The organism is Veillonella sp. VA141, assembly GCF_003992175.1.
Classification (GTDB): domain Bacteria; phylum Bacillota; class Negativicutes; order Veillonellales; family Veillonellaceae; genus F0422.
On record NZ_RQVM01000003.1, the window covers coordinates 57,672 to 173,014 of the forward strand.

110 protein-coding genes (2 of these 110 cut by a window edge) are annotated in these 115,343 nt (G+C 39.5%); 107 read left to right on the forward strand and 3 right to left on the reverse strand.

The genetic code is table 11. The annotated features are described in order from the left end of the window. A protein-coding gene (locus EO112_RS04355; RefSeq protein WP_127163114.1) for a hypothetical protein crosses the window boundary here: on the reverse strand, nucleotides 1–293 show its 5' portion. 244 nt of this gene lie to the left of the window's left edge; the window shows 293 of its 537 coding nt (coding positions 1–293); the start codon lies at nucleotides 291–293; the stop codon falls past the left edge of the window. Between the two features lie 346 nt (nucleotides 294–639). On the opposite strand from EO112_RS04355, the gene EO112_RS04360 reads away from it, so the two are divergent. From EO112_RS04360 to EO112_RS04585, 45 genes are all read left to right on the forward strand, one after another. Next, nucleotides 640–3,195, forward strand: a complete 2,556-nt coding sequence (locus EO112_RS04360; RefSeq protein ID WP_009353679.1) for a glycyl radical protein — start codon at nucleotides 640–642, stop codon at nucleotides 3,193–3,195. A 26-nt stretch (nucleotides 3,196–3,221) separates the two neighbouring features. Further along, entirely contained in the window at nucleotides 3,222–4,142 is a 921-nt protein-coding gene (locus tag EO112_RS04365) for a glycyl-radical enzyme activating protein (protein ID WP_009353686.1), read from the forward strand. 8 nt (nucleotides 4,143–4,150) lie between these two features. Then, nucleotides 4,151–4,921 (forward strand): propanediol utilization microcompartment protein PduB, encoded by a 771-nt coding sequence (pduB, locus tag EO112_RS04370; protein WP_009353719.1) that lies wholly within the window; start codon nucleotides 4,151–4,153, stop codon nucleotides 4,919–4,921. Nucleotides 4,922–4,951: 30 nt separating this feature from the next. Next, entirely contained in the window at nucleotides 4,952–5,233 is a 282-nt protein-coding gene (locus EO112_RS04375) for a BMC domain-containing protein (RefSeq protein WP_009353643.1), read from the forward strand. Between the two features lie 56 nt (nucleotides 5,234–5,289). Next, the gene (locus EO112_RS04380) at nucleotides 5,290–5,823 is read left to right on the forward strand and encodes a hypothetical protein (RefSeq protein ID WP_009353648.1); all 534 of its coding nucleotides are present in this window, start codon (nucleotides 5,290–5,292) and stop codon (nucleotides 5,821–5,823) included. 22 nt (nucleotides 5,824–5,845) lie between these two features. Beyond that, nucleotides 5,846–6,109, forward strand: coding sequence for a EutN/CcmL family microcompartment protein (locus EO112_RS04385; protein WP_009353718.1), 264 nt, complete (start codon nucleotides 5,846–5,848; stop codon nucleotides 6,107–6,109). Between the two features lie 13 nt (nucleotides 6,110–6,122). Beyond that, nucleotides 6,123–7,445, forward strand: coding sequence for an aldehyde dehydrogenase (locus EO112_RS04390; protein WP_009353655.1), 1,323 nt, complete (start codon nucleotides 6,123–6,125; stop codon nucleotides 7,443–7,445). 118 nt (nucleotides 7,446–7,563) lie between these two features. Then, nucleotides 7,564–8,865, forward strand: coding sequence for a PocR ligand-binding domain-containing protein (locus EO112_RS04395; protein WP_127163116.1), 1,302 nt, complete (start codon nucleotides 7,564–7,566; stop codon nucleotides 8,863–8,865). Nucleotides 8,866–8,884: 19 nt separating this feature from the next. Next, entirely contained in the window at nucleotides 8,885–9,880 is a 996-nt protein-coding gene (locus EO112_RS04400; protein WP_127163118.1) for an AraC family transcriptional regulator, read from the forward strand. A gap of 25 nt (nucleotides 9,881–9,905) precedes the next feature. Next, nucleotides 9,906–10,541, forward strand: a complete 636-nt coding sequence (locus EO112_RS04405; RefSeq protein WP_126937829.1) for a phosphate propanoyltransferase — start codon at nucleotides 9,906–9,908, stop codon at nucleotides 10,539–10,541. An 11-nt stretch (nucleotides 10,542–10,552) separates the two neighbouring features. Next, the gene (locus tag EO112_RS04410; protein ID WP_009353657.1) at nucleotides 10,553–11,956 is read left to right on the forward strand and encodes an aldehyde dehydrogenase family protein; all 1,404 of its coding nucleotides are present in this window, start codon (nucleotides 10,553–10,555) and stop codon (nucleotides 11,954–11,956) included. 11 nt (nucleotides 11,957–11,967) lie between these two features. Then, nucleotides 11,968–12,495 carry a BMC domain-containing protein gene (locus EO112_RS04415; protein ID WP_127163120.1) on the forward strand — a complete coding sequence of 176 codons (528 nt, stop codon included), beginning with the start codon at nucleotides 11,968–11,970 and terminating at the stop codon, nucleotides 12,493–12,495. A gap of 8 nt (nucleotides 12,496–12,503) precedes the next feature. Next, the gene (locus tag EO112_RS04420) at nucleotides 12,504–12,776 is read left to right on the forward strand and encodes a BMC domain-containing protein (RefSeq protein WP_303733696.1); all 273 of its coding nucleotides are present in this window, start codon (nucleotides 12,504–12,506) and stop codon (nucleotides 12,774–12,776) included. A 29-nt stretch (nucleotides 12,777–12,805) separates the two neighbouring features. Then, the gene (locus EO112_RS04425; RefSeq protein ID WP_009353670.1) at nucleotides 12,806–13,339 is read left to right on the forward strand and encodes a heme-binding protein; all 534 of its coding nucleotides are present in this window, start codon (nucleotides 12,806–12,808) and stop codon (nucleotides 13,337–13,339) included. Nucleotides 13,340–13,341: 2 nt separating this feature from the next. Beyond that, on the forward strand, nucleotides 13,342–14,490 hold the full coding sequence (locus tag EO112_RS04430) for a 1-propanol dehydrogenase PduQ (RefSeq protein WP_009353704.1): 1,149 nt from the start codon (nucleotides 13,342–13,344) through the stop codon (nucleotides 14,488–14,490). Nucleotides 14,491–14,500: 10 nt separating this feature from the next. After that, nucleotides 14,501–15,235 carry an MIP/aquaporin family protein gene (locus EO112_RS04435; RefSeq protein ID WP_009353708.1) on the forward strand — a complete coding sequence of 245 codons (735 nt, stop codon included), beginning with the start codon at nucleotides 14,501–14,503 and terminating at the stop codon, nucleotides 15,233–15,235. Nucleotides 15,236–15,256: 21 nt separating this feature from the next. Continuing rightward, nucleotides 15,257–15,601: an ethanolamine utilization microcompartment protein EutS gene (gene eutS, locus EO112_RS04440; RefSeq protein WP_009353658.1), complete on the forward strand. Its 345-nt coding sequence runs from the start codon at nucleotides 15,257–15,259 to the stop codon at nucleotides 15,599–15,601. Between the two features lie 2 nt (nucleotides 15,602–15,603). Continuing rightward, nucleotides 15,604–16,092: a EutP/PduV family microcompartment system protein gene (locus tag EO112_RS04445; protein WP_127163122.1), complete on the forward strand. Its 489-nt coding sequence runs from the start codon at nucleotides 15,604–15,606 to the stop codon at nucleotides 16,090–16,092. 307 nt (nucleotides 16,093–16,399) lie between these two features. Further along, on the forward strand, nucleotides 16,400–19,936 hold the full coding sequence (locus tag EO112_RS04450; protein ID WP_127163124.1) for a cobaltochelatase subunit CobN: 3,537 nt from the start codon (nucleotides 16,400–16,402) through the stop codon (nucleotides 19,934–19,936). Nucleotides 19,937–19,946: 10 nt separating this feature from the next. Next, nucleotides 19,947–20,885, forward strand: a complete 939-nt coding sequence (locus tag EO112_RS04455; RefSeq protein ID WP_127061214.1) for an ATP-binding protein — start codon at nucleotides 19,947–19,949, stop codon at nucleotides 20,883–20,885. 38 nt (nucleotides 20,886–20,923) lie between these two features. After that, the gene (locus EO112_RS04460; RefSeq protein ID WP_127163126.1) at nucleotides 20,924–22,837 is read left to right on the forward strand and encodes a VWA domain-containing protein; all 1,914 of its coding nucleotides are present in this window, start codon (nucleotides 20,924–20,926) and stop codon (nucleotides 22,835–22,837) included. A gap of 95 nt (nucleotides 22,838–22,932) precedes the next feature. Continuing rightward, nucleotides 22,933–23,961 (forward strand): uroporphyrinogen decarboxylase, encoded by a 1,029-nt coding sequence (gene hemE, locus EO112_RS04465; protein ID WP_127163128.1) that lies wholly within the window; start codon nucleotides 22,933–22,935, stop codon nucleotides 23,959–23,961. Further along, complete coding sequence (gene hemH, locus EO112_RS04470; protein WP_164723944.1) at nucleotides 23,948–24,868, forward strand: ferrochelatase; 921 nt, start codon at nucleotides 23,948–23,950, stop codon at nucleotides 24,866–24,868. Before hemE ends, hemH begins: the two co-directional genes overlap by 14 nt. 1 nt (nucleotide 24,869) lies before the next feature. Then, on the forward strand, nucleotides 24,870–27,050 hold the full coding sequence (gene hemG, locus EO112_RS08360; RefSeq protein WP_240629343.1) for a protoporphyrinogen oxidase: 2,181 nt from the start codon (nucleotides 24,870–24,872) through the stop codon (nucleotides 27,048–27,050). Nucleotides 27,051–27,308: 258 nt separating this feature from the next. Continuing rightward, nucleotides 27,309–28,100, forward strand: coding sequence for a Cof-type HAD-IIB family hydrolase (locus tag EO112_RS04485; RefSeq protein ID WP_127163132.1), 792 nt, complete (start codon nucleotides 27,309–27,311; stop codon nucleotides 28,098–28,100). A gap of 19 nt (nucleotides 28,101–28,119) precedes the next feature. Beyond that, nucleotides 28,120–29,034 (forward strand): RNase adapter RapZ, encoded by a 915-nt coding sequence (rapZ, locus tag EO112_RS04490; protein ID WP_127163134.1) that lies wholly within the window; start codon nucleotides 28,120–28,122, stop codon nucleotides 29,032–29,034. Between the two features lie 37 nt (nucleotides 29,035–29,071). Then, nucleotides 29,072–30,421 (forward strand): uridine diphosphate-N-acetylglucosamine-binding protein YvcK, encoded by a 1,350-nt coding sequence (yvcK, locus tag EO112_RS04495; RefSeq protein WP_038144751.1) that lies wholly within the window; start codon nucleotides 29,072–29,074, stop codon nucleotides 30,419–30,421. Between the two features lie 59 nt (nucleotides 30,422–30,480). After that, complete coding sequence (whiA, locus tag EO112_RS04500) at nucleotides 30,481–31,434, forward strand: DNA-binding protein WhiA (protein ID WP_127163136.1); 954 nt, start codon at nucleotides 30,481–30,483, stop codon at nucleotides 31,432–31,434. A 7-nt stretch (nucleotides 31,435–31,441) separates the two neighbouring features. After that, a complete protein-coding gene (locus EO112_RS04505) occupies nucleotides 31,442–32,779 on the forward strand; it encodes a hypothetical protein (RefSeq protein ID WP_127163138.1) in 1,338 nt (445 codons plus the stop codon). Nucleotides 32,780–33,069: 290 nt separating this feature from the next. Next, a complete protein-coding gene (locus EO112_RS04510; RefSeq protein WP_164723945.1) occupies nucleotides 33,070–34,071 on the forward strand; it encodes an AraC family transcriptional regulator in 1,002 nt (333 codons plus the stop codon). 92 nt (nucleotides 34,072–34,163) lie between these two features. Beyond that, nucleotides 34,164–34,799 (forward strand): MotA/TolQ/ExbB proton channel family protein, encoded by a 636-nt coding sequence (locus EO112_RS04515; RefSeq protein WP_009353689.1) that lies wholly within the window; start codon nucleotides 34,164–34,166, stop codon nucleotides 34,797–34,799. Beyond that, on the forward strand, nucleotides 34,786–35,181 hold the full coding sequence (locus EO112_RS04520) for a biopolymer transporter ExbD (RefSeq protein ID WP_009353705.1): 396 nt from the start codon (nucleotides 34,786–34,788) through the stop codon (nucleotides 35,179–35,181). The genes EO112_RS04515 and EO112_RS04520 overlap by 14 nt, the downstream gene beginning before the upstream one ends. Nucleotides 35,182–35,193: 12 nt before the next feature. Then, a complete protein-coding gene (locus EO112_RS04525; RefSeq protein ID WP_009353703.1) occupies nucleotides 35,194–35,967 on the forward strand; it encodes an energy transducer TonB in 774 nt (257 codons plus the stop codon). A 33-nt stretch (nucleotides 35,968–36,000) separates the two neighbouring features. Next, entirely contained in the window at nucleotides 36,001–37,761 is a 1,761-nt protein-coding gene (hutW, locus tag EO112_RS04530; RefSeq protein ID WP_127010745.1) for a heme anaerobic degradation radical SAM methyltransferase ChuW/HutW, read from the forward strand. A gap of 318 nt (nucleotides 37,762–38,079) precedes the next feature. Continuing rightward, complete coding sequence (locus EO112_RS04535) at nucleotides 38,080–38,592, forward strand: flavodoxin family protein (RefSeq protein ID WP_126940650.1); 513 nt, start codon at nucleotides 38,080–38,082, stop codon at nucleotides 38,590–38,592. A gap of 255 nt (nucleotides 38,593–38,847) precedes the next feature. After that, entirely contained in the window at nucleotides 38,848–39,525 is a 678-nt protein-coding gene (locus EO112_RS04540; protein WP_038144755.1) for a DUF969 domain-containing protein, read from the forward strand. 13 nt (nucleotides 39,526–39,538) lie between these two features. Continuing rightward, a complete protein-coding gene (locus EO112_RS04545) occupies nucleotides 39,539–40,468 on the forward strand; it encodes a DUF979 domain-containing protein (RefSeq protein WP_126940648.1) in 930 nt (309 codons plus the stop codon). A 53-nt stretch (nucleotides 40,469–40,521) separates the two neighbouring features. Next, nucleotides 40,522–41,175, forward strand: a complete 654-nt coding sequence (pcp, locus tag EO112_RS04550) for a pyroglutamyl-peptidase I (protein ID WP_126940646.1) — start codon at nucleotides 40,522–40,524, stop codon at nucleotides 41,173–41,175. Between the two features lie 154 nt (nucleotides 41,176–41,329). Continuing rightward, entirely contained in the window at nucleotides 41,330–42,523 is a 1,194-nt protein-coding gene (locus tag EO112_RS04555; protein ID WP_127163140.1) for an NRAMP family divalent metal transporter, read from the forward strand. A gap of 328 nt (nucleotides 42,524–42,851) precedes the next feature. Further along, a complete protein-coding gene (locus tag EO112_RS04560) occupies nucleotides 42,852–43,802 on the forward strand; it encodes an aspartate carbamoyltransferase catalytic subunit (protein WP_127163142.1) in 951 nt (316 codons plus the stop codon). Continuing rightward, nucleotides 43,786–45,075, forward strand: coding sequence for a dihydroorotase (locus tag EO112_RS04565; protein WP_127163144.1), 1,290 nt, complete (start codon nucleotides 43,786–43,788; stop codon nucleotides 45,073–45,075). Before EO112_RS04560 ends, EO112_RS04565 begins: the two co-directional genes overlap by 17 nt. After that, nucleotides 45,072–46,139 carry a glutamine-hydrolyzing carbamoyl-phosphate synthase small subunit gene (carA, locus tag EO112_RS04570; protein WP_127163146.1) on the forward strand — a complete coding sequence of 356 codons (1,068 nt, stop codon included), beginning with the start codon at nucleotides 45,072–45,074 and terminating at the stop codon, nucleotides 46,137–46,139. The genes EO112_RS04565 and carA overlap by 4 nt, the downstream gene beginning before the upstream one ends. Before the next feature lie 2 nt (nucleotides 46,140–46,141). Further along, nucleotides 46,142–49,339 carry a carbamoyl-phosphate synthase large subunit gene (carB, locus tag EO112_RS04575; protein ID WP_370106547.1) on the forward strand — a complete coding sequence of 1,066 codons (3,198 nt, stop codon included), beginning with the start codon at nucleotides 46,142–46,144 and terminating at the stop codon, nucleotides 49,337–49,339. Nucleotides 49,340–49,345: 6 nt separating this feature from the next. Continuing rightward, nucleotides 49,346–50,113 (forward strand): dihydroorotate dehydrogenase electron transfer subunit, encoded by a 768-nt coding sequence (locus EO112_RS04580; RefSeq protein ID WP_127163150.1) that lies wholly within the window; start codon nucleotides 49,346–49,348, stop codon nucleotides 50,111–50,113. Next, nucleotides 50,113–51,039, forward strand: coding sequence for a dihydroorotate dehydrogenase (locus tag EO112_RS04585; protein WP_127163152.1), 927 nt, complete (start codon nucleotides 50,113–50,115; stop codon nucleotides 51,037–51,039). The genes EO112_RS04580 and EO112_RS04585 overlap by 1 nt, the downstream gene beginning before the upstream one ends. Nucleotides 51,040–51,216: 177 nt before the next feature. Here the strand turns inward: EO112_RS04585 and EO112_RS04590 are convergent, their stop codons facing one another. Together EO112_RS04590 and EO112_RS04595 are read right to left on the reverse strand one after the other, a co-directional pair. After that, entirely contained in the window at nucleotides 51,217–51,783 is a 567-nt protein-coding gene (locus tag EO112_RS04590; RefSeq protein WP_009353687.1) for an SHOCT domain-containing protein, read from the reverse strand. A 5-nt stretch (nucleotides 51,784–51,788) separates the two neighbouring features. Continuing rightward, nucleotides 51,789–52,301 (reverse strand): DUF805 domain-containing protein, encoded by a 513-nt coding sequence (locus EO112_RS04595; RefSeq protein ID WP_009353721.1) that lies wholly within the window; start codon nucleotides 52,299–52,301, stop codon nucleotides 51,789–51,791. Between the two features lie 247 nt (nucleotides 52,302–52,548). Between EO112_RS04595 and EO112_RS04600 the strand changes: the two genes are divergently transcribed. From EO112_RS04600 to EO112_RS04905, 62 genes are all read left to right on the forward strand, one after another. After that, nucleotides 52,549–53,049, forward strand: a complete 501-nt coding sequence (locus EO112_RS04600; protein WP_009353650.1) for a hypothetical protein — start codon at nucleotides 52,549–52,551, stop codon at nucleotides 53,047–53,049. 29 nt (nucleotides 53,050–53,078) lie between these two features. Further along, nucleotides 53,079–55,211, forward strand: a complete 2,133-nt coding sequence (locus EO112_RS04605; protein ID WP_127163154.1) for an outer membrane protein assembly factor — start codon at nucleotides 53,079–53,081, stop codon at nucleotides 55,209–55,211. A 39-nt stretch (nucleotides 55,212–55,250) separates the two neighbouring features. Beyond that, complete coding sequence (locus EO112_RS04610) at nucleotides 55,251–56,483, forward strand: hypothetical protein (RefSeq protein ID WP_127163156.1); 1,233 nt, start codon at nucleotides 55,251–55,253, stop codon at nucleotides 56,481–56,483. A gap of 20 nt (nucleotides 56,484–56,503) precedes the next feature. Continuing rightward, complete coding sequence (locus EO112_RS04615) at nucleotides 56,504–56,983, forward strand: OmpH family outer membrane protein (protein WP_127163158.1); 480 nt, start codon at nucleotides 56,504–56,506, stop codon at nucleotides 56,981–56,983. Between the two features lie 12 nt (nucleotides 56,984–56,995). After that, nucleotides 56,996–57,976, forward strand: coding sequence for a hypothetical protein (locus tag EO112_RS04620; protein ID WP_164723946.1), 981 nt, complete (start codon nucleotides 56,996–56,998; stop codon nucleotides 57,974–57,976). 12 nt (nucleotides 57,977–57,988) lie between these two features. Continuing rightward, nucleotides 57,989–58,438: an OmpH family outer membrane protein gene (locus tag EO112_RS04625; protein ID WP_127163162.1), complete on the forward strand. Its 450-nt coding sequence runs from the start codon at nucleotides 57,989–57,991 to the stop codon at nucleotides 58,436–58,438. 29 nt (nucleotides 58,439–58,467) lie between these two features. Then, nucleotides 58,468–59,499 (forward strand): UDP-3-O-(3-hydroxymyristoyl)glucosamine N-acyltransferase, encoded by a 1,032-nt coding sequence (gene lpxD / locus EO112_RS04630; RefSeq protein WP_127163164.1) that lies wholly within the window; start codon nucleotides 58,468–58,470, stop codon nucleotides 59,497–59,499. A gap of 8 nt (nucleotides 59,500–59,507) precedes the next feature. Beyond that, a complete protein-coding gene (locus tag EO112_RS04635; protein WP_240629344.1) occupies nucleotides 59,508–60,422 on the forward strand; it encodes a lysophospholipid acyltransferase family protein in 915 nt (304 codons plus the stop codon). 13 nt (nucleotides 60,423–60,435) lie between these two features. Further along, on the forward strand, nucleotides 60,436–61,266 hold the full coding sequence (gene lpxC, locus EO112_RS04640; protein WP_127160521.1) for a UDP-3-O-acyl-N-acetylglucosamine deacetylase: 831 nt from the start codon (nucleotides 60,436–60,438) through the stop codon (nucleotides 61,264–61,266). A 1-nt stretch (nucleotide 61,267) separates the two neighbouring features. After that, nucleotides 61,268–61,702, forward strand: coding sequence for a 3-hydroxyacyl-ACP dehydratase FabZ (gene fabZ / locus EO112_RS04645; RefSeq protein ID WP_127061188.1), 435 nt, complete (start codon nucleotides 61,268–61,270; stop codon nucleotides 61,700–61,702). A 26-nt stretch (nucleotides 61,703–61,728) separates the two neighbouring features. Beyond that, complete coding sequence (gene lpxA / locus EO112_RS04650; protein WP_009353663.1) at nucleotides 61,729–62,541, forward strand: acyl-ACP--UDP-N-acetylglucosamine O-acyltransferase; 813 nt, start codon at nucleotides 61,729–61,731, stop codon at nucleotides 62,539–62,541. 142 nt (nucleotides 62,542–62,683) lie between these two features. Continuing rightward, on the forward strand, nucleotides 62,684–63,508 hold the full coding sequence (locus EO112_RS04655; RefSeq protein ID WP_009353707.1) for an LpxI family protein: 825 nt from the start codon (nucleotides 62,684–62,686) through the stop codon (nucleotides 63,506–63,508). Between the two features lie 2 nt (nucleotides 63,509–63,510). Continuing rightward, nucleotides 63,511–64,647, forward strand: a complete 1,137-nt coding sequence (gene lpxB / locus EO112_RS04660; RefSeq protein ID WP_127163168.1) for a lipid-A-disaccharide synthase — start codon at nucleotides 63,511–63,513, stop codon at nucleotides 64,645–64,647. After that, nucleotides 64,648–66,375 carry an ABC transporter ATP-binding protein gene (locus tag EO112_RS04665; RefSeq protein WP_127163170.1) on the forward strand — a complete coding sequence of 576 codons (1,728 nt, stop codon included), beginning with the start codon at nucleotides 64,648–64,650 and terminating at the stop codon, nucleotides 66,373–66,375. 3 nt (nucleotides 66,376–66,378) lie between these two features. Continuing rightward, nucleotides 66,379–67,683 carry a 3-deoxy-D-manno-octulosonic acid transferase gene (locus EO112_RS04670; protein WP_127163172.1) on the forward strand — a complete coding sequence of 435 codons (1,305 nt, stop codon included), beginning with the start codon at nucleotides 66,379–66,381 and terminating at the stop codon, nucleotides 67,681–67,683. Between the two features lie 61 nt (nucleotides 67,684–67,744). Further along, nucleotides 67,745–68,872 (forward strand): tetraacyldisaccharide 4'-kinase, encoded by a 1,128-nt coding sequence (gene lpxK / locus EO112_RS04675; protein ID WP_127163174.1) that lies wholly within the window; start codon nucleotides 67,745–67,747, stop codon nucleotides 68,870–68,872. A 1-nt stretch (nucleotide 68,873) separates the two neighbouring features. After that, on the forward strand, nucleotides 68,874–69,605 hold the full coding sequence (kdsB, locus tag EO112_RS04680) for a 3-deoxy-manno-octulosonate cytidylyltransferase (RefSeq protein WP_127163176.1): 732 nt from the start codon (nucleotides 68,874–68,876) through the stop codon (nucleotides 69,603–69,605). Between the two features lie 26 nt (nucleotides 69,606–69,631). Further along, entirely contained in the window at nucleotides 69,632–70,450 is an 819-nt protein-coding gene (gene kdsA, locus EO112_RS04685; protein WP_126940622.1) for a 3-deoxy-8-phosphooctulonate synthase, read from the forward strand. A gap of 27 nt (nucleotides 70,451–70,477) precedes the next feature. Further along, nucleotides 70,478–71,449, forward strand: a complete 972-nt coding sequence (locus EO112_RS04690) for an SIS domain-containing protein (RefSeq protein ID WP_127135907.1) — start codon at nucleotides 70,478–70,480, stop codon at nucleotides 71,447–71,449. After that, on the forward strand, nucleotides 71,449–71,970 hold the full coding sequence (locus EO112_RS04695) for an HAD family hydrolase (RefSeq protein WP_127163178.1): 522 nt from the start codon (nucleotides 71,449–71,451) through the stop codon (nucleotides 71,968–71,970). The genes EO112_RS04690 and EO112_RS04695 overlap by 1 nt, the downstream gene beginning before the upstream one ends. A 13-nt stretch (nucleotides 71,971–71,983) precedes the next feature. Then, a complete protein-coding gene (locus EO112_RS04700) occupies nucleotides 71,984–72,913 on the forward strand; it encodes a lysophospholipid acyltransferase family protein (RefSeq protein ID WP_127163180.1) in 930 nt (309 codons plus the stop codon). After that, nucleotides 72,900–73,430, forward strand: coding sequence for an LPS export ABC transporter periplasmic protein LptC (gene lptC / locus EO112_RS04705; protein ID WP_164723947.1), 531 nt, complete (start codon nucleotides 72,900–72,902; stop codon nucleotides 73,428–73,430). The genes EO112_RS04700 and lptC overlap by 14 nt, the downstream gene beginning before the upstream one ends. An 11-nt stretch (nucleotides 73,431–73,441) precedes the next feature. After that, the gene (locus tag EO112_RS04710; protein WP_127163182.1) at nucleotides 73,442–74,176 is read left to right on the forward strand and encodes an LptA/OstA family protein; all 735 of its coding nucleotides are present in this window, start codon (nucleotides 73,442–73,444) and stop codon (nucleotides 74,174–74,176) included. Between the two features lie 9 nt (nucleotides 74,177–74,185). Next, nucleotides 74,186–74,905, forward strand: a complete 720-nt coding sequence (gene lptB / locus EO112_RS04715; protein ID WP_127163184.1) for an LPS export ABC transporter ATP-binding protein — start codon at nucleotides 74,186–74,188, stop codon at nucleotides 74,903–74,905. Between the two features lie 8 nt (nucleotides 74,906–74,913). Next, a complete protein-coding gene (locus tag EO112_RS04720) occupies nucleotides 74,914–76,005 on the forward strand; it encodes an LptF/LptG family permease (protein WP_127163186.1) in 1,092 nt (363 codons plus the stop codon). Between the two features lie 172 nt (nucleotides 76,006–76,177). Then, nucleotides 76,178–77,359: a DUF3084 domain-containing protein gene (locus EO112_RS04725; protein ID WP_009353051.1), complete on the forward strand. Its 1,182-nt coding sequence runs from the start codon at nucleotides 76,178–76,180 to the stop codon at nucleotides 77,357–77,359. A 10-nt stretch (nucleotides 77,360–77,369) separates the two neighbouring features. Further along, on the forward strand, nucleotides 77,370–77,792 hold the full coding sequence (locus EO112_RS04730; protein ID WP_126940607.1) for a hypothetical protein: 423 nt from the start codon (nucleotides 77,370–77,372) through the stop codon (nucleotides 77,790–77,792). 11 nt (nucleotides 77,793–77,803) lie between these two features. Then, nucleotides 77,804–78,673 (forward strand): YitT family protein, encoded by an 870-nt coding sequence (locus tag EO112_RS04735; protein ID WP_127163188.1) that lies wholly within the window; start codon nucleotides 77,804–77,806, stop codon nucleotides 78,671–78,673. A gap of 51 nt (nucleotides 78,674–78,724) precedes the next feature. Continuing rightward, nucleotides 78,725–79,327 (forward strand): signal peptidase I, encoded by a 603-nt coding sequence (gene lepB, locus EO112_RS04740; protein WP_009353044.1) that lies wholly within the window; start codon nucleotides 78,725–78,727, stop codon nucleotides 79,325–79,327. A gap of 79 nt (nucleotides 79,328–79,406) precedes the next feature. Then, nucleotides 79,407–79,940, forward strand: coding sequence for a cob(I)yrinic acid a,c-diamide adenosyltransferase (gene cobO / locus EO112_RS04745; RefSeq protein ID WP_127163190.1), 534 nt, complete (start codon nucleotides 79,407–79,409; stop codon nucleotides 79,938–79,940). 199 nt (nucleotides 79,941–80,139) lie between these two features. Then, nucleotides 80,140–80,535, forward strand: a complete 396-nt coding sequence (locus EO112_RS04750; protein ID WP_009353050.1) for a class II SORL domain-containing protein — start codon at nucleotides 80,140–80,142, stop codon at nucleotides 80,533–80,535. A gap of 271 nt (nucleotides 80,536–80,806) precedes the next feature. Then, the gene (locus tag EO112_RS04755) at nucleotides 80,807–82,036 is read left to right on the forward strand and encodes an aspartate kinase (RefSeq protein WP_127163193.1); all 1,230 of its coding nucleotides are present in this window, start codon (nucleotides 80,807–80,809) and stop codon (nucleotides 82,034–82,036) included. Nucleotides 82,037–82,063: 27 nt separating this feature from the next. Further along, a complete protein-coding gene (locus EO112_RS04760) occupies nucleotides 82,064–82,759 on the forward strand; it encodes a TVP38/TMEM64 family protein (protein ID WP_009353030.1) in 696 nt (231 codons plus the stop codon). A gap of 510 nt (nucleotides 82,760–83,269) precedes the next feature. Further along, nucleotides 83,270–87,400 carry a type II CRISPR RNA-guided endonuclease Cas9 gene (cas9, locus tag EO112_RS04765; protein WP_127163195.1) on the forward strand — a complete coding sequence of 1,377 codons (4,131 nt, stop codon included), beginning with the start codon at nucleotides 83,270–83,272 and terminating at the stop codon, nucleotides 87,398–87,400. An 8-nt stretch (nucleotides 87,401–87,408) separates the two neighbouring features. Further along, entirely contained in the window at nucleotides 87,409–88,287 is an 879-nt protein-coding gene (gene cas1, locus EO112_RS04770; RefSeq protein WP_127163197.1) for a type II CRISPR-associated endonuclease Cas1, read from the forward strand. A 4-nt stretch (nucleotides 88,288–88,291) separates the two neighbouring features. Next, complete coding sequence (gene cas2, locus EO112_RS04775; protein WP_038144438.1) at nucleotides 88,292–88,597, forward strand: CRISPR-associated endonuclease Cas2; 306 nt, start codon at nucleotides 88,292–88,294, stop codon at nucleotides 88,595–88,597. Further along, nucleotides 88,594–89,268: a type II-A CRISPR-associated protein Csn2 gene (gene csn2 / locus EO112_RS04780; RefSeq protein WP_009353043.1), complete on the forward strand. Its 675-nt coding sequence runs from the start codon at nucleotides 88,594–88,596 to the stop codon at nucleotides 89,266–89,268. The genes cas2 and csn2 overlap by 4 nt, the downstream gene beginning before the upstream one ends. Nucleotides 89,269–90,001: 733 nt before the next feature. After that, nucleotides 90,002–92,071: a polyribonucleotide nucleotidyltransferase gene (locus EO112_RS04785; RefSeq protein ID WP_127163199.1), complete on the forward strand. Its 2,070-nt coding sequence runs from the start codon at nucleotides 90,002–90,004 to the stop codon at nucleotides 92,069–92,071. 12 nt (nucleotides 92,072–92,083) lie between these two features. Beyond that, complete coding sequence (locus EO112_RS04790; protein ID WP_009353037.1) at nucleotides 92,084–92,533, forward strand: deoxyuridine 5'-triphosphate nucleotidohydrolase; 450 nt, start codon at nucleotides 92,084–92,086, stop codon at nucleotides 92,531–92,533. A 153-nt stretch (nucleotides 92,534–92,686) separates the two neighbouring features. Further along, complete coding sequence (locus EO112_RS04795) at nucleotides 92,687–93,604, forward strand: DUF535 family protein (RefSeq protein ID WP_127163201.1); 918 nt, start codon at nucleotides 92,687–92,689, stop codon at nucleotides 93,602–93,604. Nucleotides 93,605–93,615: 11 nt separating this feature from the next. Further along, entirely contained in the window at nucleotides 93,616–94,089 is a 474-nt protein-coding gene (gene nrdR / locus EO112_RS04800; RefSeq protein WP_127148632.1) for a transcriptional regulator NrdR, read from the forward strand. Then, on the forward strand, nucleotides 94,082–94,654 hold the full coding sequence (gene gmhA, locus EO112_RS04805) for a D-sedoheptulose 7-phosphate isomerase (RefSeq protein WP_127163203.1): 573 nt from the start codon (nucleotides 94,082–94,084) through the stop codon (nucleotides 94,652–94,654). Before nrdR ends, gmhA begins: the two co-directional genes overlap by 8 nt. Continuing rightward, entirely contained in the window at nucleotides 94,647–96,131 is a 1,485-nt protein-coding gene (locus EO112_RS04810; protein WP_127163205.1) for a PfkB family carbohydrate kinase, read from the forward strand. The genes gmhA and EO112_RS04810 overlap by 8 nt, the downstream gene beginning before the upstream one ends. After that, nucleotides 96,128–97,093: an ADP-glyceromanno-heptose 6-epimerase gene (rfaD, locus tag EO112_RS04815; protein WP_127163207.1), complete on the forward strand. Its 966-nt coding sequence runs from the start codon at nucleotides 96,128–96,130 to the stop codon at nucleotides 97,091–97,093. The genes EO112_RS04810 and rfaD overlap by 4 nt, the downstream gene beginning before the upstream one ends. Beyond that, nucleotides 97,093–97,626: a D-glycero-beta-D-manno-heptose 1,7-bisphosphate 7-phosphatase gene (gene gmhB, locus EO112_RS04820; protein ID WP_127163209.1), complete on the forward strand. Its 534-nt coding sequence runs from the start codon at nucleotides 97,093–97,095 to the stop codon at nucleotides 97,624–97,626. The genes rfaD and gmhB overlap by 1 nt, the downstream gene beginning before the upstream one ends. 213 nt (nucleotides 97,627–97,839) lie before the next feature. Next, nucleotides 97,840–98,439 (forward strand): ECF transporter S component, encoded by a 600-nt coding sequence (locus tag EO112_RS04825; protein ID WP_062401874.1) that lies wholly within the window; start codon nucleotides 97,840–97,842, stop codon nucleotides 98,437–98,439. 133 nt (nucleotides 98,440–98,572) lie between these two features. Further along, a complete protein-coding gene (locus EO112_RS04830) occupies nucleotides 98,573–98,734 on the forward strand; it encodes a hypothetical protein (RefSeq protein WP_009353045.1) in 162 nt (53 codons plus the stop codon). Between the two features lie 214 nt (nucleotides 98,735–98,948). Continuing rightward, entirely contained in the window at nucleotides 98,949–99,548 is a 600-nt protein-coding gene (locus EO112_RS04835) for an ECF transporter S component (RefSeq protein WP_126939228.1), read from the forward strand. Between the two features lie 127 nt (nucleotides 99,549–99,675). Further along, a complete protein-coding gene (locus tag EO112_RS04840) occupies nucleotides 99,676–100,707 on the forward strand; it encodes a metal ABC transporter solute-binding protein, Zn/Mn family (protein WP_127163211.1) in 1,032 nt (343 codons plus the stop codon). Between the two features lie 78 nt (nucleotides 100,708–100,785). Continuing rightward, the gene (gene scfA / locus EO112_RS04845; RefSeq protein ID WP_009353042.1) at nucleotides 100,786–100,929 is read left to right on the forward strand and encodes a six-cysteine ranthipeptide SCIFF; all 144 of its coding nucleotides are present in this window, start codon (nucleotides 100,786–100,788) and stop codon (nucleotides 100,927–100,929) included. A gap of 316 nt (nucleotides 100,930–101,245) precedes the next feature. Beyond that, nucleotides 101,246–102,640, forward strand: a complete 1,395-nt coding sequence (gene scfB / locus EO112_RS04850; protein WP_127163213.1) for a thioether cross-link-forming SCIFF peptide maturase — start codon at nucleotides 101,246–101,248, stop codon at nucleotides 102,638–102,640. Between the two features lie 29 nt (nucleotides 102,641–102,669). Beyond that, nucleotides 102,670–104,925, forward strand: coding sequence for a carbamoyltransferase HypF (gene hypF / locus EO112_RS04855; protein ID WP_127163215.1), 2,256 nt, complete (start codon nucleotides 102,670–102,672; stop codon nucleotides 104,923–104,925). Between the two features lie 8 nt (nucleotides 104,926–104,933). Continuing rightward, a complete protein-coding gene (locus tag EO112_RS04860; protein WP_009353557.1) occupies nucleotides 104,934–105,188 on the forward strand; it encodes a HypC/HybG/HupF family hydrogenase formation chaperone in 255 nt (84 codons plus the stop codon). After that, nucleotides 105,145–106,263, forward strand: a complete 1,119-nt coding sequence (gene hypD / locus EO112_RS04865) for a hydrogenase formation protein HypD (protein ID WP_127163217.1) — start codon at nucleotides 105,145–105,147, stop codon at nucleotides 106,261–106,263. The genes EO112_RS04860 and hypD overlap by 44 nt, the downstream gene beginning before the upstream one ends. Beyond that, on the forward strand, nucleotides 106,264–107,271 hold the full coding sequence (hypE, locus tag EO112_RS04870) for a hydrogenase expression/formation protein HypE (protein WP_127163219.1): 1,008 nt from the start codon (nucleotides 106,264–106,266) through the stop codon (nucleotides 107,269–107,271). Nucleotides 107,272–107,374: 103 nt separating this feature from the next. Beyond that, a complete protein-coding gene (locus tag EO112_RS04875) occupies nucleotides 107,375–107,821 on the forward strand; it encodes a hypothetical protein (RefSeq protein ID WP_062401864.1) in 447 nt (148 codons plus the stop codon). 57 nt (nucleotides 107,822–107,878) lie between these two features. Then, nucleotides 107,879–108,985, forward strand: a complete 1,107-nt coding sequence (locus tag EO112_RS04880; protein WP_127163221.1) for a hypothetical protein — start codon at nucleotides 107,879–107,881, stop codon at nucleotides 108,983–108,985. Between the two features lie 9 nt (nucleotides 108,986–108,994). Beyond that, a complete protein-coding gene (locus tag EO112_RS04885) occupies nucleotides 108,995–110,554 on the forward strand; it encodes an LptA/OstA family protein (protein ID WP_062401859.1) in 1,560 nt (519 codons plus the stop codon). Between the two features lie 14 nt (nucleotides 110,555–110,568). Continuing rightward, entirely contained in the window at nucleotides 110,569–111,456 is an 888-nt protein-coding gene (galU, locus tag EO112_RS04890; RefSeq protein ID WP_009353569.1) for a UTP--glucose-1-phosphate uridylyltransferase GalU, read from the forward strand. Between the two features lie 224 nt (nucleotides 111,457–111,680). Beyond that, nucleotides 111,681–113,309 (forward strand): phosphoenolpyruvate carboxykinase (ATP), encoded by a 1,629-nt coding sequence (locus EO112_RS04895; RefSeq protein WP_127163224.1) that lies wholly within the window; start codon nucleotides 111,681–111,683, stop codon nucleotides 113,307–113,309. Between the two features lie 12 nt (nucleotides 113,310–113,321). Further along, nucleotides 113,322–114,662, forward strand: coding sequence for a branched-chain amino acid transport system II carrier protein (gene brnQ / locus EO112_RS04900; protein ID WP_062401853.1), 1,341 nt, complete (start codon nucleotides 113,322–113,324; stop codon nucleotides 114,660–114,662). Nucleotides 114,663–114,876: 214 nt separating this feature from the next. Beyond that, nucleotides 114,877–115,343, forward strand: partial view of an ABC transporter substrate-binding protein gene (locus EO112_RS04905; protein ID WP_127163226.1) — the 5' portion only. Its footprint extends 499 nt past the window's final position; 467 of the gene's 966 nt are visible here — the first part of the coding sequence; its start codon is at nucleotides 114,877–114,879; its stop codon lies beyond the right edge, outside the window.

A 115,343-nucleotide genomic window follows, 5' to 3' on the forward strand; every position in this document is an offset into this window, starting at 1 on the left:
ATACCTAGGTGTGAGACAGTAGGTATTTTTTGTTTTTGTTGAAATACTGAAAGTACATCGGGATGTACGCCAGTAATTGTTTTGTATTGAATCTGTTTCGTATCCCCTAGGATTTGTTCAATTTGCTGTACTACATCTGTATCTGCAATGAGTATGAAGAACGCTTTGCCAGGACATATGCGGTAATGTTTGACAAAAGAGATAGGGTAGTCTTTTAATAACTGATCTAAAAGAGCAAATCCAGATGCGATACGATTGGTTTCCCAAAGACATATAGCCGTATTTGATGCCATCGTAATTACCTCCTGCGTATAATTACTTTCAGTATAAAGAGAAATATAATGTAGAGCAATAGAGAAGAAAGAAGAGGTGTATTTACTACCGTAGTTAGGTTTGAATATTACCAAGGCATACTGAAAACACATATACTACATGCAGATTTTGAAATAGGAGATGATAATTAATCTAACTTTTCAATTACATAAAGGTTTGTATTTTACAAAATTTGGATTGTAAATTTTTATCAGTTCTACCCTGAAATGTGATACCATTTTCTTAAGAAGCATGCACAGTATTCTATTTACGCATGAATGGAACAGAGGCATGAATTATATTTATACGTTGTAAGGAGGTTAACACATGCTAGAACGAGGATTTAGTAAACCAACAGAACGAATTGAAAAGTTGAGAAAAGTAATTATTGATGCTGTACCACAGGTCGAATCAGAACGTGCAGTCTTAATTACAGAATCCTATAAGGAAACCGAAGGTCAGCCTACGATTATCCGCCGTGCTAAAGCTGTTGAAAAAATCTTTAACGAGTTGCCGATTACAATCCGTGACAATGAATTGGTAGTTGGTTCAATCACAATCAACCCACGATCCACAGAAATTTGCCCAGAGTTCTCCTATGATTGGGTAGAAAAAGAATTCCATACTATGCATAAACGTATGGCAGATCCATTTGAAATTTCTGAAAAAGTACAACATGAATTACATGAAGCTTTCAAATATTGGGAAGGCAAAACAACTCACTCCTTAGCAGATTCCTATATGGAACCAGATACAAAAGATTGTATCGCTAATGGTGTATTCACAGTAGGTAACTATTTCTTCGGTGGTGTAGGACACGTAAATGTAGACTACGGTAAAATCTTAGAAAAAGGTTTCCGCGGTGTATTAGAAGAAACAATTACAGCATTACATGCATTAGACGAAGATGATCCTAGCAGCATTAAGAAAAAACAATTCTACAACGCAGTTATTATTTCCTACAATGCAGCTATCCGATTCGCACATCGCTATGCTGAAAAAGCTCGTGAATTGGCAAGTCAAACATCTTGTCCAACTCGTAAAGCAGAATTACAACAAATCGCCGCTAACTGTGATCGCGTACCTGAATTCGGTGCTCGTAACTTCTGGGAAGCATGTCAATCTTTCTGGTTCTTACAAATCATGGTTCAAATTGAGTCCAATGGTCACTCCATCTCCCCAGGCCGTTTTGACCAATACATGTATCCATACTTAAAAGATGATCCAATTGATCGCGTAAAAGCACAAGAATTAGTAGATTGTATCTGGGTTAAATTGAACGACATCAATAAAACTCGTGATGAAGTCTCTGCACAAGCATTCGCTGGTTATGCAGTATTCCAAAACCTTTGCGTAGGCGGTCAAGACTCTGAAGGTAAAGATGCAACAAATGAAGTATCTTACATGTGTATGGAAGCAGTAGCGCACGTTCGTTTACCAGCTCCATCCTTCTCTGTACGTGTACATCAAAATGCCCCAATGGAATTCTTATATCGCGCTTGTGAAGTATCCCGTTTAGGCTATGGTGTTCCAGCATTCTACAATGACGAAGTAATCATCTTGGCTCTTGTATCTCGTGGCGTAGCATTAAAAGACGCTCGTGACTACTGTATCATCGGTTGTGTTGAACCACAAGCGGGCCATCGTACTGAAGGTTGGCATGATGCAGCATTCTTCAATATCGCAAAAGTTCTTGAAATTACTCTTAACAACGGACGTTGTAATGGCAAACAATTGGGACCTAAAACTGGCGAATTAGAAGAATTAGATACTATGGATAAATTGTTGGCAGCATACCAACAACAAATGGAATACTTCGTTCGTCACTTAGCAAAAGCTGACAACGCTGTTGACTACGCTCACATGGAACGCGCTCCATTGCCATTCATGTCTGCGATGGTTGATGATTGTATCAAACGCGGTAAATCTTGCCAAGAAGGCGGCGCGATCTACAACTTCACAGGACCTCAAGCATTCGGTGTTGCTGACGCAGGTGACTCCTTATATGCAATCCAAAAAAATATTTTCGAAGACAAACGCTTTACATTAGCTGAATTGCGTGAAGCATTAGAAGCTAACTTCGGTTATAGCGATAGCGCAGCTCCAATTTGCACTCCATCTATTCCAGAATCTACATTAGATGAAGCTCAAATCTATGAAGCAGTTAAGAAAATCTTATCCTCCACAGGATCTATCGACATTGCTACATTGGAATCTCATTTGAAACAAGGTACTGGCACAGGTACAAGCTGTGGATGCAAATCACAAGCTGATCCAAGCAAATATGCAACTATCCGTAATATCTTGAAAAACACTGATTCCTTCGGTAATGATATTGAAGAGGTAGACCAATTCGCATATCGTTGCGGTAAAATCTACTGTAATGAAGTGGATAAATACATGAACCCTCGTGGCGGTCAATTCCAAGCTGGTATTTACCCAGTATCCGCTAACGTATTGTTCGGTAAAGACGTAGCTGCATTACCAGATGGACGTTTAGCAACTGAACCATTGGCTGACGGTGTATCCCCTCGCCAAGGTAACGACGTAAACGGTCCTACAGCGGCTTCCAACTCCGTTGCAAAATTAGACCATGCGCAAGCATCGAATGGTACATTGTACAACCAAAAATTCACACCAGCTGCGGTAGGTGGAGAACAAGGTTTGAAAAACTTCGTATCTATTATTAAGAGCTTCTTCGATAAAAAAGGTAGCCATGTTCAATTCAACGTTGTAGATAAACAAACATTGTTAGATGCACAAGAACATCCAGAAGATAACCAAGACTTGATCGTTCGTGTAGCAGGTTACAGTGCTCACTTCGTAACATTGGCTAAAGAAGTACAAGACGATATCATTAATCGTACAGAACATGAAATGTAGGTACATAATATAAAGGATAAGTTCGTATGGAATCAGTAGATTATAGTGTACAAGGCACTGTATTTGATATTCAACGCTTTTCCATTCACGATGGACCAGGAATCCGGACAATCGTATTTTTGAAGGGCTGTCCATTACGATGTAAATGGTGTTCTAATCCAGAATCACAACAATATTATCCTGAAGTAGTGTATCGAAAACAACTCTGTATTGGTTGTAAAGCTTGTCAGGCAGTTTGCCCTAAACAGGCCATTGCTGATAGCAACCCATACTGGATTGACCGTACACTCTGTGACAACTGTTCAGAGTGTACCATGGTCTGTCCTACCAGTGCACTTTCTATGAAAGGTAAGTTGATGAGTGTCGAGCAGGTAGTACGAGAACTAAAAAAAGATGCCACACAGTACTTTCGGTCCAATGGCGGCATCACCTTATCTGGTGGAGAGGCATTGACACAACCAAAGTTTGCTAAAGAAATCTTTAAAGCTTGTAAAGCACAAGGATGGCATACCGCAATAGAAACAGAAGGGTATTATGACACAAAGATTGTAGAAGAGATTATGCCGTACATCGACTTAGTTCTACTAGATATCAAAAGTGTTAATCCAGAGCAACATAAAAAGTTCACTGGTGTCGATAACGCAAGGATCAAAGAGTCGGCTAAAGTCATACAGTCTATCGCAAATACAACAGTGCGTGTTCCTACGATTCCTGGGTTTAATGCGAGCGAAGAAGATATTCGTGGTATAGCGGAGTTTGTGAAGGAAAATATGCCTAATGTTCATGACATACACTTGTTGCCATATCACAATTATGGGCAGGGGAAATATGAACTATTGGGACGTGAATATGAATTAGAAAATACACCAAAGATTCCAGAAGAAGAAATGGAAACGTATAAAAAAATAGTAGAATCATATGGTTTAAACTGTATTATTGGTGGTTAGGAGGTACTATGGATACAGCATTATTAGAAAAAGTGATGGGTCAAGTATCAGAAGAACTTGGCATTAAAAAGCCGCAAGGCACAACAGCAGGATCCATCGGAGTTACTGAATTTGTAGGTACTGCAATGGGCGATACAATTGGTCTTGTGATTGCCAGTGTGGATCCGTTATTAACAGAAACAATGGGATTAGGAAAATTCAAATCCATCGGTATTATCGGCGGTCGTGTAGGCGCAGGCCCACAAATTATGGCTGTGGATGATGCAATCAAAGCAACGAATACTGAAATTATTACAGTAGAGTTGCCTCGTGATACTAAAGGTGGCGCAGGTCATGGTTCCTTGATCTATATCGGTGCTCATGATGTATCCGATGCTCGTCGAGCTGTTGAAATTGCATTGGAAGCTGTTCCAAAATACTTTGGAGATGTATACGCTAATGATGCAGGTCACTTGGAATTCCAATACACAGCACGTGCAAGCTATTGTTTAGAAGCCGTATTCAACACTCCATTAGGTAGATCTTTTGGTATGGTATGTGCAGGCCCAGCAGCGATTGGTGCAGTACTTGCGGATACAGCAGTAAAATCTGCCAATGTAGAAGTTGTTTCGTACGCATCACCAAAATCTGGTACAAGTTTCTCTAACGAAGTAATCTTAACATTCTCTGGAGACTCTGGTGCTGTTCGTCAAGCTGTGAAAGCAGCTCGTGAAGTGGGTATTAAATTGCTTGGTGCTTTAGGTGACACACCTACATCGAGTACAACACCATACATTTAATAGGTTAGTATAGAAACATAGGAGGATATTATGGTTTCAGATGCATTAGGAATGGTAGAAACAAAAGGTTTAGTAAGTGCGATTGAAGCAGCAGATGCTATGGTAAAAGCTGCTAACGTAAACTTAGTAGGCTATGAAAAAATTGGTTCTGGATTAGTAACAGTTATGGTTCGTGGTGATGTTGGTGCAGTAAAAGCAGCTGTTGAAGCTGGTGCAGTAGCAGCTCGTGCAGTAGGCGAAGTTGTATCCTTACACGTTATCCCTCGTCCTCACATCGATACAGAACGTATTATTCCAACTCTTAAAGCGTAATGTAGCGTGGCATATGAGGCATCGTCCTTATATGCCACTACTTTAGAGGAGGCACTATGAAAGATAGAGACCTATCTAGGCTCCTAGAAGACATGGTGGCACGTATTTTAGCAGAACAATCTCATGAACAAAGTGTAAGAAAATTATATGTTGTCTTTGATGAACAGTGGCATCATGAAAATTATGCGTTGGCGAATCAATTGACTACATGTGACTTCACACAAGTTCATGCCATTGTTCCCAAGAACGGTGATCCAGAAATGGAACGTCGAGTGAAAGAAATTCATCCTTTTCTTATGCAATATCCCTATGGAGAGGAACCCGCTTTTACAGAACACGATTGCATAGTATTACCTTATATAGGAAGAAATGATGTCATTCATATTGCCTTAGGCTATAGTCAATCGGATCTGTCGGAAGTGGTAAAGAAAGCTTTTACAGCAGGTGCTAGTATCTATGTACTGCCAACATCCATAGAGCCTTTATCAGGAAAAGAACCAGGTCCCTACCAACAGATGGTGCAAGGGTACTATCAAACAATATTTGAGTTAGGGATACGATACATAGACCATATTCGTCATATGAATTGAGTCCTATGAGATAGGAGTAAGCATGTATTTAGCAAAAGTGATTGGTAATGTTGTAGCAACGAAGAAAAGTGATACCCTATTAGGATATAAGTTGATGATTATACAGCCTGTCGATGCATCGCTTTCGCCAGCTCATAGAGAACAAGTAGCAGCTGATTTTGTAGGAGCTGGTGTAGGTGAATATGTGCTAGTTGGAACGGGGTCTTCAGTACGAGTGGAAGAGAACCGAAAAGGGGCTACCATAGATTTAGCAATCATTGGTATTGTAGACTCTGTTGTTATTTAGTAAGGAGGCAAATATGGGAACCCAAGGTGGGATATTTTCCTCAGTAACACAGGTTGTGCATGCATCAAAACAAGCATTTCACATCTATCAAAAGTTGAGCCTACGGGAACGGAAGCAGTTGATTCAGGCTATCCGTGAAGGATTACGAAGCTATTGTCTAGAATTTGCCGCGCTTGCTTGTGAAGAAACTGGTATGGGTAAAGCGGAAGATAAGGCCATTAAGATTAAACTTGCTTTGGAAGAAACGCCGGGCCCAGAAGATTTAATTACAGGAACAACGCAAGGAGAAAATGGAATTGTCTTAACAGAACCATTTCCATATGGTGTTGTATGTGCAATACATCCAAGTACCAATCCTTGTGAAACGTTGATCAACAATACAATTAGTTTGTTGTCAGCAGGAAATGTAGTGATTCATTGTCCACATCCAAGAGCCATGGAAGTATCTAAATATATTACGAAAGTGATGAATAAAATTATCTTAGATAAATTTGGCATATGTAACTTAATCACCACACCAGATACTTGTTCCTTAACATATCTTAATGAAATAATGAATCATCCTGATGTAGAATTGATTTTATCTACTGGTGGGTCAGATGCAGCTAGGAGCGCATTAGCCTGTGGTAAGAAGGTTATTTCAGCAGGTCCAGCGAACCCTACATTTGTGGTAGATGAAACGGCTGATATCGATCGAGCAGCCTATTGCATTCACAAAGGCGCATCCTTCGATCATAACATTACCTGTACATCGGAGAAAAATGTCATTATTGTAGAATCTGTAGTACCTGCATTTCGGTCGGCCTTAGAAAGACTCAATGTGTATTATGTGGATTCAGTGGGAGAAATGTTGCAATTATCAAAAATTCTCTTGACTGAAGATATGGAAGTAAATCGTCAATATGGCGGTAAATCGGCAGATGAGATTTTAAAAGATGCAGGAATTCATACGAATCGTTCCTATGATTTGATTGCTGTAGAAACAGTTAAAATCCATCCATTTGTGACACAGGAAATATTAGCTCCATTGATTACAGTGGTGAAAGCTAGTAATTTTGAAAGTGCCCTACAAATTGCTGTTGATGCAGAACAAGGTTATCACCATACAGCAGGCATTCATTCTCGCGATACGGAGCGTTTACGGCAAGCAGCAAAAGCTTTCCGAACTACAATCTTTGTCAAAAATGGATGTTCCTTAGATGGAATTGGTATCTGTGGCGTAGGAGCCACATCTTTCACGATTGCCAATGTCACTGGTGAAGGAGCCATAACGGCGAAAGATTTAGTCCGTCGCAGAAGATGTGTGTATGTAGAAACGCTATGTTCTTATACATAATAACTATGATTAAATTTCATGACAAAAATCATACTTTTTGACATGGTTTTTGCAATTACTGTCGTATACTATAAGTAGAGATATTTTACGTATTGTATAGGAAAGGTAATAAAAAGGAATGCCACGAAATACTTTGGAAGACAATCGAAACGAAGAATCAGGACTGGATATTATGACTGTCATAGGTCATGATTTATTGGAAGGGATCCAAGAAGCGGTTGCCAACGTGACAGGAATAGCTTTTGTGACAGTAGATTATAAAGGTGATGTATTAACAGAAGCAACACGGTTTTGCAACTATTGTAAGAAAATAAGAGATAACCCTACATCGTCATTATTGTGTAAGTTATCCGATGCATCAGGTGCGATTATTGCTGCCACTAATAAAGAGGTGAGCATTTATATTTGTCCTTGCGGACTTTTAGAAATTGCTATACCGATTATCGTGGATGGTCATTATTTAGGCGGATTTATTGGAGGACAGATTCTATGTGATGATGTACCAGATACAATAGTCCGGTTGAGTAAAAATATGGTACCTGGTGGAGCACAATTAGTGAACCAAGATATCGAAACTACGAATCCGGAAGAGTTAGCAGATATTAAGCGGTATAGCTATAATGAAGCGCTTTCTATCGCAAAACTAGTGGAGTTTATTATTAATCAACTTACGAATCATGAAATTGTATCGAATAGAAATAAACAAAAGAATTTAAATCGTATAGAAGCATTAGAAAAAGAAGTATTAGAAGCAGAAGATAAGATTTGCTGCTTACAAAGTGAGCTAGAAAAGTATAAGCGCTATGTAGATATGGTACGTAACTGTAAATTGCTTAGCGTAGTAGATAGCTTATCTGTAGTAGAAGAAGCAGAAAAAACGGAAGCAGCGATTCTGGATTATATTCATGTATTAGCACTTCATCATGATAGTCTATTTGAAACAAGTATTAAAGAGGAATGTTCGCGCATCGAATCTACAGTATCTCTCTTAAACTATCGTGAAGATTGCCACATAGGCTGGCATATGGATGTAGATGAGAGCCTGTGGCACTACATGTTACCGTCCTATAGCATATGGCAATATGTATATCAAGTGGCAGAAAGAGCACAACAAGAGGGGCATGCAAAGATTTCTATGAAACTACATGCAGAGCTCCAAGGTGATCAAGTATGTATTATTATAGAAGATGATACATTGCAGATTCACTCTGATGAAGTACTTGTACTACACAAATTACTACAAGATGTGACGAGGTTAATACATGGAGATACCATAGAGTCAACCTTATCTCCAACGAGTCAAGCTATTTTAAAATTACATCAAACGTTTATAGAATACCATGGCACTTCTGCTAAAGTACATTGTTATCCATTGCCAAAGGGTGGGATACAGGTGATGTTATCCTATCCAGTAGAATAAGACAAGGAGGTATTTTGTGATGAAGATACTTTTGGTAGATACCGATAAGTTGCATATGAAAGCACTACAAAAACGAATTGCACTCCATATGCAAGCGGAGGTCATCTGCATTAGTACATATCAAGAAGTACTTTCCTTACCGAAGGAAGAAATAATTTCTGTCGCTTATATAGCAATGGATATTAGCCATCAAAAAGCAGGTGACATTATTCGACATATGTATTACACCTATCCAACCTGCCGGATTGTGATGATGTTGAATAAAGAAACGCAAGCTGTTAACCAAATGACTATGAAATATTCCGGAATTGGATATTTATATAAACCTTTTAGCTGGGATGATTTTTATAAATGGATTCCAGCAAAGGGGATGACTAAAGAAAAAGAGGTCACAGGGAAATCCCTAGATCTGTTGGAGGGAATTGTACAAGGTTTTCAGCAAGGTGATTTTGAGGTAGCCTATGACAGATTATACCAAGTATGTCAGTATACATATGAACATAGTGATAGCCAGTCAATTGCCAGTGAACTATATGAATTGGTAGACCAGGTACAACACAAGGTCTTAGACACGCATATATTGAAGTTACATACGATGGTGTCAAAGATACAGTTGGAACCTGTACATACAAAATACGCAGAAGGACTCGCTATATGGACATTTAAAATTGTTGATTTCCTGTTTATGAAACTATATCAAGGGAAACAAGAAATTTTACATACTGTTCTCTACTATATTCATACACATATACAAGAAGATATTTCTTTAAAAGATATAGTTGTTTCTTGTAATGTAAGCCAAGGCTACATTAGTCGTATATTCAAACATAAGTTAAATATGACAATTATGCAGTATATACACAAGAAAAAAATAAATTTAGCGAAGGAATATATACTTGGAACGGACAAGAGCGGATCCTATATTGCTAACATATTGGGATATAGTGATGTGAGCTATTTTTGTAAAATTTTCAAAAAACATGAACATAAAACAATCTCACAATATCGAGATTAAGTCATTAATGGATTGGTGGAAACCTATGAAACAATCTGAGTATTTACATTTAGTAACGGAGCGCGTCATAGCAAAGTTACAAGAATTAAATAGATGTAGCGTACCAATTGGTGTTTCAAATCGTCATGTTCATGTGTCAAAAGAAGCATATACCGTTTTATTTGGACAAGATGAACTGACAAAAAAAGTAGACTTGAAACAACCAGGACAATATGCTGCAAATGAAACAGTAACTCTAGTAGGACCGAAAGGCAGTATTGAAAAAGTACGTATTTTGGGACCTTTTAGGAATGATACACAAGTGGAAATCTCTCTAACAGATTCATTTACGTTGGGAGTACCAGGCGTGATACGTGAATCTGGTGATTTACGGGAAACTCCAGGTATAACGTTACTAGGACCGAAAGGGAAATTAACGATTTCTCAAGGTGTGATCGTAGCGCATCGACATATCCATATGCATCCTGATGATGCAAAACGTATGGGCGTGATCGATAAAGAGCGAGTGACAGTGACTGTACATGGAGAACGCGAGCTGACATTTTCCAATGTAATTATTCGAGTATCGCCGAAGTTTGCTTTAGAAATGCATATCGATGTAGATGAAGCGAATGCAGGACGGATTAAAAACAATGATATTGGAATTGTATCGAAATCATAGAGGAGATACGAATGAACTTAGAAATGATTGAAAGTATAGTGAAACAAGTAGTGAAAGATTTACAACAAGAAGGCGTAGGTATGGAAACAACTCGTTATGAATATGGCGTGTTTGATACCATGGAGGCTGCGATTGATGCGAGTGAAGTGGCACAAAGAGAGTTGTTAGCTTTTTCATTACAAGATCGTAATGCATTTGTGGATGCCATCCGTGAAACTGTGTTACAAAAAGATCATTTAGAAATGATTTCACTCATGGCAGTCGAAGAAACAGGCATTGGTAGATATAGTGATAAATTGATTAAAAACCGAGTAGCTGCTGTGAAAACACCAGGTAAAGAAGTGTTGGAAACGCGTGCTATGACTGGTCATGATGGATTGACAATTGAAGAATTTTGTCCATTTGGCGTGATTGGTGCCATAACACCAACAACAAATCCAACAGAAACAATTATCAATAATTCTATCTCCATGATTGTTGGCGGTAATACGGTGGTATTTAGCCCACATCCAAGAGCTAAAAAAGTATCTACTATTTTAGTGCAAATGATTAATAAAGCACTAGAAGCGGCAGGTGCTCCGAACAACTTGGTAACGATGGTGCGTGAACCATCGATTGAAAGTACACAATGCATGATGAGTCATCCAAAAGTAAGATTGTTAGTTGCTACAGGTGGACCTGGAATTGTAAACCAAGTCTTATCCTCTGGTAAAAAAGCGATTGGCGCCGGCGCTGGTAACCCTCCAGTAGTCGTAGATGAAACAGCACATATTGAACAAGCAGCGAAAGATATCGTCAGTGGTGCAAGTTTTGATAATAACGTTCCATGTATTGCTGAAAAAGAAGTGTTTGTTGTGGAATCTGTGGCAGATCAATTGGTATACCATATGAAAAAGAATGGTGCTTATGAAATTACTGATATGTCTATTCTAGATACATTAGTTGAAAAAGTAACTAAGAAAGATGGTAAACCAAATCCAGATTTTGTAGGTAAATCTGCAAAAGATTTATTAGCATTAGTAGGTATTGTGGTAGATGACAGTATTCGATTAATCATTGCTCGTACATCAGAACATCATCACCTAGTAACAGAAGAAATGATGATGCCAATTTTACCAATCGTAGCGGTTCCAAATGTAGATATTGCTATAGAATGTGCATACCGCGCAGAATTGGGAAATCGTCACACAGCGATGATGCACTCTCAAAATTTAGAAAAATTATCTAAAATGGCGAGATTGTTAGAAACTACGATTTTCGTAAAAAATGCTCCATCCTATGCAGGTATTGGTGTAGGTGGTGAAGGGCATACTACCTTTACCATTGCAGGCCCAACAGGAGAAGGTATTACATGTGCAAGATCGTTCTGTCGCATTCGTCGTTGTGTATTAAGTGAAGCATTTAGCTTAAGATAAGTGAGGCTTATATGAATCAATCGTTAGGACTATTAGAAGTAAAAGGCTTGTTAGGCGCAGTTACCATGTCCGATGTAATGGTAAAAGCATCTAATGTGCACGTAGTAAATATTGACAAAGCTAATGGTTTTGGTTGGTTTACTGTGAAAGTAGTAGGCGATGTGGGAGCTGTGCAATCAGCTGTTGAAGCAGGCGCTATGGTGGCAAAAGAGATGGGTTGTTTTGTAAGCTCTAAAGTGATTCCAAGAGTATCGCAAACTGTTATCGATGTCTTCTTACAAGAAGAACCGGCAGCTGTGAAAGAAGAACCTATAGCAGAACCTGTGGTGGAAACTGTGGTGGAAACTGTCGGGGCAGAGCCGGAAAAAACAGTACAAGAAACAGATACAGTAATGGCTGAAGCCATTGCTGAACTGACAAATATTGTGATTGGTGAAGAATCTACACCATCAACAACAGAAGTAGCACCGAAAGCTACAGGTGCTAAAAAATCAGCTAAAACGACTAAAGCTAAAAAGAAAAGTAGTTCTAAAAAATAAGGAGGTTTATCATGAATAACGCATTAGGTATGGTAGAAACAAAAGGTTTAGTAGCAGCTATTGAAGCAGCAGATGCAATGGTGAAAGCATCCAATGTAGAATTAACTGGCTATGAAAAAATTGGTTCTGGTTTAGTAACTGTGATGGTTCGTGGTGATGTTGGTGCTGTTAAAGCAGCCGTAGAGGCGGGTGCAGTAGCAGCTGGTAACGTAGGCCAAGTTGTATCTACTCACGTAATTCCTCGCCCACATCACGATGTAGAAACATTGTTGACTAAATAGTAGAATAGCCTTTAGTAAGGAGGATGGACATGGATATTTATGATTCAGTCCGAAATATTATTGCAAACATAGAGCGCGTGCCATCCACTACACAAGAGGGAATTGCCCCCATTGGACGAGCAGCACAGTGGTCTAGATATACAGGAATTACCGTTGAATCTGTGGTAGATACTGTCGTTGAAGCTTGCGAACAAGAGGCGAAACGATTGGGAATTCCTGTTGTGATTGCTATTGTGGATGCGAGCGGATCGTTAGTGTATCAACGGCGTATGGAACGAGCTCTTGGTGTAAGCATAGAACTAGCCCCTAATAAGGCCTATACAGCAGTAGCTTTTCGGTGCGGAACAGAAAAGTTAGGAGCCGTAGTGCAGCCAGGGACTCCTCTTTATGGTATTGAGACGATGGTCAAAAGACCCATAGTCTTATTTGGCGGTGGTGAGCCACTAATGTTAGAGAATCATCTAATCGGTGGTCTAGGTATTAGTGGCGGCACTGTAAAAGAAGATGTGCTCATAGTGAATGCAGGGCTACGAGCTTTTCAGTCATATATACAAGGGGCGTAATCATGGAATCATGGTCATTTAAAACGCAAATTTTTACAGGACAAACAGAACACTCTGCCAATGGTACTAAAACAGATGCTTTAGAAAGACTTCGCTTATTAGAAGGAGAACGTATTTTTATCATCTGTGACCCATTTTTAGAAGGAACACCAGCATTACAGACAGTGATTGACTTGGTGAATACAAGCAATACCTATGTTGTATATTCTAATGTAGTACCAGATCCACCTATTGATTCCATTGTCAAAGGGGTAGAGGTATTACAGAAAGAAAAAGCCACAGTACTGATCGTCATTGGCGGAGGATCTGCCATTGATACAGCGAAAGGTATTAACTATTTCTGTAAAACAATTTATGGCATCTGCGTTAAAAAATTTATTGCCATACCAACAACTAGCGGAACTGGATCTGAAGTGACATCCTTTGCTGTTATTACAGATACTAAAACAGGTATAAAGTATCCGTTGGCAGATGACAGCTTATTGCCAGATGAAGCGATTTTAACAACATTCTTTGTGAAATCGGCACCGCCAAAAGTAACCGCTTATAGCGGCATGGATGTACTTGTACATGCCATGGAAGCCTTGGTGGCTACAGAGGCCAATCATTTTACCGATGCATTAGCTGAAAAAGCAATAGAATTAGTTATTAAGAATTTACCAACATGTGTAGAGCGTGGAACTGACGAAGTAGCACGAGCAGCGATGCATGAAGCATCCTGCATGGCAGGGCTAGCTTTCAATCAAGCTGGTCTAGGCATTACCCATGCCTTAGCACATCAATTGGGCGGTCAATTCCATGTGCCGCATGGATTAGCCAATGCGATGCTATTGCCCTATGTCATTATGTATAATGCAGCCAACTCTAATGAGGCTAAATTAAAATACATTTCGATTGCACAAAAACTCTCCTTAACCACCGAATCTGATGATGAAAGTGCACAAATTGCTGCTTTAGTACGATGTGCACAATCTTTAGCACGTCGAGTGGGTTGCATTATAACAATGAAAGAGTTTGGTATTGATGAAGTTTCCTTTAAGGATTCCTTTCCTACATTAGTGCAACAGGCTATGGTGGATCGTACCTACCCAGGGAATCCATACGCGGCCACAAAAGAAGATTTAACACGTATATTAACATGTATTATATGAGGTAACACATATGGATGCTACACAAGTGTATGTTAGTGAATTTATCGGAACAGCTATTTTAATGGCTTTCGGTAGTAGTTGTAACGCTGGATTATTACTTAAAAATACAATCACAAGCGCTATTAAAACAAACTGGATTGGATTGATGTTTGGTTGGGGATTTGCAGTTACATTTGCAGTCTATGTGGCCGTTCACTTAGGTGGCGTAGGACACTTGAACCCAGCATTAACGATTGCTTTTGCAGCAGGTGGATTATTCCCTCCTGAGTTAGTATTGGGAGCCGTTATCGCTCAATTATTAGGTGGCTTTGTAGGCGCAGGCATTACGATGCTACATTACTATCCTCACTTCAAGATTACTGGTCCAGATGAAGGAAACTGTGTAGGTATTTTTGCTACAGGTCCAGCTTGTGATGAACGAGCTTGGAACTTACTATCTGAAGTGATTGCTACTTTCTTATTCATCTTTTGTGTACTTTTCTTGGGACCTATGGCCGATGGTTTAGCACCACTTATTATTGGTTTCCTTGTAGCAAGCATCGGTTTCTCTTTTGGTGGAACTACAGGCTTTGCATTGAATCCTGCTCGTGACTTTACTCCACGTTTGGCCTATGCGATTTTACCACTTCCTAACAAAGGAACTGCGAATATGGGTTATGCTTGGGTACCAATTGTAGGACCAACGATTGGGGCACTATTAGCAGTGGGCGCATTTAACTGGCTACATGTAGCTTTACATTTATAATTGGAAAGGAGGTTATATCCTATGCTAGATAAACAACGTATTATTCAAGAGTCAGTACCAGGAAAACAAGTCACATTAGCTCATGTATTAGCGAATCCAAAAAGGGACTTATACAGTAAATTAGGTCTAGATAGCGAAGGTCGTAGTGCTGTAGGTATTTTGACGATTACCCCAGGGGAAGCGGCTATCATTGCAGGAGATATGGCCTCTAAAGCAGCCAATGTACATATCGAATTTATCGATCGATTTTCAGGGGCTGTGTTAATATCAGGAGATGTTTCAAGCGTAGAGGTATCACTCTCTAGTGTATTACAGGGATTCTCGGAATTGCTACAGTTTAGCGTAGTTCCTCTTACAAGGAGCTAACCGTGGATACCTTGCGTAGTACTTTGTGGGTTGGTAGCACCTATAGTCATGTGGAAACTGTGGTACAATGTCTTTTAGGCGGAAAGAAGACGTTGCCACGGCCAATGGCGGTGTATCGTGAAGGCAATTGTGTGCTAACTCCCGGAGAGTACATTGAAAATCCGTGGTATTTTTCTGCTCTTTTAGTGTCATCCTACGATGTGGATACCGTGGTACTGGGCTACCGCTTAGGGGAACCATTCAATCCCTATCCGCCAGCTACGGCAGGAGCTTTTAATCGTAATGTAGTAGGCGTTGTGGTTACGAATGATGCATTAGATGTGTCTCAGATTGGTGAAAGTGTTCGCCTACTACGACTAGCGGGGGCTAATGACATCTGTGTCGTAATGGAGTCGGAAGAGGACATAACAGAACAAAATTTAATACAAGATATACCAATGGTGACCTATGGATACGAGGCTCTTAGAGAAATGCTATCTGTAAAGGAATAACGATCACCATAGTGAGTGGATAGAAAAGCACCTTCCTTTGTGGCGGTGCTTTTTTGTTACACTATGATAGTTATTAAATAAAATTTATTTTACTATCAAATGAAACCTATAGTATGATAAACTAAAAGTATATTCTTTCACGCAATGAATGTGTATGAGCAATTGTATAGTCAAATCCTTTACTTAAAAAGGTAACAGACTGTGTTCTACAATGGGCATGTGGACACAAGCGGTTAGTAGCTAAGTGCTACAGTTAGGAGGCAGTAATGATGAAAGGGAAGGCATTACGTATTGTGGTGAGTACGATATGAAACATTCTATATTACTCATTACGTCTATGACGAAGCATTGGCAATGGGCTAAAGAAATAGAACAGAAGTATACAGATGAGACTATGTCCTTGGGCATAGTTTTTCTATCATCTGAAAATATAGAGTTAGAAGATGTTCAGAGGGCGATTGATGGTACGGATATAGTACTATTTACTCATGTAGGCAGTACGTTAGATACTCCTTTGGTAAAAGGGATTCACAAATATATTACACAGAAACAAGTTCCTTATGTATTACTATTCCATGATTCAGCGTCGGATATACAGCGATATGGTATTGCAGATGAGGACATTGATCAAATTAAGGCTTATTTGCACCAAGGTGGAAGAGAAAACTTTTATGGACTGTGCCAATATATGCTATCCTTACAAGGTTATACAGGGCCAGTAGAACCGGTGAAAGAACTACCATACCAAGGTATTTTAGGCAGACAAGGGGAAGTGTATCCATCCTATGAGGAATATCGTAAGGACTATGATCATGGCGGTCCAGTGGTAGGTATTTTCTTTTATCGAGATGAATGGGTGCAAGGTCAATTAGACTATCCCTATGCACTGTATGATCGTGCATTAGAACAAGGGTTATCGCCGGTATTAGTATTTGGTCAATACAGCAGTAAATCTGGTGGACAATTACGGTGGTACGATTGTTGGCACACGTTGTTTGATCATCAAGTGAAAGAGACAATATCTCTCATCATTAATACATGCAAGTTCTCCATCATTGGCTTGCAGGGGGCGAGTCGTCATGAACTGACAGATTTAGGAATCCCTATCTTGCAGGGCTTTGTTACCTATACTACTCTTGAAAGCTGGAAAACACGTTCACAAGGGTTAGAGCCTATGGATATATCCTTTTCCTTGTCATTGCCGGAAATAGATGGCATTTTAAATGGTCATATTGTAGGGACCAGAACGTATTCAGAGGAAAGAGGCTACTATTTTAAACCATATCCTGAGGGCATTCAAAAGTTAGTAGACCAAGCCAAACGATGGATTGCATTGCAACAGAAACATAGGTCAGAAGTAAAGATTGCTCTATTCCTTCATAATTATCCTCCTAAAAATTCACATATTGGCAATGCCTGTGGGCTAGACACGCCAGAATCTGTACTACGGTTGTTGCAAGAATTACAACAGAACGGATATACAGTAGACGGTATCCCTCAAACGAGTGAAGATCTAATGATGATACTGACCAAACATGCTACGAATGATGTAGATTGCTTGACCGATTCAGCCGTAGAGAAAGCTCCAAAACTACCGAAAGAAGTGTATAGGACGTGGTTTTCAAAGCTAGATAGTGCTACCCAAGAATCACTACTACAACATTGGGGACAGCCCATAGGGGAGATATTTGTAGAAGAGGATGAGCTCATTATTCCCGGTGTGGCCTTTGGCAATGTGTGGGTATTAGTACAACCGCCACGTGGATTTAGTGATAATCCAGATGCTTTGTACCATTCGCCGGACATTCCGCCTACGCATCACTATGAGGGAGTATATCATTGGGTGCGTACTGTATTTCAAGCCGATGTGGCGATTCATATGGGAACCCATGGTAACTTAGAATGGTTGCCCGGTAAGGGAACGGCTTTAAGTTCCTATTGTTACCCTCAGTTAGGTATCGAAGATATACCTAATCTCTATCCGTACTGGACAACTATCGTTGGTGAAGGCATCCAAGCAAAACGGCGTAGCCATGCTGTTTTACTTAGCTATTTATCGCCACCTATGAAGCGGTCCGGCTTATATGGTGACTATGAAACGCTAGAACGGTATTTGGACGAATATGACTATATGAAAGCCCAGGAAACAAACCAAGAGCATGTGGTGCTAGGGTATATCTTATCTTCTGTGAAAGATTGTCATCTGGAACGCTTGTGCGAACCCTTCGACTGGTATCAAGAGAGCGGTCAGGCATACTTTGTGGCAGATAGATCTGTCAGTGAAGAAGAGTGGCGCGCCTTAGCTGACTCCATTCATGCAGACGAGGCAGAAGAACTGTTAGGGGATGTTCATAACTATTTGATGGATATCCAAAATCGTCATATTCGTTGTGGCTTGCATATTTTAGGACAAAATCCAACCACAGAGGAAGAGGAGGGGTATATAGATGCTTTCATAGACATGTATGGTGTGCCAGACGATGCACAGAAGGAAACGCTGTGTGAGACCTACCTCGCAGGGTTGCGCCAAACCACAGAAGAAATGTGCCAATTGTTACGAGGTTTAGAAGGAAACTATATCCCGCCTAATATTGGAGGTGCTGTTACTAATGGTGGTATCGATGTGCTACCGATGGGGCGCAATTTTTATGGCGTCGATGAACGGACCTTGCCGACCGTTCCTGCCTATGCCATCGGTTGTGAACTAGGCGATGCGTTGCTCAATGAATATATTCGAGAAGAACAGCGATATCCAGAGGAAATTGGTATTGTCTTGTGGGCAGACAACACGCAACGCACTCATGGACAATGTATTGGTGAAGTATTCTATTTATTGGGTGTACGACCAGTTTATACAGGTAGTCGTGTGTCCGATTTGGAAGTCATACCTCTCGAGGAATTAGGGCGACCACGTATCGATGTAACAAGCCGTATTAGTGGACTATTCCGAGATATGATGCCTTCCGGTGTCATGTGGATTGCAAAAGCGGTGCAAATGGTAAACGCTCTTGATGAAGATCATAGTGTGAATTACGTAAAAAAACATATAGACTTGGATACAGCTGCATTAGTAGAAGACGGTATGGACTATGAAGAAGCTATCAAAGCAGCTACAATTCGTGTCTTTGGCGATGCACCAGGTGCCTATGGGGCAGGAGTGAATCAAATTCTAGAACAAAGCAACTGGTCTACTCGTGAAGATTTAGCCAATGCCTATGTCACCTGGGGTGGCTATGGATATGATGAGCAAGGGGAAATTATTCCAAGCCATCAACAGTTTCGCAAGCGATTAGGTTCCATTGAAGTGACCGTGAAAAATGAAGATAATCGTGAAGTTAGTTTGTTGAGTGCAGATGATTTCAATGCCTATCATGGGGGTATGATTGCGGCTGTGGAGGCGGTGAAAGGTATTAAGCCGAAATCATTTATAGGAGATACCACGTATCGTAAAGATATTTTGGTGCGTTCCTTAGAAGATGAAATTCAGCGTCAGTTCCGTAGTGAACCAATGAACCCTATTTTTATAGAGGGCATGATGAAACACGGCTACAAGGGGGCAGCGGATATGGCTTCCTATGTACAACATACCTATGAATGGGACGCCACTAGTGATATGATTCAAGATTGGATGTATGATGCCTATACAGACGAGTATGTCATGAATCAGGACGTACAGGACTGGATGCGCCAAGTCAATCCTTGGGCATTAGGGGCCATTTGTACTACTTTATTAGAAGCAGAACAACGAGGACTTTGGAAGGCCAGTGCGGAACGTATAGAAGGATTGCGCGATGTGGCAATGTCCTTGGAAGATGATCTAGAGGGGTATTATGATGAAACGTAAGGAGACTAACATGAGTACTATATATCCTTTTACAGCCTTAGTAGGACAAGATCAAATGAAATTGGCCTTACTCCTCAATGCGGTAGACCCACGGGTAGGTGGTGTATTGATACAGGGTGATAAGGGAACGGCAAAATCGACGGCGGTACGAAGCTTAGCCAAGGTGCTGCCGATGCATCGTGATGGCACACCGATGAAAGTGGTTGACCTTCCATTGCATTGCACGGAAGACAGATTGGTGGGAACCTTGGATATTGAGCGGATGCTGCAAGAGGGGAAGCAAAAGTTTTCTCCAGGCATTTTATTTGAGGCTCACGAAAATATTCTCTATGTGGATGAAGTCAATTTACTAGAGGACTACTTAGTGGATACATTGCTAGATGTGGCGGCGATGGGTGTGAATCGGGTTGAACGTGAGGGCATTAGCCATAGTCATCCATCACGATTTATTTTGGTGGGCACCATGAACCCCGAAGAGGGGGCTATTCGTCCGCAATTGTTGGATCGCTTTGGTCTATCGGTGACTGTGAAAGCAGAAACAGATGTAGCATTGCGGATGGAAGTATTGCGTCGTCGATTGGCTTTTGAAGATACTCCACAAGCATTTATTGAGTCCTACAGGAAGGACGATGAAGCGTTGCGTAAAACCATTGAAACAGCGCGTAAAGCGTTGCCTACCATTGGGGTAGATGCAAATCTATTAGAATTGATTGCCAATATATCTATTACCCTAGGCGTAGAGGGACATCGTTCAGATATTACCTTGCTCAATAGTAGCCGTGCTTTGGCGGCCTTACAGGGGGAGCCCCATGTGACCATGGATCATCTGAAACAGTTGACACCGCTTGTGGTATCTCATCGGATGAAGCGGAAACCTTTTGAGCAACGTGAATTTGATGAAACTATGTTAGAGAATCTATGGGCCACCTATGAAGGGATACAGAAGTAGTAGAATCATCAAAGATTTTGTTAAAGGAGGTGAATGGTATGAGTGTACAACTGAATACAGGCATTCACCTCTTTTTGCAAGAACCTTTGTTGCGGACATTACTGATTTCAGGTGAAGTGGGAACGGGAAAAACGTATGCTCTGTTACAAGCATTGCTTGATAGGGGCCGAACCTATACGACGATTACATCCCACACAGATGTGAGTGCTATGCAGGAAGCAGTGGATATACAAAGGACCTTAGAAACAGCTCAAATTGTAAAACAAGCACATCCTTGGGACGTGTATGACTTGCTTATCTGCGAAGGATTGGATCACTTTGACCGGTCCATGTGGTTACGGATTCTTTACGAGCAAAATCGTCGGTACGAAGCGAGAAGACCGCTACAAATCATTGGGACCTATACGGGAGCAGAAGGGCTTTCAAAATGGGTCTATGATATGGATTTGTGGATACCCATAGAATCCCCAGATGTGGATACTAGAGTGCGGATCCTAGCAGATAGAGACCATGCAGATATATATGAGAACGGTACGACTCGTGAAAGTTACCACGGGGAGGGAATATCAGTAGATGTATATGGAACTCATGGAGAAGAGTCGATTTGTTCTAAGGGGAAATTAATGGATGCACCTGGAATCCCAAACGTGCATGATAGCATATATACATATATTTCTAGTCTAGTAGAGAGATTCAACATTTCCTTTATGGGGATGGAATATATTTTACTGAAAGCGGCCATCGGTTTAGCTAGAGAAAAAGGCCATCAATTTGTGGAGCCAGCTGATGTAGAAACAGTACTTCCATGGACATTACCACAGAAAATGAAGAACCTAGTGAACCCTCGGACACAGCAAGAGGGAGAGGCACAGGATTCATCTGGCCGAAGTCCATCCGATAAGACAAGAAGGGAACAAGAGAAAACGAAAGAGGTCAGTTCAAACCGAGAACAAGAGGACAATAGCTCACAAGGTATGGATAGGGAAAAGGACCGTGATGAGACAATAGGGAAGGGGCCTCAGGGGATGATGACAGATAGCGATGAAGCTCATGATGGACAATCAAAAGAGGAAACCACTCTGGAACTAGATCAGACAGAAGCGGAACTTGACACTAGTCATGATGGAACAGAGGAAGAAACAGATACTAACGGACAAGGTCAACGTAAGCCCAATAGCGGTAAGGTAGAGGAGTCCTTTGCAATTTCAGAAGCAGTGGAAACGCAGGTGTTAGATTTATATGGGATGTTGCAATCTGGGCTGGCAAAGAAACACATAGACATCAGTGATGACGGTCGAGGCCCTAAGGTACATCGTCAAGGAACTATGGGGAGAACCATTGCATGGATACCAACGATAGTACAAGGGATTGTACGCAGTCGGAAAGTACCGATTCGGCTAACTATAGAAGATATCAGATATGCTATGTATCAGGAAATACCAAAAGAAGCCATCTATTTAGTAGTTGATACAAGTGGATCTATGGGGCAGAGACAACGATTACAGGGGGCAGAGAAGTTACTTTCGCAATTGGTACAGATGATGTATGTAAAACGACAGTATGTATCGCTTATCACCTTTCAAAAGCATGGGGCGCAATGTGTGGTGCCGCTGACACAGCGAATTGAGACCATCCCCAAAGCATTGGGAGAAGCTCGTATTGGGGGCAGAACGCCCTTTGTAAAAGGTATTGAGGAAGCGGTCAAACAGATAGGCAATGACATGTCTCAAATGGGGCATGTACAGGCAAAGGTCGTAATTATTACAGATGGGAAGGTCACCTCACAAGCACTGCAGGGACTAGACGACATCGGTAGATGGCTTGCGAATCAGGGAATACAAACGACGGTCATCGATACAGATACCAGTTTTGTTCGCATGAACCGCGCCAAAGAAATTGCTCATATGTTAGGGGCAGAACTTATAGATATAAATCAATATATAGTCATTTAGAAGTGACAGAATATATAGGTAAATACATGCGCCATATGCTACAATAGAATATAGAATCCAAGTTTGGTTTGATAAAAGGTAAGGTGTAATTATATATGGAAAAACGACAGGATTATTTGCAAATGATTGCAGGTGAGTCGGTGTCCCGTAGACCAGTTTGGTTTATGCGTCAAGCGGGACGAAGTCAAGCGGCGTATCGCAAGATTAAAGAGCGATATAGCCTATTTGAGATTACTCATCAACCGGAATTATGTGCAAAAGTAACAGCTCTTCCCGTTCATGAGTATGATGTGGATGCGGCTATTTTGTACAAGGATATTATGACGCCTTTGGTGCCTATGGGCGTAGATGTGAACATAAAATCTGGTATAGGGCCAGTGATTTCCAATCCTATTCGGTCCAAAGATGATGTGGAAAAGCTACGGGATATTGTAGTAGAAGAATCATTGGACTTTATGGTGAAAACGATCCAAATGTTGACGAAAGAAATGCTCACAGTTCCCTTAATTGGCTTTGCAGGAGCTCCTTTCACATTGGCTAGCTATATGATTGAAGGTGGCCCTTCTAAGAATTACCAGAAAACTCGTCAATGTTTAGTGGCAACCCCTGAGATTTGGCATGCTTTGATGGAGCGATTGACTACTATGTCCATTACTTATATGGAAGGTCAAATTCAGGCGGGTGTGAATGCAATTCAAATTTTTGATTCATGGATTGGAGCCCTTTCCATGGAACAATATGAATGTGGCGTATTCCCGTATATGAAACATATTATTGGGACTATTAAAGAACGATATCCTCATATTCCTATCACTATGTTCGGCGTAGGTACTAAGCATTTATTCCCAGTGTGGAAAGAATTGCCATTAGATGTAATCGGTTGCGATTGGAGATGCTCCATTGCAGAAGCAAGTGCGATGGGCATCAAGCAAACATTACAAGGGAATTTGGACCCTGCCTATTTATTTGCAGATTGGAAGACAATTCAAGGTGAAATTGATCGTATTTTGGCAGAAGGTGCTGCTCATGGAAAGCATATTTTTAATTTAGGCCACGGTGTTGTGCCAGATGCGAATCCTAAAGTATTGCGAAACATAGTGGAGTATGTACATGACAGAGGATAAAGAGATACAACAAGTTTGTGTATTGGTATTAGATTATGGCTCTCCCCGTTCCTTAGAAGATGTGAAAACATATTATACCCGCATACGGAGAGGTCACGGGCCAAGTGACGAAGAATTACAAGGATTGCGACATAAGTATGAACGCATTGGTGGACAATCTCAGTTAATGGAGTCCACCGCATGGCAAGTAGAGCGGTTAGAAGAAGAGTTACAAAACGAACTACCCTTTGCAAAGGTAACGGTGGTACAAGCACATAAATATATAGAACCACTCATCGGGGATGTAGCGAAGGAATTGGGCCACTATGATACAGTAGTGGTACTTATGATGAATCCTTATGGAACAGACATATTAAATGCATCCTATCTAGAGCCACTGAAACCGTTTATGAATGACCGATGGAAGGTAGTACAACATTGGGCAGATGTACCGACATTAGTGCAATCTTGGACAGAGCGAGTACAGAAGACTATGCGTACATTGCCTATTACGGCAAAACCGCTGTATGTCTTTACTGCCCATAGTGTGCCACTGATGCAAGGAATTTCCTATGATGGATATGTGCATAGCTTACAACGGGTGATGCAATCTATAGCAGATCAATTGGTGTTGCCCAATGCTACCCTAGCTTGGCAAAGTGCAGGCACTCGTGGGGAATGGCTAACACCTACGGTAGAAACGGTAACGGAACAAGCGGGCGCAGAAGGGCATTCCCATGTGGTATATATGCCTATCGGCTTTACTTGCACTCATATGGAAGTATCTTATGATTTAGATGTGGAACGTCGTGAACAATGTGATCACTTAGGTATATCTTATGTGCGAGTGTCTATGCCAGATCGTGACACTCTCTTTGTGAAAGCCATGGCGCATGGTGTATTAACAGCTCTCTTGAAGGAGGGATAATATGAAAGTAGCAATTATTGGTGGTGGTCTAACGGGCTTATCTGCAGCGTATTATATGGGCAAAGCATTTCCTAACTGGGACATTCATGTCCTAGAATCTTCGAATCGTTGGGGTGGAAAGGTACAAACAAAACGTCGCGATGGCTATGTGGTAGAAGTGGGTCCTGATTCGTATTTAGCTAGAAAAACATCTATGACAGATTTGGTACAGGAATTGGGATTAGGTGATACCTTGGTACGTAATGCTACGGGAGAATCCTATATTTATCATCAAGGTCAAATGAAGCCTATCCCTGGAGGATCCATCATTGGCATCCCTACAGAATTTCTTCCTTTTGCTATGTCTAGTTTATTAAGCTGGTTTGGTAAATTACGAGCTGGATTAGATATTTTTAAGAAACCATACCCAGGAAATGAAGATATGAGTATCGATGCCTTTTTCCGGTATCATTTAGGGGATGAACTAGTCAATTTATTAATTGAACCTCTCTTATCTGGTATCTACGGTGGAGACTTAAAACGCTTAAGTTTACTGGGAACCTTTCCAGAATTTCGTCAATTAGAACAAAAGCATGGAAATTTGGTCAAAGGTATGATGGCTATGCAAGGTATGCGCAAACAATCTGGGGCGGCTACCGAAGGACAATTTGCCCAATTAACGGGAGGTTTAGAATCATTAGTAGATGCTCTTGTGGAACAAATGCCAAAGAACGTTTCTTTGCGCACATCGACTGAGGTGCTAGAGGCATCATACACAGATAAGCGTTATACAGTGCAAACACAAAACGGTACAGACTCCTACGACCGTCTTGTGATCACTACGCCACCTAAAGCCTATGAAAAATTTTTTGTGGGAGATGAAAAATTTGAAGACTTGCGGCATATGGAACAATCTTCTTGTGCCATTGTCATTATGAGTTTGCCGAAGTCAGCTTTTACAAAACCATTGCAAGGCACAGGCTTTGTCATCACTCGCAACACAGAGACACCATTGACGGCATGTACTTACATTTCTAGTAAGTGGCCACAAACGACACCACAAGACAAAGTGGTATTACGCGTCTTTTTAGGGAAGCCTACAGACTCTACGGTAGATACGCACAGTGAAGAAGAACTGTGTGAATTGGCGCTTTCAGAAATACGAAATATATTGAAATTTACAGGAAATCCAGAATGGATGGAAGTGGTACGGTTACAAAAAAGTATGCCCCAATATGAAGTGGGACACAAAGAACGAGTGGCAACCCTCATGGACCATGCCCAAGAACACTATCCAGGATTGGCATTGATTGGCACGCCATTTAAAGGGGTAGGCATGCCAGATGGCATTAAACAAGCCTATGAATTAGTAGAAGCATGGAAAGAAGAAACAAAGGAGGTAGTTCCTATGGATACACATACAGAATCTGTTCATGCAGGCGCAATACCTATGCATGGACATACTACAGGACTAGAAAAAGTACCTGAAACATACGAAGGTTGGTTTAGCTTACACGCTAATTATTCCATTAATTTTGAAAAATGGAGAAGCTGGTCCGGTGAGCAACAAAGTGAAGCATTGCAATCTTTCAAGGCGTTTATTGGAAATTTAGAAGCAGCTCATGAGGCCCATACAAGTAGCTATGCTATGTACCAAATCAATGGTCACAAGGGAGATATTATGTTTTGGTTCTTACAACCAAGTTTGCAAGAGTTGAACGAAGTAGAATTGACACTAAAAAAATTACCAATCTTTAGTGTATTACAGCCAGAATCTTCTTTCGTATCTGTTATTGAAGTAAGCAATTATGTGAAATCTCCGAAGGACCATCCAAAAGTGCAAGCCCGGTTATACCCTAAAATTCCTAGATTGGCTTGCATGTGTTTTTACCCTATGGCTAAGCAACGTAATTTAACAGATAATTGGTATATGCTAGATCGTCAAAGTCGTGGTAGTATGATGCGTTCTCATGGTCAAATTGGTAAAAAATATGAGGACACTATCAAAGAGTTTACGACGGGTGCTTTTGGCATGGATGATTGGGAATGGGGTATTACATTGATGAGTGATGATCCAATTCAGTTTAAAAAAATCGTCAATGAAATGCGATTTGATGAAGTAAGTGCTCGTTTTGGTATCTTTGGACCATTTACGATTGGTACTATTCTAACTATGGATGGCATAGATCATCTGTTTTCTTAATACATCAATAGGGCATTAAACTATAAAGAAATACAATTGCGACAGGTTTGCATACTAGTACCACACTGGATTGTGTAACCTGTCGTGTTTTTATTTTCTCCAATGTGGTGGCGCTCATCTAAAAGTTGTGGCTAATATCTATGGTTGCGTCATCTTTTGTATCATGTTAGATAGAACTGTTTGTATCTTAGTGATACTTATGCAGTAGTTATGTGTGGTTATATGGTATAATGAAAGATATGATAAAGGAGTGATGTCATGAAATTGTTAGCCATAGACTTAGATGATACGCTGTTACGTGATGATAATACCGTGTCTGATTATACAAAAGAAGTCCTAAAAAAAGCACAGGACAAGGGAATTGAGGTACTCATTGCCACAGGTCGAATGTACCAAACGGCATATCCTGTAGCACATCACTTAGGCTTAGGCGATGTACCGATGGTACTGTATTCTGGCGGTGTCATCCAACGTGTAGAAAGTAAAGAGCTCATTTGGGAACGAGCTATACCACCGGAGGTAGCGCGCAAAGTATTAGCCATCACGAAAGAGCATAATATCTATATTCAGTCCTATATTGATGACGAATTATTAGTACACAGTGAAACAGAGTTTTCTCGTCTCTATGAAGAGATTACAGGTGCCAAGGCTGTGTACGTAGGAGATGCTATCTATGACCCTCAAAAGGGAACGAACAAACTATTAGTGGTGGAAGAACCTGAACGTATGACAGAGGTGATTGCTATACTTTCTAAAGAAGTTGGCCACATGGTTGAGTTAGTTCGGTCCAAGGTGAATTTTCTAGAAATCGTGGCACCTCACGTGTCCAAAGGGGAAGCTTTGGCTTTCATGGGCGAGCGATTGGGCATCGGTTTAGAAGATATGGTATCCTTTGGTAATTCAGAAAATGATATTTCTATGTTACAAGTAACAGGCCATTCCGTGGCAGTAGGGAATGCAGAGGAACATGTGAAGACAATTGCCAAAGAAGTATGCGACACAAATGAAAAAGATGGCGTCGCTAAATGGATTGAAGCGAATATGTTATAAAATTTTGTAGGAGGGCCTCATGGAAGGGTTTCGTTTAATCATTGTGACCGGTATGTCCGGAGCAGGTAAAACACAAGTGATGCAAGTCTTGGAAGATATGGGATATTTCTGTATCGACAATATTCCTCCTGTGTTGATTTCTAAGTTTAGTGATATTTGTCGTCAAAGTGCAGGCACTAAAGTGAGTCGAGTAGCCTTAGTGGTAGATATCCGCAGTCGTGAATTTTTTGATGATTTAAACAGTGCCTTAGATGATTTGACGGCTATGAGTGTGCCTTATGAAATTGTGTTCATGGAAGCTAGCGATGATACTTTGATTCGCCGGTATAAAGAAACACGTCGTAGTCACCCCTTGGCACCATCAGGTCGCATTAGTACAGGGCTGTCACAAGAACGAGCACTCTTGGCTGATGTACGTAGTAAGGCGGATCATATTATCGACACCACAAATATGAAAACATCTGCCTTGAAATCATTTATGCGCCGTACTTTTAGCCACGTGAAAGAACAAACAGATGGTATGGCTATTACAGTGGTAAGTTTTGGTTTTAAATTTGGGATGCCTAATGATGCGGATATGGTATGGGATGTGCGATTCTTGCCGAATCCGTATTACATTCCTGAATATCGTCATAAATCGGGGCGCGTACCAGTGGTAAAAGAGTATATTCACTCCTTTGAAGTGACTGATGAATTTAAAAAGCATTTCTTTACTACACTAGATTTCCTTGTGCCAAACTATGAACAAGAGGGAAAAAGCCAATTTGTGGTAGCTGTAGGCTGTACAGGCGGTATGCATCGTAGCGTAGCAATGGCAGAGGCATTATATGCACATTTGAAAGAAAAAGGCTGTAATGTTTCTGTGGAACATCGTGATATGATGCGTAATCATGTAGAAGAAGATGTGAATCCACGTTCTAGATTAGACCTATAGAGAAAGGAGTGGGACGATTCTTTCGTCTCTCAAGCCTATGAAATATAATAATTGGATGCGCTGGTTTGCGCCAGGTATTAATATTAAGCGGTGGCTATTCCTATTTTCTTTAGGCACGATTTGGCTGGTAGTGGGTGTCCTTATGATGATGAACTACCAGTGGATTAGCAACTTTGAAGATATTTTCTTAGAATTTTTATTCCATCTTACAGGCTCCTATAACTATACGGTCATAGCCAGTCTTGGTTTAGCAGGTATTGTGGCGGGTATGGTAGCTATGTTGTGGGGGATACGTAAGCTCATTCAGACCATTGTGAATGCGATTTTGCCTAATACAGAAGATGGTGTGAGTGATTATATTTTTGAAAAAATTCGCTTAGGACAAGGACCAAAAATCGTAGTGATTGGTGGTGGTACAGGATTGTCTATGCTATTGCGAGGGCTAAAAAGTAAAACCACGAATTTAACCGCTATTGTTACAGTAGCAGACGATGGAGGTTCTTCTGGTCGGTTACGGGAAGATTTTCAAATGATTGCTCCTGGAGATTTACGCAACTGTTTAGTAGCATTAGCTGAAAAAGAAGGACTTATGGAAGAACTATTCCAGTATCGATTTACTAAAGGAGCAGAATTATCTGGCCATAGTTTTGGGAATTTATTCTTAACAGCAATGACTCAAGTGCTGAAAGATGATGTGGAAAAAGCCCTAGAAGCCTCTAGCAAGATCTTGCGAGTTCGGGGACGTGTTATTCCGTCATCTACAGAAGAAATCAAACTGATTGCTAAATTGACGGATGGTACCATCGTAGAAGGGGAAAGTAATATCCCTAATGCGGGTAAGCCAATTGCGAAGGTCTATACTGAGCCACATAGACCATCTCCTGTAGGAGCTGCCTTGCAAGCTATTGATGAAGCCGATGCCATCATTTTAGGCCCGGGCAGTTTATATACTTCGGTAATGCCGAACCTATTAATTGATAAGGTAGCGGATCACATTGCTAACTCTAAAGCGGCTAAGATTTATATTTGCAATGTGATGACGCAGCCAGGTGAAACAGATGGGTATACTGTGTCTGACCATGTGAAAGCCATTGAAGCACATAGTGAGGTGGGAATTATCGATACAGTTCTTGTGAATGATAACAGAATCCAAGATGCCACATTAGAACACTATAAACAAGCGGGGCAAGAACCAGTAGACGTAGATATGGATGTGTTGCAATCGATGGGGATTCGGACAGTTCGTGCAAATCTTGTAGATAGTCAAGATAAAGCGGTCCACAATTCTGAACGGTTAGCGAAAGTGGTCATGGATGTTGTCTTTGCTTTGCAGACGGATATTGAACCGCACATTTTAGAATATTACTTACAGCGAGAAGATCATTAAGTATGAAAGTAGAGCCTCTAGAGGCTCTATTTTCTAGTAGAAATAGTAAAGGAGAGGCTATGTCATTTGCAGAAGATGTAAAAAATGAATTGTGCCAATTTAAAACAGAAGATGCGTGGGCATCCAAGGTAGAGGCCTCTTGTTTATTACGGATGGGTGGGTCCATTTTACTAGGTATGCAAGGACGCGTAGGGGTACGTTTGGTGACGGCTAATAATGCAGTAGCTAGACGAGTGCTAGGAATTATTAAAGAACAGTATGATTTACCTACTTCTGTGCTAGTGCGTAAAGGGCTAAATCTACGCAAAAAGAACATGTATACGTTGACGGTAGAGCCTACAGAACAGAGTCGTCTTGCGTTAGAGGAGTTACAATTATGGCCTGTGGATGCTATGATTCCAGATGAATGGTTAAAAGACATGGAATCACGAAGAGCTTTTTTGCGAGGCGCTTTTTTGGGATGCGGGTCTGTTAATAAGCCACAAAGTGACTATCATTTGGAGTTTATGACTACAAAGGAAGACTTTGCAGATCAAATTATTCGTGTCTTAAAAATGTTCCGATTGCATGCTCGAAAGGTAGAGCGCAAAGAGGAGTTTGTAGTATATTTAAAGGAAGGGGATGCGGTGACCTCCTGTTTACAAATTATGGGAGCTCAATCAGCCCTGATGAATTTTGAAAATGTACGAATTATGAAAGATGTACGTAATACCATTAATCGTCAAGTAAACTGTGAAACAGCAAATCTACAAAAAACAGTGAATGCGGCAGTACGCCAACTCGATGCGATCCGTATTATTGATAAACATCAAGGCTTAGATTCCTTGCCAATTCGTCTTTATGAGGCAGCTATATTACGTCAAGAATTTCCGGATGGTAGTTTGCAAGAATTGGTAGATGCCTATGAAACAAAGTACAAACGAGAATTGACAAAATCTGGTATTGGACATCGTTTACGTAAATTAGAAGCCCTCGCCTTACAGTGGGAGCCAGAGGGGCTTACGATAGAATAGAGGTAGTATGAAATTAATGAATCGAATACAATGGAAACAATGGTTATTAGGGAGCATTTTAACAGTACTTGGGCTAGGCACTACGTATGGACAAGCACCGAGAACGGTAAATATTGATGAGTATACATTTACACCCTTAGAGGTAAAAACTGTTAAAGAGATAGATACTTTATTATTGTCCGATAGCCCAGAATATGTGAAAGAGCCTGGGATTGTAGGGGCAGGTACACTTCATGGGAAAAGTCGTATTTACTTTTATCATGTGAACGAACGAACAGAACCTATGAAAGTAGGTATTTTATTGGAAAATAAGGGAAATGCTCCAGCATTTGTAGAGATTGAACGAGCTATCTATGCGAAACCAAGTCCTGACTATTTTAAAGTGGGACGAGAGCTTTCGAAAAAAGAAGTGAATAGTACTGCATTAGATTTAGGTGCTTGGGCGAATGAAGGTGTAACGATTCCGGTTCGTTCTAAAGCATTACAACAAGAAATTAAAAAAGAAAAAGAGAGTCTTGCACAATCGAAGAAATTAAAGGCAAAAAAAATTGAAGAGGCAATTAAAAAGGATACTACATCAAGAACTATTTCATTAGTATCACACAATACTAGTGGTACAGAATTTGTATTACGCCCTGGGGAAGTACGACCTATTTTTACTGAGTTGGAAAAAGTACTGATGAAGCAAGATGATTTATTCAGTGGTATTATCGATTTTTCTACTACGGAACCAGTATATGCATCTGTGGCGGTGATGGAACCTAAGTCAACAGTTACGTATGGCTTGCCTTTATTGCCAATTCATCCTATAGATGAAGTAGAGTTACGGGGTACTTATGAAGGAATGCGTCGATTCCATGTGGTGGAACCGCAGTTTAATAGTGAGGCAGGTCCAGCTAGTTTTGAAATTGCAAATGATCGAGAAGATGCCTTTATTAGTGGTGTTGATGAGACTAGTAACAATAAGCTGGTGAAAAACAAAGGTAATTATGGTATTTCTAATGTATATGTGTTACGCACAGAAGGAAACACTCCCTATGCCTTGTATTTTAATCCATTAGGTGGTGCTTTTAGTGGCACATTCAGGATTACATCTTCTAAAGGTGTACGCACCTATGATGTGCCTGTAAAAGGTCCGTATTTGGGACATGAAACTATTTATGACACACAGCTATTAGATGTATTTGATAGACCAGAAGATTTACTATTAGAATACATGTCACCAGGGGCGTCGAATTTGCCTGTTAGATTTTTGTTGATTCCACAAATTTCGGAACATGAGAATACAGATGGTAGTAGATCGCAATATGTGACTAATTTAGTACATAAAATTTTGGGAAAATAATCAAGTTTTTATATAAATAATCTAAAAAGATATCTTGAATTAAACTAAATATAAATTATTTTATATGAACAATTATTCCTATTAATATGCGAAACTATGCAAATTGAAATTTCGCTGTTTAATTTAAAATAATCTAGATAGACAAAGTTTATATTGACAATCATTGCTATTTATAAATATAATGAGTGTTAGAAATGATACTCAGATTAAAGTAGGCGATGTAATTCGGCAAAAGAGGCCCATTTGTTAGTCGTATGAGACAGCAAATGGGCTTTTTTGAAAGGAGGAGCATGAATCAAAATTGTATGAAAAAAATAGAAAAGTTCAAACCTAAAGTAATGGATATAGACATGTTGTCTGCCACCGAGGTGGAACATGGCACCATTTATGAGATGAATACGCCTCGAGGTAAGGCCAAGATGTATAGTTATCCTGTATTCGGTGGAGTAGAATTGACGTTCCAAGAGGTGACCATGAAAGAAATCCGTCACCGTGCAAAACCCTTAGATGGTATGTTTGAAATCCATTATTGCAAAGAAGGGCGTATTGAGTGCGCCTTTGATAATGGAAAAGTATTATATATGGATGAAAACGATATTTCTGTAGGGTGGAAAGAGTCACCTAGCTATGTGCACTCTACAAAGTTTCCTACCTCTTATTATAAAGGTATCAATTTATCTATTTATATCCCCAAGGCCCAAGAGATGGTGAATAAGTTCGTAGGACATGATCGGATTGATCTTCGTGACATATGTAATCGCTTTTGTCAGGATTTTGAATTTGGGTTTGTATGTCGTAGAGAATCTAAACTTAGTGACATTTTTAAAAGTTTATATGATCTTCCCGATGAAGTGATGCCACAGTTATTTCAATTGAAATGTATGGAAATCATATTGTTATTAAGCACCATCGCATCAGATGATGATTGCTGTATGCCATATTTTGAACGAAAACATGTGGAAAGTGTGAAACGTATGCACGAATTTTTGATGAAAAATTTGCACAAAAAACCGACTATTGAAGAGTTGGCAAAAACATATGGATTAGCACCGACAGCATTGAAAAAATGTTTCAAAGGGATTTATGGTAGTAGCATTCATCAATATATTAAGCACATGCGGATAAAGGAGGCGGCAAAGGATTTAACTAATACAGATGATAGTATTCTCAGCATAGCTAACCGATATGGCTATGAAAATGCTAGTAAGTTTGCAGAAGCATTTCGGGTTATTATGGGACATAAACCTAGTGAATATAGGAAAATAAATAAAATGTCGGAATGGATTAAGTAGAAGCTATTTAGAGTAGATTTGAAATTATTAAATTTGATATTATAAGTATAAGCTGATAAAAATTATCATATTTTTTTAATGGAGGTAATAATATGGACAGCCTTTTATACATTGTACATTTATTTAACAGCGGTGGATTAGTAATGTATCCATTGGTTATTTTGTCAATCATTGTGATCGCAATTGGAATTGAGCGTTATACGTATTTCAAAGCTAATACTGCATTGCTAAAGGAATTTAGTCATGATGTGTATTTTGCAATAAAAGATAATGATTGGAAGAAAGCGAAAGAGTTATGTGAGGCAAATCAAACGGCAACTGGTCGTATCTTGAATGCAGGATTAACATACTCCAAAAACGAAACAAGTATGAAAAATGCGTTTTCCGAACAAATGATGATTGAAGCCTCTCATTTAAAAATTCATTTGGACTACTTAAGCGCTATCGTAACAATTTCTCCATTATTAGGTTTATTAGGTACAGTATCTGGTATGATTGGCACGTTCAGTGTATTGGATAATGGTGCTGGTGCATCCGCTATTTCTGGCGGCGTTGGTGAAGCCTTGATTGCGACTGCTACTGGTTTGTTAGTGGCTATCTTATCATTCTGTGTGTACACATACTTCAGTCATCGTATGGATGCAATTATCAATGATACAGAAACTTTATCTGTAGTGTTATTAAATGGTATGAAAGAACAATGGAGTGATTCTCATGTTTCAAAATAGTCGATTAAAAATGAAACCTGAGTTCATGATTGTGCCAATGATCGATATCATTTTCTTCTTACTGGTTTTCTTCATGATGAACAGTATTGAAACGGTGGCACAAAAGTCCTTGGGTGTACAATTACCGCAAGCACAATCAGCAACACAAGTCAAACAAAGTCCTATCATTCTTACATTGGATAAAGAAGGACATATCTTGATTGACTCTAAACCATATAGTATCGATGAAGCTCGTAACTATATTACAAGCAAAATTGGAGAAAATCCAAATACAGCGGTACTATTACAAGCAGATAAAAATACGCAACATGGATTCGTGGTTGCCATTATGGATATGCTAAAAACGATTGGGGTTAAGAAGTTCTCAATTGCTGCTAGCTAGAAAGGATGACACATGGAACAATATATTTCCTGGAAAAAATCCTACATAATCTCTGTTGTAATCCACATTGTCCTAGCTGTTGTGTTAGGTATTGCTTTAGTATCCGTAGTAGAGCATAAACAAACCGAAAATGCTTTTGAAATTGACATGTCTATTTCCGACGATTTAAAAGCATCCGCAGGTGGTGGTGGCGGTGGCGGCGGGGTATCTTTCCCTCAACCACTTTCACAAGAAGTTGTACAAGCTAAAGTACAAGCAGCGCAACAAAGTTTATCATCTCCGGTGCCAGTTGATGATGCTGTGAATGTGCCAACATCTACCAACGCAGCTACAGGTGCAAGTGATGGAACATCTACAAACCAAGGTACTGGTGGTGGATCTGGTGGCGGTAACGGAACAGGAAACGGTACTGGCGATGGTAGCGGTAACGGCTCTGGTAGCGGTGGTGGATCTGGCTCTGGCAGTGGCGGAGGTAATGGAGATGGTGTAGGTACTACATCTGGTAATGCACCGTTTGACTGGGCAGGATTTGTGGCTACTGTACAAGCCCAAGCACAAGGTACGTACCCTGCAATGGCAGTAAAACGTAACTTACAAGGTAGTGTTACAGTTAGCGTAACCATTGATGCGAGCGGTAATATAGCCTCTGTTTCGGCAGGTGGAGGACCTGGTATTTTAAACAGTCATACCCAAGATGTTGTCTATGGCATAGGCAATTATCCAAATGGTAGTGGCTCATCAGTATCAAATACATTCACAGTGTACTACACTTTGAATGGTGACTAGTGCAAAGGTACAAGAAATAATTCAGGAGGAATTATGGATTTAAAAAGTTTATTTGACTCCATGTCGGAGGAACAACGTAATATTCAACTTGGTTTTGATACAGCAACGCCGTTGACACATGCTTTTACAAGCAAACGTGCAGTACATGCTGGTCTAAGTGGGCGTCCTTTAGAAAAGGATGAGGCACAACGTGTATGGAATGAATTAATGCAACAACCACCTGTTCCAGGGCAAATGCAAACGGCATATATTCATATTCCATTCTGTCAAACTAAATGTACGTACTGCGGATTCTATCAACATGCTACGAATCAAGATGCAGAAGATAAATATGTAGATATGTTATTGAAAGAAATGCAAATGGCTGCCGATCAACCACGGTTCCGTGATGGTTTGATTCACACTATCTTTATTGGTGGTGGTACGCCAACATCATTATCTGCTAATAATGCAAAACGCATGTTGTCTGCCATCCAAGAATATTTCCCGTTGGCCAATGACTATGAGTTGACATTAGAAGGTCGTATTCACGACTTGGTGCCTGAAAAAATGGATGTATGGATGAGCCACGGTGTCAACCGTATGTCCTTAGGGGTACAGTCTTTCCATACTCACGTACGACGTCAATTGGGACGTTTAGATGATCAAGATACAGTGTTGTCTCGATTAGAACAATTAAAAGCATACCAACAATGTTCTGTGATTGTAGATTTAATCTATGGTTTACCAGATCAAACGATGGATGTGTGGATGGAAGACTTAAAACTTCTTGAACAATCCGCAGCAGATGGTATGGACTTATATCAATTAAATGTGTTTGAAAATAGTGATTTACAAAGCTTAATTGAACGCGGTAAAGTAAGCCCAGCAGCTACCACTAAAGAACAAGCATTAATGTATGAGGCAGCTGTAAAATACTTGATGAAACGTGATTTTACACGTTTAAGTGCAGCTCATTGGAGCCGTGCACCGCGTGAACGCTCAATGTACAACACTATGGCGAAAGCCGGATACCCAATGTATCCATTTGGTTGTGGTGCCGGGGGTAATTTAGGTGGATACATGACAATGTTACACCGTGTATTGCCTCCATATGAAGCCCTTGTAGAAGAAGGTAAGAAACCATTTATGGTTCTTATGAAACAATCTGAACTACAAGACTTCTCTAATTATGTAATCAGTTCCTTGGAACGAGGTGTTTTAAATCTAGACACTTTGATCGAAATGGATTCAAAATTAGAGGACTTACGTTGGTTGCTTGATACTTGGGTAACTCGTGGTTTGATGGAATATAATGGCGTATTATATCGCTTAACAACGGCTGGTGGATTCTGGAATGTCAATATTACACAAACCGTTATTGAATGTGTTCAGTACATCTTAACGGGTGAAAGCACATTGTTACATGAAAATATTGCGGCTCAAAACCATGGTGGTAGACCAAAAGATCATCCACATGTAGGTGGTGGTCATCCTGAAGGTGTGGCGAAACATCCACAGGGAGCAGGCGGTCATCCAGCAGGTGTTCCAAAAGGACATCCAGAAGGAGTACCAATGGGAGGACATCCAGCGGGCGTGGCGAAACATCCACACGGAGCAGGTGGTCATCCAGCGGGTATTCCGAAAGGACATCCGGAAGGAGTACCGATGGGAGGACACCCAGCAGGCGTGCCTAAACACCCACATGGGGCAGGCGGACATCCAGCGGGCATTCCAAAAGGGCATCCTACAGATATGGAAACTACACGTGCTCATGGCACAGTAGGACATAGTCCATTTAAGAAAAATATTTAGGTAGTATCTATTACAGGTGAACTCCTACACACCTTACCAAACCAAACAATATAGTTTCCTGTAATAGTTCTATAGCCACTCATAGAGTGGAATCAGGTATACCAGGTCAAAGTTGGTAGGCTGCATCATACTATAGTACGTTTAAAATCACTTCAGTAATAAGAGTGCAGTATCCGCAGGCAATGCCTGCGGATGTATATCTGATAAATGAACATTGTGCCTTAGGCTACAATGTTAGATACAAAAATAATGATATATTATTTATAGTATTTATATGTTATGTAAAAGGAGCGCACTTCCTAGAAGTGTGGAAAATGAATGAAAGCAATCGTAGTTTACTCAAGCCGTACAGGCAATACAAAATTAGTAGCAGAAGCTATGGCAAGTGCTTTGCCTGCTGGTACACCATGTGTATCTGTGAAAGAAGTTCCAGCTGATTTAGCATCTTACGATGTAGTATTTATGGGTTTCTGGGCAGACCAAGGTAACGCTGATAAAGCGGCACAAGCAGTACTTAAAGAAATCACAAATGAAAAAGTAGCTTTATTCTGTACTTTAGGGGTTCCTCCAGTATCTCCTCATGCACAAGAAACTGTAGAAGCAGCTGCGAAATTGTTACCAAATGATCAAACACCAGTAGGTTACTTCAAATGCCAAGGTAAAGTAGATCCGAAAGTAATCGAAATGATGTACAAAATGTTCCCAGAAGGCCATAACCATGGTAAAAGCCCTGAACGTGATGCACGTCATGCACAAGCTGCATCTCATCCAGACGAAAACGACTTAGCTAATGCAAAAGCATTTGTTGAAGAAGTTATTGCTAAATTATAAGTTTTCTACCTATGTAATAGGTTGCAATATAATAACACTCCGAAAAAGACTGCCAGAAATGGCGGTCTTTTTCATTCGAGGCGATAAGCTCTGATATGGAGTATGGACTAGAATTTTTTATGATTATTCTGAATAAGATTTTCCTGTTAGTAAGCAATGCTTTTAACTATAAGTGATATGATAGACCTATAAAAAAAGCGGGAAATTTTGTATAATTAAGATATGTTTTATTATTCCTTTGAAAGGGGGATCTTTATGCTAGTTTTGTCGGGAATAGTTATTATGATTTTGGGGTTAGCATTTCGATTCAATGCACTGCTTGTCATTTTGCTAGCAGGTATTGTCACAGGTCTAGTTGGTGGTGTAGGATTTCGAGAAACAATAGCTGCTATAGGAAAAGCATTTGTAACTAATCGATATATGTCTTTATTTATACTGATTTTACCAGTAGTAGGGATTATGGAACGTCATGGCTTAAGAGAACGTGCGGGATATTTAATCGGTAAAATTAATGCAGCAACTGCGGGAAGAATATGCATGCTTTATATGTTAATAAGACAAGTAACGGTAGCATTTGGTATTTCCTTAGCAGGAATGCCTGCGTTTGTTAGACCTCTTATTGCTCCAATGGCTGAAGCCGCTGCATTACATGGACAAGAAGTTTCACAAGAGACAATTGATAAAATCAGAGCAATGGCGGCTTCTGCTGATAATATTGGAAACTTTTTTGGCCAAAATATTTTTATTGCGGCAGGAGGAATATTATTGATAAAAGGAGTTATGGAACAGGCTGGTATTACAATCAATTTAGCAGAAATGATTTTATATTGTATTCCAACAGCCATTACTGCATATATTCTAGCGAGTATTAGATATATCCTTTTTGATAAAAAAGTTAAAGATTTAATTGCTAAAGATACGTTAAGTATATAGAGGGGGTGTATGTATGGAGTTGTTTGGATTACCTGCATTAGAAATTGTTTATATATTAACAGGAATAGTGTTAACTATTGTTGCTATACAATCCTTTAATGATAAAGAAAATACAAAACGTGTAGGAACAGGATTATTTTGGTTAACCTATGCTATTAGTTTTATGTTTGGAAAGTATATACCAGATGAAATTAATGGATGGATGGTAATTTTTATGGCAGCTATAGTGGCTACTAAGCAGTTGGGGAAAGGTTTTTATAATGAATCTTCTACAGAAATGAAGCTGTCTGAGTCTAAAAGAATTGGCAATGCCATTTTTGTGCCAGCATTGTTAGTCGGTGTTGTTACATTTTTAGTTGGAATCTTTACTAAACTAGGTGCTTTAGTAGGACTTGGTATTGCTGCGATGGTTGCTCTATTTGTAGCAGTGTTTTTAACACGAGTATCAGTACATCAAGGATTTAATGAAGGTCGTCGCCTGATAGATGCAATTGGGTGGACAGCTATTTTATCACAATTGCTAGCAGCATTGGGTTATGTTTTTGGTATTGCTGGCGTAGGCAAGGTTATTGCTACAGGAATATCAAGTGTAATCCCAGTTGATAATGTTTTTGCGGTCGTGGCTACATATTGCCTTGGTATGGCACTATTTACAATTGTTATGGGAAATGCATTTGCGGCTTTTGCAATGATGACAACGGGTATTGGAATACCTATGTTAATTAATATGCATAATGCAAATCCTGCAATGATAGGGCCAATTGCTATGCTTGCAGGGTATTGTGGAACATTATTGACACCAATGGCAGCAAATTTTAATATTGTGCCAACGGCTTTATTAGAAATGAAGGACCAATATGGGGTTATTAAGGCGCAATGGCCTGTAGCAGTATCTTTATTAGTATTTAACATATTACTTATGTATTATTTCATGGTATTCTAAAGTAATATAATAAAAATAAATACCTGTATAGTCATATTAAGAGGCGGTTAATAATGAAAACAATCTTAGTAACAGGGTTTGATCCATTTGGTGGAGAAGCTATAAACCCAGCTTGGGAAGCTGTTAAAGAATTAGAAGGATATATGGTAAACGACTATAAAGTTGTTACAAAAATGGTGCCAACAGTTCGATATGATAGTGTAAATGCTGTAAAACAAGCTGTTGAAGAGCATCATCCAGAAGCAATTATGTTAGTAGGTCAAGCTGGTGGAAGACCAGATATTACGGTAGAAAGAATTGCTATTAATATAGATGACTTCCGCATTGCAGATAATAAAGGTAACCAACCTAAAGATGAATTTATTGTAGAAGGTGGAGCTCCAGCTTATTTTGCCACATTGCCGATTAAAGATATGGTTAGTGGTTTACAACATCAAGGAATTCCAGCTAGTATTTCAAATACCGCAGGTACCTTTGTTTGCAATCATATTTTTTATGGTGTAGCACATGAAGTTGCAAATACGAATATTCGTTGTGGATTTGTACATATACCATATTTGCCAGAACAAGTAGTAACTAAGCCGGGTCAACCAAGTATGGCTAAAAATATTGTTGTAGAAGGGTTACAATCTATGGTCAATACAATTTGCAGTGGAAAAAGATATGAAATAATAGATCCTGTGGATTATGTAATTCCACATGATTAGTTATAAGTAATAAAACTTTTAAAATAAATGTGAGGATTTATGCATATGAGCATAATCCCACATTTATTTTTTAAATAATTACATTTAATGATTATTATGGCAATAGATGTATATGCAAGTATGATAATTCGGAGCTTGAGCATAAGGTGGATATATGAAGTTAATTAAACAGAATAAGAGAACATCAATTTTACTAGGTGCAGCATTTCTTATGGCAACTTCATCTATCGGACCAGGATTTATGTTGCAGACAGCAGCATTCACAGCTGAACTTAAAGCGGAATTTGGCTTTGCAATTGTATTATCGATTATTTTTTCTATTATTGCTCAGCTTAATGTGTGGACAATTATTAGTGTATCAGATAAGCGAGGACAAGACATTGCTAATCAAATATTACCAGGACTTGGCTATGTAGTTGCATTCTTGGTAGCCTTAGGTGGATTAGTTTTTAATATAGGAAATATTGGCGGAGCATCGATGGCACTCCATATTGTAGCTGGAATTGATATTAATATAGGTGCAGCTATAAGTGGAATTATTACTATGCTTCTCTTTATATTGCCTAAAGCCGAGAATATTCTTGATGGAACTTCTAAAATACTGGGTATGGTAATGATAGCTCTGATTGGATTTATTGCGTACTCTACGGATCCACCTGTAAAATTGGCTATTACACATACGATTATGCCAGACTATATTCCTTGGTTAGCTACCTTGACATTGATTGGTGGAACGGTTGGTGGATATATAACTTTTTCCGGCGGACATCGACTTATAGATGCTAATATTACAGGAAAAGAAAATTTACATCATGTACGCCAATCTGCCTTCTGGGGAATACTAATAGATGCTTTTGTTAGAGTTTTATTGTTTTTAGCTGTTTTAGGAGTGGTGACATCAGGTGCGCTATTGGATCCTAAGGATCCAATAGGAAGCACATTTTTAATAGCTGCAGGTTCATTTGGGTATATGATTTTTGGAATTATATTTTTATGCGCATCTTTGACTTCTATTTTAGGCGCTGCATATACTTCTATTTCTTTTTGTAAAACCCTATTTCCTATAATAAATAAATATGAAAAAAGTGTTATTATGCTCTTTATTGCGATTTCAACGTTTATTTTAATTTTTATAGGAAAGCCAGTATCATTAATGATTGTAGCAGGTACAGTAAATGGATTTATCTTACCAATCACATTATCTGTTATGTTGATTGCTACTCGTAGAAAGGATATAGTCGGAGACTATTTACATCCAAAAGTCTTATATTATCTAGGTTGGGTTGTTGTTTTAATTACAGCCTATATTGCAGTAATATCTGTGCATAGTATTTTTAAATTATTTTGATTTTTTGAGATCAAAAATACTATTTTGTAAATTAATTAATCATTTTGTATTTTCCTGTTAGCATAGTAAAAGTAACAGAAATATCTTGACGTATAAGCGTCCTTGCTTTATAATACTTATAAGCTTAATGAATCGGTACGAGAGACCGAAGAGCGTAATTTGAACCTTTTAAATTAGTCCTGTGAGGCTAGTAAGGGAACGTAGTAGGAGTGCTTTACTTATAATCTATAGGTGTGCTCTATAATAGAATCACTATAACTATGCGACCTCTTGCCTTACGGCAAGGGGTCTTTTTGCGTGTAATAGAAGTACTACAAAGGAGGCTATGATGGGAGAAATCAGCTTAAAAGGTAAGCACCTATTAGGACTGCAAGGTCGGTCAAAAGAAGAAATTGAACTCATTTTGCGTGTAGCTAAAAAAATGAAAAAAATTGTTTTATCGGACAATAAGAAACATCCATTATTAAAAGGCAAATCTATTATTAACTTGTTTATGGAGAATAGTACACGTACAAGAAGTTCCTTTGAGTTAGCAGGTAAATATTTAGGGGCTGATGTCATCAACATTTCCAAGAGCGGTAGCTCTATGGCAAAAGGGGAAAGTTTCCGTGACACATTATTAACAATGTCTTATATGGGAACAGACGCCATCGTAATGCGCTCTAGTGAAGAAGGAGCTCCTTTATATGCCACAAAATGTGTAGATCCAATTATTATCAATGCTGGTGATGGAGCTCATGAACATCCAACACAAGCCTTATTAGATATGTACTCTATCTTAGAACATAAACCTACATTAGAAGGTTTAAAAGTAGTTATCATAGGCGATATCATGCACAGCCGTGTAGCGCGCTCCAATATTTATGGATTAAAAACAATGGGTGCTGATGTGCATCTAGCTGGTCCACGTACGTTAGTATACCCAGAACTAGAAAAATTGGGTGTTACAGTTCATCATGATGTACGTGAAGCTGTGAAAGATGCAGATGTGGTAAACGTATTGCGTATCCAATTAGAACGGATTCACTCCGCCTTATACCCAAGTAATCGTGAATATGCACGTATCTTTGGTATTAATAAATCTGTGTTAGAAAACGCAAAAGATGATGTATTAGTATTGCATCCAGGACCAATGAATAGAGGTCTTGAAATTGCGCCAGATGTGGCGTATGGTGATGCATCAGTAATCCAAGAACAAGTGCGTAATGGTGTAGCCACCCGTATGGCGATTTTATACTTAACAATTATCGGAGGTGACGGTAGTGAGCTTGCTGATTAAAAATGGTACGGTAGTTAACCCGGCAAAAGGACAACATGAAGTAGCAGATATTCTTGTAGAAAATGGTGTAATTGCAGCAATTGGACAAAATTTACAAGCGAATCAAGCAGAGGTATACGATGCAACAGGTCTTATCGTAGCTCCTGGATTAATTGATATTCACACGCATTTACGTGAACCAGGTCAAGAAGCAAAAGAAGACTTTCACAGTGGTACACAAGCGGCAGCAGCAGGTGGATTTACACGTGTTGTAACTATGGCAAATACAAACCCTGTTGTGGATAACGCTCCATTAGTACGTGGATTGCGTAAACAAGCTGAATTGACAGGGGTTGTAAAAGTAGATTTTATGGGCGCTGTGTCTAAAGGCTTGCAAGGAAAAGAACTTGCAGAAATGGGTGATATGGCAGAAGCTGGTGTAGTAGGTTTCTCCGATGATGGACACTATGTAGAAAGTGCAGCTTTCATGCGTCGTGCTTTAGAATATTCATCCATGTTTGGAAAAATGGTTGTAGACCATGCAGAAGAATGTAGCTTAACTTGTGAAGGTCACATGCATGAAGGTATCGTTTCCTATGAAATGGGTGTAAAAGGTCGCCCAGCTGTGGCAGAAGATTTAGCGGTAGCTCGTGATATTATGCTAGCAGAAATGACTGGTGGACATATCCATATTGCACATGTGAGTACAAAAGAAGCTGTTGATCAAGTACGCCGTGCGAAAGCAAAAGGAATCAAAGTAACTTGTGAAGTAACAAGCCAACATTTAGTGTTCACAGATGAATATTTACGAGATTATAATCCAGACTTTAAAATGGCTCCACCAATTCGTTCTGAAGATCATCGCCAAGCGTTGTTAGAAGCATTACAAGATGGCACAATTGATGCAATAATTACGGACCATGCACCACATGCGTACGAAGAAAAAGATGTGGAATTCTGCTGTGCAGCGAATGGTTTCACAGGATTGGAAACATCCTTTGCGGCAGTAATTACACATGTATTAAAAACAGGTATCCTCACAATTGATGAAATCATCAATTTAATGAGTACTAAACCAGCTCAATTAATCGGAGTAGACGGAGGCGTACTTGAAGTAGGAAAACCTGCGGATATCTCAGTCCTTTCTTTAGATGAAACTTGGACTGTAGATAGAAATAAATTCTACACTCGTGGTAAATCATGTCCATTTGATGGTATGACAGTCACTGGTAAAGCAAAATTAACAGTAGTAGATGGAAAAGTTGTAATGAAAGACGGGGTTGTAATCGGGTGACAGGAAAACTGGTATTAGAAAATGGAACTATCTTTGAGGGCACATTGCTGGGGGGCATGCCAATCGTTGGCGAAGTAGTGTTTAATACAGGGATGACGGGATATCAAGAGATTTTAACAGATCCGTCATATGCAGATCAAATTATTACTTTAACTTACCCATTAGTAGGCAATTATGGTGTCACACGTGAGGTAGATCAATCTTCTAAGCCCTATTGCAAGGCAATGATTGTAGGAGAATTGTGTACGTTCCCTAGTAATTGGCAAAATGAGGGGACATTTGAGGAATATATGAGAAGCCATGGTATTCCATGTTTATACAATGTGGATACACGTGCAATTACACGTGCTATCCGCAGCCATGGCGTGATGAAAGGGGTTATTTGCCCAACAGATACACCACAAGAGAAAATCGATGCTTTATTAGCGCAACTACTAGCGACAGATCACATTATGCGTGTTACCACAAAATGGGAAGGTCGCCGTGGTCAAGATACAGCTGAGTTTCATGTAGCCGTGTACGATTTTGGTGTGAAAGAAAATATTCTTCAATCTTTGGAAAACGAAGGGTGTCGATTGACAATTTTCCCAGCTCATACAAAAGCTGAAACAGTGATGGCTTGCAATCCTGATGGAATCTTCTTGTCCAATGGACCGGGAGACCCGAAAGACGTACCTGAAATTGTTGAAGAAATAAAAAAATTAGTAGGCCAAAAACCTATTTTTGGTATTTGCATGGGACATCAACTGATTGCTCGTGCATTTGGTGGTGAAACGTATAAGTTGCGTTTTGGTCATCGTGGATCTAACCATCCAGTAAAAGATTTAGATACGAATCGTGTTCATATTACCTCTCAAAATCATGGTTATGCAGTTGATGAAGCAAGCCTAGAGGGTTCTGGATTGCGCGTATCCCATCGCAGTGTGAATGATGGTACTGTAGAAGGATTAGTGCATAGTGAATTGCCGATTATGTCGGTACAATATCATCCAGAAGCGTCTCCGGGTCCGACTGATAATGTATATTTGTTTGAACGTTTTAAAACATTGATGAGAAGAGGTTAATGATGGAAAAGAAAAAAGTTCTTGTAATTGGTTCTGGTCCAATTATTATCGGGCAGGCAGCTGAGTTTGATTATGCAGGCACACAGGCTTGTCAATCTCTTCGTGAAGAAGGTTATGAAGTTGTATTAGTGAACTCCAATCCGGCTACTATCATGACAGACCGTGATATTGCGGACCGTGTTTATATTGAACCGATTTCTTTGGAGTTTGTTACAGAGATTATCCGTAAAGAACGCCCATATGGTGTGTTGGCTACATTAGGTGGACAAGTTGGTCTCAATATGGCGGTAGAACTGTCAGAGGCAGGAGTCCTTAAGGAGTATAATGTAAAATTATTGGGTACTACTTTAGAGGCTATCAAACAAGCGGAAGACCGTGAATTGTTTAAAGAGGCAATGAAACGTATCAACCAACCTGTGCCAGAATCTGATATTTTCAGTGATGTGGCGGAGGCAGTGGATTTTGCCAATCGTATTGGATACCCTATCATCATCCGTCCTGCCTATACACTAGGTGGCACAGGCGGCGGTATTGCTCATAACGAAGAAGAAATGTACATGATTGCTCTTCGTGGCATCAAGCTTAGTCCAATCCATCAAATTCTTGTAGAACGATCTGTAGCTGGTTGGAAAGAAATCGAATACGAAGTGATGCGTGACCGCGCAGATAACTGTATCATTGTATGTAATATGGAAAACATTGACCCAGTAGGGGTTCATACAGGTGATTCGGTGGTAGTAGCACCATCTCAAACCTTGAATGATACACAGTACCAAATGTTGCGCACTGCCTCTGTGGATATCATTCGCTATCTTAAAATTGAAGGCGGTTGCAATGTGCAATATGCCTTAGATCCATATAGCAATCAATATTATGTAATCGAAGTAAATCCACGTGTGTCTCGCTCTTCTGCATTAGCCTCTAAAGCAACGGGATATCCCATTGCTAAGGTAGCGGCGAAGGTTGCTATCGGCATGACCTTAGATGAAATTACAAATGCTGTTACAGGAGAAACAAAAGCGTGCTTTGAACCATCCTTGGACTATGTGGTAACAAAATTTCCTCGTTGGCCATTTGAAAAATTTAATTTGGCGGATCGTACGTTGGGAACACAAATGAAAGCCACTGGCGAAGTTATGGCTATCGACAGAACCTTAGAAGGTTCTCTATTAAAAGCCATTCGTTCTTTAGAAATTGGATTAGATCATATTGAACTGAAAAAGATTGCTCATGAAACGCCTGAGCAACTGATTGAACGATTACAATTAGTGGATGATGAACGTCTCTATGTCATCGCTCAAGCTCTTCGTGTGGGTATTAGTGTAGAGAAAATCTGCTATATTACAAAAATAAATTCTTTCTTCATCAATAAAATTAAAAATATTGTATTAGTAGAAAAAGATTTGGCTACTAATGGTGTAACAGAATCAAATTTAAAAACTGCGAAGCGTTACTCTTTCCCAGACCAAGTCATTGCTAGATATGCAAATTGTAGTGCTGAAGAAGTGTTGGCAAAACGCAATGAATGGAATATTCATCCAACCTATAAATACGTAGATACCTGTGCCGCAGAATTTGAAGCGCACACGCCATATTATTACAGTGCCTATGCCACAGAAGATGAAGTAGTACCACGTGGTGAAAACAGCGTTATCGTTCTTGGTTCCGGTCCAATTCGTATCGGACAAGGGGTAGAGTTCGATTATTGCTCTGTTCATTCCTCATGGGCATTACGTAAAGCTGGTATGAAATCTATCATTATTAACAACAACCCAGAGACAGTAAGTACAGATTTTGATACATCTGATAGCTTGTACTTTGAACCGTTGACAGTAGATGATGTGATGGAAATTATCCGCAAGGAGAATCCAGTAGGGGTTATCGCTCAGTTCGGTGGACAAACAGCCATTAACTTAGCAGGACCGTTGGCTGCAAGAGGTGTAAATATTCTAGGTACATCTGTAGACAGCATCGATATGGCAGAAGACCGTGAACGTTTCGATGAATTGTTGGCAAAATTGGAAATTCCTCGTCCAGTAGGCGCTTTGGTAACTAGTGACGAAGAAGCCTTAGAAGCAGCAAAACGCCTACAATATCCATTGATTGTCCGTCCGTCTTATGTACTAGGTGGTCGTGCTATGGAAATTGTATATAATGACCAAGAATTAGATCGTTATATGAAAGAAGCTGTAGTAGCATCGAAAGATCACCCAGTGTTAATCGACCGCTACATGGTAGGCATGGAAGTAGAAGTAGATGCGATTTCTGATGGTATCGATGTATGCATTCCGGGTATTATGGAACAAGTGGAACGAGCAGGGGTACACTCTGGAGATTCTATTGCGGTATATCCAGCACAACATTTGTCGGAAGAGTTGACGAATCAAATCGTAGATTATACTCGTCGCATTGCTCAAGGGTTGCAGGTAAAAGGGGTACTCAATATCCAATATATTGTGGTTAATGATGAGTTACATGTTATCGAAGTGAACCCTCGTTCTAGCCGTACAGTGCCTTTCATTAGTAAAGTAACTGGTATCAACATGGTGGAGTATGCAACACGAATTGCTTTAGGAGAAACCTTAGAAAGCTTGGGATTACCAACTGGATTAGTGCTAGCCCGTCCACATGTGGCTGTAAAAGCACCAGTATTCTCCTTCTCAAAAATGGGGTTGGTAGAAATTGCACTAGGACCAGAAATGAAATCTACTGGAGAAGTAATGGGAATTGGCCGTACTTATGCAGATGCCTTGTTCAAAGCGATTCACGGAGCCAATATGCGCATTCCAGATAAAGGCAATATTTTGATGACCGTAGCCGATCGTGATAAAGAAGAAGCAGCCCGTTTGGCAAAAGGTTTTATCGAATTGGGGTACCACATTCAAGCTACAGGTGGTACTGGTCGTTATTTCACAGAACACGGTGTAGATTGCACTATAGTGAATAAGCTATCTGAAGGTAGTCCAAACTGTGCAGATGCTATTCGTGAAGGTAAAGTAGATTTGATGCTAAATACCCTAACCTATGGTAAACAACCAGAACGAGAGGGATTCCAATTGCGTCGTTTAGCTGTAGAAATGGGCGTACCATGCTTAACATCTTTGGATACAGCTCGTGAAGTATTACATGTTGTAGCTAGTCGAGCTACCGCAGGTGATGCTATTACAGTGGATGCAGTGCAAGATTATGAAATGGAGTAATCATAAATGAGTGGATATGTAGAAATGGGTCGAGTGATTCATAACACCCAAATAGGCAGTGATGTATGGAGACTATCCGTATATGCACCCAAACAAGCAAAAGAGGCACAACTAGGACAGTTTTGCAATGTTCGCGTCACAGGGGGCACAGCTCCCTTGTTGCGCAGACCTATCAGTTATGCCGGCTTTGATGCCGAAGCAGGTACCATCGACTTATTATATCGTGTGGTAGGTAAAGGTACAGAGATTATGACTCAGCTACGAGAAGGGGATACCTTAGATTGCTTGGGACCATTAGGTCAAGCTTTTACCACTGCAGACCGCATGTTATTAGTGGGTGGTGGTGTTGGAATTGCGCCTATGCTATGTATCGCTGATCGGTTACAACCAGGTCAAGAGGCTCATGTGATATTAGGATTCCGTAATGCAAGTGAATCATTTTGGGCTGATTTATTTAAAGATAGTCCTGTGACTGTACACATCACCACAGATGATGGCTCACTGGGTACTAAAGGATATCCTACGTCTGTGATGGAAACGCTGATGAGAGAAGAGCAGTTTGATGCGGTCTTGACATGTGGTCCTACACCAATGATGAAAGGGGTAGCCGCTGTAGCTCAACAAATGGGAGTGCCTTGCCAAGTGTCCTTAGAGGAACGCATGGGTTGTGGTACCGGTGGTTGCGTAGGCTGTGCATGCCAAGGTAAAAGTGGCACACGATATAAAGTGTGTAAAGATGGTCCTGTATTCCCTGCTGAGGAGGTGTTTTTCTAATGGCTACTGTAGATCCTAAATTAGCAGTGGAGTTCTGTGGTATCTCCATGAAAAATCCTATTGTAGCAGCATCGGGCACTTTTGGGTTCGGATTGGAATATGATGGATATTTAGACCTTGATACAGAGGTAGGGGCAATTTCTGTAAAAGGTTTAACACCTACTCCTCGACCTGGTAATGCTGGTGTACGTATCGCTGAAACACCATCTGGGGTGTTGAACTGTATCGGATTAGAAAATCCAGGAGCAGAAGCGTTCGTAGCAGATATATTGCCAAATTTAAAACAATATGATGTGCCAATTTTTGCCAATATCTCTGGTAATACACTGGAAGAGTACGAATATATGGCAAAAACATTGACCGTCGAAGGTGTAGCAGCCTTAGAGGTCAACATTAGTTGTCCTAATGTAAAATGCGGAGGTATGGCATTTGGTGTGCAGGCAGAGAGTGCGGCTGCTGTATGTAAAGCGGTTAAAGGGCATACAGATTTGCCAGTGATTATGAAATTATCACCCAATGTAACAGATATCGTAGAGATTGCTCGTGCTGTAGAAGCGGCAGGTGCAGATGGTATCAGTATGATTAATACCCTATTAGGGATGTCTGTAGATCTACGGACTCGTAAACCATTATTGGGGAATATCTATGGTGGTTTATCTGGTCCAGCTGTGAAACCAGTGGCATTGCGCCTAACACATCAAGTGGCACAAGCTATTGAAATCCCAATTATGGGGGGCGGCGGCATCATGACTGGTGAAGATGCCTTAGAATTTATGCTAGTAGGAGCTGACATCGTGTCTGTGGGGACGGCAACGATGGTAGATCCACGAGCTATTGGCATCATCGCTAGTGAAATGAGTGCTTATTGTGAAAGCCAACACATCGATCATGTATCGAACTTAGTTGGTGGTATTATTATGTCTTAATAAGAGAAAATGTATATCTCCTGTAATAGGTTTATAGTGTCAGCAATACATCTAAAATCAGAGTGGTTATCAGGAAATATATCGATACAGGGAAAGCCTTAAAGAAGAGAACTTTGAATACAATACAGAAAAGGACTGTTCCAGTGAAAGAGACACTGGCAACAGTCCTTTTAGTGTTTAAATTTTATTGAGTAATTCTTCTTTTTTCTGTTGAAATTCTTCGTTGGTTATGGCTCCTAGGTCAAGGAGCTCTTTTAGTTGTTTGATACGAAGGATGGGATCATCCAGGGCTGATACTATATCAGATGTGGTAGTATTCTCTGATGTATCCTCTACTTCAATGGTAGCAGTTTCCACTGGAGGACCTGCATCGATGGCAGCTTTCACAGCAGCTGTATTAACCCATAAGCCACGTTGTTGTTGATCATAATCGTAGGCTACAGTGCCACGAGATTCAATCCAGGCTTGTAAATTTTCATTTACTAAATTAGTCAATACATCTAATGTGGCAAGACAGGTATCTCGACCTTGAATGAGCAAGACTCGATGGGTACGACTCACCTCTTTGTTGTCGATATGATCGATATCTGTATCATAAAACTTAGCACGTGTACCATAGCGACCACGATACGTAAATAGACCTGTTTTTGTGTTGTAAGTAATTTTAACTTGCAATGTATGACCGCCAGGGGCATAGCTTATGATATGGTCTGGAGTTTGCGTGAACCAATCGAAGAGTCCCATAATCACTATCCTTTCTTACGTTTGCTTGGCCAAGGACTAGGAGGTCCGTAGCGATTGTTTCCAGTAGAACCAGGGAAACAAGATAAGAATCCGTGTATAATTACTACAATAATAGTGTGCAGAATATAAATATTCTTTAATGGTAGATATAAATTTGTACAAATAATATACATACCCAATAGTATACCAAGGAGACGACCTGGTAATCCGATGTCATTGAATCGTCGTATGTATAGGGTATAGTATAGAGGGAGCAATATGATATATCCTGCGTAAGCTAATGCTTTGATGCCAAAATAAGCCGGCAATATGACAACTACATCTAATAGTTGTTGGATAAACATATTAAAAATATGCATAGTAGCAGATAAAAATAGTATGCCAATGATAAATTGAAATCGATTCATCCGACCTGATGAATTTAATACGCCATGACTGTGTGGTTCTAGCGCAAGTAAAAGAAAGAGGGCTGCTACACCTACTAGAAATGATAGGCCCATATTAATCAGTATGTCCATAAGGAACCTCCTTATATGCTATGAATAAGTATAGCATAGATTAGGATATATGGCGAACTGTGGTCAAATGGAATGAAATTGAAATAGATTCTTCATTAAAATATTAAAAAAATAGAGTAGTATAAAGAAAGTTAGCAGAAAAAAATAGGCAAAATAGCGGTTCGTTGGTATAATAGTAAAGATAGTAAGAAATAGGTTCACTTTTTTCTTTCTAACTACGATTATATAGTTATGAAAGGAGGAATGTATGAAACCTGTAACAACACCTATGGAAAAACGCATTCGCATGGTTCGTGCTTGGTTAGATGCAGCAGCTAAGTCCTATGCTACAAAGGGAAGTGTGAAGGGGAACTTTCATTTATTCTTGGCTCAAGCAGAGATGAAGCAAATGAATGAGGGTAGACCCTCTATTGTGTCCTACGCACAACGAGCTATGTTAACTATTGCATTAGTAGGAGTCATAGGGGTAACACATTGGTGGCTATCACAACATGAAGCAGGGAACGTAACACATACTCCTGTCATAGAAACAAAGGTAGAGGTGAAACCTGCACCTGTGTCTTCCACAGTGGTAGTGAAAGAATCACCAACCATAGAACAGGCTGAACCTAAGCCCGTAGAGACGGTGATAGAAACCAATCATGTTGTAACAACACAGCCCAATGTAGAACCTAGAAAAGATCCTACTATTAGCTCGAAAGACATGGTACATGCAGTGCAAACTGGTGGACGTATTTTGCGAGATTAGCACCTTTTATATTCTAAGGAGGAACATATATGAAGGGAAACCTATCTTATAAGAAATTTTTAACCTTTGCTGTCCTAGCGGCAATCAGTACAACTCCAGTATTTGCTGATACTGCTACTACGACTGAAAGTGGCAAAACAATTGCTAAATTATCCATGGAGGATTTAGGAAAGCAAAATACTACACGCCAAGAAACAGTAGCCTCTGGTGATACGGCTACAGAGGCAGCGATTGCAGCAGCTCGTGAAGGTTTGTCTGAGGCTGCACAACGTGATGCTATTGAAGAACAACGTAAACGTGTTGATAACTCTTCCTTAGCTACTAATGACAAAGAAGTTAAAGTTATCACAAAAGCTGGTGGTGATAAATTAGAAGAAGCACAGGCGGCAGGTGTGGAAACAGCGATTCCTCAAGTACAAGCTCGTTATTTCACATCCCTAACTGAAGCGGAGTTACAAAAATATGTAGGCAAAACGATCACTCATATTTCTATTGAAGGTCTTGACCAAGCAAATCAACCGGCTTTCCTTTCTTTATTACAAGGTAAAATTGGTGATGCTGTTACAGTAGAAGGAATCTCTAAAGAGATTGCCAACCTAGGTGGTTCCGGTGTTCTTTCAGAAATTACACCAGTATTTACAGAAGTACCAGAAGGTGTAAAAGTAGCATATCATGTAACATTAAACCCAGTGATTAAAGGTGTGTCTGTAGAGGGTAATACGGTATACAAAACAGATGTATTGTTGAACTATTTAGGTGTACAACCTAACACTGTGTTAAATACTATTGCAGTTGGTGAAAAAGTACAAGGTATCAACGCAGCGTACCAACGTGATGGATATATTTTAGCTCATGTAAAAGATATGGCTGTAGATGACAATGGTGTATTACACGTATCTGTGGTAGAAGGTATTGTAGAACGTATTACTCCACATGGTAATAAAAAGACTAAAGATCGTGTGATTACTCGTGAATTTAACCAAAAAGTGGGACAACCATTTAATAAATTCTTAGTACGTCGATCTGTAGAGAAAGTATATAACTTAGGTTTCTTTGATGATGTAAATGTACGTTTAACACAAGGCTCCACAGAAGAAATGGTGAACATTGAAGTGGACGTACTAGAACATAAAACAGGTACGATTACATTAGGTGCAGGTTATTCTGATGCTGATGGCTTTGTAGGTATTGTAGAAGTGGGTGAAGAAAACTTACGCGGTACTGGTGATAAAGTGAAGGTTCACTGGGAGTTCGGCGGTGCAGCAGGTTATAAAAACTACTCTGTATCCTACTTGCGTCCATGGATTGATAGAAAAGGCACATCTTTAGGGGTAACCTACTACAATCAATTAAACGAATATACAGATTACAATGAAAAAGGTCAATCTGTGGCTACCTATGATAGAAAATCTAATGGCTTTAATATTTTCTTAGGTCGCCAAACGGCTGAGTTTACTCGCGATTATGTCACATTAGAGCATCGTAAAGATACATACGTATGGGATACTAAAGATTCTAGTGGTTTCCGTTATGATACAAACCAATCTCAAGGACCTCGTTGGAATAACCATGGGTATCCATTCCTAGCATCTGGATATTTGAAAAATAACTTTGGCACAACAAACAGCATTAGCTGGCAAAAAGTATTTGACTCCCGTGATAATGTGTACGAACCAAGCCGTGGTAAACGCTTGTCCAGTACATTGCAATGGGGTGGTCATGGATTAGGCGGTGACTTCAACTTCTATAAATTCACTGGTGAAGCTAGAACATACAAAAAAGTAGGTAATAAACAAGTATTGGCGTTCCGTGGCCGTATTGGTTGGGCTGTTGGTGATCTACCATATAGCCAATTATATACAATTGGTGGTTCTGATTCTCTTCGTGCTTATGAGGATGATCAATATCGTGGTAAAAAAATGTACAACTTTACAGCAGAATATCGCTTCCCAATTTGGAATAAAGTCAGCGGTGCATTATTTACAGATTTAGGTGATGCATGGGATGCACCAAATGTACCTTGGTTCAAACATTCTAAAACATTTAATGCTTCCGTCGGTGCCGGCGTGCGTGTGACAACACCAATTGGTCCAGTACGTATCGACTATGGTATTAGTAAAAATCAAAAGAAATTCCACTTCAGCTTTGGTGGACAATTCTAATTTATGAAATTACAGCAATGGATAGGAGGGGCTCTTCTAATGGCAACATTAGGTATCCCCTCTGTCTATGGAACGCCTGTACAAACGGTGCATGTGGACCTGCACAGTACAACAGGAACGATTCCAACTGCCCTTAAGGCACGAATGGTTGCCAGTATTCAAGGGGCTGCTACGTATATGTTCCAAGGGAAAGAAGACTATCATATCAAGGAATCCTTAGATGCGTATACGATAGCCACGACAGATGTGGTGGACAGAATCCTCTATGGATATACGGTGAAAACTATCTCTATGGATGTTGGTGAAAGTATGTCGATTCACTTAGCCTTGGAACCCTATGGGAAGGTAGTGCAATCTTTGGAAACAAAGATAAACTATGGAAATATATCACCTTATGGACAATCGTTGATGAAAACAGATCTAGGATCTATACAGCCACGGTTGGAGCAAATGCTCTTAGGGGCATCCTTAGACTCCTTGGATTGGATTACACCATTGGCACAAAAAGCCGTGCGTACAGAACTGGAAGGTGCTTTACCTGAGTTTACCCCACAAATTGATGTGGTAGGAGGCGATACAGCAAAGGCGACGGTGTACTTAGTTCCAAATGGAAATAGTGTTAGTCGTACAGCGGTGACGATTCAATCTAATACATTGCCGAGCGTGTTCTTTTATACTCTGCATCAATACTACGAAAAAAAACTGCGTCAATTAGAAGGCTTACCAGTGTCCTTTGTAAGACGTCATCAAATGATGATAGAAAAAGAGATACAAGGTGAACTCAACAAAAGCCGTGGTGTTACACAGTTTGGTGTAACGATGATTCCCACCTTGGAAGTGGGGTCAGAGACGACCTTGCAAATTCATGTAGATTCCTCTAAGTATATTCTTCGAGGGGAAGGCTATTTGGATATGGGGCGTGGCGTAGATTCCGTAGGATTACGGTTGTACACGGGGGTTCATGATGGACCGCATGATTGGTATGTAGAAACAGAGTTTTTGCCGAATCGTTTGGAATGGTCCTTTAAGCCATCTTATGGGTATCAATTCACGAAAGAGACAAAGATAGGGTATCAATATGGAGTGCCTAATCATCACCAGTATGGAATTGTGCAACAAAATATTGGAAACCGTTGGAATGCAAGATATGAAAGAGATATGACTGCAAAAGCGAATGAGTTTGCTCTTTCCTATGATGTGCATGAATATTTACGATTAGAATATGTATGGGGTGACCATGATCGATGGTTGCGCTTAATAGGACGAATATAAAGAAAGAAGGTAGATACACTATGATGCGTTTATTAAACAATAAAAAGAATGTAAAAACAGTGTCCATCATTGTTGGCGTTCTTTTTGTTATCAGTGTGGGCGCTTTGGCATACACACAGATGGCGGGACATGGTGGTTCCAGTGCCATCAGTAATATTGGCGTCATTGATATGCAACGAATTGTAGAAAGTAATCCAAACTTAGTACAAGATGCTCAACAAGAGTACGCTGCATATAATGAAGAATTACAAAAAGAGTTCAATGAAAAATCTGCTAATTTGGATGAAGCAGGTAAGGCAAAATTATCTGATGAGCTTCGTCAAAAAATGCAAGAAAAACAACAAACAATTCAAGAAAATCTAAAAAAACGCGTGGATGAAGCATCTAAAACTGTGGCTGATGGTAAAGGGCTTAGTATTGTATTAAGTCGAGAATCTGTATTGTTTGGTGGTACTGATATAACAGAACAAGTGAGCAAAAAATTATCTGAAACTAAATAAGGTAAAATCCAAATGGGAAAAGGACCTATCTTCGCTTTTATAGGTATGCTGGTATGTGCTGTGGGTATTGGTGGATATTATGGACACCAGCATTCAAAGGCCGTACAGGAACCACGTATTGGTGTTGTACGATTGCAAGATGTGGTAGAACAGCATCCAAACTTTCCTAGTTATGATGTACAGAAAAAAGAGTTGCTTCGGTTAGAAGCTCAGCGAGATAAAGAAGATGAACTTCTGAAATCTAAGTTAGGCACCGAAGTAGGTAAATCTGAAGAACATCTAAAACAATTAGAGTCAAATTTAACAGAAAGTTTGGATCGTGAGTTGCAAACTAAAATTGCATTACGAGAAGCAGAACTAAATCAAGAATTAGCTGCTAAGCAACGACGGTTAATTGAACAATACCGCAGTACATATAAGGTAGAACCTAGTGAAGCAGATATAGAAATTGTCAACCTACAATTATGGTTAACAACGGAAATGAATATAACGCCGATTGATGATATACAACGTCAGCGATGGGCCACAGAAAAGCGTGCGAAAGAACAACGTTTATCGGAACTCTTGGCACAGCGCAGTCATGGTCTGAGCGGTTCTGAGCAATGGAAAGAAATTGAAGCGAAGGTAGCTGAAGTTATGGCGCCAGCTCATGCAGAAGCACAACAAAAGTTGAGTGCCTATGCTACAGAACAGGCAAAAGCCTTGGGGGATCAAAGAGATCGCTCTATAAAAGGCTTAGTGGATTCTCAGCAAGAAGTGCTGGCTAAGGTCCGTCGAGACGGTACTACATTGTGGGACGCAGAATGGGAACAACGATTGGCACAAAAGCGAGATGAAGTACAAGCCTTGCATGATGCTATTCTAGAAGATATTCGAGTTCGTGCAGGTGTTCTGGCGAGAACGAAACAATTAGATTTAGTGCTAGTAGATCATATTACGGATCGTACTGGCATGGATTTGACAGATGAAATCATTCAATCGTATGGAAAATAAAGGAGTAACGTGATGAAATCAATGTGGAAACGTATGGCTACAGGAGCTATGATGGTATGTGCATTAGGATTGGTTGCTGGTTGTGGCACAACTGACAAAGTAGGTGTGGTAAATACTGAAAAATTAGTACAAGAAAGCCAAAAAGCAAAAGATATCAATAAAGAGATGGAAGCTAAACAAAAAGAAGTGACAGATCGCTTGGCACAAGTGCAAGGAACTCAAACAGAAGAACAATTCCAACAAACCCAAATGAATGCGCAACAAGAGTTGCAAATTTATGGTCAAGCTAAAGGTAAAGAATTTAAAGCCTATGTAGAGTCCAATATTCAAGCTGTAGCAAAAGAAAAAGAATTGACTGTTGTTGCTAATGATCAAGCTATTGTAACTGGTGGTATTGATATTACGGAAGAAGTGCTTAAAAAAATGAATGAAGGCGCAGCATCCGGAGAAACTAGTAAATAATAAGAGAGTAAAAGTAAGGAGGCTTCATAGTGAAGTTTTCAGTAGAAGACCTAGCCAAACTGGTTGAGGGTACCGTATATGGTGATGGTTCTATTAGTATTGAAGAAGCCCGCAGTTTAGATCAAGGTGCAGCTCATGCTATCAGTTTTGCTATTGGTGATTATAGAGAGTTTGCCAAAGATAGCAAATCGGGTGCGTTGTTGGTAGATGCTAAGATTGAAGACTGTGAGACCCCTCAAATTGTGGTATCTAATGCCAAAGCAGCATTTGCTAAATTATTGGAAGTGTTCCATCCCCCTGTAGTATTTCCTGAAGGGATTCATGAAACAGCCATTATTGGCAAAAATGTGACAATTGGTAAGAATGTAAAAATTGGACCCTATTGTGTGATCTACGATAATGCTATCATCGCTGATAATGTGACATTACATGCCTATGTGTATATTGGACACAATGCACGTATTGGAGAAGGTACAACGATTTACGCAAGTTCCGTAGTGCATGAAAATTGTATTTTGGGCAAACGGGTTGTATTGCGTGCGAATGCGGTTGTAGGTGGAGAAGGCTTTGGCTTTGCCACTGAAAACGGCAAACATACACATATCCCACAAGTAGGTAACGTGATTTTAGAAGATGATGTGGAAGTAGGCTCTTGCTCTTGTATCGATAATGCCACTATGGGATCTACGTTGGTACGCCGTGGGACTAAAATCGATAATTTAGTTCACCTAGGTCATAATGTGGAAATTGGCGAAGACTGTTTCTTGATTGCTCAAGTCGGTATCGCTGGTAGTACAAAATGTGGCAACCATGTTATCTTTGCAGGTCAAACAGGCTGTACAGGACATATTACAATTGGTGATAATGTAACCTTTGCTGGTAAAACGGGTATCACAGGTAATGTGCCATCCAATGGACTATATGCGGGATTCCCAATGAGACCACACAAAGAATGGTTGAAATTGGCGGCTTATGAAAGCCGATTGCCAGATATGGTAAAACAGTTGAAAGCATTAGAAAAAGAAGTAGCTGCATTGCAAGCTAAATTAGAAGATAAATAGGTGTACCTATGTTATATACCTGTATGAAACTATTCAGTGCTATCCTATGCGCTTTACCATATCGAATACAATATGGCATTGGGTACCTATTAGGACAATTAGGATGGCTTTGCACACCAAGCAATCGAAAACGATTGGCGATCGGACAAATCTTGTTTTGTCGAATTACAGATGATCCTGTAGAGGCAAAGCGAATTGCCAAAGCCAGTGTGACACGATTTGGTCGTATGATTGTGGATGTGCTTCGGTATCCTGAAATTAAAGATGGTAAGTATAAAGAGATGTTCACCATGGAAGGCCGTGAATATCTGGAAACTGCCAAAGAAGATGGCAAAGGTGCTATTATTATCGCTCTCCATAGTGGAAACTGGGAATTACTAGGAGGCATTTTAGCATCGGAAGGGTATCCTTTGATTTCAGTAGCCATGCAACAACAAGGTGATGCGGACAAATTTATCAATGAATATCGTGAGCTTATGAAACAACACGTAACCTATAAAACAGGTGTCCGTGAAATGGTAAAAGAATTACAACAAGGTTCTTTCATTGGTCTTATTATGGACCAAGATCCAGGAGATAAAGGTCAGTTAGTGCCATTTTTCGGCTACGAAACCTTGACTCCTGTAGGGCCAGCCGCGATGGCTCGCATGCAAGATGTACCGATTATTCCGATTACCATTCGTTTTAATGAATATACTGAAAAACATGAAATTACCGTACATCCTCCTGTATATGCAGAAAAAACAGAGGACCGTAAACGTGATATTGCCGTTACATTGACAATGCTCAATGAATGGTTAGAAGATTATATTAGACGATATCCTGAAGATTGGTTCTGGCTCCATAACCGTTGGAAATGGACACGTCGTTTTTATGGTGAAACCATAGAAGTACCACCAGATGTAATGAACCAAAAACTGTAGAAAGGAGGTCCTTATGAAACAACAAACAATTAGTAAAGCCATTAGCTACGAAGGGAATGGATTACACAGTGGTTTACCTGTGCAAATGCGTATCCTACCTAGTGAGCCAAATACTGGGATTACCTTTGTACGTACAGATTTACCAGGCACTCCTTCTGTGAAGGCAGATATTCGCAATGTTACGAATACAATGCGGGCAACTACTTTAGAAGATGGGGAAGCCAAAGTATTTACAGTAGAACATATTTTAGCAGCTTTCTACGGCATGGCTATTGATAACTGTATCATCGAATTGAACTCACCAGAACCTCCTATAGCAGATGGTGGATCAGCCACATTTGTACAACTTATCAAAGAGGCAGGTATTGTAGAACAAGACGCAGACCGTCGTGTGTACACTGTGAAACAGTCTCATGGCATCTATGAAGAAGATAAATTTATCGTGATTCGTCCTTATGATGGATTCCGAGTGACTTTCACAAGTATTAATAGTCATCCTATGCTAGGTACGCAACATGCAGATTATGAGATTAATCCTGATGTATTTGCTACAGAAATTGCGCCAGCAAGAACGATTGGTTTTACAAAAGAAATCGAACAATTGCAAGCGATGGGATTAGCTAAAGGCGGATCCACGGAAAACGTGATTGTCTATGATGATACAACTTGTTTATCGGAACTTAATTTTCCAGATGAATTAGTACGTCATAAAATTTTAGATATATTAGGCGATTTATTCTTGGTGGGCCATCTAAAAGGCCATATTATTGCTGTGAAATCGAGTCATAATTTAAACTCGCGATTAAGTCGAGAAATTTTAAAAGAAATGCAAGAGGAGGCATAACATGATTCTTACAATTGAAGAAATTATGGAAATTCTACCACACCGTTATCCATTCTTATTGGTAGATCGTATTATTGAAATGGAAGCAATGAAACGTGCGGTAGGTCTTAAAAATTGTACTTTCAATGAACCACATTTCATGGGTCACTTTCCAGGTAACCCTGTGATGCCAGGTGTATTGATTACAGAAGCAATTGCTCAAGTAGGTGGTATTGCACTCTTGTATCCTGAAGAAAATCGTGGCTTAACACCAATGTTTACAGGTATAGATAAAGTACGTTTCCGTCATCCAGTTAAACCTGGTGATCAAGTACGCATCGAGGCTGATGTAGTAAAAATCAAAGGTCGTATGGGTAAAGTAGAAGGTCGTGCGTATGTAGGTGATAAATTGGTGGCAAGTGGTGAGTACATGTTCGCCTTAGTGAAGCCAGAATAACTTTCAAAATGTAAGGAGTGACACAGATGATCGTAGTTGGCATGGAAAATGCAACATCTGAAATTCATAGTACTGCAGTCATACATCCAGATGCAAAAATTGGTAAAAATGTTATTATTGGTCCTGGTGCAGTCATTGGAGAACATGTTGAAATCGGAGATGGTACTAAAATTGGCGCTAATGTAGTTATTGGTGGCTGGACAACGATTGGTAAAAATAATGAATTTTTTCCGGGTTGTGCTATCGGTTTGGAACCACAAGATTTAAAATTTAAAGGTGAAAAAAGTTATTGCATTATTGGCGATAATACAGTAGTTCGTGAATTCGTAACTATCAGTCGTGCTACTGGTGAAGGGGAAGAGACACGAGTTGGTAACAATTGTTTGTTCCAAGCGTGCACACATGTGGCGCATAACTGTATCGTAGGCAATAATGTTATCATGAGTAACTGTGCAGGCCTTGCTGGTCACGTAATTGTAGAAGATCGCGTGGTTATTGGAGGTATTGCAGGGGTCCATCAGTTTGTAAAAATTGGTCGTAATGCTATGGTTGGTGGTATGGCGAAAGTCGTACAAGACATCCCTCCCTATGTCATTGCGGATGGACAGCCAGCGCATGTAATTGGGTTGAACTCTGTAGGGTTAGCTCGCGCTGGAGTATCTGAAGAAGTGCGTCGTGAGTTGAAGAAGGCATTTCGTATTCTATATCGCAGTGGCTATAGTCTGTCTAAAGCAATTGAAGAAATGGAATTGAATTTAATATCTTCTGTTGAGATTGAACACATGCTACGTTTCTTACGCAATGCAGATCGTGGTATCATGCGCGTACGCAGAGATTAATAATGGAATTATAATACATGGAAGAGCATACAATGTATGCTTTTCCATGTATTTTTTATTGTGAACTTTCATGCCATTTATGCCCTATATATGGTATAATATAGATTAGAATTTTTATAATTAAAAGTTAGTGGGAGGCGTTATGGCGAAAGTAGGATTGATTGCAGGAATTGGTAATCTGCCAGTTGAATTTATGCGAGCTGCTCAACATGAAGGCTATGAAGTTGTGGTCATTTCTGTTGTAACAGAGGGAGCTCCTGAATTACAAGCAGAGGCCGATGCATACTACCAAATCAGCGTCTTTAAATCAGATACAGTGATTAAAACGTTCCTTAAAGAGGGCGTCACAGATGTGACTATGTTAGGAAAAGTAACAAAAGAACATCTGTATAAAAAGATAACAACCATACCAGATATGCGTACGATCAAATTGTTGAATCGTTTGCGCAATCGTAAAGATGATACGATCATGCTAGCTATCGTAGAGGAATTAGAAAAAGAAGGACTAGCGGTAGCGGATCAAACAAAATATATGAGATCTCTTATGCCACCAGTAGGTGTCATGACAATGAGAAAACCAACAGAGGTGGAGCAATTAGATATTGAGTTTGGTTTTACCTTAGCGAAACAAATGGGTGCACTTGACATTGGACAAACCGTAGTAGTGAAAGAACAAGCGGCGATGGCCATAGAAGCCATTGAAGGAACCGATGAGTGTATCAAGCGAGGCGGTGCCTTGGGTCGTGAAGGGGCTGTGGTGGTAAAAACTGCAAAACCTAATCAGGACGTACGTTTTGATGTTCCAGCGGTAGGTATGAAGACGTTAGAATCTATGATTACCGGTAACTGCAAGGTCCTAGCTATGGAGGCGAAACGGACGATTTTTGTTGAGCAAGAAGCAGTTTTGCAAAAAGCAAACGAATTAGGTATCGTAATCTGTGCCGTAGAAGGGCCGGATGAGGAGTAAGCATGAAGATTATGTTTTCTGCTGGTGAAGCATCAGGAGATACGCATGGTGCCAGTGTGGCAAAGGCTTTATTGGAGGCATATCCAAAAGCACAACTATTTGGCATGGGCGGAGACTTGATGAAGGAAGCGGGTGTGAATATTATATACGATATTCAGCAACTAGGGTTCATCGGTATTGTTGAAATAATAAAACATTTGCCCACATTTTTTAAACTTCGCAGCTTCTTAAAAGAAGCTATGCTACGAGAAAAGCCAGATGTGTTGGTGTGTATTGACTATCCAGGTTTTAATATGAAGTTAGCGAAGGTGGCAAAAGAATTACATATACCTGTGGTGTATTACATTGCCCCTACCATTTGGGCTTGGAATAAAGGACGAGGCAAGGATATCGCTAAAACAGTGACAAAAGTAGCTTCTATTTTTCCTTTTGAAGCAGAGGCATACCGTGAATTTGGTGTAGATGTGGAATTTGTAGGAAATCCTTTGGTAGATATTGTACATCCTACCATGTCCGTCGAAGCAGCGCTTTCTCATTTCGGTGCAGATACAAGGAGTCGCAATATTCTTTTGATGCCAGGTAGTCGTAAACAAGAAGTAGAAGGGTTATTACCCACAATGCTGGCAGCAGCAGAACGGTTATATAAAAATCATACAGATTTGAAGTTCTTCTTACCACGGGCACATACAATACCTAGAGAAGATATTGACAGAATTTTACAAAGTTATTCTGTACCAGTCACTGTCACAGAAGGTCATAACTATGATTTAATGCAGATTTGTACCGCATGTATTGCGGCTTCAGGGACAGCTACCTTAGAAACAGCCTTGATGAATGTACCTACTGTATTGATTTATAAAGTGGCACCTGTTACGTATGGAATTGGTAAGTTACTGGTAAAAATAGATCATATTGGATTGCCTAATATTATGGCGAAGCGTCGCATTATTCCTGAGTTATTACAGGGGGATGTAACGCCAGAAAATGTAGAACGAGAACTAGCTAATATCTTAGATCATGAAGCGGTATATACGCAGATGAAAGCCGATTTAGCGCAAGTGAAAGTAGAATTAGGGGCACCGGGAGCGGTGCAACGTGTAGCTGATGTCATTGCATCAGTCGCAATGAAGGAGGCGTAAATGAATCGTTATAAACAACTATTGGCATTTATTGTGCCATATAGGATGCGACTCATATTAGGGATATTTTGTATGATTGCAGCTGCCATGGGGTATTTAGTGGTACCATGGTTAATCCGAAATGTAGTGGATGGCGTATTGCAAGATAAAGATTTAGGCTTATTAACATTAATTGTGATTGCTATTTTAGTAATTTTCTTGCTTCGTGGATTTGCTACCTATGGGCAAAACTATATGATGGCTTATGTAGGACAGCGCGTGGTTATCGATATTCGTGAAACCTTATTTAAGCATTTACAAAAGTTAGATCAAGCTTATTTTGACCGTCGTAAAACAGGGGTTATCATGAGTAATGTGACTAGTGATGTAGGGGCGTTACAACAAGCTATTGTAGACAATCTTATATCGTTCATGACAGAAGGAGTTACCTTAGTAGGGTCCTTAGTCTTCATGTTTTACTTGGATTGGAAACTATCCCTTTTAACCTTGATTATTGTGCCTGTTGTATTAGGATTAACGAATATATTTGGTAAAAAATTGCGCTCTGCAGGTCATGAGGTACAAGGTAGAACAGCGGATATTACGGCGTTTTTACAAGAAGTTATTTCAGGGGTGCGCGTGATTCGTTCTTTTGCTCGTGAAACATATGAATTTAAGCGATTTGAACAAGAGAACCAAAATAACTTTGATGCAGCTATGAAAGCTACAAAATTAACAGCTGTCATGGGGCCTATGGTGGAATTTGCAGCGGCCATTGCAGTGGTGATTATTCTATGGTATGGCGGATATTCTGTAGTGCAAGGTTATATTACAGCAGGTTCCTTGATTGCATTCTTAATTTATGCTATTAACTTATCTAATCCTGTGAAACGCTTAACTCAAGTCTATGGTAACTTGCAAAAAGCAATGGCAGCAGGAGATCGTGTTATCGATATTTTAGAAACAGAACCTCATGTGAAAGAATCACCAACGGCAAAAGCATTAACAGATGTACAAGGAACTGTAGAATTCGACAATGTACAATTTGCTTATGATGAAGATAATTTAGCTTTAAAAGGCGTCAACTTAACGGTGAAACAAGGGCAAACCGTGGCGATTGTTGGTCCTTCTGGAGCCGGCAAATCAACGATAGCGAACTTGTTACCACGTTTTTATGATGTAACAGGTGGCGCCATTCGCATTGATGGTGTAGATGTGCGAGATGTCACATTTACGTCCTTACGAGAAAATATTGGTTTAGTGCCACAAGATACGATGTTATTCAATGCATCAGTACGTGAAAATATTTTATATGGTCGCTTAGATGCTACTGAACAAGAAATCATTGAGGCGGCTAAAGCAGCGAATGCCTATGAGTTTATTGCAAAATTACCGAATGGATTTGATACGATTGTGGGAGAGCGAGGTAACTCTTTATCGGGTGGTCAGCGTCAACGTATTGCTATTGCACGAGCTATCTTGAAAAATCCGAGCATTTTAATTCTTGATGAGGCTACCTCAGCCTTAGATACTGAAAGTGAAAAGATTGTACAGGAAGCGTTAGAACGACTAATGAAAAATAGAACGGCTCTAGTCATTGCTCATAGATTGAGTACTATTAAACATGCCGATCATATTGTGGTCTTACAGCAAGGTTGTGTTGTAGAAGAAGGCACACATGATGAATTATTAGCGTTGAATGGCTTATATAGCCATTTATATTCTGTTCAATTTGCCAGAAAAGGATAAACTATGTATTGGATATACAATATACTTCTCATTATCTATTGGATTGGCTTGATACCGGTGATTCTCTACCGTTTGGCCTTTGAAGAAGGATTCTACGAGCGGATCAAACAAAGTGCAGGATTCATGCCTAGCACATTGATGAAAAAAATTGAAGGTAAACGGGCTATTTGGTTGCATGCGGCTTCTGTAGGCGAAATTGTAGCTACCAGCCCATTGGTGAAAGACATCAAAAAAAGCTTTCCTGATGCAGTTGTAGTTGTATCTGTGGTAACCGCTACTGGACATGCCATGGCACGCCGCATCATTCCGGAAGCAGAAGGGATTATTTTCTTCCCCTTAGACTTGCCATTTTTGACACGAAGAATTTTGACAACGATTAAGCCCATTGCAATTTTATTGGTTGAAACTGAAATTTGGCCAAACTTTCTTCGTATTGCCAAAGCTGAACAGATTCCAGTTATGATGGTCAATGGTCGTATCAGTGATCGTTCTATGTCACGGTATATGCATATTAAATCTTTTATGCATGATATGTTGGGGTCCATAGATCGATTCTGTATGCAATCTAAATTAGATGCGGAATATATCACTGTATTAGGGGCAAATGTACAAGAGGTAACCGTTACAGGGAATACGAAATATGATCAAACCTATGCAACGGTAACAGATGAAGAAAAAGAACAATTGCAACATGAGTTTGGATTTGGACACAATCATCCTATTATCGTGGCAGGTAGTACCCATAAAGGGGAAGAGGATAAGTTGTTTCAAGCGTTTAAAGAAATTTTACAATCTTATCCCAATGCGCGATTACTGATTGCACCTCGCGAAATTATGCGTGGTAATGATGTAAAAGCATTATCTCAAAAATATGGGTTGAAAGCGATTTGTCGTAGTGCTATGACAGAACCTGTACATGAAGAAATTCCAGTGGTGATTTTAGATACCATCGGTGAATTAGGTCGGCTATATAGTTTGGGGGATATTATTTTTGTAGGTGGATCTTTAGTAAAAACTGGAGGTCATAATATATTGGAACCAGCTGCTCATGGTAAGCCAATTATTGTAGGACCACATATGTTTAACTTTAAGGAAATCTATAGTTTGTTGAGCTCCCGTGGTGCTTGTACAATGGTACATGATGAAAGAGAATTATTAAGAGTATTGCAAACTTTGTGTGCTAACCATACTATGCGAGAAGAGATGAGTCGTCATTGCTTGGAAGTAGTCAGTGAAAATCGGGGAGCTACACAACGCAATACAGAGGAGTTACGCCGTCTTTTTGAACGCTTTCACATAGTACCATAATCGATTCATATTAGTTTTAATATCCTAAGTTATACTAAGGGGATACGGAGGAGGTTTACTCATGAAAGGAGAACAACTCTTTAAGCATATCATTAGTGGACAGATGGAAGGCTCCTTGGGAGATGCTCTGCGCAATGGTTTGGAAAAGGCTAGTAAAGTCTATGAAAGAGTCGTAGAATATCGCAATGAACGCTATAACCACCCACACCGAGTATTGCGAATGCCAGTGCCGGTCATTAGTATAGGAAATATTACAGTTGGAGGCACGGGCAAAACACCCATGGTACGTTATGTATGTGAAACATTAGATACAGCCCAACATACAGTGAGCGTCTTAAGCCGTGGCTACAAAGCAGATAATAATAAAAAGCCTATTGTCGTATCTAGACGAGGGGCTGTGGATGTATCCTCTTTTATTAGTGGTGATGAAGCTTGGTTATTGGCAAAAACATTACCTAATGCGAATGTTATTATAGGTTCAAAACGAGTAGAGTCTGCAAAAATTGCCGTTGAAGATATGCAATCCGATGTGCTTGTCTTGGATGATGGATTTCAGCATCGTGCCTTGGGCCGTGATGCAGATATTGTGTTGATTGATGCAAGTCACCCATTTGGCTATGGTGCGGTATTGCCAAGAGGACTTCTACGAGAACCATTGGAAAACTTGAAGAGAGCTACCTATATTGTGTTAACGAAAACGAATCAAGTGGATTCGGAACAACTAGAAGAACTACGTGCAGAGATTCATTCCTTGGCACCTCTTGTTCCGGTAGCAGAAACCATTCATCAAACAGTGGGCTTTCAAACGATGGAAGAATGGAGTCATAATGGACCGATTCATGGTATTAGTGACTATGACGGTACTCCTTTACTAGCTATTAGTGGAATCGGTCAACCGAGTTCGTTCATTTCTAATTTAAAAAGTTATGGATTCACTGTACAGGATATGATGAGTTTTGGAGACCATCATGATTATTCTGAGGAAGATGTTGTGAAATTATGGGAACGTTGTTTTAAAACTGGTATCCAAGGGATTATCACCACAGAAAAGGATGCGGTCAAGTTATCACAAGTACGGGCCATACGAGACTTACAGATTCCTGTCTATGTATTAGTAATTGGTATTGCATTTACCAAAGGTGAAGAAGATTTTAAATCCTATGTTTTGCAAATAGCAAAGGGGAAGTAATATGCGTATAGCTTGTATTATTCCAGCGCGCTATGGATCGACACGATTGCCGGGTAAACCCTTAGCGATGATTGGTAATAAACCAATGATTCAACGGGTCTATGAACAAGTATCAAAAACCACTGAAATTCATGAGGTCATCGTGGCTACAGATGATGAACGTGTGTATGATGCGGTTACTGCATTTGGTGGGCAAGTGATGATGACGAGAGCCGACCATTTGACTGGCACTGACCGATTGGCAGAAGTAGCAGCTACAAGAACAGATATTGATGTAATTATTAATGTACAAGGGGATGAGCCACTCATTGATGCGTCTGTCATTGATGAATTAGCTCGTCAGTTCAAAGAAGACTTGACGTTACAAATGGGCACAGTAGGCTGTCCTTTGTTAGAATTAGAATACAATGAGCCTAGTGCTGTGAAAGTGATTGTGAATCGATTGGGGAACGCTATGTATTTTTCTCGGTCTTTAATTCCCTATCCTAGACATGCATTTGTGGTACCTCCTCTCAAGCATGTAGGCATGTATGGATATAATCGTCAATTCCTACTAGCCTATGCAAAGATGGAACCAACACCGGCAGAATTAACTGAATCCTTAGAGCAGTTACGGGCCTTAGAAAATGGATATACCATTCGGGTCATTACTACGGACCAACGCTTTGTGGGCGTAGATACACCAGAAGATTTAGAACGAGTGAATGAAATATTTCACCAATTAGAAGCATAAACAATTTCGTTTAGAAAGGAGATACTATGAAAACAGTACAAGTAGGCAACCTTACACTTGGTGGAGGTAAAGGCTTATTTTTATTAGCGGGCCCATGCGTGATTGAGGGCTATGAACGCACATTGGAGATTGGTCGTCGTGCGAAAGCAATTTGTGATAAAGTGGGTATTCCTTACGTATTCAAAGCTTCCTTTGATAAAGCCAATCGCTCTAGCTATTCTTCCTTCCGTGGCCCAGGCCTCGTAGAAGGTTTAGAAATTTTGAAAGCTATTAAAGAAGAGTTGCAGGTACCAGTGGTAAGTGATATTCATGATATTACTCAAATTGAACCAGCTGCTGAAGTGTTGGATATCCTTCAAATTCCAGCATTCTTGTGCCGTCAAACTGATTTGGTATACGGAGCTGCGGCTACTGGAAAATGCGTGAATGTGAAAAAAGGTCAATTTATGGCTCCTAAAGATATGAGCAATGTGTTGAAAAAAATGGAAGAATCTGGCAATCAGAACTTAATGTTGACGGAACGTGGATTTAGCTTTGGCTATAATAATTTAGTGGTAGACATGAGATCTTTCCCAATTATGCGTTCTTTTGAATATCCAGTTATCTTCGATGCCACACATTCTGTACAATTACCAGGTGGAGCAGGCACAGCATCTTCTGGTCAACGTGAATTTGTGGCTAACTTAGCACGTGGCGCTGTTGCCAGTGGTGTGGATGGATTGTTCTTTGAAGTTCATGATAATCCAGAAGAAGCACTTTCAGATGGACCAAATATGTTATATTTAGATTCTCTAGAAGAATTATTAACTGATTTAGTAGCTATCGACAAAATCGTAAAAAAATAGTACAGATGTAAAGGATGCAGGTGAACTATGAAGATACTTGAACGAGCAGCACAGGTGCTCCAAGAAGAATCAAAAGCAGTGTTAGACTTAATTGAAACATTAGACCATCGGTTTGAAGCAGCAGTAGAGTTAATCTTAGCCTCTAAAGGACGTGTGGTCTGTACAGGTATGGGAAAATCTGGACATATTGCACGAAAAATTTCGGCTACATTAGCGAGTACAGGTACACCTGCATTATTTTTACACCCTGGTGAAGGGGTACATGGCGATTTAGGTATGGTTACCTCTGATGATGTAGTATTGGCTTTTTCTAATAGTGGAGAAACTGGGGAGGTTATCAGTTTATTACCATCCTTACGCCGCATAGGGGCTAAATTAATTTCTGTAGTAGGGAATCCAAGTTCTACATTAGGAAAAAATTCTGATATAGTTTTGGTCGTTTGTGTAGATAAAGAAGCATGTCCTTTAGGGCTGGCTCCCACTAGTAGTACCACAGCTGCATTAGCCTTGGGTGATGCATTGGCGGTGTGTTTATTAGATCAACATCAATTTACACCAGAAAATTTTGCTGTATTCCATCCAGGTGGTTCCCTAGGTCGTAAATTGTTGCTCACAGTAGAAAATATTATGCATAGCGGTGATGATAATCCTATTATTCATAAAGGTGCTACTGTGCAAGATGCATTATTTGTGATGACCAACAAAGGTCTTGGAGCAGCTAATGTAGTAGATGAAGAAGGTAAATTAATTGGTTTAGTAACAGATGGAGATATTCGACGTGGTCTAGATTCTGGATGCAATTTCCTAGTATGGTCTGTGGAAGATATGATGACGAAATCACCGCGTACGATTACTAAAGATAAACTAGCGGCGGAAGCACTTCACATGATGGAGAAGAATCAGCCACGGCCAATTACAGTACTTCCTGTTGTTGGTCATGATGGAACTAGCCTTGGGTTAGTACATATTACAGATTTGTTGCGAAGGGGTATTGTATAATGGCAATACGTTGTTTAATCTTAGATGTGGATGGAGTGCTGACAAAGGGCGAGATTACGTATACATCTAGTGGAGAAGAAATTAAAGCTTTTCATGCAAAAGATGGATTAGGATTGGCTCTAGCACAGCGTATGGGATTACAAACGGCAATCATTACGGGCCGTACATCCCCTATCGTAGAGCGACGATCAAAAGAATTAAAAATTTCTCATATTCAAATGGGGAGCCATAATAAGAGTGCTGGATTACAGGAGCTCTTGAAAACATTAGAGTTAGAGGCTCACGAAGTTGCCTATATGGGCGATGACCTCAATGACTTAGGCATTATGTCTAAGGTGGGATTAGCGATGACACCACAAGATGGTGTACCAGAAGTGAAACAAGTAGCTCACTATATCTGCCAAGCTAACGGTGGACAAGGAGCGGTGCGTGAAGCAGTGGAGTATATTTTGAAACAAGCAGGACTTTGGGAGGATGCGGTACGGTTATACCGTGAGGAATCCTACCAAGTAGGTCAGTAGAAAGGAGGCTTTCATGGCAGGAGAATGGCAATATACAGCCTTAAAAACGCTTAGTAAGTTAGTTTGTACATTACCTTATTCTACAATCTTATCCATTGGAGCAACTCTAGGACCTTTATATAGATTAGTAGGAAAAAAACAGGTCAAACGAGGATTACATAATCTAATGATTGGCCTTTCCATAGATGAAAAAGAAGCAGATGCCATATTAGGACGACTCTTTCAAAACTTGGGACGTTCTGTGATGGAAACATTATATATGCCGAATTTGACACCAGAGTTCATTAAAGAACATATCGAAATGCGTGGGTTAGAGCATCTAGATACAGCCATGGCAGAAGATAAAGGTGTTGTTATTTTGACGGCCCATGTAGGCAATTGGGAGTGGATGGGCGCAGCCTTGGCGGCTCATGGGTATCCGTCCACAACGATTGTCAAAAAACAACCGAATGCTCAATTCACAAGATTGCTAAATGAATACCGAGAAATGGTAGGATTAGAAGTATTTGCTCGCGGTGGTTCTGAAATGAGAGGCGCTGCACAAGCGATGAAAGCAAAGAAATTATTGGGTTTCTTAGCGGATCAAGATGGATGGTACACTGGTTTGCCAGTGATGTTCTTAGGACAAGATTCATCAGCGGTGACGGGACCAGCATCCTTTGCGAAAAAGTTTAAAGCTCCTGTTGTGCCAGTCTTTGCATCTCGTAAAGAGAATGGTCACATTGTCCATATATTGCCAGCACTTCATTATAAAGATACTGGTGATGTGGAGAAAGATATGTTCCGTCTTACGGAAGAAACTGTGAAGATAACAGAAGCGTTTATTAGAGAACATCCTGATGAATGGTTGTGGTTCCAGCATCGTTGGAACACAAAAATTCATGAAATCACAGATATCGAACATAAACTACAAGTGCGGGAGGCTGTCCATGAAGAACAATAAAAAACTTCTCCTCACGATTGTGGTAGGCATTTTAATTCTTTTGGGAGTTGGATATTTTTTGTATGGTGGAGTAGAAACCACCACGATAGGACCCTCTGGAAATTCTATTAGTTTTAATGGAACAGAATTGAAAGAAGAAAAAAATGGACAACTGATTTGGTCTGTGAAAGCAGAAAAGATAAGCGTTGATCAGGTCACAAAAGTAGTTACCTTAGAAAATGTAACAGGGGCGTTTCATAAGGATGGAAAAATACTTACAGTGAAAGCACCAAAAGGCGTGGTATCTAAAGACCATGGACAGATTACATTATCTGGTGGCATTGAGGCTACCTCTAGTACGGGTGCAACGCTTCGCACAGAAGGGCTAGAGTATACAAGTAAAGAACAGTTATTTAAATCAACTTCTAAATTTATTTACACCGATGTTGATACAACATTAGAAGGTGATGTGCTAGAAGGCGATATGATTTTGCAACAAGTGACTGCAAAAGGTCATGCTAAGTTGATTCGCAAGTAGGAAGGAAATTCATGAAACTACAACGTTTACTCATGGCAGCTCTTATGGGTGGTGTCATGATGATTCCCGTATGGGCAGCGCCAACGGATACAAATCCTGCTGGCAATGGAAATATAATGATTACGGCTGATCAGTTGACATATGATGGCATTAGTGGTCGTGCAGAAGCCAAAGGCAGTGTGGTGATTACAAAAGATGATAAAACGATGACCGGCGCTTCTGGTTGGTACAATACAAAAGGTGAAGAAGGCTTTTTGACTGGTGGCGTGAGCATGATTGGTAACAATATGTCCATGGCAGCTGGTGAAGTGCATGTCTTACATAATCACCAATTTGATGCCACAGGTAATGTACATCTACAAAAAGATGATCGTCAATTGTTCGGTGATCAAGTGAATTATAATACAGAAACTGGTTATGGTGAGATTATTGGACATGGACAATTAGTGATGTCAGATAATGTATTGACAGGTCAACATATTACGGCTTTCACGAATCAAATATCGGCGACAGCTAAAGGGAATGTAACCTTATCGAGTGCTAGTCGTAACGTGAATGCCACAGCTGATGAGGCAGTGTACACACAAACGCCAAATCAAAATGATGGTGTTGCCTATTTAAAAGGTAATGCAAGAGCGGTGCAAAATGGCAATGTTCTAGAAGCGCCGGAATTAAAGATTGAACTTAGTGACAATAGTGCAGAAACGCTTGGTGGGCGTAGTACATTAATCATTACTCCAAAGTAAGGAGAATTTATGTTTATAGAAACAAAGGATTTAGTAAAAACCTATAAATCAAGAAATGTAGTGGACAAAGTCAGTGTCCGTGTTGAAGAAGGTGAAATTGTAGGATTGTTAGGTCCTAATGGAGCCGGCAAAACAACTACTTTTTATATGATTGTAGGTGTAGAAAAACCGACTTCAGGGAGTATCTGCATTGGCGATGTGGATGTGACCCATATGCCAATGTATAAACGATCTGCCTATGGCATTGGATATTTACCACAAGAGGCATCGATCTTCCGTAACTTAACCGTAGAAGATAATATCCTAGCTATGTTAGAAACCACCAATCTTTCTAAAGCAGAACAGAAGGATACCATGGAATCGTTATTAGAGGAATTTCATATCACTCATGTTCGTGATCGCTTAGGCATTCAATTATCTGGTGGTGAACGTCGTCGTGTAGAAATTGCTAGAGCCATTGCATTGAATCCTAAATTTATATTGTTAGATGAACCATTTGCTGGAGTTGACCCTATTGCGGTAGCAGATATTCAATCCATCATTCGTCATTTGAAAGAGCGTGGCATTGGGGTATTGATTACAGACCATAATGTACGGGAAACGTTGGGGATTGTGGATAAAGCATATATCTTAAATAGTGGTACTATATTGCTAGAAGGAACTGCTGATGAAGTGGCTACTAGTGATGTGGCACGTAAGTTTTACTTGGGTGATGATTTCCGAATGTAGGAGTGGGTATGAGAATTTTAGATAAATATATATTGAAAGCTTTCATAGGACCATTCCTGTTTGGGATTTTTGCTTTTACTAGTATCTTTATTGGTACAGGCACATTATTTCGGATTGCCCAATACATTACAGAATATGGTGCTAGTTTGTGGTCTGTCACAAGAGCGTTCTTGTTGGCATTGCCGAATATTGTTATATTGACATTCCCTATGTCCGTATTATTAGGTTCCTTAATGACATTTGGTCGATTAAGTGGAACTAGTGAAATTATTGTCATGCGTGCAGGGGGGCAAAATTTCTTGCGCTTAGCAACGCCAGTGTACATTACAGCCTTTTTAATTTCTCTTTGTTCTATCGCCTTTAATGAGTATGTAGTTCCAGCGTCAAATCATGCGTATCAAACGATTATCCGCGAGGAAATTATGAAGCGTGCGACGCCACAAACGCAAGAACATATTGTGTTAAAAACATTGGCAGACAAAAAGATAAACACCTTAATGTATGCCGGTAAATATGATAGTTCTACGAAGTTATTGTCCGATATTACGGTGCAACAATTTACAGATGGACAGGTGACACAAATTGAACGGGCCAAAACAGCCAATTGGAATGGTCAGTACTGGATTATGCATGATGGTACTATTTATGATATCAATGCGTCTGGTGAGGGCATTGATCGTACATTAAAGTTTGAAGAGCAAGTGTTGCCGATTACGCAAGACCCGGATAAAATTAGTCGATCTCAACGTAAGCCAGAAGAGATGACCATCAAAGAGATTAGACAGCAAATCAAAGCGATGGAGGCTACTGGTGGTAAAATTACAGAATGGCAAATGGAAATGTATCAACGCTTTACTATTCCTGTAGCAAGCTTTATTTTTGCCTTGGTAGGAGCACCATTAGGTTTACAAAAACAACGGTCTAGCTCTTCTATTGGATTTGGCATTTCTGTGTTAGTTATCTTTATTTATTATGGGGTAATGACATTGTCTGGCGCTCTAGGTAAAGGAGGGGCGTTACCACCAGTATTAGCAGCGTGGATTCCTAATACGTTAGGTGTATTAGCTGGTTTATATTTAAACTGGAGAGTATCTAAATAATAAGATTTTACAGGGTAGCATTACTAATTTAGTAAGTAATGCTACTCTTTTATATCTTGATTGCAGATGAGTATATGGAGACCTTTTATTGTATAACCATTGTAGTGTACTAGGGATTTTGATATACTAAGTAAAGATATAGGACTAGTATTTTACATTGAGGTATATGACCATGTTAGTAGGACTACGGATTCTCCTTATTATTACCATTATGGGGGGATTAATTGCATTTTTAGGCGATAAAATCGGCACTAAAGTAGGGAAACGGAGGATGAGTTTGTTTGGGTTGCGTCCTAAACATACATCTATTATTGTGACTATTGTAACGGGGATATTCATTTCTGCTGCTACGATAGGCGTGTTGAGTATTGCTTCAAACAATGTACGGACCGCTTTATTTGGTATGGATAAATTGAAAGCTGAAATGGCGCAACTTTCAGCAGATATAGATCAAAAAACGAAGGCATTACAACAAAGTAATGATGAATTGAATCAAAAAAATAAACAATTGCAAAAGGTACAAAGTGATGTACAAGCAACGGAGCAAGAGCTAGAAGAAACTCGCAGCGCTTTATCTAGCATGGGAGATCAATTAGTATCGATTCAAGATGCCTATGCAGAAGCGGAACAAAAACTTGTTAACTCTAATGCAGAAGTAGGAAGGTTAGAACAGGTACGTACACAATTGGAAAGCCATGTACAAGATCTACAATTAACTACGAAACAATTAGAAGATGGTATTAATCATGTGCGTGAAGGGAATGTGGTATTCCGTAATGGAGAAGTCTTATCCCAAGCTGTGATTCGACCTGGCTTAGGAGAAGTAGAAAGTATGGCTGCCTTAACAAGCTTCTTGAAAGACACGAATCGTCTTATTTTAAATCGATTCCAAATGGAAGAAGAAAAGACAGTCATTTATGTGAGCCGGGATAACTTAAATGAAGTAGCAAAAGTAGTAGCCTCTACGGATAAACCATTGATGATTCGCGTTACTGCTTCAGCAAATATTATTTATGGAGAACCGGCGCTAGCAGAAATTCATGCATATCCTCATGATATGGTTTTCAAAAAAGATACAGTCCTTTGGTCATCTCTGATAGATGGTGGTAAAAGTGCGCAAGACCAAGTGTTGGCATTTTTAAAAGAAGTCAATGGGGAAGCGAAAAAACACGGTATATTACCAGATCCTATTACAGGTGAAGTCGGTTCTTTACCGGGAAATGAGTTATTTATTACTATTCGTAAAATAGAGAATCAACGTGGCCCCGTACGATTAGAGGCAGTCACAAGAGAAGATACTTTCACTAGTGGACCTGTACAAATTATGCTGCGTGTCATTCCAGTGAATCAGTGAGGAGTGGACTATGGTATTGGAACCCTACGTATTGGCAGTTGATCCAGGGCGTGATAAAACAGGCGTTGCCATTTTAACAAAAACAGCTCAATTAGTGATGATGGATATTGTGTCTACTGCATCAGTTCAAAAGGAATTAGAAACTTTGCTGGCTATGTATCCAACAATAACCTATATGGTTTGTGGTAATGGAACGAATCACAAAGTGGTAGGATCCATAGTTAAAACACTAGCAATATCACAAGAAAGAGCATTTGCATTCATGAATGAAAAGCATACCACAGAAGAGGCAAGGCGACGTTATTTTGAGGTGCATCCACCGACAGGGTGGAAAAAATTAGTGCCTAAAGGCATGTTATATCCTCCAGTTCCGGTCGATGATATTACGGCATGGATTATTGGAGAACGTTGGTTATTAGTTAATGAGGAGTGAGTATCCAAAGGATGAAAGAACATAAAAGCAGAAAACGAAAATTAATGGATATGGTTATGCGATATTTTATGATGATTATTGGAGCGGCCATTTATACCTATGGACTAGATGTATTTTTAGTGCCCAATCACCTTATCGATGGTGGCGTTGTAGGTATTGCCTTGATGGCTAGTAAGTTATCTGGTATATCATTTAGTGTACTCGTTATGTTAATTAATCTACCATTTTTATATGTAGGGTATATGCAAATTGGTAAAAGTTTTACCATATCAACCCTATTTGCTATAGCGTGTATTTCCGTATTTTCTGCTTTCATGCATCAAGTACCTCCTATTGTACATGATCCCTTGTTGGCCTCAGTCTTCGGCGGTATTATTCTGGGGCTTGGAGTAGGTATTATTATACGAAATGGTGGGTCCTTAGATGGCTCTGAAATCGTAGCTATCATTTTTGATAAAAAGAGTTCCTTTTCCGTAGGTGAAATCGTTATGTTCCTGAACTTCTTTATTTTAGGAGCAGCGGGATTTGTATATGATTGGAATAGTGCCATGTATTCCTTGATTGCCTATTTTGTAGCTTACAAAATGATGGACCTAGTTATTACTGGGGTGGAAGAATCTAAAGGAGTTATGGTCATTACTGATAAATCGGAAGAGGTCGCTGATGTAGTGATGCATCGCTTAGGTCGTGGAGTTACTTTATTGTACGGCGAAGGGGCCTATACTAAGACCCCAAAGCGTATTATTTATTGTGTTGTGACGCGATTGGAATTAACAAAATTGAAAGATATTATTTACGAAGTGGATGAGAATGCTTTTATCACCATCAATGATGTACATGATGTATTTGGTGGTCAATTTGGTAAAAAATCAATTCATTAATAGATAATTGTAAGATACGTATCATTGCGTATCCTTAGAATAGGAGGGTCTATGGAAAAAGATACAGCCATAGGAAGTCAAATTTTGAAAGAAGTTCGTGAGTGGTTACAAGCCATTGTTGTAGCTCTTATTGTAGCCATGTTAACGCATATATTTATTGTGCAGCCCACGAGAGTGTCCGGCGAATCCATGGAGGATACTTTACATAATGGGGATTTCCTATTAATTAGTAAATGGTCTCATGTAATGCGAGATGTACCAAACTATGAAGATATCGTTATCATTGATAGTCGCGTGCAACGAGAGCGTTCTTGGAAAGATGATGTGATGGAACCTTTGATGAATTACGCCAGTGTGGTAGTACCATCTTTGCAAGGTCATGATGTATGGGTAAAACGAGTAATTGGTCGCCCTGGTGATACATTAGAATTTAAAGAAGGACATGTTTGGAGAAATGGTACCAAGCTAAATGAGCCGTATACTAAAAAAGAGACTATGAAGTTTGAACGCTCCTTACCAATTACTGTTCCCGAAGGACATGTATTTGTGATGGGAGACAATCGTAATCATTCTTCAGATAGTCGGTTCATCGGATTCGTACCAGTGGACCATGTACTTGGCAAACTAGCGTATCATATACGTAATCCATTCTAACAATAATACAATACAATCATTAGGAATCCTGTGCTTTGGCATGGGATTTCCATATATCCTAAGAAAGGTGGAGAGACAGATGGGTGAAGGTTTAATCTTAGTCAATACAGGAGATGGAAAAGGCAAGACAACAGCAGCTTTAGGTGTAGCACTACGCTCAGCTGGATGTGGCAGAAGGGTACTTATTTTACAATTTATTAAAAGTGGTGCTAATTATGGTGAACTAGCAGGCATTGCATTACTACCAACTGTAGAGATTCGATCCATGGGAAAAGGGTTCATCTTTCATAAGCAAGATGAATCAGAAGAAAAAATGAAGGAACATCAACAAGCAGCAAAAGAAGCGTGGACTATGGTGGAAACAGAAGTGAAGTCTGGTCAATGGGATTTGATTATCCTTGATGAAATCAATTATGCCATTCATTATGGCTTAGTAGATGTAGAAACAGTAGTGAATTTACTCAAAACAAAACCAGAGAACTTAGACATGATTTTAACAGGTCGAAATGCACGCCCAGAGATTATTGAATTGGCGCATACGGTAACGGAAATGAAAGTTATCAAACATGCCTATCAACAAGGGATTAAAGCAAAGCGTGGCATAGAATTTTAACTTTGGTAATCTAAGTATATGATTGACTACTGGATGTTGCATAAAATAAAAGGGGTATGCAAAAACCACATCGAAAATCTTAAAAATAGTTCTTGCGTAAGTGAAGAAAAACAAGTACAATAATAGTGTACTAATTTAGTGCTTTACATGGAAAGGTTTCCATGTTTGGATATGATATTAATTCAAGGGGGTTATACCTATGGCTATCACAAATTATGTAAAAACAGCTGAATTTGCAACAGAAAAACACGTTCCAGTAATCACAGCACCTGACACTGTTAAAGCTGGCGAACGCGTTGTAATCGAATTAGAAGTGGGTAAAGAAATTGCTCATCCTAACACTGTAGAACATCATATTTCTTGGATCAAATTGTACTATGTAGAAGAAGGTACACAACTTCCTTACGAAGTAGCTCGTCTTGAGTTCAATGTACACGGTGAAGCTCCTACAGGTGCTAACGAAGGTCCGGTACATGCGGAAGCAGCAGGTGTTGTTACTGCATCTTTCAAAAAATCTGGTCGTTTGATTGCAACTTCTTACTGCAACATCCACGGCTTATGGGAATCTGAAAAAGATATCGTAGTAGAAGGCTAATTTTGGATTAGACATCTAACTGAATTGATTATGATAAGGACTGTTACCCCTAGTAAGGGATGACAGTCCTTTATTATTACGTATAGAATTTGTATAGGCATAGACTGTTGTATAATATAGTAAAAATATATATAGAAATATCTACCTTAAAAAGACAAATGTATGATAAAAATAGTAAAATATTACAAAAATCCTTTACTTTAGTAGCGTAGTATGGTAGATTAATATAGATATTATTTTATACTTTGTATCTTATAAATGAGGGATTGCAGTGGCATTAATTGTGAAAAAATTTGGTGGTAGCTCTGTAGCGACACCTGAAAAAATATTTAACATTGTAAATCGCGTGTTGCGCGACAAACAACCAGATGATCGTGTTGTGGTTGTTGTTTCAGCTATGGGCGATACAACAGATGACTTGGTGAGCTTGGCGAAAGAAGTCACATCTATGCCGTATGGCCGTGAAATGGACCGTCTTTTGTCCACCGGTGAGCAAGTGACGATTGCATTGATGGCATTAGCATTCCAAGCAAAAGGTCATGCAGCGGTGTCTATGACAGGTGAGCAAGCTGGGATTGCGACTAGCGATACCTTTGGTAAAGCACGTATTTTAGATATTGAACCGAAACGTGTACTAGATGCTTTAGAAGCCGGTAACATTGTGGTTGTGGCGGGTTTCCAAGGTATGACGGAAGCTGGGGACATTACTACATTGGGTCGTGGCGGTTCTGATACAACAGCCGTAGCATTAGCAGGCGCTATGAAAGCCGATGTATGTGAAATCTTTACAGATGTAGATGGGGTATACTCCACAGATCCACGAGTGGCACTAGGAGCCGTGAAATTGAAAGAAATCACTTATGGTGAAATGCTAGAAATGGCCCGCTTAGGAGCAGGGGTTATGCAACCAAGAGCGGTCGAAATGGGACATCGGTATGGGGTGCCAATTCATGTACGATCTACTTTCAGTGATGAAGAAGGCACGATAATTCGAGAGGAGTATACAATGAAAGCAAATCAATACGCTATTACAGGCGTTGCAGATGATACAAATGTAGCAAAAGTAAGTCTTGTAGGTGTAGAAAATGTACCGGGTGTGGCGCATCAAGTATTCCAAGCGTTGGCAAATAAGAGCATTGATGTAGACATGATCGTACAAAGTATTCGCACTACAGATGACAAGCGCACGGATATCGTGTTTACCATTACACGTGATGATGTGAATTTAGCGAAGCAAGTACTTGAAGAGCTTGGTCAATCCATGTCTATCGAAGAATGTGTAATTAATGAAAATATGGCAAAAGTTTCCATCATCGGTGCTGGTATGTTGGGACAACCAGGTGTAGCAGCAAAAATGTTTGGTATTTTATCTGATGAAGGTGTGAATATCGAGATTATCAGTACATCTGAAATCAGTATTTCCTGCCTTATCGGAGAGGAACATATTAAAACAGCTGTACGAGCTATTCACGATAAATTAATTTTAGACGGCAGAGGTTAAGTAACAATTAGAAAAGAAGGTATAGGAATGAATGATAAGAAAAAGGAACGGTATATACAACTAGGGTTGTTAAGCGGATTAGTAGCACTGGGTCTTCTAGTGTACGTCCTTGTTCCAGGTTTCTATGATGATATGTGGGAATTAATCCTTTCTGGTGATGTACAACGCATGGCAGAGGTATTACAATCCTATGGGCCATGGGCCATGGTGATAAGCTTTGCTCTGGATGTGCTCATTAATGCATTGGGATTTTTACCATCCATCTTCTTTTCTACAGCCAATGGCTTGTTATTTGGTGTGGTGCCGGGGATTATTATTTCTTGGTTAGCAGAGACTGTAGGTGTGGTGCTTAGTTTTATGATTATGCGCTACATTTTGCGAGATACGGCACATAAGGTCATTGAAAAGAGCGAGTTTTTACTGAAAGTAGATGACTTTAGTGGTAAAAATGGTTTAGTTATGATGCTTTTTGCTAGATCTATTCCATATTTTCCAAGTGGAATCATCACAGCCTTAGGAGCCATTAGTCAAATCTCCTTACGGGATTACATCATTGCGAACTTGATTGGTAAGTTTCCATCTACTGCACTAGAAGTGATTGTGGGTCACGATACGGTGCTGTTACAAGATAATCTAGGACGATTGGCAGTAGTGGTGCTCATTGCTACGGTTATCTATTTCCTGTTGTGGAAAGGATACCAACGGTGGGCTAAACAGCGGTAATATAAAATGATGCCTCCTTCTATTTGTAGGATTGGCGTATCTCACTGTTTGAGACAGTGAGGTATTTACTAGGACAATCTATGATCTTAATATACGAGTAAATATATAAAAAGGAACGTTGATAATGTTTGATCAACGTTCCTTTTTTCGGTCTTATGATACTTTGTTTAGTCGCTAGTATAGTGCAATATAGTCTATGTATGGTATCGTGCTTCAAAAGAAGAATAATAAAAAAACTCAATTCTTAATGAATTGAGTTAAGTACCCACAGCGGGTGCCCCAAGGGCGATGAAAATAAATTCGTATTTGAACTTGTAGTGTGATTCTGTAAATGTCTCAACTCCTTGAGACACCTTTATTGTATACAGAAAAAGATATGGAGTCAAGGATTTTTTAGTAGTATAATGAAGTTAAATAATATATGGCAATATTCATTTTAAGGTATGGTAATGAATGCTTACAGTTGTATTGTGTGAGGCCGGTTATGTTGTATGGAAAAGGAGAAGTACAATGAGTGATTTTGACAAATACAAGGATCAGATTTGCACGCATAAAGGTTTCAAAAGAGGGAATTATTTTATTGGTTTCGATATTGGTACAAACTCTGTTGGTTGGGCTGTGACAAATGAGAAGTATGAGTTATTGAAATTTAAATCTCATAAAATGTGGGGATCTAGACTGTTTGCAGAGGCACAAACAGCTGTTGATACACGTATGAAACGGTCTGCTCGTCGTCGCCTGCAACGTCGAAAGTTTCGATTGATTTTACTAGAGTCTTTGTTTTCTAAAGAAATAAATGCTGTAGATGAAACATTTTTCATGCGTCTTCATGAATCAAACTACCATGTAGAAGATAAAACAAATCTAGTGAAATATACATTATTCATAGACAAGAATTACACAGATGTGGATTACTACAAGGAATTTCCAACCATCTATCATTTGCGCCATCATTTGATGACAGAAGGCACGAAAGATATTCGTTTGTTATTTTTGGCGATTCATCATATCTTAAAATATCGGGGAAACTTTTTGTATGGGAAAAAAGAATTTTCTGTAGATGGAGAGATTTATTCAGTTCTTAGATCTACTTTAGAAGAACTAGGTTTTGGAAGCTATGTGGAGGATGAAAGTGTGCTCCAGTCTATAGCCAATTTAGTGCTAGATAGAGGTATTGCACGAAGTGAAAAGGTAAAGCAGATAGAGCCGTTGATTGCACAAGGAAAAAAATTATCCAGTGTAGAAAAAAACAGGTTAAAAGCTTGGGCTTATCTCATCGTGGGCTTGAAAGCTAATTTGGTCAATCTATTTACAGATGAGGATGTAGAAGTAGTACTTCCAGAAGAAAAAGAATTTAAGACTATTAATTTACATGAAGGTATCTATGAGGATGTACGGGATGCTTATGAAGATGCCTGGGGAGACCGATTTGTAATTGTTGATCAATGTAAGATTTTACACGATATCATTGTGATTAGCTCTATTATAAAGCCTGGACAATCTTTGTCAGAGGCAAAAATAGAATCCTATAATCAACATAAAGAAGATCTAGGGCTTTTAAAATCTGTACTGAAAGAGGACAAAAAATTATATGATGACATGTTTGTTGTAGATATAGATAAAGGTACAAATTACGTTAAATATATTAAACAAGGTGTGAATGGTAATACCTCTACAACACAAGAAGCGTTTTATAAGTATGTTAGAAAAGTAGTCTCCGTATTACCAGAAACAGAAAATACAAGGCGTATAGTGCAGAAACTAGAAGAAGGAACATTTTTACCACTTCAACGAATTAGTAAAAATGGGGTAGTACCTTATCAACTGCATAAAGAAGAATTAGTACGCATTCTAGAAAAAGCAAAGCTAAACTTCCCATTTTTAAATGAAGTGGAAAATGGATTGACCGTAGCGGATAAAATTATATCTATCTTAGAATTTAAAATCCCGTATTATGTAGGGCCATTGAATCCAACACACTCCATTGAAAATGGTGGTTTTGCTTGGGTTGTCCGTAAAGAAGCAGGACAAGTGTTACCATGGAACTTTGACCAAAAAATTGATGTCCAAGCATCAGCAGTTAAATTTATTGAAAATTTAACTAACAAATGTACCTATTTAATCGACCAAGATGTGTTACCTAAATATTCCTTGCTCTATGCGGAGTTTTCGTTGCTGAATGAATTGAACAATATTCGTGTCAACGATAAACCATTACCTGCAGATGTGAAACAAGCATTTATCCGAGACCATTTTATATCCTTGCAAGATAGTAAAACAGCTACGAAAATAGTGGTGGCAAAATATTTAGTAGATAATAACTATGTGTCACAACCGCCTATCATCACAGGCATGGACCAACAGATTGCTACGAAGTTAACATCCCACAGAGACATGACTCGTATCCTAGGGGAATATTTTGACCATGCCATGGCAGAAGATATCATTCGATATATCACTATCTTTGGTGAAAGTAAAGATATGTTGCGACAAGTGTTGAAAAACTATTATGGAGATCGTCTTACTACAGAACAAATTAAAAAATTAGGGAAACTTACCTATACAGGTTGGGGTAGATTGTCTAAAAAATTCTTGTCCGATATTTGGGGTATGAAAAAGAATGATGACGATGCAGAAGCAGGTACTATCATTGAGCATATGCGTGAGGGGCAGGAAAATTTGATGCAACTATTGAGCTCTTCTTATTCTTTCATTGATGTGGTCCAAGAATATGTGACAAACGTATTGGGGGAGAAAGAAAAGACAGCATTTGAAATGTTAGAAGATTTATCCTTATCGCCGATGGTAAAACGTAGCGTATGGCAAACATTGCGCATCCTTGATGAGATCGTATCTATACGTAAAGAACTACCAAAGAAAATATTTGTAGAAGTAGCTCGCACAAATAAAGCGGATAAAAAACGGACTCAGTCTAGAAAAGCACTGTTGGAAGAGTTATATGAACAAATTAAAGATGAAGATGTACATGTTTTGCAACAAGAATTGGAATCTAAAGAAGATTCTGCTCTGAATAGTAAAAAGCTATACTTATACTTTACACAAATGGGGCGTTGTATGTATTCTGGCCGTAGAATCGATATTCATGAATTGTTTACAGATACGTATGATATCGACCATATATATCCGCGTAGCTTAACAAAGGATGACAGTTGGCATAATATTGTGTTAGTGGAAAAACAATTAAATGCAGAGAAAACAGACCGGTTTCCAATTTTATCGGCTATTCAATCTAAGCAAAAAGGATTTTGGAAATTATTATGGGATAGGGGATTTATTTCTGAAAAGAAATATGATCGTTTAGTTCGTACAACAGACTTAACCGATGAGGAACTCAATCAGTTTATCAATCGTCAGATGGTATCTACGAATCAGTCTGTTAAGGGGGTTACTACTTTATTACATCAACTGTATCCAGAGACAGAAGTAGTATTTTCTAAAGCAGAAAATGTATCTGATTTTAGACGTGATTATGGCTTTGTAAAAGTGCGCTCTATTAATCATCATCATCATGCAAAAGATGCGTACCTAAATATCGTAGTAGGCAATGTGTATCATGAAAAGTTTACGAAAAACTTTTTATCCTTTGCCAAACAAAAAGGGACACATCGTACCTATAATTTAACAAAAATGTTTGAATATGAAATTAAATTAACAGAAGAATCTAAGAAGGTGATCTGGGATCCTAATATTCATATGGAAATAGTGAAAAAGATGATGAAAAGTAATGATGTACGTGTTACACAACGGGCGGTACCTCAAAAAGGTGGTCTATCTGATGAAACTATATACAAAAAAGGAATCGCTAAACGTGGTGTATATCTGCCATTGAAATCATCTGATGAACGTGTAAGAGATGTGGAAAAATATGGCGGAAGAACATCGATTACCATTTCTGAATATATCATTTTGAATATCAGGGATACTTCGGACCAAGATCGAATTGAAATATTTTCCTTACCACTTTATATAGCAGGTAAGAAAGATATTCATAAGGCAATAGAAGAGGCATATTTATCTACTTGTAAAAAACCTGCATCAGTGGTAGATATCCAAATACTATATCGAGGACTATATATTGGTAGTAAAGTAAATATTAATGGTTTTACTTATTATATGGGTGGTAAAACAGGATCTAATGTTTCTGTCGATAGTGCGGTTGATGTGGTAATGGATATAACATCGAGTGTATATATTAAATTGCTAGAAAAAGTAGCTATTAAAAAGATAGAAAACTCAAAAACATTCCGTATTGAGAATATAAAAACATCTTATAACCATAAAGAAGTTACAGTTAGTAAAGAACAAAATATTGCCTTATATCAAGAGTTGTTAAAAAAACTTGATACGCCTCTATTTTCTAAGATGAAAGGAAATAAATTAGAAGAGTTTCGAACAGTTGGCTTTGATACATTCATAGCATTATCTTTAGAGGACCAAGCTAGTGTGCTATTGGAAGTGTTGAATGTGTTAACGAACTTTAAAACAAAACGAGATATTACAAAAATTGGCATGACTAGTTCTCGTTCTACACTGGGGATTAATATATCTAATACGGAACAATTTAGCGTTATTACAACATCTATCACAGGCTTATATGAACAAGAAATTAAAATAAAATAAGAGACACTATGAGTTGGCGCACGGTAGTTATCACTAAGCAATCAAAACTTGATTTTAAGATGAATTATATGATTGTTCGGCAGGGATTCGATGTAAAGAAAGTGTTTATTGATGAGATTTACATGGTGATTATTGAATCTACGGCAGTTAGTTTAACTGCCGTGCTTCTCAATGCATTAGTAAAAGCTAAAGTTAAAATAGTTTTTTGCGATGAAAAGAGGAATCCTAGTAGTGAAGTAATGCCATTGTATGGTTGTCATAATACAAGTAAACGATGCCGCGAACAAGCTAACTGGGATGATGAAATTAAGGGGCATATTTGGAGTCGTATCGTAGCTGAGAAGATTCATAATCAAGCTCGTGTGCTTGAAAAGAATGGGCATACTAATGAAACCAATATGCTATATGGCTATATTGATGGTATATGCTTTAATGACATAACTCAGAGAGAAGGACATGCAGCGAAAGTATATTTTAATAGCTTGTTTGGCAGTACTTTTACGAGAGAGCAAGAAAACCCTATTAATGCTGGATTGGATTATGGGTACAGTATATTTTTATCTACTGTTAATCGTGAGATTGTTAGAAATGGATATATAACACAATTGGGAATTAATCATCGAAATCAATTTAATTCTTACAATTTAGGGTCAGACCTAGTAGAGGTATTACGAGTATTTGTGGATAACAAAATAGTTGACTTAGCCCCTAAGGAGTTTGGAAAGGAAGAAAAACTTAGTCTAGTGAGTTTACTAGCTTTAGATGTAAAAGTAGAAGGTACTAGCTTTATTTTAAAAGATGCCATAGGAATCTATTGCAAAAGTGTATTGGATGCACTGACATATAAGGATCCAGATTTAATTAGGTTTATTACATATGAGTTATAGATTTATGAGAGTATTCGTAATGTTTGATTTACCGACAGAAACATCAGTTCATAGGAAAGCCTATCGTGATTTTAGGAAATATTTACTAGTCAATGGGTTTATTATGCTACAAGAATCGGTGTATGTGAAGTTGGTATTAAATACAACAAGTGTTAAATTGCTGGAAAAACAACTTCGAGAACATAAACCAGCAGATGGAAATATTTGTTTATTAACCGTAACTGAAAAGCAATATTCTAAAATGGAAATATTGATAGGAGAAACACAGTCTGAAGTGTTAGATACAACAGAAAGAGTGATAGTCCTATGAAGCTATTTTATCAGGATTCAACCATTGAGATAGACTTGAATAGTACAAAAGTTAACTATTTATGTATTGAAAAGCATAGTGTTTTTCGACATATGATTCTAGAACTATATGAGCAATATAATGGGGGAGAAGGACCTTGGATATATAATGTGAATGCTGAAAGGATAGCGATTGATAAGTCTTTTCATATTATCATGAACCCCATTCAAGTAGATGTAAATAGTAAAACAATCTTAACAAAGTTGAATGCTAATTTAGTGAAAGAAAGTAATTTGATGATGGAAGATTTGCACGATGTAGTATGTAAGCTGCATCAGTTCTTCTATAAATTAGAGTTTGGAGCCAACATTGCACTTGAACATAAAGAAGAAATTGTAGCAGCGGATCTTATTAAGTTAGGAGGATTTAAAATACATGAAAGTGATACAGATACAGTGGCTCGTTTAATAGACTACATTGATATTGTTCATGAATTATTAGATCCAGATTTATTTGTAATTATGAATATAGATTTGTATTTAGACCTAGAGGAATTAGATCAATTTTTTAATACTATATTAGCTAAACAGCTATGTTTTCTATGTATATCTTCAGGTTCATATGGACTACAAGATATTGATAAATCCTTAATTAATGGGTATACTTTAGATAATGACTTCTGTTTGATTTAACGGTATTTACAGGATTACACTTGGTGGTGACTGGACAAGCTTTGGAACCTCGAACTTGTATTTGGGGTTTGAGAGTAGTGTGATTCTGTAAATGTCTCAAACCAAGTGATTGCAGAGGTTGGCAATAAGGCTGTTTGAGAGTAGTGTGATTCTGTAAATATCTCAAACCTAAAAACTGGAAGCGTGTATACGAGCCTAGTTTGAGAGTAGTGTGATTCTGTAAATATTTTAAACTAAACTCTCTAGGGTATAACCATATTCTTTACTTATAAGTAATTAAATGTTAATAATAACTATCAAATATTTTTCAAAAATATGATATACTATCAGTAGCTGATATATATTTTCAAAAGGTATCAACTAAATACATATAAAGTTTACGTGTTTTGCTATATAGTAAGCTTCTAAACTTTAGCTGAAAGTGTGGTTTGAGAGTAGTGTGATTCTGTAAATATCTCAATCTTTTAATTATGTGAGTAACCACATGTAACTTGTGCATGTATAAAGGTTAAATTAATAGTATGTTTATAATAGGAAGAATGCCAAACATGCTTTTTATGAAAATGATACGTTTGAATATATGAGAGGCTAGATTAGACTGGGATTACACAGTCTAATCTTTTTTTTAAAACTTTCACGAACCATTATCAGTAAATTGTATTTCCCTCTCCACTCGTGTATAATAACAACTATAAAGATTTTTAAGGATAAAGAATTAAACAGGAGGCATGGAATGAATCGATTCCAAATGGAACTTGCTGGTCGCACGTTATCAATCGAAACTGGCGAGTTAGCAAAACAAGCAAGTGGTTCTGCATTAGTACAATATGGCGATACGGTTGTATTGGTTACAGCAACGGCATCTAAAGAGGCAAAAGATATTGACTTTTTCCCATTAACAGTAGATTACGAAGAAAAAATGTATGCTGTTGGTAGATTCCCAGGTGGTTTTATTAAACGTGAAGCACGTCCACCAGAGTCTGCTATTTTGAATAGCCGTTTGATTGACCGTCCAATTCGTCCTTTGTTCGATAAAGGTAGCCGTAATGAAGTACATGTAGTAGCTACTGTATTATCTGTTGATCATGACCATGCACCTGAAATCTGTGCATTGATTGGTGCTTCTGCAGCATTATCCATTTCCGATATTCCATGGGCAGGTCCTATCGCTGGCGTGCGCATGGGTCTTGTAGATGGCAATATTGTGGTGAACCCAACCAAAGCACAATTAGAAGCAACTACATTAAATATGGTTGTAGCCGGTACGAAGGACGCGATCTTGATGGTAGAAGGGGAAGCGAATGAAATTCCTGAAGATGTCATCTTAGAAGTGATCATGACGGCTCACGAAGAAATCAAAAAAATTGTAGCTTTCCAAGAAACTATGGTAGCTGAAATTGGTCATGCAAAACGCGCGTTCCCAATTAAAGAAGTAGACCCAGTGGTAGCAGAAGCAGTTCGTGCCTATGCACATGACAAATTAGATGCAGCTGTACGCTGTGCAGATAAAGTGCAACGGGAAGAGCAACAACAAGCTGTGTTCGAAGAAGTATTGGCTCATTTTGCGGAACAATTCCCAGAGCAAGCAGGCGATATTTACGCTACATTAGAGAAAATGGTGAAAGAAATTGTGCGCCATATGATTACGGTAGAAAAAATCCGTCCAGATGGCCGTCAATTAGATGAAGTTCGCCCTATTTCTTGTCGCGTTAGCGCCTTGCCACGTACGCATGGTTCTGGCTTGTTCACACGTGGTCAAACACAAGTATTAAACATTTGTACCTTGGCTCCATTATCTGAAAAACAAACTATCGATGGCATTGGTCTAGATACAGAAAAACGCTACATTCACCATTATAATTTCCCATCTTTCTCTGTAGGGGAAACTCGTTCCTCTCGTGGTCCTGGACGTCGTGAAATTGGTCATGGTGCGTTGGCTGAAAGAGCATTATTAGCAGTTCTTCCAACAGAAGCAGAATTCCCATATGCTATGCGTTTAGTATCTGAAGTATTAGAATCCAATGGTTCTAGCTCCATGGCCAGCGTATGTGGTTCTACTTTATCCTTGATGGATGCAGGGGTGCCTATTACAGCGCCAGTAGCTGGGGTAGCAATGGGTCTTGTAACACAGGATGAACATTATACAATCCTAACAGATATCCAAGGTATGGAAGATGCTTTAGGTGATATGGACTTTAAAGTAGCAGGTACTACAAAAGGTGTGACTGCCATCCAAATGGATATTAAAATTTCCGGTTTATCTCGTGAAATCTTAGAAGAAGCATTAGCGCAAGCTCACAAAGGTCGTATGCACATCATGGGTAAAATGATGGAAGCTATCCAAGCACCACGTGAAGAAATGTCTAAATGGGCTCCTCGCATCGTAACGATGAAAATTGATCCAGACAAAATCCGTGACGTTATCGGTACAGGTGGCAAAGTTATCCGTGGCATTATTGAAGAAACTGGTGCTAAAATTGACATCGAAGATGATGGCACTATCTCCATTGCTGCAGTAGAAGCAGAAGCGGCTGAAAAAGCAATCCAAATCATTACGAACTTGACAAAAGAAGTAGAAGCAGGCGAAGTGTACATGGGTAAAGTCACTCGTTTGATGAATTTTGGTGCTTTTGTAGAAGTATTGCCAGGTAAAGAAGGCTTAGTTCATATTTCTCAATTAGCAAGAGAACGTGTAGAAAAAGTAGAAGATGTAGTCAATGTAGGCGATGAAATTATGGTTAAAGTTATCGAAATCGATGACAAAGGTCGTATCAATTTGTCCCGCAAAGAGCTATTAAAATAATTGAGGTGCACTATGGATATTCGTGGATTTGAAGTAGTTTCTGCCTTTGAAGGACAAGGTATCAATTTACCGAAGCGTAAGACTTCTGAAAGTGCAGGCTATGATATTGAATGTGCAGAATCTGTTGTAGTAGGCCCTAAGGAAACAGTATTGATTCCTACAGGATTGAAAGCGTTCATGCATTATGATGAATATTTAGCGATCCACGTTCGCTCAAGCATGGCTATCAAACGAGGTTTGATGCTTACCAATAGTACAGGGATTATTGACTCTGATTACTATAACAATGAAGATAACGAAGGTCATATTATGATTGCTGTGTATAACATTACAGATGCTCCCGTTGCCTTAGAAAAAGGAGAACGAGTAGCACAAGGTATCTTCTCCAAATACTTACTGACTAATGATGACGATGCGCGCGGTATTCGTACTGGTGGTATTGGTAGCACAGGCAGTAAATAACAACATATACTAAGGAATGTAACCACATTTCTTTCACTAGAGAGTTTTAAGGCTTAGTCTTAGAACTCTCTAGTTTTTTGCTTATCATTGAATTTCGTTGTTAAAATGGAGTATAATATAGTTTGATATAGTCTATCCTAAGGAGGATGTACCGTGTTTACATATGCAAAGCAACAATGGGAATTAGGTAAAAGAATATATGGATACCATAGCTGGCGTGAAAAACGACGTATTTTTTTATTCACGGCCCGTTCCTATAAAAATAAATCTCAGTTGAAACAATTGGAAGCCTATTTTGAACACTATCATAGCTATCCAAATTTGTTACAAGAGCAAGAAGGAATCTGGGAGATTATTAATCGTGTATTCTTCTACAAAGAATCTACAGCCCAAGAACGATTAACCTGTATTACACAACATTTTGATATGCTACCGAAATATGTGACAGACGATGCGATTCGATCCTTGTACAGTCCCTCTGAAAGCGGCATTCAATTATGGCATTCTGAAGAATTAGCTTTAGAAGCTACCTTACAATATATGCCAGGACAACGTAAAGAAGGACTGCTAAGTTTGCTCTTAACCTACGAAGGGGATGGAATTTATCATATCAACTTCCGATTAGGTGTGGATCCATCGGGACAACCATGTATCTGGATTGGTACTATACAAGGGTATAAAGAAGGCTTAGATAAGGCGAAGAAGCTAACGAAAAAAATGCATGGCTATCGTCCTAAAAACTTTATGTTCTTTTTACTACGACAATTAGCCACTTGTTTGGGCATTGAAATTTTGTATGCAGTGTCCGATGAAGGGTTCTATACAAATACACATTTAATTCGTTTCAATCGTCATAAATTAGTGAAATTTGATGATTTTTGGGAAGAATTAGGAGGTCACGTATGGGACAAAGACTCCCGATTCTTTGTGATTCCTTTAACAGAGGAACGGAAAACCTACGAAACAGCGAAAACGCATAAACGAAATATGTATCGCAAACGCTATGAAATGTTAGATACTTTTATAGAAGAAATTCAACAGCAAGGAAAGACTTTCTTGCGCAACCAATAGGAGGATACGATATGAAATGTCCTTATTGTCATCATGATGAAATCAAAGTCACAGATTCACGGTCTACGGACGATAATAATATTCGTCGTCGGCGGGAATGTATGAACTGTGGCAAACGGTTTACGACCTACGAGGTGATTGAAGATTTACCAATTATGGTGATAAAACGAGATCAGAAAAAAGAATTATTTGATCGATCTAAATTGATGAATGGTTTGTGGAGATCTTGCAGTAAACGAGGCATTTCCACGGATCAATTGGAATCGATTGTAAATGAAACAGAAAAACAAATTCGCATGGAAGTAGAGCAAGAAGTGACTACGGAGCGAATTGGTGAAATTGTATTATCCTTGTTGAAAGATGTGGACCAAGTTGCGTATGTGCGATTTGCCTCTGTATATCGACAATTTAATAATGTAGAAAGTTTTTTACAAGAATTACACGAATTATTGGACAATCATGGAAAGGATACAACACATGAGTGAGTTACATCCAATTATTAGTGCCCGCTTTTCAGATCATGTAGACACATTGAGTGCTACTTATGAAGTGATGGGTGTTATTGAAGCTATGGCGGAGCGTTGTAAGGCAGCGCTGGCAGCAGGCAATAAAATTTTATTTTGCGGTAATGGTGGTTCCGCCGCAGATTCTCAGCATTTAGCAGCGGAATTAGTGGGACGGTTCCAAAAAGAACGTCGTTCCTTAGCATCCATTGCGCTGACTACAGATACGTCTATTTTGACAGCTGTAGGTAATGATTATGGGTATGATGAAGTGTTTGCCCGACAAGTAAATGGATTAGGCCGGTCTGGAGATATTTTGATTGGTATTTCTACATCTGGAAATAGTAAAAATGTGGTAAAAGCCGTAGAATCTGCTCGTAATATTGGCATGCATACCTTTGCTTTTACGGGTGAAGGTGGTGGAAAGATGGCAGAGTTATGCGATTTAACTTTTGCAGTGCCATCAAAAGTGACAGCCCGTATTCAAGAAATGCATATTTTAGCGGGCCATATTTTATGTGAATTGGTGGAAGAAGATTATGCCTAACCGTACATTACAATCGTTTTTGCTTCGTGATTTACCACAATTACAAGTAGGGGTTATTGGTGACTGCATGTTAGATCGCTATATTTTTGGTGATGTAAGTCGTATCTCGCCAGAATCTCCAGTGCCTGTGAATTTAGTGCAACGTGAAACGGAAGTATTAGGCGGTGCTGCCAATGTAGCAAATAATTTAGCTCAATTAGATTGCCAAGTGCATATGGCATCTCGTATTGGCGATGATGCACATGGTAAGATAGTACGCCAATTATTAGAAGATAATGGTATCCAAAGTACGGGCGTCTTTACTGAAGATTCTATTCCGACTACCACGAAAACACGCATCTTAGGTGGACAACAGCAAATGATTCGCTTAGATTATGAAGTGAATCAGCCTGTGTCCAGTGCCAGTGAAACAGCTATCCTTACTTGGCTAGATGAGTTGTTGCACAAAGGATTGCAAGGTCTTGTGATTTCTGACTATGGTAAAGGTATTTGCCAACCATCCTTATTAAGTCAAGTATTCAGTAAAACTCGTGCTGCTGGCATTATGACTATTGTGGATCCGAAAGGTTCTGACTGGTCAAAATATAACGGTGCTACTTGTATTACTCCTAATGTGAAGGAACTCAGTGAAGCTGTAGGCTATGAAGTGCCCAACACAGATGAAGCGGTTGTTAAAGCAGCACGTCATATTTTGGATAACATGGAGCTAGACTTTATCATTGTTACGCGTTCGGCTAAAGGGATTACCTTAGTTCGTAAAGATGGTAATGTGTGGCACAATGCAGAAACGAAACAGCAAGATGTATTCGATGTGAGCGGTGCCGGGGATACGGTAGTGGCTATGATGCTTACTACATTAATTGCAGGTTTATCTATCCGAGCCGCTTTAGTAGCTGCCAATGCAGCAGCAGGTGTAGTGGTGTCTAAGGTGGGTACCTATCCAATTCACCGTCAGGAATTATTAGATTTATTGTCTTCTATGAAAGCAAAAAAAGAAGATAAAGAAAGTGTCTATTCTGTAGAAGCATTAGCCAAAAAAATCCGATTATGGCAAGATCGAGGCGAAGTGGTTGTCTTTACGAATGGTTGCTTTGATATTTTACATCGTGGTCACTTGACCTATTTAAAAGAGGCAGCAACACTGGGTGATCATTTGGTGGTGGCCCTGAATTCAGATAGTTCTGTACGCCGTTTAAAGGGGGATAGTCGTCCTATCAACCATGAATTAGATAGAGCCTTGTTGATGAGCTCTTTAGGCTTTGTAGATGGTGTGGTTCTATTTGAAGAAGATACGCCAGCAGAGGTGCTTTCACAGTTGCGACCAAATATATTGGTTAAAGGTGGAGATTATAAGCCAGAAGACGTCATTGGCAAGGAGTTTGTAGAGGAAGTACAAATCTTGCCGTTCCAAGAGGGATATTCTACAACAGGAATCATTGAACGTATTCAAGGATTAATAGAGGAAGGAAAACTATGATTATTGTTACTGGTGGTGCTGGCTTTATCGGCTCCAATATTGTAAAACAGTTGAATAATAAAGGTCGCAATGATATTTTGATTGTTGATGATTTAACGGATGGTCGTAAAATCCGCAACATTGAAATGTTGGATTTTGCAGATTATATCGATTATGAAGATTTTGATACCGCGGTAGAACAAAATACCTTTGATTGTGGACCTATCGAAGTGGTATTCCACGAAGGTGCTTGTGCAGACACTATGAATTATGATGGTAGATATATGATGAAAAATAACTATGAAGGATCTAAAAATCTCTTTCATTATTGCCAAGAACGTCGAGTTCCTTTCATCTATGCATCTTCTGCATCTACCTATGGACATGGGACTAATGGATTCCGTGAAGACCCATCTTGCGAACAAGCTTTGAATCCATATGCGTATTCTAAACTACTATTTGACCGCTATGTAGCAAAATTTAGAAATCAATTACAATCTCAATGTGTGGGCTTACGCTATTTCAATGTCTTTGGACCGAATGAAACACATAAAGATAAGATGGCATCTTTGGTGCGTCAAATGTATTATAAATTGATAGAAACTGGTGAAATTACATTATTTAAAGGCATCGATGGATATGGTGACGGTGAGCAAACCCGTGATTTTATCTATGTAAACGATGTGGTAAATGTGAATTTCTATTTCTGGGAACATCCTGAAATTAGTGGTGTATTCAACTGTGGTACAGGTCATGCTCATACATTTAATGAGTTTATGAAAGCTGTTATTTCCTTCGCTGGAAAAGGAGAGATTCGTTATATCGATTTTCCAGAAGTATTAAAGGGTAAATACCAAAGCTATACGCAAGCAGATACAACAAAATTGTTAGCCGCTGGCTATGATAAAGGATTTACGCCATTAGAAAAAGCAGTTCATGAATATTGTGAGTTATTAGCGACTAATGAAGGATATGTAAAATAATGGAAACTAGACAGGTATTATTTTTAGATCGTGATGGAGTTATTAATGTAGATGTAGGATATTTAAGTGATCCTGCGAAATTGGAATTTATTCCAGGTGCTATTGAGGCTATGCAAGAGGCACAACGCCGTGGGTATGACATCATTGTAGTGACAAACCAAAGCGGAGTGGCTCGCGGATACTACACAGAAGACGATGTGCATCAGTTACACGAAGAAATGTCTCGCCGATTAGAGGCAGAAGGTGTGAAAGTATTGGCCTACTATTACTGCCCACATCATCCAGAAGGGACAGTGGCAGAGTACACGAAAGACTGTGATTGCCGCAAACCAAATCCTGGTATGTTGACGAAAGCAATTCAGGACTGGAATGTAGATGTGGATGGTAGCTTCCTAGTCGGTGATAAACCATCTGATGCGCAGGCTGCTGAGTCCATTGGCATGCGTGCGTACCCATTTGAAGAAGACAACTTAATGACATTCTTAGAGCCTATTTTTGCCTGGGAAGAAGGCAGAAAGCTATTGGGGCTGTAATGGTAGAACGAACACTTGTATGAGGCACCTCATAAGGTGTTCGTTTTCTTGTAGTGTAAGAAAAGTTACATTTTATGATTGACGGAATAGCTGATTTGTACTACTCTATACGAGGAACTAACTGTATAGTCTGTATCAAGAAGAACAGAACTGAGTTCCATTTTTTAGTATTGGTTCGACTTATATCCTAAGGGAATAAGAACGGAGGAAAACATGGAAAAAGAAACAGCGTTGCAAACACAACCATCGCAAAAATTTACGGTACGTCAATTAACGATTATTGGCTTATTGGCAGGGATTACGATTGTACTTGGCATGACAGGATGGGGCTTTGTGCCAATCCCACCAATTAGTGGGACCATCTTGCATATTCCAACCCTTTTAGGTGGTATCGTAGAAGGTCCTAAAGTGGGGATGTCAGTAGGGTTCTTATTTGGTGCTTACAGTATGGTACGAGCGTATATGTCACCGAATGTTTTATCTTTCGTGTTTATGAATCCAATCATTTCTATATTACCAAGAATGTTGATTGGTTTAGTAGCAGCGTTGGTATATATGTACTTGCCAGTTAAGGTAAGAGCTATCCGTATTGGTGTAGCCGCTTTCTTAGGAAAAGTCACAAGTACTATCCTTGTATTGACTGGTATTTATACAATCTATGGTGTAGAATTTGCAAAGGCAACACACATTTCACAAGAAGCTGTATTTGATGTGGTGATGGGTATTGCATGGTCTCATGGTATTCCAGAAGCACTATTAGGAGTAGCCGTTGTAACACCTGTGGCACTAGCTGTCATCAAAAAATTTAAATGATAATGAAATTGAGTGTATAGACTGCTCATGCATTCAAGTACGGATTTTTTAAATCGGATATAATCAAGAAGTGAATTAGCAAAGACTGATCACTTCTTGTTTTTTTATGTGTTAGGAGGAGTATACTCATGAATTGGAAAAACGATTAATCTACTTTGTGGGTGATAAACCTTCTGATGTACAGGCTGCTGAAGCGATTGGAATGCGTGCCTATCCATTTGAAGAAGAAAATTTAATGACATTCCTAACACCTATCTTCGCTTGGGAAGAAGGCAGAAAATTGTTAGGGCTGTAATGGTAGAACGAACACTTGTATGAGGCACCTCATAAGGTGTTCGTTTTCTTGTAGTGTAAGAAAAGTTACATTTTTTGATTGACAGAAGCACTGTTTTGTACTACTCTATACGAGGAACTAACTGTATAGTCTGTATCAGGAAGAGCAGAACTGAGTTCCATTTTTTTATTATTGGTTCGACTTATATCCTAAGGGAATAAGAACGGAGGAAAACATGGAAAAAGAAACAGCGTTGCAAACACAGCCATCGCAAAAATTTACGGTACGTCAATTAACGATTATTGGTTTATTGGCAGGGATTACCATTGTACTTGGTATGACAGGGTGGGGCTTTGTGCCAATTCCACCAATTAGTGCTACTATCTTGCACATTCCAACTATCTTAGGTGGTGTTGTGGAAGGGCCAAAGGTGGGCATGTCTGTAGGTTTCTTGTTCGGTGCGTACAGTATGGTACAAGCGTACATGGCACCTAATATTTTATCCTTTGCATTTATGAATCCTATTATTTCTGTATTGCCAAGAATGTTGATCGGTTTAGTGGCAGCGTTGGTGTATATGTATGTACCAATTAAGGTGAAAGCCATCCGTATCGGTTTAGCTGCATTCTTGGGAACAGCTACTAATACAATCCTTGTGATGACTGGTATTTACACAATTTATGGGGTAGAATTTGCTAAGGCAACACACATTTCACCGGAAGCTGTATTTAATGTGGTGATGGGCATTGTATGGTCTCATGGTATTCCAGAAGCATTATTAGCGGTAGCTGTTGTAACACCTGTGGCACTAGCTGTTATTAAAAAGTTTAAATGATAATGAAATTGAGTGTATAGACTGCTCATGCATTCAAGCACGGATTTTTTAAATCGGATATAATCAAGAAGTGAATTAGCAAAAACTAATCACTTCTTGTTTTTTATGTGTTAGGAGGAGTATACTCATGAATTGGAAAAAACGATTAACCTATTTTGTACTAGGAGCTACTATGGTGGCGACTGCAGTAGGTATTGCTGGGTGTGGTAGTGATACAAAACAAGCAGCACCAGCTGAAAAAATGAAAGTTGTTACTACCGTGTTCCCTGTATATGATGTAGCGAAACAAGTAGGGGGAGATAAAGTTGATGTGTCTTTATTAGTACCTCCAGGAGCAGAACCACATGATTGGGATCCAACTGCAAAAGATTTGAAAGAAATCGGTACTGCTAAAGTGTTCTTGTATAGTGGTGCAGGTTTGGAACCAACAGAAAAGATTCTAGCAAAAGATGTGCTACAACAAGCGCAACCTGTAGAATTATCTAAATCGGTTACTTTGTTGCCAGCTCCAGATGAAGATGAAGACGAACATGATCATGACCACGATAAAGATCACGATCATGACAAAGATCATAAAGATGACCATGATAAAGCTCAAAAAGAAGACAAACATGAGCACGAACATGAACATGGCGAGTTTGACCCACATGTATGGTTAGATCCAATGAATGTAGCAAAAGAAGTAGATGCTGTTGTAGAAGCTTTCTCTAAAGCAGACCCTACGAATGCAAAATACTATGAAGCAAATGGCAAAGCATACAAAGAAAAATTACAAGCTTTACATACTAAATATGAAGAATTTGGTAAAACACAACACGATAAACACTTAGTAGTTAGCCATATGGCATTTGGTTACTTAGCAAAAGCATACGGCTTTGAACAATTAGGTATTATGGGTGTATCTCCAGATGCAGAACCAACACCAGAACGCATGGCGGATATTGTGGCTTTCATCAAAGAACATAATGTAAAAGCTATCTTCAGTGAAGAATTGGTAAGCCCTAAATTGGCGAATGCCATCGCCGCTGAAACTGGTGTAAAAGTGTATGTATTGAACCCAGCTGAAGGTTTAACAGAAGAACAAACACAAAAAAATGTGACATACCTTGACATCATGGAAGAAAACCTTAAAACATTGAAAGAAGCGTTAGCTCACTAATTCCTGTCCCTTGCGCTTGCTTGAATCGGTATTAGATGATAATATATAAGAGTAAGTTTGTGCTTAGGAGGAATGAAGATGTCTAAACGTATTCGTACAATTAACACTGAATCCCTACAAAAAACTGCTAAAACAGGCGGCTGCGGCGAATGTCAAACATCTTGCCAATCTGCTTGCAAAACTAGCTGTACAGTAGGCAACCAAGTGTGCAAACAAAAATAATCATTCGATTAGCAATAAGCTGTTCACCATATGGTGGGCAGCTTATTTGCTTTATATTACTTCTAGGATTATACTAAAAGTGTTACTATAAAACATACAAAAATCCCCCTAGATGTACCAGATCTAGGGGGATTCTGTATGCTAACCCTTTTATGTCTTTAGCTTGTCTAAATTATAATATCTGTACTTCAAAAGTACAATTTTTTGCATACTATAATTTTAGAAAAAGTATACTCTATATTGATAGCTTTCTATACGTTACGAGTATAAAGTGATATAATATACGGTAGACTTTAGTAAGTTAATGGAGGTATGAATGTTAGAATTACAACCGATGATTCATAAATTTAAAATGAAAGATAAGTTCTTTCTACTTGACGTGAATAGTGGTATTATCCATGTTATCGATGAACTTATCGATCGCGTATTAGATATCTATAATGGTACAAACCGTGAGGCTGTACATAGTGCGCTAGATGCGATGGAAGATGCAGCGGAATTAGATGAAATTATGGATGAGTTAGATGAGCTTATCAAAGAGGAAATGCTCTTTGCTCCTATGTCTGCAGAGTTCAAACTTGTAGTGGATGAAAAGCCAATCGTCAAAGCTCTTTGCTTAAACATTGCTCATGACTGCAACTTAGCTTGCAAATATTGTTTTGCCAGCCAAGGTGATTACGGCGGAGTGAAACGGGAATTAATGAGTTTTGACGTGGCGAAGCGTGCCGTAGATTTCTTGATTTCTATGAGTGGCCCACGCCAACATTGTGAAATTGACTTCTTCGGTGGCGAGCCATTGTTGAACTGGGATGTTGTGAAGCAAACTGTAGAATATATCGAATCGATCCAAGATAAATATGGAAAGATTTTTAAATTAACCTTAACGACGAATGGTGTGTTACTGACACAAGATAAAATCGATTATGTGAATGAGCATAATATGAGTTTAGTTCTTTCTTTAGATGGTCGAGAAGATGTACACAATAGCATGCGTCCAAGTGCAGGTGGTCGCGATACGTACCAAACGGTTGCGAAGAACTTGGTCAATGCGGTAAAACAGCGTGATGGTCGTGAATACTATGTACGTGGCACGTATACGCATAATAATCTAGACTTCTGCAAAGACGTAGAAGCTATGTCCGACTTAGGTTTCGAGCATTTGTCTATGGAACCAGTGGTAGGAGAAGACGGCGCTTATGTATTGCGTCCAGAAGATATGCCAATCATTGAAAAAGAATATGAAAAATTGGCAGACTTATATTTAGAACGTCAATTAGCTGGTTGGGGTGAGAAGTTTAATTTCTTCCACTTCCGTATGGACTTGTATCGTGGACCATGTATGGCAAAACGTTTGCGTGGTTGCGGAGCAGGGCATGAATATATGGCGGTTGTACCAAATGGGGATATTTATCCATGTCACCAATATGTAGGTAAAGATGGGTATGTGATTGGTACTGTTTTCGACGGTTTGAAAAACTACGATATACCAACGCAGTTCAGAAACACTCACGTATTTACGAAAGAAACATGTGCTAATTGCTGGGCAAAATTCTTCTGCTCTGGCGGTTGCCATGCGAATAATGAAACATTAGGTGGAGACCTTAGCATACCATACGAAATGGGATGTAAATTACAGAAAAAACGTATTGAATGTGCTATTATGATTCAAGCTGAACTTGACGCAGCGGGGATCCGACAAGAAAATCATTAAAATTATATAAGAGAAGGGAGGCGGGTTCTATGAAGGCATATACCATACATGTAACGGGCATTGTACAGGGCATAGGATTCCGCCCCTTTGTGTCTAAACTAGCTCATGAAATAGGAGTAGTGGGCACAGTGAGAAACGACACGAGCGGTGTGGAGATACACATACAAGGTATGGATACAGATTGCCAACTGTTTGTAGAACGATTGCAATCTGACTTGCCTATGCATGGACGTATTGATACCTTACAAATGGAATCGACAGAACTACAGGCTTTGAATGATTTTACTATTATCCTTTCTCATGGTGTGAAAGGACATGCCTTTATTGGCGCTGATATGGCGCCTTGTGAGGCGTGCTTGCAAGATATACAGGACCCTGAGAATCGACGTTTTCACTATGGGTTTACGAATTGTACGAATTGCGGTCCTCGGTATACGATTATTGAAAGTACCCCTTATGATCGTGATACAACATCAATGAAAGTATTCCCTATGTGTGAAGACTGTCAGAAGGAATATGACGACCTAGAAGGTCGACGGTATCATGCAGAGCCTAATGCTTGCGAGCACTGTGGACCCATGTTTACATTGAAAGGCGCAGATGGAACGGTACTCACCACTGGGCTGGATGCGATAGAGCAAGCCCAAAAGCATATACAAAATGGTTCTATCGTGGCACTAAAAGGCGTGGGTGGCTATCATTTGGTGTGTGATGCGTTACAAGAAACAGCAGTACAAACCTTGCGTCAGCGCAAAGGACGACCTCGAAAACCATTAGCGGTCATGGCAGGGTCCTTGGAAACGGCAAAACAATATGTACATATATCTGAAAAGGAAGAAGAACTATTGTTGAGTCCTGCAAGGCCCATTGTATTGTTGCAAAAGATAACAGAGCGTACTGTAGCATCTAGTGTAGCCCTAGGAATGGCAACATTAGGCATCCTTTTACCTTATGCACCGTATCATTATAGCTTGATACCCTCTGATGCTTTGTGGGTGATGACCAGTGCCAACCGCAGTGGTGATCCTGTGCTATATGATGATGCACAGGCACTGGAAGAGCTACAGGGCATTGCAGATTATATATTGACTCACAATCGGGAGATTATTTCGCCTGTAGACGATTCGGTGGTACAAGTGGTGCATGATACATCAATCATGATTCGCCGTAGCCGAGGATACGTACCTGTATCCATTCCTGTAGTAGCATTAGAGAAGAGTTCAACTATGCTAGCTATGGGTGCAGATATGAAGGCAGCATTTGCGATGAATCGAGGTTCTCATGCTATCCTTAGCCCCTACATGGGAGATATGGAGCATCAACGAGTACAGGATTTGTTATGGTCCACAACGAAGCGCTATGAAGACTTATTTCAATTACAACCAACAGAGGTCATCGTGGATGCCCACCCGAATTACTACACATCACAGTGTGGTAGAATCTATGCAGAGAAACATCAATTACCTGTCATAGAAGTGCAGCATCATCATGCCCATGTGGCAGCGGTACTGGCAGAGTATAATATTCAGGAACCAGTGTTAGGTATTTGCTTTGATGGGACAGGATATGGCACAGACGGCACTCTATGGGGCGGTGAGTTTTTATATTGTCATCAAGAGCATATGGAACGTATGGCACATTTGAGTTATGCCCCTTTGCCAGGTGGTGAAGTGGCAGTACGAGAACCGTGGCGTCAAGCATTGTGGTATGTGAATCAGATCTATCCATCAGGGGGACCCACAGTTATAGAAGAGTGGAAGAAAACACTGCCAAAGGGATGGGAACTATTTGAGAAAATGATTCCTCATATGCAGACGATACGATCTTCTAGCGGTGGTCGTTTATTTGATACAGTAGCGTCTTTGTTAGGGGTAGGCCATGAGCATCTCTATGATGCGCAACTTGCTATCGAGTTAGAGCAACTGGCGCTTTCAGAGAGGGGCACTATCCTAGATATGAAGCTGGACGGAACGGTATTAGATACAATGAGTTTAGTACGATCTGTGATAGAACAATTAAAAGATGGTGAAAGTGTAGCAAAAATCTCAGCAAACTTTCACAGAACTTTGATATATTATATAGGACAGATGGCGAAACAATGTTGTGAAGAACGACATATTTCGCATATTGTCTTGTGTGGAGGAGTATTCCAAAATCGCATTCTCCTAGAAGGAGTGATACGGGAATTAGAAGTGTACCATATCCACATTCCTAACCAAAGCCCTTTGAATGATGGCGGTATCGCCTTGGGTCAACTGTGGTTAGGAAGTCATAAGAATAGATAGGAGATACTATGTGTTTAGCAGTACCTGCACAGTTGGTGCATATTAATGAATCCATCGGTACCGTAGAATTAACAGGAGTGCAACGGGAGTGTAGCCTGTTATTGGTGCCGGAAGCAAAAATTGGAGATTGGCTATTAGTCCATGCGGGCTGTGCCGTACAAATTGTAGATGAGGAGGAAGCTCGTTTGACCCTTGAGGCATTCCGCGAGTTAGAAGAACTTGAACAAGATTACTTTAACAGAAAAATCGAAGGTCGCTGCTAGTCTACTAGAGCGCATTCGTGAATTACATAATCCGGAAGAAACGGTGCGGTTTATGGAAGTCTGCGGGACCCATACCGTGGCTATCTTCCGTGAAGGCATCCGTCAAATGCTACCAAAAGGCATCGAGCTGATTAGTGGTCCTGGATGTCCTGTGTGTGTGACAGATCAACAATACATGGACCAAGCTTTGGCGTATGCAGCTCAAGATGACGTAGTGATTGCCACCTTTGGAGATATGCTGAAAGTACCTGGCACGACAGGTAATTTATGGCAATCTAAAGAAGAGGGGGCCCACATTGAGATTATCTATAGCCCAATGGAAGTACTTTCCTTAAGTGAACAATATCCAGATAAGAAGATTATCTTCTTAGGCATTGGCTTTGAAACGACTATAGCTGTCATAGCAGCTACAATACAGGCGGTTCATGCAAAGGGACTCAAGAATGTATTTTTCTTGATATCTCATAAATTGGTCCCTCCTGCATTACGCGCTTTATTAAGTAATCCAGATCATCAAATTGATGGATTCTTGTTGCCAGGTCATGTAAGCGTTATCATTGGAGAACAGCCGTATCAATTCTTAGCTGATGAATATCATATGCCAAGTTGTATTGCTGGCTTTGATGGTGTGGAAATTTTAGCAGCCATTGTAAATCTTTTAGAACAACGTAAAGAAAAGAAATTTTATGTAGGAAATACGTATCGGTCCGTGGTGGCAAAAACGGGAAATCCAGTAGCACAACAATTAATGAATACCTTGTATGAGCCGTCTGATGATGGTTGGCGTGGTATTGGTACCTTACCTGCATCAGGATTAAAGTTGCGAGGTGAATGGTCTGCTTATGATGCATTAGTACAATTACCATTGCCTCCGTTTACCACTAGTGATGGACCGAAAGGTTGCCAATGTGGGTCTGTTATCCAAGGGATGATTCATCCTGATGCATGCCCTTTATTTGGCAAACTTTGTACGCCAGAGCATCCAGTAGGAGCTTGTATGGTATCCGTAGAAGGTAGTTGTTCAGCTTGGTATAAATACGGTTTTTCCAGCGGTGGAATGACTTGGGAGGAATAAATGGAACGGATTCGGTTAGTCCATGGTAATGGTGGTAAATTTAGCCACGAACTAGTGGACAAATATATTGTGAAATATTTTTCTAATCCAATATTAAATGAATTACATGATGGGGCTGTATTTCCCGTTACTAATGGGCGTATGGCTATGAGCACAGATTCCTATGTAGTGACGCCGCATATATTTCCTGGTGGTAACATTGGTAAGTTAGCTGTATGTGGTACAGTGAATGACTTAGCCATGATGGGTGCTATTCCTCAGTATTTGTCTTGTGGACTCATTTTAGAGGAAGGGTTGCCTATCCCTACGTTAGAAGTGGTGCTACAAACCATGTCTGATATGGCACAACAAGCAGGTGTTTCTATCATTACAGGAGACACGAAGGTGGTAGAAAAGGGTTCTGTTGACGGAATCTACATCAATACAGCCGGTGTAGGTATTGTACCAGACTATGTACAGTTAGGTACTCCCTATATTGAAAGTGGTATGAAAGTTATTGTATCCGGCACCTTGGGTGACCATGCCATTGCTGTTATGGGAACTCGGTATGGATTAGATTTGCCAGACACAATTCAGACAGATTGTGCTCCCTTACATACTATGTCCCATGCCTTATTGGAAACATTTGGAAAAAATATTGCTTTTTTTAGAGATCCTACTCGCGGTGGATTGGCTACCACATTACAAGAAATTGCAAATTCTGCTCAAAAGGGGATTCGATTGCAAGAGTCCGCCATTCCTGTCCGTGAGGAAGTGCAATCCGTATGCCAAGTATTAGGGTATGACCCATTGTATTTAGCCAATGAAGGTAAAATGATTGCCATTGTACGTGCTGATGTGGCAGATGATGTAGTGCAGATGATGCGGACTTTTACAGAAGGTTGTGATGCTGTCATCATTGGTGATATAGTGAATGGTAATGCTGGTAAAGTAGGTTTACAAACGGCAGTAGGCGGAATTCGTTTGTTAGATATGCTCGGAGAAGACCAAGTTCCACGGATTTGCTAAAAAAATGTAAGATTTCATGAAAAAATCATGGATATCTCATATACTTTGTATAGAATAAAAATTTATTTTTTGATACAATGGAAAGGAAAAGGAGGATATTACGATGAAAAAACAAATCGTAGCTGCTATGGTAGCATTCTCAGTAGCCACTGTGGGTGTTGTTGGAGTGCAACAAGCTCAGGCGTTCAATTTAGGAAGCTTATTAGGAGGCGCCTTGAAAGTGGGAGGCGTGGGCTTTCTAGTGGATAAATATGGAGACTCCATTAATAATTTCTTGAACAATTTATTAAAGCAAAATAATTTGAGTACTACCTATTCAACAAAAGTAGTTCCTATTGTCAGTCTTGGTAAAGGCGGCCATATTGGTGCAGCACAGATAACAGGACCTAGTAGTGAAGTGGAACGTGTGGAAGCGGTAGCACAAATTGAGGCTAGTTTTAATTCCGTAGCTCGCGTAAAAGGACTAGTACCGATTGACAGTACGAACCCAACGACTGCAAATCGCATTCAAGGGGTTGGCGTATCCGCAATTATAGATTTGAAGATTTAATGGATTAGCACGGGCTTGCCCGTGCTATCTATGTGTTAGTAGAGATGAGGAGATACTATGAAACGTTCTGCTGTATTAGGAGCTGTATTTGCTCTTTTAGCAACAAGTGTATGGGCTGCACCAGACACAGTATTAGAAAAAACAGAAGCTTTGGAAAGTACTGTGTATGGTAAAGTACAAGTAGGTGCATTAACAGATCGAGTACATCAATTACAAGATACTATTTATGGTACAAAACAACAAGGTAGTATTACAGGGCAAGTGGAATCTTTGTATACATCTGTAGAAGGTCAAGGAACAAAGGTAACGTTGCATCAAGAAGTCAATGCTTTGGAATGGATGTATTATGATGAAGTTCATAGTGGCTCTCTCGTAGAACGCATTGGCGAAATGGAACGCAGTGTGAATGGACTAGAAGCAAAAGGTTCTTTACAAAGTCGTGTACAAAAATTAAAGCAATCTATTTTTGGAACACAGGTAGCATTGCGAACAAAACTAGGAACTATTGGGGCTGATCAAGTATTTACTCTAGAATTAACAGAACCAGTAACATCTCAAAAAAATGTGAAAGATGATGTAGTTCATGTCAAAGTAGCAGAAGATGTAATGGATGGGGAAACTCTGTTGATTCCTAAAGGAACAGTAGGTATTGGCCATATTACGGAAATTACAAAAGCAAGATCTTTTGGACGTAATGCAAAATTAAACATTGTATTTGATAAATTACAAGGTATTGATGGTACAGTTTTCACAGCCATCCAAGGTGAAGAAGCTAAGTCTAAAACAAAAGGAGAACTAAAAGCGGCTGGTGCGTCTGTAGCAGGGGCTGTTTTATTAGGACCTGTAGGCCTTGTAGGGGGCTTCTTTGTAAAAGGTAAATCTATTGATTTACCAGTAGGAACTCTTGTGTATGTACAGCCTGAATCCTCTGTTACTATTTCTGGGGTGGAAGTACATGGTGTAGATACGGGAGCTGTGCAAAAAGCTCCTGTGGAGCCAGTGGTAGCACCAAAAGCAGCAGCTGAACCAGTAGCAGCATCAAAAGTAGTAGCTGAATCAACGCCAGCTCCTGCTGTAAAAGCAAAAGAAGAACCTGTACAAGTGGTACCAGATGATTCTTTAACTGAAAAACCTGTCATCATTGTAAAACGTGAGAAAGACTAGGAGATGAGCATGAAAAGATATTCTGTAACAGCCGCTGCTATTTTGACGGCATTGGCATGTACACAAGGTCATGCCCAAACAGTAGATGCTACGACCCCAGTATTCGAAGCCGCTCCAAAGGTTGCCGAAACTCAGTATGTGCAAATGCCTAAGACTTCCACAGTATCTACAGATACACAGTATGCGCCCAATTTGCAGGTTAAAGCAATTGAAAAAAAAGGCAAACAAGTGGTAGAAAAACCGGCTGTACCAGTTCGTATTGATGCAGATAAAATGTATTATAACGATACTACTGGTCGTGTATGGGCCAATGGCGCTGTAGAAGTAGAACGGGGCAATCAACAACTATTGTCAGAAAGACTAGAAGGTAATACGAAGACCCAGCAATATGAAAGTGTATCGGACTATCACTTTTTAGAAGATAAAGGGGATACAAAGGACTTAAAAGGTTCTCATATTACCTATAATGCTACTACTGGAGCAGCTCATACAAAAAATGTATTTGGCTATGCCGATCCCTATTGGGTAAAAGCAGAAGTGGGCGACTTTGATGGTAAAACAGGGCGCATTGAAAAAGGTTGGTTAACGACAAAACATGCCATTGCTTTTAAAGGGGCACCTGATTATCGTGTGGAAGGGGACTATATAGAGGTATTCCCTGGAGATAAAGCAGTCATTCATAATGCAAGTTTTTATATTAAAAATAAACGGATTATTTCTGTAAATAAATATACGGTGTCTTTGCGTCAAGATAAACAAGGACAAGTGAGCGTATTTTCCTTTGTACCAAGACCGAAATATAATTCTTCTGATGGATTGAGTTTAAATGGTAAAATTGATTATCCAGTATCTAAACATGGGGAACTTTTCTTACATTATACTTGGGGAACTCATATTGGGTTTAAACCATCCTTTGGATATGTTCATTTCTTGCCTTGGGGGGAAGCAAAAATAGCGTATAGTCGCGAGTCAGCTACATTAAATGCGAAAAAAGTATGGGTCGAGAAGAAGCCTGAATTATCGGTAGATACGCATGCGTATCATCTTGGTAGCACTCCTGTGACTATTCGTGGTGGTGTTAGCTATGGTAAATGGTATGAAGGTCATATCAAGGGAACTCATGCTAAGATGTATGGTGAAGTATCTCATGACCCAGTTCATATAGGGCCTAATACAGAGGTTACCTTCTATGGTGGTTACCAACGTGACTACTACGGATATAATTCGTCGGTTCGTTCTATGCCATATTGGGGTGTAGCTGCCAACACCAACCTAGGACCTCGTGTGAAAGCTTGGGCTGGATATCGTCAAAGTAATGTATCTGTCTCAGCCGACTCTCCATATCCATTTGATCAAATTGATGTGAAGTATAATTTATACTATGGGCTAAGTGTACAAGCTACTCGATTAGATCGCTTTAGTGTACAGATACAACGAGATATGCAGACTCATGAGTTACGGTATGTAGATCTTACATGGCATCGTGATTTACATTCCTTTGAAGGATCCTTGACATATCGTACAAAACAAAAGAAATGGGAATATACATTGGTAGCGAAAGATTTTTAATCTAAGGGGAAACCATGAAAAAAGTTAGAAAAGCAGTGATTCCAGCGGCAGGCTTTGGTACACGCTTTTTACCAGCCACTAAGGCACAGCCGAAAGAGATGTTGCCTATTGTGGATACACCAACAATACAATATATTGTGCAAGAGGCTATCGATTCAGGTATTGAAGATATTCTAATTATTACGGGACGCAATAAGCGTGCGATTGAAGATCATTTTGATACTAGTGTGGAGTTAGAGCAATTATTGCAACAACAAGGTAAGCAACAACATCTTGATATGGTGAGAAATTTGGCGAATATTAAAGTTCATTACATTCGTCAGAAAACAGCCCGTGGATTGGGTGATGCTATCTATTGTGCGAAGTCTTTTATAGGGGATGAGCCATTTGCTGTTCTATTAGGGGATGATGTGGTCTATAACCCACAAAGACCGTGCTTGAAGCAATTAATTGATTGTCATTATGCCCATGATGGCGTAACAATTTTAGGAACTCAATTTGTAGCTCCAGAAAAAGTTAGCTCCTATGGTATTGTGTCAGGTAGTGAAATCGAACCGAATGTGTACGAAGTAGCAGGTTTGGTGGAGAAGCCACCACTTGAGTATGCCCCATCGAACTTGGCGGTATTAGGTCGTTATATTTTGACGCCAGATATATTTGATGAATTAGAAAAAACTCCCCAAGGGGCGGGCAATGAAATTCAATTGACCGACGCGATTGCTAGACTTTCCTCAAGAATTTTAGCTTACTCTTATGAAGGGGTGCGCTATGATATAGGCGATCGATTAGGATATTTAAAAGCGACTGTAGAATACGGCTTACGAAATCCACAGTTGGCTGAGGCATTTAAATTGTATTTGCAAGACTTAGATATTGATTATATTATGAATCATAGATCTTAGTTGTATAGAATCAACGGATATTGTGAGGTGAATGCCTTGTGATATCCGTTTTTTCATAACTATTCATCGCATAGTAAAAATACATTGTGATACATATCACAGAGGCCTGTATTTGCTAGACTGATGCAGTATATATGATTGGTCTCATATTGTGAAATACTTAATTAAATGTTAGAATATAAGAATATGCATAAGTATAGTAAGTTAGAATTAATGAGGAACATATGGCAACAAGATTAAAATGGAAACATTCCGAAATTAAAGAGAATCCGCTCTTTTCCAAATTAAGAAGTACCATAGAAACTGCTTTTTATGGAAATAATGTAACACCGGTGAAGTCTATTGCACAGGCTTATGATTTAGCCACGAAAGAACCTGGGGTCGTTGTATTAGATATGCCCGTATACCGTGCGGAAGAGCAAGGTTTACCGCAAGATGCCAAAGTATTAGTTACAAATAATGGTAAAACAACAGGTCGTTATGCAAAAGCTCGCCGTATTATTGGCGATGAAGGTATTAATGAAGTAGAATTATGTGATATTGCGCGGGATGCAGTATATGATAGCCGTCATAAAGAATGGATTTCAGCGCAAGCTATCGTAGGTTTGGATGAAGCTTTTACTGCTCGTGCGCACTTGATGATTCCTAAAGAGCACGCATCGATCCTATATTCTTGGGCTATTAATTTCCAATTTTTCAATGAGGAAGTAAAAGCCTTTTATAGAGGTAGTAAAGAGATTCCAGAAGGGGATATTTTTATTTACTCTGATCCAGATTATGTGGTAGAAGGACATCCAGGTGGACTGGCTATTTTTGACCCTGCTCATAACTGTGCTATGATTTTAGGTATGCGTTATTTTGGGGAACATAAAAAAGGTACTCTTACATTAGGATGGTCCTTGGCAAATCGTTATGGTTATGTGGCATGCCATGGTGGCATGAAACGATACAATTTAAAAGATGGTTCTTCTTATACGATTGGCGTATTTGGGTTATCAGGATCTGGTAAATCTACATTGACTCATGAACAGCATGGTGGACGATATGATATTTCTGTATTACATGATGATGCCTATATCATTCATACAGACGATTTGTCTTCCATTGCCTTAGAACCAACATATTTTGATAAAATGCAAGACTATCCAGTGGAACATCCTGCTAATAAATACCTATTAACATTGCAAAATGTGGGTGTTACTTTAGATGAAGATGGTAACAAAGTTGTGTTAGCAGAAGATGTGCGCAATAACAATGGTCGTGCTATTAAATCACAATTCTGGACAGATAATCGTGTGAACTTTGTAAAAGACCCAGTGAATGCTATCGTGTGGTTGATGAAAGATAAAACATTGCCACCAATTTTAAAAGTTGATGATCCAATTTTAGCGGCTACTATGGGAGCTACTTTGGCAACACGTCGTTCTACAGCAGAAAAATTGGATGCTAATGTAGATCCTAATGCATTGGTGATTGAACCCTATGCTAATCCATTCCGTACCTATTCTTTACGTACCGATTATGAAAGTTACAAAAAACTATTCACTCAATCTGGTGTAGATTGCTACATTATGAATACGGGCTTCTTCTTGGACAAAAAAATTCCAAAAGAAGTAACATTAGGCTTGTTAGAAGGTTTGGTTGAGGGTAGCCTTAACTTTGAACCGTTCTATAAATATGAAAACTTAGAATATGTAAAAGTTGAAGGTTTTGAACCAGATTTTACAGTTCGTGAGTACCATCATATTTTGCACAAAGCATTTGAGTTCCGCTACGATTACATTGAAAAATTAAAAGGAACAAAAGATGAGTTGCCAAATGAAGTACTAGATGTATTAAAAATCATTATGTAAGGGGGAATAGTGATGAATCAAACATTATCTTGGGGTTCTGTAGCCTTTATTGGAACTATGTTATTCGGGATGTTCTTCGGAGCAGGAAACTTAATTTTCCCTGTTCACTTAGGACAAGAAGCAGGTCAAGCGTTGTGGCCAGCTATTTTAGGCTTTTTAGCGACAGCTATTGGACTACCATTCTTGGGTATTGTCGCTATGGGTGTGTCTCGTAGTAATGGCTTACAAGACTTGGTAAGTCGTGTACACCCGACCTATGGTAAAATTTTTACCTTGTTATTGTACATCACGATTGGGCCAGCATTTGCTATCCCAAGAACGAGTACAGTATCCTATACAATCGGATTTGAACCATTCCTTGGCAGTGTCAATCCTGATCTTGCCTTAGGTGTATTTTCTGCAGTGTTCTTTATTATTGCTATCTTGTTCTCCTTGAATCCAGGAAAATTGATGACATACATTGGTAAAGTGTTAACGCCATTATTCTTAGTATTCCTAAGCATTTTATTAATCACTGTAGTGGTTATGCCAATGGGAGATTACGCATCAGTAGCGCCACAAGGGGAATATGCTACCCATGCGTTCTTCAAAGGTTTTACAGAAGGCTATAATACACTTGACGTATTGGCATCGTTAGCCTTTGGTATCATCGTTATCCGTGCCTTACAAGGTGTGGGGGTCACAGAACCTAAGGACATTGCTATGGGACTTGTAAAAGCAGGCTTCGTGGCATGCTCTATTATGGCTGTTATCTACGGTTTCTTAGCCTACAGTGGTGCTACAAGTGTCACAACATTAGGCCTTGCTAAAAATGGTGGTATTACCATGGCGCAAATGAATGCATTTTACTTCGGCAATGTAGGGGCTATCTTGTTGGCCATCATTGTTACACTAGCATGTTTAAAAACTTGCGTAGGTTTGATTGGTGCTTGTGGTGAAACTTTTGATGAAATGTTCCCAAACACATTGGGTTACCGTGGTTATGCATACTTAACAACAGCAGTGGGTTTCTTAATTGCTAACGTAGGCTTAACAAAAATCATCGAATTAGCTATCCCTGTGTTGATGTTCTTGTATCCATTGTCTATTACAATCATCTTGTTATCCTTTGCAGCACCTATTTTCAAAGGTAGACAAGCTGTGTATGCGTGGACAACAGCCTTTGCCCTATTTGCGGCATTAGGTGATGCTATGGCAACAGCACCAGCATTTATCAATCAATCTGGATTTGTACAGTGGGCGTTGCCATATTACGGAATGCTTCCATTTGCTTCTATCGGTATGGGCTGGATTGTGCCGTCCATTATCGGTTTCCTTATCGGTATGGTGCATATCGCATTAGTACGTAAATAGTAGAATTAAAGATAAACGACTAGATTGTAATAATCTAGTCGTTTTGTTTATCTGTGTAGATGATGTATCGAGACGACATTAGATTCTATAGAAATTTTAATTTATATATTTTCTATTACTTTCACATGTGGTATAATCTCTATATCTTTCCCATAGAAAGACTGTAGGCGGTAGCGCGAGGTTACCAATGTAGTATAGTAGAAAGGAGATTTTTATGTGGAAAAAAGGACTGGCCCTGTTGGTGGTCTGTCTGGTGGGATTCTTACTATGGCATGAATCTTCACTAGAAGCACCAGGAGGAGGCAAGATGTACCGAGTAGGTATCTTGCAATTAGCGGAGCATCCCGCACTAGATGCAGCCAACAAAGGTGTTGTAGATGGATTACGGGAAGAGGGATTTGTAGATAATGTGATTCTTGACCATCAAAATGCTCAAGGAGACCAATCGAACCTCAACACCATTGCCCAACGATTTGTGGCCCGTAATTCCGATTTAGTAGTGGCTATTGCAACTCCAGCGGTACAGGCTATGGCGAATGCTACGAAGGATATTCCGGTGTTAGGAACGGCGGTTACGAGTTTTACCACAGCACGACTAGTGGATAGTGATGAACATCCAGGTGGTAATGTATCGGGTACCACAGATATGGTGCCTATGGAAAAACGAGTGGAATTAGTGCA

Coding starts and splice junctions, on each gene's coding strand:
- lpxB (WP_127163168.1), top strand. CDS start 63,511: ATGAAGATTATGTTTTCTGCTGGTGAAGCATCAGGAGATACGCATGGT.
- EO112_RS04460 (WP_127163126.1), top strand. CDS start 20,924: ATGAGTGTACAACTGAATACAGGCATTCACCTCTTTTTGCAAGAACCT.
- EO112_RS04560 (WP_127163142.1), top strand. CDS start 42,852: ATGGGAGAAATCAGCTTAAAAGGTAAGCACCTATTAGGACTGCAAGGT.
- EO112_RS04410 (WP_009353657.1), top strand. CDS start 10,553: ATGAACTTAGAAATGATTGAAAGTATAGTGAAACAAGTAGTGAAAGAT.
- EO112_RS04535 (WP_126940650.1), top strand. CDS start 38,080: ATGAAAGCAATCGTAGTTTACTCAAGCCGTACAGGCAATACAAAATTA.
- brnQ (WP_062401853.1), top strand. CDS start 113,322: ATGAATCAAACATTATCTTGGGGTTCTGTAGCCTTTATTGGAACTATG.
- lptB (WP_127163184.1), top strand. CDS start 74,186: ATGTTTATAGAAACAAAGGATTTAGTAAAAACCTATAAATCAAGAAAT.
- EO112_RS04750 (WP_009353050.1), top strand. CDS start 80,140: ATGGCTATCACAAATTATGTAAAAACAGCTGAATTTGCAACAGAAAAA.
- EO112_RS04635 (WP_240629344.1), top strand. CDS start 59,508: ATGTTATATACCTGTATGAAACTATTCAGTGCTATCCTATGCGCTTTA.
- EO112_RS04790 (WP_009353037.1), top strand. CDS start 92,084: ATGGATATTCGTGGATTTGAAGTAGTTTCTGCCTTTGAAGGACAAGGT.
- nrdR (WP_127148632.1), top strand. CDS start 93,616: ATGAAATGTCCTTATTGTCATCATGATGAAATCAAAGTCACAGATTCA.
- EO112_RS04760 (WP_009353030.1), top strand. CDS start 82,064: ATGAATGATAAGAAAAAGGAACGGTATATACAACTAGGGTTGTTAAGC.
- EO112_RS04810 (WP_127163205.1), top strand. CDS start 94,647: ATGCCTAACCGTACATTACAATCGTTTTTGCTTCGTGATTTACCACAA.
- EO112_RS04580 (WP_127163150.1), top strand. CDS start 49,346: ATGAGTGGATATGTAGAAATGGGTCGAGTGATTCATAACACCCAAATA.
- gmhA (WP_127163203.1), top strand. CDS start 94,082: ATGAGTGAGTTACATCCAATTATTAGTGCCCGCTTTTCAGATCATGTA.
- whiA (WP_127163136.1), top strand. CDS start 30,481: ATGTCATTTGCAGAAGATGTAAAAAATGAATTGTGCCAATTTAAAACA.
- lpxK (WP_127163174.1), top strand. CDS start 67,745: ATGAAAGGAGAACAACTCTTTAAGCATATCATTAGTGGACAGATGGAA.
- pduB (WP_009353719.1), top strand. CDS start 4,151: ATGGATACAGCATTATTAGAAAAAGTGATGGGTCAAGTATCAGAAGAA.
- EO112_RS04735 (WP_127163188.1), top strand. CDS start 77,804: ATGAAAGAACATAAAAGCAGAAAACGAAAATTAATGGATATGGTTATG.
- EO112_RS04395 (WP_127163116.1), top strand. CDS start 7,564: ATGCCACGAAATACTTTGGAAGACAATCGAAACGAAGAATCAGGACTG.
- rapZ (WP_127163134.1), top strand. CDS start 28,120: ATGGAAGGGTTTCGTTTAATCATTGTGACCGGTATGTCCGGAGCAGGT.
- EO112_RS04380 (WP_009353648.1), top strand. CDS start 5,290: ATGAAAGATAGAGACCTATCTAGGCTCCTAGAAGACATGGTGGCACGT.
- EO112_RS04400 (WP_127163118.1), top strand. CDS start 8,885: ATGAAGATACTTTTGGTAGATACCGATAAGTTGCATATGAAAGCACTA.
- lepB (WP_009353044.1), top strand. CDS start 78,725: ATGGAAAAAGATACAGCCATAGGAAGTCAAATTTTGAAAGAAGTTCGT.
- lptC (WP_164723947.1), top strand. CDS start 72,900: ATGAAGAACAATAAAAAACTTCTCCTCACGATTGTGGTAGGCATTTTA.
- EO112_RS04520 (WP_009353705.1), top strand. CDS start 34,786: ATGTTTCAAAATAGTCGATTAAAAATGAAACCTGAGTTCATGATTGTG.
- EO112_RS04825 (WP_062401874.1), top strand. CDS start 97,840: ATGGAAAAAGAAACAGCGTTGCAAACACAACCATCGCAAAAATTTACG.
- scfB (WP_127163213.1), top strand. CDS start 101,246: ATGTTAGAATTACAACCGATGATTCATAAATTTAAAATGAAAGATAAG.
- hypE (WP_127163219.1), top strand. CDS start 106,264: ATGGAACGGATTCGGTTAGTCCATGGTAATGGTGGTAAATTTAGCCAC.
- lpxC (WP_127160521.1), top strand. CDS start 60,436: ATGAAACAACAAACAATTAGTAAAGCCATTAGCTACGAAGGGAATGGA.
- EO112_RS04690 (WP_127135907.1), top strand. CDS start 70,478: ATGAAGATACTTGAACGAGCAGCACAGGTGCTCCAAGAAGAATCAAAA.
- EO112_RS04700 (WP_127163180.1), top strand. CDS start 71,984: ATGGCAGGAGAATGGCAATATACAGCCTTAAAAACGCTTAGTAAGTTA.
- EO112_RS04425 (WP_009353670.1), top strand. CDS start 12,806: ATGGATATTTATGATTCAGTCCGAAATATTATTGCAAACATAGAGCGC.
- EO112_RS04415 (WP_127163120.1), top strand. CDS start 11,968: ATGAATCAATCGTTAGGACTATTAGAAGTAAAAGGCTTGTTAGGCGCA.
- EO112_RS04515 (WP_009353689.1), top strand. CDS start 34,164: ATGGACAGCCTTTTATACATTGTACATTTATTTAACAGCGGTGGATTA.
- lpxA (WP_009353663.1), top strand. CDS start 61,729: ATGATCGTAGTTGGCATGGAAAATGCAACATCTGAAATTCATAGTACT.
- pcp (WP_126940646.1), top strand. CDS start 40,522: ATGAAAACAATCTTAGTAACAGGGTTTGATCCATTTGGTGGAGAAGCT.
- csn2 (WP_009353043.1), top strand. CDS start 88,594: ATGAAGCTATTTTATCAGGATTCAACCATTGAGATAGACTTGAATAGT.
- EO112_RS04510 (WP_164723945.1), top strand. CDS start 33,070: ATGAATCAAAATTGTATGAAAAAAATAGAAAAGTTCAAACCTAAAGTA.
- scfA (WP_009353042.1), top strand. CDS start 100,786: ATGTCTAAACGTATTCGTACAATTAACACTGAATCCCTACAAAAAACT.
- hemE (WP_127163128.1), top strand. CDS start 22,933: ATGGAAAAACGACAGGATTATTTGCAAATGATTGCAGGTGAGTCGGTG.
- EO112_RS04600 (WP_009353650.1), top strand. CDS start 52,549: ATGAAACCTGTAACAACACCTATGGAAAAACGCATTCGCATGGTTCGT.
- rfaD (WP_127163207.1), top strand. CDS start 96,128: ATGATTATTGTTACTGGTGGTGCTGGCTTTATCGGCTCCAATATTGTA.
- EO112_RS04665 (WP_127163170.1), top strand. CDS start 64,648: ATGAATCGTTATAAACAACTATTGGCATTTATTGTGCCATATAGGATG.
- EO112_RS04695 (WP_127163178.1), top strand. CDS start 71,449: ATGGCAATACGTTGTTTAATCTTAGATGTGGATGGAGTGCTGACAAAG.
- kdsB (WP_127163176.1), top strand. CDS start 68,874: ATGCGTATAGCTTGTATTATTCCAGCGCGCTATGGATCGACACGATTG.
- galU (WP_009353569.1), top strand. CDS start 110,569: ATGAAAAAAGTTAGAAAAGCAGTGATTCCAGCGGCAGGCTTTGGTACA.
- EO112_RS04625 (WP_127163162.1), top strand. CDS start 57,989: ATGAAATCAATGTGGAAACGTATGGCTACAGGAGCTATGATGGTATGT.
- EO112_RS04605 (WP_127163154.1), top strand. CDS start 53,079: ATGAAGGGAAACCTATCTTATAAGAAATTTTTAACCTTTGCTGTCCTA.
- EO112_RS04485 (WP_127163132.1), top strand. CDS start 27,309: ATGAAATTGTTAGCCATAGACTTAGATGATACGCTGTTACGTGATGAT.
- gmhB (WP_127163209.1), top strand. CDS start 97,093: ATGGAAACTAGACAGGTATTATTTTTAGATCGTGATGGAGTTATTAAT.
- EO112_RS04670 (WP_127163172.1), top strand. CDS start 66,379: ATGTATTGGATATACAATATACTTCTCATTATCTATTGGATTGGCTTG.
- EO112_RS04540 (WP_038144755.1), top strand. CDS start 38,848: ATGCTAGTTTTGTCGGGAATAGTTATTATGATTTTGGGGTTAGCATTT.
- EO112_RS04655 (WP_009353707.1), top strand. CDS start 62,684: ATGGCGAAAGTAGGATTGATTGCAGGAATTGGTAATCTGCCAGTTGAA.
- EO112_RS04840 (WP_127163211.1), top strand. CDS start 99,676: ATGAATTGGAAAAAACGATTAACCTATTTTGTACTAGGAGCTACTATG.
- EO112_RS04430 (WP_009353704.1), top strand. CDS start 13,342: ATGGAATCATGGTCATTTAAAACGCAAATTTTTACAGGACAAACAGAA.
- EO112_RS04590 (WP_009353687.1), bottom strand. CDS start 51,783: ATGGGACTCTTCGATTGGTTCACGCAAACTCCAGACCATATCATAAGC.
- EO112_RS04595 (WP_009353721.1), bottom strand. CDS start 52,301: ATGGACATACTGATTAATATGGGCCTATCATTTCTAGTAGGTGTAGCA.
- EO112_RS04710 (WP_127163182.1), top strand. CDS start 73,442: ATGAAACTACAACGTTTACTCATGGCAGCTCTTATGGGTGGTGTCATG.
- EO112_RS04435 (WP_009353708.1), top strand. CDS start 14,501: ATGGATGCTACACAAGTGTATGTTAGTGAATTTATCGGAACAGCTATT.
- EO112_RS04615 (WP_127163158.1), top strand. CDS start 56,504: ATGATGCGTTTATTAAACAATAAAAAGAATGTAAAAACAGTGTCCATC.
- EO112_RS04390 (WP_009353655.1), top strand. CDS start 6,123: ATGGGAACCCAAGGTGGGATATTTTCCTCAGTAACACAGGTTGTGCAT.
- yvcK (WP_038144751.1), top strand. CDS start 29,072: ATGAAATATAATAATTGGATGCGCTGGTTTGCGCCAGGTATTAATATT.
- EO112_RS04375 (WP_009353643.1), top strand. CDS start 4,952: ATGGTTTCAGATGCATTAGGAATGGTAGAAACAAAAGGTTTAGTAAGT.
- EO112_RS04545 (WP_126940648.1), top strand. CDS start 39,539: ATGGAGTTGTTTGGATTACCTGCATTAGAAATTGTTTATATATTAACA.
- EO112_RS04725 (WP_009353051.1), top strand. CDS start 76,178: ATGTTAGTAGGACTACGGATTCTCCTTATTATTACCATTATGGGGGGA.
- EO112_RS04880 (WP_127163221.1), top strand. CDS start 107,879: ATGAAACGTTCTGCTGTATTAGGAGCTGTATTTGCTCTTTTAGCAACA.
- EO112_RS04720 (WP_127163186.1), top strand. CDS start 74,914: ATGAGAATTTTAGATAAATATATATTGAAAGCTTTCATAGGACCATTC.
- cas1 (WP_127163197.1), top strand. CDS start 87,409: ATGAGTTGGCGCACGGTAGTTATCACTAAGCAATCAAAACTTGATTTT.
- EO112_RS04835 (WP_126939228.1), top strand. CDS start 98,949: ATGGAAAAAGAAACAGCGTTGCAAACACAGCCATCGCAAAAATTTACG.
- hypF (WP_127163215.1), top strand. CDS start 102,670: ATGAAGGCATATACCATACATGTAACGGGCATTGTACAGGGCATAGGA.
- hemG (WP_240629343.1), top strand. CDS start 24,870: ATGAAAGTAGCAATTATTGGTGGTGGTCTAACGGGCTTATCTGCAGCG.
- EO112_RS04610 (WP_127163156.1), top strand. CDS start 55,251: ATGGCAACATTAGGTATCCCCTCTGTCTATGGAACGCCTGTACAAACG.
- EO112_RS04895 (WP_127163224.1), top strand. CDS start 111,681: ATGGCAACAAGATTAAAATGGAAACATTCCGAAATTAAAGAGAATCCG.
- eutS (WP_009353658.1), top strand. CDS start 15,257: ATGCTAGATAAACAACGTATTATTCAAGAGTCAGTACCAGGAAAACAA.
- EO112_RS04885 (WP_062401859.1), top strand. CDS start 108,995: ATGAAAAGATATTCTGTAACAGCCGCTGCTATTTTGACGGCATTGGCA.
- carB (WP_370106547.1), top strand. CDS start 46,142: ATGGAAAAGAAAAAAGTTCTTGTAATTGGTTCTGGTCCAATTATTATC.
- EO112_RS04555 (WP_127163140.1), top strand. CDS start 41,330: ATGAAGTTAATTAAACAGAATAAGAGAACATCAATTTTACTAGGTGCA.
- EO112_RS04505 (WP_127163138.1), top strand. CDS start 31,442: ATGAAATTAATGAATCGAATACAATGGAAACAATGGTTATTAGGGAGC.
- EO112_RS04385 (WP_009353718.1), top strand. CDS start 5,846: ATGTATTTAGCAAAAGTGATTGGTAATGTTGTAGCAACGAAGAAAAGT.
- EO112_RS04785 (WP_127163199.1), top strand. CDS start 90,002: ATGAATCGATTCCAAATGGAACTTGCTGGTCGCACGTTATCAATCGAA.
- hemH (WP_164723944.1), top strand. CDS start 23,948: ATGACAGAGGATAAAGAGATACAACAAGTTTGTGTATTGGTATTAGAT.
- kdsA (WP_126940622.1), top strand. CDS start 69,632: ATGAAAACAGTACAAGTAGGCAACCTTACACTTGGTGGAGGTAAAGGC.
- EO112_RS04360 (WP_009353679.1), top strand. CDS start 640: ATGCTAGAACGAGGATTTAGTAAACCAACAGAACGAATTGAAAAGTTG.
- hutW (WP_127010745.1), top strand. CDS start 36,001: ATGGATTTAAAAAGTTTATTTGACTCCATGTCGGAGGAACAACGTAAT.
- cas9 (WP_127163195.1), top strand. CDS start 83,270: ATGAGTGATTTTGACAAATACAAGGATCAGATTTGCACGCATAAAGGT.
- EO112_RS04525 (WP_009353703.1), top strand. CDS start 35,194: ATGGAACAATATATTTCCTGGAAAAAATCCTACATAATCTCTGTTGTA.
- cobO (WP_127163190.1), top strand. CDS start 79,407: ATGGGTGAAGGTTTAATCTTAGTCAATACAGGAGATGGAAAAGGCAAG.
- EO112_RS04875 (WP_062401864.1), top strand. CDS start 107,375: ATGAAAAAACAAATCGTAGCTGCTATGGTAGCATTCTCAGTAGCCACT.
- EO112_RS04365 (WP_009353686.1), top strand. CDS start 3,222: ATGGAATCAGTAGATTATAGTGTACAAGGCACTGTATTTGATATTCAA.
- fabZ (WP_127061188.1), top strand. CDS start 61,268: ATGATTCTTACAATTGAAGAAATTATGGAAATTCTACCACACCGTTAT.
- EO112_RS04585 (WP_127163152.1), top strand. CDS start 50,113: ATGGCTACTGTAGATCCTAAATTAGCAGTGGAGTTCTGTGGTATCTCC.
- EO112_RS04620 (WP_164723946.1), top strand. CDS start 56,996: ATGGGAAAAGGACCTATCTTCGCTTTTATAGGTATGCTGGTATGTGCT.
- cas2 (WP_038144438.1), top strand. CDS start 88,292: ATGAGAGTATTCGTAATGTTTGATTTACCGACAGAAACATCAGTTCAT.
- EO112_RS04860 (WP_009353557.1), top strand. CDS start 104,934: ATGTGTTTAGCAGTACCTGCACAGTTGGTGCATATTAATGAATCCATC.
- EO112_RS04730 (WP_126940607.1), top strand. CDS start 77,370: ATGGTATTGGAACCCTACGTATTGGCAGTTGATCCAGGGCGTGATAAA.
- EO112_RS04455 (WP_127061214.1), top strand. CDS start 19,947: ATGAGTACTATATATCCTTTTACAGCCTTAGTAGGACAAGATCAAATG.
- EO112_RS04450 (WP_127163124.1), top strand. CDS start 16,400: ATGAAACATTCTATATTACTCATTACGTCTATGACGAAGCATTGGCAA.
- EO112_RS04405 (WP_126937829.1), top strand. CDS start 9,906: ATGAAACAATCTGAGTATTTACATTTAGTAACGGAGCGCGTCATAGCA.